Source organism: Sphingobacterium gobiense, assembly GCF_002980575.1.
Lineage (GTDB): Bacteria > Bacteroidota > Bacteroidia > Sphingobacteriales > Sphingobacteriaceae > Sphingobacterium > Sphingobacterium gobiense.
Window position 1 is genome coordinate 1 of record NZ_PVBS01000004.1, and the last position, 115,343, is coordinate 115,343.

The 115,343-nt window shown below is 41.6% G+C and carries 100 protein-coding genes and 1 rRNA gene (1 of these 101 running past the window's edge); 76 read left to right on the top strand and 25 right to left on the bottom strand.

Annotated features, from left to right (window positions below):
* Positions 1 to 84 (top strand): 5S ribosomal RNA (rrf, locus tag C5749_RS16315); the annotation flags it as partial.
* Between the two features lie 42 nt (positions 85 to 126).
* Here the strand turns inward: rrf and C5749_RS16320 are convergent.
* Complete coding sequence (locus tag C5749_RS16320; RefSeq protein WP_105727307.1) at positions 127 to 507, bottom strand: SRPBCC domain-containing protein; 381 nt, start codon at positions 505 to 507, stop codon at positions 127 to 129.
* Between the two features lie 87 nt (positions 508 to 594).
* Between C5749_RS16320 and C5749_RS16325 the strand changes: the two genes are divergently transcribed.
* Complete coding sequence (locus C5749_RS16325; protein WP_105727308.1) at positions 595 to 1,962, top strand: methyltransferase RsmF C-terminal domain-like protein; 1,368 nt, start codon at positions 595 to 597, stop codon at positions 1,960 to 1,962.
* Here the strand turns inward: C5749_RS16325 and coaBC are convergent.
* Genes coaBC through C5749_RS16340 form a run of 3 tightly spaced genes read right to left on the bottom strand, consistent with a single transcriptional unit; the run spans position 1,949 to position 4,455 of the window.
* Positions 1,949 to 3,160, bottom strand: coding sequence for a bifunctional phosphopantothenoylcysteine decarboxylase/phosphopantothenate--cysteine ligase CoaBC (gene coaBC, locus C5749_RS16330; RefSeq protein WP_105727309.1), 1,212 nt, complete (start codon positions 3,158 to 3,160; stop codon positions 1,949 to 1,951). The two genes, C5749_RS16325 and coaBC, sit on opposite strands and share 14 nt — an antisense overlap.
* Before the next feature lie 12 nt (positions 3,161 to 3,172).
* The gene (locus C5749_RS16335) at positions 3,173 to 3,502 is read right to left on the bottom strand and encodes a DNA-directed RNA polymerase subunit omega (RefSeq protein ID WP_105727310.1); all 330 of its coding nucleotides are present in this window, start codon (positions 3,500 to 3,502) and stop codon (positions 3,173 to 3,175) included.
* Positions 3,503 to 3,531: 29 nt separating this feature from the next.
* Entirely contained in the window at positions 3,532 to 4,455 is a 924-nt protein-coding gene (locus C5749_RS16340; protein ID WP_105727311.1) for an outer membrane protein assembly factor BamD, read from the bottom strand.
* A 229-nt stretch (positions 4,456 to 4,684) separates the two neighbouring features.
* Between C5749_RS16340 and C5749_RS16345 the strand changes: the two genes are divergently transcribed.
* Together C5749_RS16345 and C5749_RS16350 are read left to right on the top strand one after the other, a co-directional pair.
* A complete protein-coding gene (locus tag C5749_RS16345) occupies positions 4,685 to 4,954 on the top strand; it encodes a NifU family protein (protein WP_105727312.1) in 270 nt (89 codons plus the stop codon).
* Positions 4,955 to 5,009: 55 nt separating this feature from the next.
* Entirely contained in the window at positions 5,010 to 5,657 is a 648-nt protein-coding gene (locus tag C5749_RS16350) for a peptidase associated/transthyretin-like domain-containing protein (RefSeq protein ID WP_105727313.1), read from the top strand.
* Positions 5,658 to 5,662: 5 nt separating this feature from the next.
* Here C5749_RS16350 and C5749_RS16355 read toward each other — a convergent pair whose 3' ends face one another.
* The 11 genes from C5749_RS16355 to polA all read right to left on the bottom strand — a co-directional run bounded on the left by C5749_RS16355 (position 5,663) and on the right by polA (position 19,057).
* Entirely contained in the window at positions 5,663 to 6,907 is a 1,245-nt protein-coding gene (locus C5749_RS16355; protein WP_105727314.1) for an FtsX-like permease family protein, read from the bottom strand.
* A gap of 6 nt (positions 6,908 to 6,913) precedes the next feature.
* Complete coding sequence (locus tag C5749_RS16360; protein ID WP_105727315.1) at positions 6,914 to 7,555, bottom strand: MBL fold metallo-hydrolase; 642 nt, start codon at positions 7,553 to 7,555, stop codon at positions 6,914 to 6,916.
* A 14-nt stretch (positions 7,556 to 7,569) separates the two neighbouring features.
* On the bottom strand, positions 7,570 to 8,319 hold the full coding sequence (locus C5749_RS16365) for a shikimate dehydrogenase family protein (RefSeq protein ID WP_105727316.1): 750 nt from the start codon (positions 8,317 to 8,319) through the stop codon (positions 7,570 to 7,572).
* Complete coding sequence (locus C5749_RS16370) at positions 8,316 to 9,725, bottom strand: tetratricopeptide repeat protein (protein WP_105727317.1); 1,410 nt, start codon at positions 9,723 to 9,725, stop codon at positions 8,316 to 8,318. Before C5749_RS16370 ends, C5749_RS16365 begins: the two co-directional genes overlap by 4 nt.
* 219 nt (positions 9,726 to 9,944) lie before the next feature.
* Positions 9,945 to 11,330: an OmpA family protein gene (locus C5749_RS16375; RefSeq protein ID WP_105727526.1), complete on the bottom strand. Its 1,386-nt coding sequence runs from the start codon at positions 11,328 to 11,330 to the stop codon at positions 9,945 to 9,947.
* 248 nt (positions 11,331 to 11,578) lie between these two features.
* Positions 11,579 to 12,589 carry an inorganic phosphate transporter gene (locus C5749_RS16380; protein WP_105727318.1) on the bottom strand — a complete coding sequence of 337 codons (1,011 nt, stop codon included), beginning with the start codon at positions 12,587 to 12,589 and terminating at the stop codon, positions 11,579 to 11,581.
* A 33-nt stretch (positions 12,590 to 12,622) separates the two neighbouring features.
* The gene (locus tag C5749_RS16385) at positions 12,623 to 13,270 is read right to left on the bottom strand and encodes a DUF47 domain-containing protein (protein WP_105727319.1); all 648 of its coding nucleotides are present in this window, start codon (positions 13,268 to 13,270) and stop codon (positions 12,623 to 12,625) included.
* 71 nt (positions 13,271 to 13,341) lie between these two features.
* On the bottom strand, positions 13,342 to 14,376 hold the full coding sequence (locus C5749_RS16390; protein ID WP_105727320.1) for a sensor histidine kinase: 1,035 nt from the start codon (positions 14,374 to 14,376) through the stop codon (positions 13,342 to 13,344).
* A gap of 50 nt (positions 14,377 to 14,426) precedes the next feature.
* Positions 14,427 to 15,080, bottom strand: coding sequence for a phosphatidylserine decarboxylase family protein (locus C5749_RS16395; protein WP_105727321.1), 654 nt, complete (start codon positions 15,078 to 15,080; stop codon positions 14,427 to 14,429).
* A gap of 52 nt (positions 15,081 to 15,132) precedes the next feature.
* Entirely contained in the window at positions 15,133 to 16,251 is a 1,119-nt protein-coding gene (locus C5749_RS16400) for a toxin-antitoxin system YwqK family antitoxin (protein WP_105727322.1), read from the bottom strand.
* A 4-nt stretch (positions 16,252 to 16,255) separates the two neighbouring features.
* On the bottom strand, positions 16,256 to 19,057 hold the full coding sequence (gene polA / locus C5749_RS16405; protein ID WP_105727527.1) for a DNA polymerase I: 2,802 nt from the start codon (positions 19,055 to 19,057) through the stop codon (positions 16,256 to 16,258).
* Positions 19,058 to 19,482: 425 nt separating this feature from the next.
* On the opposite strand from polA, the gene rsgA reads away from it, so the two are divergent.
* The 13 genes from rsgA to rfbA (C5749_RS16470) all read left to right on the top strand — a co-directional run bounded on the left by rsgA (position 19,483) and on the right by rfbA (C5749_RS16470) (position 35,411).
* Positions 19,483 to 20,403 carry a ribosome small subunit-dependent GTPase A gene (gene rsgA / locus C5749_RS16410; protein ID WP_105727323.1) on the top strand — a complete coding sequence of 307 codons (921 nt, stop codon included), beginning with the start codon at positions 19,483 to 19,485 and terminating at the stop codon, positions 20,401 to 20,403.
* Positions 20,404 to 20,482: 79 nt separating this feature from the next.
* Positions 20,483 to 22,270 carry an AsmA family protein gene (locus C5749_RS16415; RefSeq protein WP_105727324.1) on the top strand — a complete coding sequence of 596 codons (1,788 nt, stop codon included), beginning with the start codon at positions 20,483 to 20,485 and terminating at the stop codon, positions 22,268 to 22,270.
* An 88-nt stretch (positions 22,271 to 22,358) separates the two neighbouring features.
* Positions 22,359 to 24,071, top strand: a complete 1,713-nt coding sequence (locus C5749_RS16420) for a TrkH family potassium uptake protein (RefSeq protein ID WP_245893819.1) — start codon at positions 22,359 to 22,361, stop codon at positions 24,069 to 24,071.
* 16 nt (positions 24,072 to 24,087) lie between these two features.
* A complete protein-coding gene (locus tag C5749_RS16425; RefSeq protein ID WP_105727326.1) occupies positions 24,088 to 24,774 on the top strand; it encodes a potassium channel family protein in 687 nt (228 codons plus the stop codon).
* Between the two features lie 67 nt (positions 24,775 to 24,841).
* Positions 24,842 to 27,307 carry a YfhO family protein gene (locus C5749_RS16430; protein ID WP_105727327.1) on the top strand — a complete coding sequence of 822 codons (2,466 nt, stop codon included), beginning with the start codon at positions 24,842 to 24,844 and terminating at the stop codon, positions 27,305 to 27,307.
* Positions 27,308 to 27,349: 42 nt separating this feature from the next.
* The gene (locus tag C5749_RS16435) at positions 27,350 to 28,630 is read left to right on the top strand and encodes a replication-associated recombination protein A (protein ID WP_105727328.1); all 1,281 of its coding nucleotides are present in this window, start codon (positions 27,350 to 27,352) and stop codon (positions 28,628 to 28,630) included.
* A gap of 460 nt (positions 28,631 to 29,090) precedes the next feature.
* A complete protein-coding gene (locus C5749_RS16440; RefSeq protein ID WP_105727329.1) occupies positions 29,091 to 29,639 on the top strand; it encodes a 3'-5' exonuclease in 549 nt (182 codons plus the stop codon).
* Between the two features lie 3 nt (positions 29,640 to 29,642).
* Positions 29,643 to 30,635 carry a mannose-1-phosphate guanylyltransferase gene (locus C5749_RS16445; RefSeq protein ID WP_105727330.1) on the top strand — a complete coding sequence of 331 codons (993 nt, stop codon included), beginning with the start codon at positions 29,643 to 29,645 and terminating at the stop codon, positions 30,633 to 30,635.
* Between the two features lie 129 nt (positions 30,636 to 30,764).
* Positions 30,765 to 31,544, top strand: a complete 780-nt coding sequence (locus C5749_RS16450; RefSeq protein WP_105727331.1) for a tyrosine-protein phosphatase — start codon at positions 30,765 to 30,767, stop codon at positions 31,542 to 31,544.
* A 435-nt stretch (positions 31,545 to 31,979) separates the two neighbouring features.
* On the top strand, positions 31,980 to 33,032 hold the full coding sequence (gene rfbB / locus C5749_RS16455) for a dTDP-glucose 4,6-dehydratase (protein WP_105727332.1): 1,053 nt from the start codon (positions 31,980 to 31,982) through the stop codon (positions 33,030 to 33,032).
* 19 nt (positions 33,033 to 33,051) lie between these two features.
* Complete coding sequence (gene rfbC, locus C5749_RS16460) at positions 33,052 to 33,588, top strand: dTDP-4-dehydrorhamnose 3,5-epimerase (RefSeq protein WP_105727333.1); 537 nt, start codon at positions 33,052 to 33,054, stop codon at positions 33,586 to 33,588.
* Between the two features lie 22 nt (positions 33,589 to 33,610).
* Positions 33,611 to 34,516: a dTDP-4-dehydrorhamnose reductase gene (gene rfbD, locus C5749_RS16465; protein ID WP_245893821.1), complete on the top strand. Its 906-nt coding sequence runs from the start codon at positions 33,611 to 33,613 to the stop codon at positions 34,514 to 34,516.
* A 28-nt stretch (positions 34,517 to 34,544) separates the two neighbouring features.
* Complete coding sequence (gene rfbA / locus C5749_RS16470) at positions 34,545 to 35,411, top strand: glucose-1-phosphate thymidylyltransferase RfbA (protein WP_105727529.1); 867 nt, start codon at positions 34,545 to 34,547, stop codon at positions 35,409 to 35,411.
* A 51-nt stretch (positions 35,412 to 35,462) separates the two neighbouring features.
* On the opposite strand, the gene C5749_RS16475 is transcribed toward rfbA (C5749_RS16470), so the two are convergent.
* The 4 genes from C5749_RS16475 to C5749_RS16490 form a co-directional block, all read right to left on the bottom strand.
* The gene (locus C5749_RS16475; RefSeq protein WP_105727334.1) at positions 35,463 to 37,139 is read right to left on the bottom strand and encodes a RagB/SusD family nutrient uptake outer membrane protein; all 1,677 of its coding nucleotides are present in this window, start codon (positions 37,137 to 37,139) and stop codon (positions 35,463 to 35,465) included.
* Between the two features lie 9 nt (positions 37,140 to 37,148).
* Positions 37,149 to 40,475 (bottom strand): TonB-dependent receptor, encoded by a 3,327-nt coding sequence (locus C5749_RS16480; protein ID WP_245893827.1) that lies wholly within the window; start codon positions 40,473 to 40,475, stop codon positions 37,149 to 37,151.
* Between the two features lie 87 nt (positions 40,476 to 40,562).
* Positions 40,563 to 41,786 carry a FecR family protein gene (locus C5749_RS16485; RefSeq protein WP_105727336.1) on the bottom strand — a complete coding sequence of 408 codons (1,224 nt, stop codon included), beginning with the start codon at positions 41,784 to 41,786 and terminating at the stop codon, positions 40,563 to 40,565.
* 87 nt (positions 41,787 to 41,873) lie between these two features.
* Positions 41,874 to 42,449 (bottom strand): RNA polymerase sigma factor, encoded by a 576-nt coding sequence (locus C5749_RS16490; protein WP_105727337.1) that lies wholly within the window; start codon positions 42,447 to 42,449, stop codon positions 41,874 to 41,876.
* Between the two features lie 174 nt (positions 42,450 to 42,623).
* Here C5749_RS16490 and C5749_RS16495 point away from each other — a divergent pair, with 174 nt between their 5' ends.
* The 28 genes from C5749_RS16495 (at position 42,624) to C5749_RS16620 (ending at position 74,977) form a co-directional block, all read left to right on the top strand.
* The gene (locus C5749_RS16495; RefSeq protein ID WP_105727338.1) at positions 42,624 to 44,513 is read left to right on the top strand and encodes an acyltransferase family protein; all 1,890 of its coding nucleotides are present in this window, start codon (positions 42,624 to 42,626) and stop codon (positions 44,511 to 44,513) included.
* A gap of 53 nt (positions 44,514 to 44,566) precedes the next feature.
* Entirely contained in the window at positions 44,567 to 44,743 is a 177-nt protein-coding gene (locus tag C5749_RS19680; RefSeq protein WP_181151494.1) for a hypothetical protein, read from the top strand.
* 549 nt (positions 44,744 to 45,292) lie between these two features.
* Entirely contained in the window at positions 45,293 to 46,279 is a 987-nt protein-coding gene (locus C5749_RS16500; RefSeq protein ID WP_105727339.1) for a hypothetical protein, read from the top strand.
* Positions 46,280 to 46,397: 118 nt separating this feature from the next.
* Entirely contained in the window at positions 46,398 to 47,504 is a 1,107-nt protein-coding gene (locus C5749_RS16505; RefSeq protein WP_105727340.1) for a hypothetical protein, read from the top strand.
* Positions 47,461 to 48,264, top strand: a complete 804-nt coding sequence (locus tag C5749_RS16510) for a LytR/AlgR family response regulator transcription factor (protein ID WP_105727341.1) — start codon at positions 47,461 to 47,463, stop codon at positions 48,262 to 48,264. The genes C5749_RS16505 and C5749_RS16510 overlap by 44 nt, the downstream gene beginning before the upstream one ends.
* 500 nt (positions 48,265 to 48,764) lie before the next feature.
* Complete coding sequence (locus C5749_RS16515) at positions 48,765 to 50,183, top strand: exopolysaccharide biosynthesis polyprenyl glycosylphosphotransferase (RefSeq protein ID WP_146113773.1); 1,419 nt, start codon at positions 48,765 to 48,767, stop codon at positions 50,181 to 50,183.
* 53 nt (positions 50,184 to 50,236) lie between these two features.
* A complete protein-coding gene (locus tag C5749_RS16520; protein ID WP_146113774.1) occupies positions 50,237 to 50,974 on the top strand; it encodes a hypothetical protein in 738 nt (245 codons plus the stop codon).
* Between the two features lie 24 nt (positions 50,975 to 50,998).
* Positions 50,999 to 52,618: a hypothetical protein gene (locus C5749_RS16525; RefSeq protein WP_105727344.1), complete on the top strand. Its 1,620-nt coding sequence runs from the start codon at positions 50,999 to 51,001 to the stop codon at positions 52,616 to 52,618.
* Between the two features lie 34 nt (positions 52,619 to 52,652).
* A complete protein-coding gene (locus tag C5749_RS16530) occupies positions 52,653 to 53,498 on the top strand; it encodes a tyrosine-protein phosphatase (RefSeq protein ID WP_181151495.1) in 846 nt (281 codons plus the stop codon).
* Positions 53,499 to 53,563: 65 nt separating this feature from the next.
* Positions 53,564 to 54,358: a polysaccharide biosynthesis/export family protein gene (locus C5749_RS16535; protein ID WP_105727530.1), complete on the top strand. Its 795-nt coding sequence runs from the start codon at positions 53,564 to 53,566 to the stop codon at positions 54,356 to 54,358.
* A gap of 15 nt (positions 54,359 to 54,373) precedes the next feature.
* A complete protein-coding gene (locus tag C5749_RS16540; protein ID WP_105727346.1) occupies positions 54,374 to 56,734 on the top strand; it encodes a GumC family protein in 2,361 nt (786 codons plus the stop codon).
* A gap of 338 nt (positions 56,735 to 57,072) precedes the next feature.
* The gene (locus tag C5749_RS19550) at positions 57,073 to 57,573 is read left to right on the top strand and encodes an LbetaH domain-containing protein (protein ID WP_146113776.1); all 501 of its coding nucleotides are present in this window, start codon (positions 57,073 to 57,075) and stop codon (positions 57,571 to 57,573) included.
* Positions 57,574 to 58,027: 454 nt separating this feature from the next.
* A complete protein-coding gene (locus tag C5749_RS16545) occupies positions 58,028 to 59,266 on the top strand; it encodes an MATE family efflux transporter (RefSeq protein WP_146113777.1) in 1,239 nt (412 codons plus the stop codon).
* A complete protein-coding gene (locus C5749_RS16550; RefSeq protein WP_105727348.1) occupies positions 59,263 to 60,483 on the top strand; it encodes a polysaccharide pyruvyl transferase family protein in 1,221 nt (406 codons plus the stop codon). The genes C5749_RS16545 and C5749_RS16550 overlap by 4 nt, the downstream gene beginning before the upstream one ends.
* A gap of 419 nt (positions 60,484 to 60,902) precedes the next feature.
* Positions 60,903 to 61,868: a hypothetical protein gene (locus tag C5749_RS16555; RefSeq protein WP_146113778.1), complete on the top strand. Its 966-nt coding sequence runs from the start codon at positions 60,903 to 60,905 to the stop codon at positions 61,866 to 61,868.
* 28 nt (positions 61,869 to 61,896) lie between these two features.
* Complete coding sequence (locus tag C5749_RS16560; RefSeq protein WP_105727350.1) at positions 61,897 to 62,862, top strand: glycosyltransferase family 2 protein; 966 nt, start codon at positions 61,897 to 61,899, stop codon at positions 62,860 to 62,862.
* The gene (locus tag C5749_RS16565; RefSeq protein ID WP_105727351.1) at positions 62,862 to 63,848 is read left to right on the top strand and encodes a glycosyltransferase family protein; all 987 of its coding nucleotides are present in this window, start codon (positions 62,862 to 62,864) and stop codon (positions 63,846 to 63,848) included. The genes C5749_RS16560 and C5749_RS16565 overlap by 1 nt, the downstream gene beginning before the upstream one ends.
* Positions 63,845 to 64,948 (top strand): polysaccharide pyruvyl transferase family protein, encoded by a 1,104-nt coding sequence (locus tag C5749_RS16570; protein WP_105727352.1) that lies wholly within the window; start codon positions 63,845 to 63,847, stop codon positions 64,946 to 64,948. Before C5749_RS16565 ends, C5749_RS16570 begins: the two co-directional genes overlap by 4 nt.
* A 10-nt stretch (positions 64,949 to 64,958) precedes the next feature.
* Positions 64,959 to 66,164, top strand: coding sequence for a glycosyltransferase (locus C5749_RS16575; RefSeq protein WP_105727353.1), 1,206 nt, complete (start codon positions 64,959 to 64,961; stop codon positions 66,162 to 66,164).
* A gap of 1 nt (position 66,165) precedes the next feature.
* Positions 66,166 to 66,978 (top strand): glycosyltransferase family 2 protein, encoded by an 813-nt coding sequence (locus C5749_RS16580; RefSeq protein ID WP_105727354.1) that lies wholly within the window; start codon positions 66,166 to 66,168, stop codon positions 66,976 to 66,978.
* Positions 66,979 to 67,012: 34 nt separating this feature from the next.
* A complete protein-coding gene (locus tag C5749_RS16585; protein WP_105727355.1) occupies positions 67,013 to 68,524 on the top strand; it encodes a capsule assembly Wzi family protein in 1,512 nt (503 codons plus the stop codon).
* 55 nt (positions 68,525 to 68,579) lie between these two features.
* Positions 68,580 to 69,629 (top strand): dTDP-glucose 4,6-dehydratase, encoded by a 1,050-nt coding sequence (gene rfbB / locus C5749_RS16590; RefSeq protein WP_105727356.1) that lies wholly within the window; start codon positions 68,580 to 68,582, stop codon positions 69,627 to 69,629.
* A 13-nt stretch (positions 69,630 to 69,642) separates the two neighbouring features.
* A complete protein-coding gene (gene rfbC, locus C5749_RS16595; protein WP_105727357.1) occupies positions 69,643 to 70,203 on the top strand; it encodes a dTDP-4-dehydrorhamnose 3,5-epimerase in 561 nt (186 codons plus the stop codon).
* Between the two features lie 6 nt (positions 70,204 to 70,209).
* Positions 70,210 to 71,088 carry a dTDP-4-dehydrorhamnose reductase gene (gene rfbD, locus C5749_RS16600; protein WP_105727358.1) on the top strand — a complete coding sequence of 293 codons (879 nt, stop codon included), beginning with the start codon at positions 70,210 to 70,212 and terminating at the stop codon, positions 71,086 to 71,088.
* Positions 71,089 to 71,109: 21 nt separating this feature from the next.
* Entirely contained in the window at positions 71,110 to 71,970 is an 861-nt protein-coding gene (gene rfbA, locus C5749_RS16605) for a glucose-1-phosphate thymidylyltransferase RfbA (protein WP_105727359.1), read from the top strand.
* 29 nt (positions 71,971 to 71,999) lie between these two features.
* Complete coding sequence (locus tag C5749_RS16610) at positions 72,000 to 72,998, top strand: mannose-1-phosphate guanylyltransferase (protein WP_105727360.1); 999 nt, start codon at positions 72,000 to 72,002, stop codon at positions 72,996 to 72,998.
* A gap of 48 nt (positions 72,999 to 73,046) precedes the next feature.
* Positions 73,047 to 74,429: a nucleotide sugar dehydrogenase gene (locus C5749_RS16615; RefSeq protein ID WP_105727361.1), complete on the top strand. Its 1,383-nt coding sequence runs from the start codon at positions 73,047 to 73,049 to the stop codon at positions 74,427 to 74,429.
* 56 nt (positions 74,430 to 74,485) lie between these two features.
* The gene (locus C5749_RS16620; protein WP_105727362.1) at positions 74,486 to 74,977 is read left to right on the top strand and encodes an adenylyltransferase/cytidyltransferase family protein; all 492 of its coding nucleotides are present in this window, start codon (positions 74,486 to 74,488) and stop codon (positions 74,975 to 74,977) included.
* A 41-nt stretch (positions 74,978 to 75,018) separates the two neighbouring features.
* Here the strand turns inward: C5749_RS16620 and C5749_RS16625 are convergent, their stop codons facing one another.
* From C5749_RS16625 to C5749_RS16645, 5 genes are all read right to left on the bottom strand, one after another.
* Positions 75,019 to 76,248: a DUF4374 domain-containing protein gene (locus C5749_RS16625; RefSeq protein WP_105727363.1), complete on the bottom strand. Its 1,230-nt coding sequence runs from the start codon at positions 76,246 to 76,248 to the stop codon at positions 75,019 to 75,021.
* Between the two features lie 29 nt (positions 76,249 to 76,277).
* Positions 76,278 to 78,452: a TonB-dependent receptor domain-containing protein gene (locus C5749_RS16630; RefSeq protein WP_105727364.1), complete on the bottom strand. Its 2,175-nt coding sequence runs from the start codon at positions 78,450 to 78,452 to the stop codon at positions 76,278 to 76,280.
* Positions 78,453 to 78,661: 209 nt separating this feature from the next.
* Positions 78,662 to 80,293: a PepSY-associated TM helix domain-containing protein gene (locus C5749_RS16635; protein WP_105727365.1), complete on the bottom strand. Its 1,632-nt coding sequence runs from the start codon at positions 80,291 to 80,293 to the stop codon at positions 78,662 to 78,664.
* Positions 80,294 to 80,295: 2 nt separating this feature from the next.
* Positions 80,296 to 80,577 (bottom strand): hypothetical protein, encoded by a 282-nt coding sequence (locus tag C5749_RS16640; protein WP_105727366.1) that lies wholly within the window; start codon positions 80,575 to 80,577, stop codon positions 80,296 to 80,298.
* A 10-nt stretch (positions 80,578 to 80,587) separates the two neighbouring features.
* Entirely contained in the window at positions 80,588 to 80,920 is a 333-nt protein-coding gene (locus tag C5749_RS16645; RefSeq protein WP_105727367.1) for a hypothetical protein, read from the bottom strand.
* A gap of 202 nt (positions 80,921 to 81,122) precedes the next feature.
* Here C5749_RS16645 and C5749_RS16650 point away from each other — a divergent pair, with 202 nt between their 5' ends.
* The 31 genes from C5749_RS16650 to C5749_RS16800 all read left to right on the top strand — a co-directional run bounded on the left by C5749_RS16650 (position 81,123) and on the right by C5749_RS16800 (position 114,862).
* Positions 81,123 to 81,722 (top strand): RNA polymerase sigma factor, encoded by a 600-nt coding sequence (locus tag C5749_RS16650; RefSeq protein ID WP_105727368.1) that lies wholly within the window; start codon positions 81,123 to 81,125, stop codon positions 81,720 to 81,722.
* 46 nt (positions 81,723 to 81,768) lie between these two features.
* Positions 81,769 to 82,872: a FecR family protein gene (locus C5749_RS16655; RefSeq protein ID WP_105727369.1), complete on the top strand. Its 1,104-nt coding sequence runs from the start codon at positions 81,769 to 81,771 to the stop codon at positions 82,870 to 82,872.
* Positions 82,873 to 82,889: 17 nt separating this feature from the next.
* Positions 82,890 to 85,991, top strand: coding sequence for a SusC/RagA family TonB-linked outer membrane protein (locus tag C5749_RS16660; protein WP_105727370.1), 3,102 nt, complete (start codon positions 82,890 to 82,892; stop codon positions 85,989 to 85,991).
* A gap of 18 nt (positions 85,992 to 86,009) precedes the next feature.
* Complete coding sequence (locus C5749_RS16665; protein WP_105727371.1) at positions 86,010 to 87,578, top strand: RagB/SusD family nutrient uptake outer membrane protein; 1,569 nt, start codon at positions 86,010 to 86,012, stop codon at positions 87,576 to 87,578.
* Between the two features lie 186 nt (positions 87,579 to 87,764).
* Positions 87,765 to 88,226, top strand: coding sequence for a hypothetical protein (locus C5749_RS16670; RefSeq protein WP_105727372.1), 462 nt, complete (start codon positions 87,765 to 87,767; stop codon positions 88,224 to 88,226).
* Positions 88,227 to 88,283: 57 nt separating this feature from the next.
* A complete protein-coding gene (locus tag C5749_RS16675) occupies positions 88,284 to 88,835 on the top strand; it encodes a helix-turn-helix domain-containing protein (protein ID WP_181151496.1) in 552 nt (183 codons plus the stop codon).
* Complete coding sequence (locus tag C5749_RS16680; RefSeq protein ID WP_105727373.1) at positions 88,832 to 90,214, top strand: nucleotide sugar dehydrogenase; 1,383 nt, start codon at positions 88,832 to 88,834, stop codon at positions 90,212 to 90,214. The genes C5749_RS16675 and C5749_RS16680 overlap by 4 nt, the downstream gene beginning before the upstream one ends.
* An 85-nt stretch (positions 90,215 to 90,299) precedes the next feature.
* Positions 90,300 to 90,776 carry an adenylyltransferase/cytidyltransferase family protein gene (locus tag C5749_RS16685; RefSeq protein ID WP_105727374.1) on the top strand — a complete coding sequence of 159 codons (477 nt, stop codon included), beginning with the start codon at positions 90,300 to 90,302 and terminating at the stop codon, positions 90,774 to 90,776.
* 49 nt (positions 90,777 to 90,825) lie between these two features.
* Positions 90,826 to 92,112 (top strand): nucleotide sugar dehydrogenase, encoded by a 1,287-nt coding sequence (locus C5749_RS16690; protein WP_105727375.1) that lies wholly within the window; start codon positions 90,826 to 90,828, stop codon positions 92,110 to 92,112.
* Between the two features lie 3 nt (positions 92,113 to 92,115).
* Positions 92,116 to 93,303, top strand: coding sequence for a UDP-N-acetylglucosamine 4,6-dehydratase (locus C5749_RS16695; RefSeq protein WP_105727376.1), 1,188 nt, complete (start codon positions 92,116 to 92,118; stop codon positions 93,301 to 93,303).
* 3 nt (positions 93,304 to 93,306) lie between these two features.
* Positions 93,307 to 94,449: a LegC family aminotransferase gene (locus C5749_RS16700; protein ID WP_105727377.1), complete on the top strand. Its 1,143-nt coding sequence runs from the start codon at positions 93,307 to 93,309 to the stop codon at positions 94,447 to 94,449.
* Complete coding sequence (locus tag C5749_RS16705) at positions 94,439 to 95,062, top strand: acetyltransferase (RefSeq protein WP_181151497.1); 624 nt, start codon at positions 94,439 to 94,441, stop codon at positions 95,060 to 95,062. The genes C5749_RS16700 and C5749_RS16705 overlap by 11 nt, the downstream gene beginning before the upstream one ends.
* Positions 95,059 to 96,072: an N-acetylneuraminate synthase gene (gene neuB, locus C5749_RS16710; RefSeq protein WP_105727379.1), complete on the top strand. Its 1,014-nt coding sequence runs from the start codon at positions 95,059 to 95,061 to the stop codon at positions 96,070 to 96,072. Before C5749_RS16705 ends, neuB begins: the two co-directional genes overlap by 4 nt.
* On the top strand, positions 96,069 to 97,232 hold the full coding sequence (gene neuC / locus C5749_RS16715) for a UDP-N-acetylglucosamine 2-epimerase (protein WP_105727380.1): 1,164 nt from the start codon (positions 96,069 to 96,071) through the stop codon (positions 97,230 to 97,232). Before neuB ends, neuC begins: the two co-directional genes overlap by 4 nt.
* Complete coding sequence (locus tag C5749_RS16720; protein ID WP_105727381.1) at positions 97,232 to 98,281, top strand: nucleotidyltransferase family protein; 1,050 nt, start codon at positions 97,232 to 97,234, stop codon at positions 98,279 to 98,281. Before neuC ends, C5749_RS16720 begins: the two co-directional genes overlap by 1 nt.
* A 162-nt stretch (positions 98,282 to 98,443) precedes the next feature.
* Positions 98,444 to 99,136 (top strand): acylneuraminate cytidylyltransferase family protein, encoded by a 693-nt coding sequence (locus C5749_RS16725; RefSeq protein WP_105727382.1) that lies wholly within the window; start codon positions 98,444 to 98,446, stop codon positions 99,134 to 99,136.
* Complete coding sequence (locus C5749_RS16730) at positions 99,123 to 100,145, top strand: hypothetical protein (protein WP_105727383.1); 1,023 nt, start codon at positions 99,123 to 99,125, stop codon at positions 100,143 to 100,145. The genes C5749_RS16725 and C5749_RS16730 overlap by 14 nt, the downstream gene beginning before the upstream one ends.
* Complete coding sequence (locus tag C5749_RS16735) at positions 100,138 to 101,157, top strand: glycosyltransferase family 52 (RefSeq protein WP_105727384.1); 1,020 nt, start codon at positions 100,138 to 100,140, stop codon at positions 101,155 to 101,157. Before C5749_RS16730 ends, C5749_RS16735 begins: the two co-directional genes overlap by 8 nt.
* Before the next feature lie 5 nt (positions 101,158 to 101,162).
* Positions 101,163 to 102,416 (top strand): oligosaccharide flippase family protein, encoded by a 1,254-nt coding sequence (locus C5749_RS16740; protein ID WP_105727385.1) that lies wholly within the window; start codon positions 101,163 to 101,165, stop codon positions 102,414 to 102,416.
* Positions 102,413 to 102,919 (top strand): acyltransferase, encoded by a 507-nt coding sequence (locus C5749_RS16745; protein ID WP_105727386.1) that lies wholly within the window; start codon positions 102,413 to 102,415, stop codon positions 102,917 to 102,919. The genes C5749_RS16740 and C5749_RS16745 overlap by 4 nt, the downstream gene beginning before the upstream one ends.
* A 13-nt stretch (positions 102,920 to 102,932) precedes the next feature.
* The gene (locus C5749_RS16750; RefSeq protein WP_146113779.1) at positions 102,933 to 103,802 is read left to right on the top strand and encodes a hypothetical protein; all 870 of its coding nucleotides are present in this window, start codon (positions 102,933 to 102,935) and stop codon (positions 103,800 to 103,802) included.
* Between the two features lie 7 nt (positions 103,803 to 103,809).
* Positions 103,810 to 104,976 (top strand): glycosyltransferase, encoded by a 1,167-nt coding sequence (locus C5749_RS16755; RefSeq protein ID WP_105727388.1) that lies wholly within the window; start codon positions 103,810 to 103,812, stop codon positions 104,974 to 104,976.
* On the top strand, positions 104,960 to 105,955 hold the full coding sequence (locus C5749_RS16760) for a polysaccharide biosynthesis protein (RefSeq protein ID WP_105727389.1): 996 nt from the start codon (positions 104,960 to 104,962) through the stop codon (positions 105,953 to 105,955). Before C5749_RS16755 ends, C5749_RS16760 begins: the two co-directional genes overlap by 17 nt.
* A gap of 25 nt (positions 105,956 to 105,980) precedes the next feature.
* Positions 105,981 to 107,099: a non-hydrolyzing UDP-N-acetylglucosamine 2-epimerase gene (gene wecB / locus C5749_RS16765; RefSeq protein ID WP_105727390.1), complete on the top strand. Its 1,119-nt coding sequence runs from the start codon at positions 105,981 to 105,983 to the stop codon at positions 107,097 to 107,099.
* A gap of 8 nt (positions 107,100 to 107,107) precedes the next feature.
* A complete protein-coding gene (locus C5749_RS16770; RefSeq protein ID WP_105727391.1) occupies positions 107,108 to 107,974 on the top strand; it encodes a dTDP-4-dehydrorhamnose reductase family protein in 867 nt (288 codons plus the stop codon).
* Complete coding sequence (locus C5749_RS16775) at positions 107,974 to 109,179, top strand: glycosyltransferase family 4 protein (RefSeq protein ID WP_105727392.1); 1,206 nt, start codon at positions 107,974 to 107,976, stop codon at positions 109,177 to 109,179. The genes C5749_RS16770 and C5749_RS16775 overlap by 1 nt, the downstream gene beginning before the upstream one ends.
* Before the next feature lie 15 nt (positions 109,180 to 109,194).
* Positions 109,195 to 110,100, top strand: a complete 906-nt coding sequence (locus tag C5749_RS16780) for an NAD-dependent epimerase/dehydratase family protein (protein ID WP_105727393.1) — start codon at positions 109,195 to 109,197, stop codon at positions 110,098 to 110,100.
* Positions 110,101 to 110,119: 19 nt separating this feature from the next.
* The gene (locus C5749_RS16785; protein ID WP_105727394.1) at positions 110,120 to 111,079 is read left to right on the top strand and encodes an MraY family glycosyltransferase; all 960 of its coding nucleotides are present in this window, start codon (positions 110,120 to 110,122) and stop codon (positions 111,077 to 111,079) included.
* 23 nt (positions 111,080 to 111,102) lie between these two features.
* The gene (locus C5749_RS16790; protein ID WP_105727395.1) at positions 111,103 to 111,543 is read left to right on the top strand and encodes a WxcM-like domain-containing protein; all 441 of its coding nucleotides are present in this window, start codon (positions 111,103 to 111,105) and stop codon (positions 111,541 to 111,543) included.
* A gap of 103 nt (positions 111,544 to 111,646) precedes the next feature.
* Positions 111,647 to 112,426 (top strand): polysaccharide biosynthesis/export family protein, encoded by a 780-nt coding sequence (locus C5749_RS16795; protein WP_181151498.1) that lies wholly within the window; start codon positions 111,647 to 111,649, stop codon positions 112,424 to 112,426.
* A gap of 27 nt (positions 112,427 to 112,453) precedes the next feature.
* Complete coding sequence (locus C5749_RS16800; RefSeq protein WP_105727397.1) at positions 112,454 to 114,862, top strand: GumC family protein; 2,409 nt, start codon at positions 112,454 to 112,456, stop codon at positions 114,860 to 114,862.
* 113 nt (positions 114,863 to 114,975) lie between these two features.
* Here the strand turns inward: C5749_RS16800 and C5749_RS16805 are convergent, their stop codons facing one another.
* On the bottom strand, positions 114,976 to 115,343 hold the end of the coding sequence (locus C5749_RS16805; RefSeq protein WP_105727398.1) for a type 1 glutamine amidotransferase domain-containing protein. Its footprint extends 406 nt past the window's final position; only the last 368 of its 774 coding nucleotides appear in the window; its start codon lies beyond the right edge, outside the window — the gene reads right to left on this strand; the stop codon is at positions 114,976 to 114,978.

Below are 115,343 nucleotides of genomic sequence, written 5' to 3' on the forward strand. Positions count from 1 at the left end.
TCTTCCCATTCCGAACAGAGCAGTCAAGCCCGCCAGAGCCGATGGTACTGCCGTAAAAGGTGGGAGAGTAGGTCGGTGCCGGTTTTTATACGGAGCCCCTTCAGATTTCTGAAGGGGCTTTTTTGTTCATTCTTCATAAAACTCTATAAGAGAAGCTATATAGGTATCATTCCAACCTTCTACAATATCATCATAAGCTTCCTCCGGGATATTGATATGTTGTACTTCCAAAGAAGTACCTCTTTTATCTTCGTGTAGTTTGATAGTCACAATAGAAGCTTCTTCTTGTTCTCCAAAGTACCATTGCTGGACAATTTTTTTATGAGGATCAAGTTGTATAAATTTCCCTGTGATAGCGCCATCCCACATGGAAAACTCTCCACCTTCCCAAGGCTCTATCTCTACTGCATCTCCTGTCCAGAGTCGGATGGTGATTTCTGTCGTGAGCGCTTTATAAATATCCTCAGGAGGAGCAGCTACGATATAATACTTTTTAAAATTCTTCATGCTATTTAATTTACTTATTCTATTTCTGTCTATTTTGTAATTTCTTGCTTATTGTAGTAAATTTACAGATAATAAAACGATAACACGATGAGTAATTTTTTGCCCAATGCGCTTGTTAAACGATTGAACGAGCAAGAAGGGTTTGACTCCGAAGCTTTCAATAAAGTACACGAACAGGGTGATAAGGTTACCTCGATTCGGATAAATTCACTAAAACAAAACACCGTTTCTTTTCGTAACACGAAGCCTGTACCATGGTGTGATAAAGGGTACTATCTCCCCGACCGTCCTGTATTTACCTTGGATCCTTTATATCACGCTGGATGCTATTATGTACAAGAGGCCTCCTCAATGTTTGTCGCCCATATTTTAAGGAAAGTAGGTTTAGAGGATAGCGCTATCAGAGCCTTAGATCTATGTGCAGCGCCTGGTGGCAAATCTACCCTACTAGCAAGCTATTTAGGGAGGGAAAGTTTACTCGTATGCAATGAAGTAATCAAGTCAAGGACTAATGTTTTAGTGGATAATATGGTTCGTTGGGGAACCTCAAACATCGTCGTAACAAATAGCGATCCTTCAACATTCAGCCGTTTACCCGGATATTTTGATTTGGTATTAATTGATGCGCCATGCTCGGGTTCGGGAATGTTTCGTAAAGCCCAGGAAACGGTAGATGAATGGTCTTTGGCTAATGTAAAATTATGTAGCGAGCGGCAAAGAAGAATTCTTCGAGAATCAATAAGCACGTTAGTTAGGGACGGCTATTTGATATATTCTACCTGTTCCTATTCTAAAGAAGAGAATGAAGACATACTGGATTGGATATTGACCGAGTATGGGTTTGAGTCTGTTCCGATTGCCCTAGATTCCAATTGGGGGATTGAAGAGACGAGATCAACAAGTCACCAAGCCTTTGGCTATCGCTTCTATCCTCATAAAGTAAAGGGGGAAGGATTTTTTGTTGCCGTATTGCGAAAAAAAGAAGACCAACCTACCTTTAGCCGTAAAAAGAATAAATTTGAAAAAAATGGCGTGCCTCCGCACGTGGTTTCTGAGTGGGTAGCACAGAGTAGTAATTTTACCTCTTTTATGCATGGAGACCATATCCACATCTTCCCGAAAAAATATGAAGAAGATCTAAAATGGCTTCAGCAAGTACTGTATATTAAACAAGCGGGAACAACAATTGGAAAATGGACGGGTCGGGAGTTGCTGCCTTCGCATGATCTGGCATGTAGTGTACATATAAAAACAGATTTGCCCGCGCAGGAGGTGACATTGGATGCGGCACTTCAATTTTTACGAAAAGAGAGCTTGAATACAGGAGATTTTACAGGAGCAAAAGCGGGTTGGTGTCTGGTACGGTATAAAAAGGTAAATTTAGGATGGGTGAAGGTATTGCCTAGTAGAATAAATAACTATTATCCCAAAGAGGTGCGAATCACGAATTTATAGCCCCTTGATGAGCGGCAATAATAGAAGCAATATCATCGGCTACCTTTTGTTTACTTTTTAGTTCGAAGTGCTGGATTTGCCCTTTGCTATCGATAACGGTAATTTTGTTGGTATCTCCAGCAAAACCGGCCCCTTCATCCTGCATAGAGTTTAATACAATATAATCTAGGTTCTTTCGTTTCAGCTTGTCTTGAGCGTTTTGAAGCTCATTTTCCGTTTCCAACGCAAACCCCACCAAGGTTTGATTGGCTGTTTTTTTCTTCCCCAACGTTGTTAAAATATCTGTTGTCTTTTTCAGGGCTATTTCGAGATTTCCATCTTTTTTCTTGATTTTCTGGGACGCTACCTTGAGCGGAGTGTAATCGGCCACAGCTGCGCTCATAACGATAATGTCCGAGACATCAAAATACATGGAGCAAGCGGCCAGCATCTCTTGTGCTGAAGTAACATCGTGTCGGCTAACCTTTTGGGGTGTCGGTAAGTGGGTCGGACCACTAACTAGCGTTACCGATGCTCCCAACGATTGCAAAGCAGACGCAATGGCATACCCCATTTTCCCGCTGGAATGATTTCCTATAAAACGAACAGGGTCGATAGCTTCGTGGGTTGGGCCTGCAGACACAAGCGCTTTCTTGCCTGCCAAAGGCAGCGGACGGTAAAAGAACTGCTGAATCTGTTGTAGAATTTCTTCCGGTTCAGCCAGCCGTCCCTCACCGACTAAACCACTAGCAAGCTCACCATTTCCGGGAGCAATCAATATGTTTCCGAATCTTAAAAGACGTTTAACATTCTCTTGCGTGCTAGGATGAAACCACATATCCAAATCCATTGCAGGGGCAAACATAACGGGACACCTAGCTGAGAGATAAGTTGCTAATAACAGATTGTCACACGAGCCATAAGCCATTTTGCTCAATGTGTTAGCTGTGGCGGGCGCTACAAGAAGTAAATCAGCGTTAAGACCTAACTCCACATGATTGTTCCAAGTTCCGGTATGCCGATCAATGTAATCCGAAAAAACCGGACGCTTGGACAGGGTAGCGAGTGTCAGCGGGGTGATAAACTCCTTGGCATCCGGAGTCATTAACACCTGCACACAGGCTTCTTCTTTGACCAAAAGACGTACAAGGGACGCAATTTTATAAGCAGCAATGCTGCCACTAATACCAATTACTATATTTTTGTCCTTAAGCGACATCCCTGGAACAGACTATTCTTGTTCTTTAGCCGGATTTCTAAAGTAGACTTTGTCGTTTAAAAACTCGTCTATTGCCACAAGAGATGGCTTAGGCATGCGTTCGTAATGTTTAGATATTTCTATCTGTTCCCGGTTTTCAAAAACTTCCTCCAGATTATCATTGGTGGTTGCAAACTCAGCCAATTTACCATTCAATTCTTCTTTTACATCTACTGCGATTTGATTGGCACGTTTGGCAACGACGACGATAGATTCATAGACATTGCCGGTGCCTTTGTCCAATTGTCTTAAATCGCGTGTAACCGTTGTCGAAGGAATAGAAGTGTTTTTATGTTGACTCATTGTAAAATGTATTATGAATTTCAAATTAATTATTGCGTTACTGAAGTACCTTCTTGTACAGCAGCTGCTTCTTTTGTAATACCTAGCTCTTGTTCGTGCTCTTCACGCATTTTATTTATCTCGTCCATGCGTCTTACAACGTAAGCAATCTGTTTTTCCGCCCCGGAGCGTAAATCATCAGCTTCTTTCTTGAATTTACTCTGCGGATAGCTTTCTACAAATGATTGGTAGTAATCGATTGCCTCATTGAAGCGTGCCTCTTGTCTATAAGGCATGCTATTTTGAGCGAATAGGTATTGCGATTTTAAAATCAAGAACTCAATTTCCTCTGCATATCGTGTATCCGGATACTGTCTAAGCATACTTTCGAAAGCGATTACGGCCGCTCGATAATCATCCGGCTGCCCCATATCATAATATAATTTTGCGTTGGCAAAGGCTTTCTGCTCCAACTTATCACGTAAGTTTTGTATTAATTGTCCAGCCTCCTCTGCCCGTTCACCATCCGGGTAAAGGTTTATAAATAACTGAAGCTCGTCTATCGCTTTTCGGGTATTTTCTTGATCGAGCGAAGGACGGGGCGAATCCACATAGAAACAATATGCCGCCATAAAACGACATTCCTCTGCGCGAGGGCTGTTTGGGTAGGTGGTAGCAAAATTCTTAAAGTGGTATCGAGCTGAGGTATAATCTCTCAGTCTATAGTTTGTATAAGCCGTATAATAGTAAAGGTCCTCCGCCTCAGCCTGCCCACGGTACTTGGTCATCAGGTCCTCGAAAAGGATAACGGCTTTACTGTACTTTTTCTTCTCGTACAGCTTGACAGCCTCTTGGTATTTCATGGCAATATTGTTGCTCGCTCGAAGTTTTTCAAACTTACTTTTACAACTGCTTACCAATACGACTAGCAGCAACACTGCCCATAATGAAACAATACGTCTATTTAAAAACATTTTACAAAGATACGTCAAATTCAAATAAGATTCAATTAAATTTTAGTGTCACAATATACTGCAATATTGCGGTAAAAACCACTTAAACAAAGGGGTTTAACATTCTTTAACCGGAGCTTTCCTGGTCTGTCAATGAAATGTTGAATTCCAGCGCTTTGTTACACTATAACACGTATAATTTTAATAAATTGCCTATCTTTACACTTTAAATAAAGAGTTCAAAACGAAAATGACATTACAAGAGCGCGTAGAGCAGGCATTAGATACCATCCGTCCTTATTTGGAAACGGACGGAGGAAACGTTGTTGTAGAAGAAATCACTCCAGACAATGTCGTTAAATTGAAACTGTTGGGAACCTGTGCAAATTGTTCCATGAGCATCATGACGTTTAAAGCTGGGTTGGAGCAAGCAATAAAAAAGGCAGTTCCTGAAATCATCAGCGTAGAGGCAATCAATTTGACGGATATGGATGATCCCAATGCCATCAATCCCATATAAAAAGGGTTAACAAAAATTAACAGCCTTCTTGAAGAAGATTGTATAAATTTGAAACATGGCGGGAAGATTTTATTATATATTCACCTTGATTCTCCTTCTATCGTCAGGGACTATGCTTGCGCAGGAAAGGAAAATAGTACAATTCAGCGGACTGATAAGTTCTGTGGGAGGTGAGCTTCCTGTACCCTTTGTTACGGTAACAAACGTCAGCTTTAATAGCCAAGTACACGCCGCTAATAATGAAGGTTTTTTTTCTTTTGTCGCTCATGTTGGTGACACAATTCGATTTACATCTGTTGGTTTCGATCCTGTAGAATTTGTCATTCCTCAAACTACAGCTGATAAGTTTACCGCAAAGATAAACATGAAAAGCCTCGTTATTGAATTACCTGCGGTAATGCCTTTTCCTTGGGCGAGTATAGAAGAATTCAATATGGCATTTATGGCATTAGACGTAAGTGATGACAACATATCTCGTATTCGGAATAGCCTTTCGCCGGAGGCTTTGGCAGCGTTGTCACAGGTCGTGCCAAGAAGCGCGGAAGAAATCCAAACATTTAATGCCATGCAGCGTCATATTAACATGTCTAATAAGACTACTAATCAACGCTTTGCCAACCCATTATTTAGCCCGTTCGCATGGGGTTCTTTTATAAACTCCATTGTAAAAGGCGACTATAGCAGAAAACGTCTCGAATACTAATTCGATTAGTCTACCGAACGCATGCTTGACGTATCTCTTTCCAGTTCTCGCACGCTTAGCAACGAAGAAATATACGATACCAGAAGGGCAACTAGCATTACAGTAACAAACACCAGTACAAAATCTAATGCACGTATATCAACAGGATAGACTTCCATGATGGCGTTTGCTCCATCCCCAGTCCGAATAATACCAAACTTTTCCTGCATTAAACAGAAAATAAATCCTATTCCAATACCTATTAGTCCACCGATGAAAGCAATCATCACCCCCTCCAGAAAAAAAATGCGCTGAATAAGTTCTTTATCTGCGCCTAGACTAGCCAAGATGATCATATCTTGTTTCTTATCGATAACGAGCATAGTTAATGAACCAATAATATTAAATATGGCAATAATTCCGATCACCGTTAGGATGAAAAAGACGATCCATTTTTCAGAACGCACAGTTTTATATAGCAGGGGGTTCTGCTGCTCTCTGTTTTTAACGACGAAGTTGTCGTCGAGGCTTTTCTGTATATCTTTTTGAAAACTTTCAACACGACTGGAATCTTTTGTGTAAATTTCGATAGCCGAGACATGCTCGTGTTCATTGAGCAATTCTCTCGCAAATGCAATAGGTGTAATAATAAGATCGTTGAACCCTGGTTCATAATGCAGCACACCTATAGGAGCAAGCTGGCGGATGTTAATATCATCCATCGGGTTGATACTTGTCCCCGACCCTCCTTTTCTCGGAGAAAAAAGCTGTATGTCATTATCAAAACCATCGATCGGAACACGTAGATTCGCTTGTATCTGCGCACCAATTAGCGCATTGGAAATGCTGTCTCGGGCGATCTCTAAACTTCCTGCGTACAGCATGCCTCGATGATCTACCTCTAATAGGCTTTGAGGCTCTATACCTTTGATTTGCGCTACAAATTGTTGATTGTCATATTGAACAAGTACCTTATCCTCTAGTATCTCTGAGTAGCTAAGTATATTGTTATTTTTGCGTAGGTCTTCAAAAACTCGTTGATTAGCGTCGAATACTTTGCCCCTTACTGGTTCTATACGGAGTTCAGGAGCAAACGTGCTATATAACGAAAGAATAAGATTCTCCATGCCATTGTAAAAGGACAAAACGATAACCAGTGCTGCGCTGCTTACTAAGACACCGATGACACTAATTGCCGATATGATGTTAATCGCATTTACCGATTTCTTGGAAAACAGGTACCGTTTTGCAAAAAAGAGAGATAACTTCATGTCTTTTTATCCCCTAACAAATGGGTTAGTTTCTTTTTCAAATCCTATTGTTGTAGAAGGTCCATGTCCGGGGTAGACGACCGTCTCATCGGGTAACGTATACATTTTTTGTCGGATATTATCGAGCAATTGCTGGTGGTCGCCACCAGGTAAGTCGGTTCTTCCAATACTATTGCGGAATAATACATCTCCTCCGATTACAAACCTATTCTCAGCAGAGTAGAAACAGAGGTGTGCTGGGGAATGGCCAGGAATAAACAACAGCTCCAGCATATATTTACCGATTTTTACAGTTTGATTTTCTTCTAAGAATAGCTCGGGAATGGGAGAGGTCTCATATCGAAAACCATACATTGGAGCCATATTCTGGACAGCGACGAGAACAGGAACCTCTCCCTCGTGAAACTGTGGAATCAATCCATATTTCTCAAATACGAAGTGATTTCCTAGTACGTGATCTATATGACAATGTGTGTTATACAGCGCAATGGGGTTTAAGTTATGTTGCGTTATAAAGGAAGTAAAAGCAGCCTCCTCTTCGTGGTTAGACATACCTGGGTCGAAAATTGCACATGAGCCGCTGTCATCGTATACGATATAAGTATTTTCTTGAAAAGCGTTGAATACAAAAGAATGTACGTTTAACATATCAAAAATAATTTCTAATCTTCCTGATTCCAGATTTCCCAGTTTTTCTCAGCCTGAAGAAGAAGCATCTCATACCCATTTTTGATGACAGCACCACGTTCTTTTCCTCTACTCAAAAAAGTTGTTTCTTCAGGATTATATATTAAATCATAAAGTAAGTGTGCCGAACTGATACCGTCATAAGGAATATCAGGAGCATCTTCTACATTTGGAAACGTTCCAACCGGCGAGCAATTAATGAGTAATTTATGTGAAGCAATAGTCTCTTTAGTAAGATCCGTATACGTAAGATCCCCGTTGTTTCTACTTCGACTCACGGTTTTAAAGGAGATGCCCAGTTTCTGTAGCACATAAAAAACAGATTGCGCTGCTCCCCCGTTTCCGAAGACTAGCGCAGTTGTGTGCTGAGGTTTTAAAAGCGGGCGTAGCGATTGCTCAAAGCCAAATGCATCTGTATTGAATCCCTTAAGGTAAGGTTTTCCTCCTTGCCAACGTACCTGTATACAGTTAACCGCATTAATCTCAGCCGCTTCGGGCGAAAACTCATTCAAAAACCGCATCACATTCCGCTTGTGAGGAATCGTGACATTAAATCCATAGAAAGCTAGGTCTCGCTCGTATAATGCGGGAAAAGTCGAAATATCCTCAATCGGATAAAGGTCGTAGTGAATATCCGGAATATTTTCTCGTTCAAACTTATCTAGATAAAACTTTTTCGAAAAGGAATGTGCAATGGGATAACCGATTAGTCCGAGTTTCTTCATGAGTTATTTTTATACTTATTGATGATGTCGACGATAATCTTATTACCCTGTAATTGAGGTAAGTAATCAAACAAGATGTGAAATTTATCTGGATTCGTTGCTAGCCCTAGTTCCAGAAAGTTCAAGGCCTCGTTGTATTTGCCCTGTGCGAACAGATAAGCAACTAATCTGTAATAGAGCTCGGAAGCATCTGGATTCTGCTTGATCGCATCTCCAATAACATCAATCGCTTCCGCATATTTACCCTGCTCGAAATAGATGGAAGAAAAGTCTAGCCAAGCCTCCACATCTGTGGGATTAAGTTGTACGACTTTTTTATAAGCAAATTCAGATTCTTCAAACTGCTTTAATTTATATCTAGCGTCCGCGATGGCAAACCAATAATCCGGACTGCTATCGTCTAACTCCAAAGCTTTTTTATAGAAATGAAGAGACTCAAAATGTCGTTCATCAAAATCTAACGTCACACCTATCCCAAACCAAGCATCTGCCAGAAGGGGATCAAGCTTAACAGCCTTTTTATAATTTTCCCGTGCTTCATCCATCTGCTCAAGTTTTTCATAACATTCACCTATGGCACAGTACACATCAGCAGTGGGACGTTCATATTCAAAGGTTTGCTTATAGACGTGGATGGCTTCTGTGTATTTTTGTAAGTTAACGAGTACATTCCCCTTGTTAAAGTAGGCGGGAACAAAAGTTTCATTAATAAGGACCGCATAATCATAAGCGTCGATCGCATCCGGAAAGTTCTCCATTCGCTCATATACCAACCCAAGATTAAACCATGCAGCGTAAGAATACGGATCGGAATCGATATACGATTTATAGAATAGCACGCTCTCTTCCGGTCTGTCCACGATTTCATAGCAGAAAGCCAAGGCATGGAGTGCGTCGTCATTTTCCATATTTGCTTCGAGCGATCGCTTAAGATATGCTATAGCCTTTTCGTATTCGCCTTTGATCTGGTACAGTTCAGCTATTTGAAAATAAGCTTCTGCAGAATCTTCACCCAATTCAATAGCGTTTAAGAAAAGTTGTTCTCCCTCCTCTACATCGCCCTGCAATAGCGCGATATTGCCCTTCAAAAGAAACGCCTCTCCGCTATTAGGCTCTAATATAGCGGCCCTATCCAATTCTTCCAATGCCTTCTCCAGTTGATTCGTTCGTACAAAAAGCTGCGCTTTCTTGAGCAAGAAAGTCGATTCGTAAGGATGTTGGCTTTTGGCGTACTCTGCCACCTGGAGTGCCTTAACGGGGTCGTCTTTGTCCGTGTAGTAATCAATGATACTTTCGAAGGCCTTCGCATCAAAAAAATATAGATCTTGATTGCGAAGCATCTCTTCGTATCGGTCTACGGACAATCTTTGTTCTTCAGGTGAGCCAAATTCGAAATCTTCTTCCATATCACTCCTTTCATTTTTCTATAAGTGTTGTCTCTCTTCCACAACTCCTCACCACAGAAGAAATTTATGAAGAAAATGTGAGAACTAATGATTTTGTTTTCCACATTTTCACATATAGTTCTGCAAAGATAGCGTAAATTATTGATAATAAATAGAAAAGCCGACCCCGTATAAAGGGCCGGCTTTTGTTATGGATAATTCTTTCTTAAGAAGAATTCCTTATTTTACTTTGATCTCAACACGACGGTTTTGGATACGACCTTCTTCTGTAGCATTTGATGCGACAGGATTGTCTTCACCGTAACCAGTTGCTGTTACACTTGAAGCAGATACACCAGCGTTAACTAAGTATTGCTTAACTGCGTTAGCGCGGTCTTTAGATAAGTTCAAGTTGTAAGCTTCAGTACCTTCAGCAGAAGCGTAACCGTCTAAGTTTACAGAAGAATTGTTATCACGCAATTCTTTAGCCAATTTATCTAAAGTTGAGTACGATTCAGTTTTCAATACAGAGCTATCAAATTCGAATTGAATAGGTGAGTAATAAGCTCCTTGAGTAGCGTTGTTTTGAGCTACTGGCTCAGGGAATTTGATAGGACATCCAGAACCATCAACTGGCGTACCAGCAGGAGTATTTGGACATTTATCGAATTTATCAGATACACCGTCACCATCAGAATCTTTGCTCAATTGATCAACAGTTCCTTCTAATGTAGAAACGCGTTGTTTCAATGCTTCAACTTCGTTACGCAATGAAGGATCTTTCAATTCGTCGTACAACGTAGACACTGGGTTTGTGAAAGTTAAGTTTTCTTTGTCACGAGAACCTAAAGTAAATTCTAAACCACCGTACACGTTAGAGAAACGTTGTTTAGTATCTCCTTGTCTGCTAGGACCATACAACCAAGCTTCATCAGTGAAGTTCATCGTGTAACCTAAGTTCAATGCAACAACTTCAGATAACTTGAATTTTGCACCAACTCCTACCGGTACATACATACCTAGACGGAAGTCACGATCTCCTACTGCAGTACGGTCACCGAAGATCTCAGAACCCCAGTTACCTTTATTGTCCCAAGCAACATTTTGGAAATCATTATCAGAATATTGCACTGGGTTGAATGCCATTACTCCCAAACCTACTTTAGCGTAGAAGTTAACTGCATTTTCTCTTCTCATGAAATCGATCGTACCTAATTGGAATACACCGTTCAAGCTACCAGCCCAGTTTACTTCTGTTTCAGCAGAAGCTGCGCCGTGAGGACCTTCAGTAGCAGGGCCAGACAAGTCGTGGTTGTACGTTTTGATACGACCGCGGTTAGCTTCCAATTCTAAACCGAATAAGTGAGAGAATTGTTTACGGACAGTTAAACCGTAGTATTCACCTACTTTGTTTTGGAAGTAACCGACTTGTTGACCAAAAGCATTGCTACCACCGATAAGTGTGTTTGGTGTAGTAATACCACCTTGGACGCCGATAGACCAAGTTCTGTATTGTGATCTTCCACCAAATACAGTTGGAGTTTGCGCTTGTGCGTGCTCAGCAAAGCCTAATGCGGCTACTAAAGACGCTGCAACAGCTGTTTTTTTAATTGTAGAATAGTTCATACTCTTGTTTTTAAGGTTATTAAAAATTTTAAATTGTTTCCCTTTTTTCAAATTTAACATAACATTAACAAGAACGGTGCCAAAAAATGCCGGTTTGTTAAAATTTTATATTAAGGCTAGATTTTGTTGTTGTTCAACGAATTTGCCCGCGTAAAAGTATAGATATTATTTAGAATACCCAAATTTTCTTCGTTCTTTTTATCTGATTATCAATAAAACGATACAGTTTGTAGTGTATCCCTTACATGCTATAGAATAAAGTGAATGACTGCGAGCGTTATTCCGCCCAATATTGCGCTCACTGGGATAGTCAATATCCAGGCCCATAATAAGCTGATAGTAACCCCCCAGCGGACGGCGGACACGCGTTTCACTACGCCCACACCGATAATCGAGCCGGTAATTGTATGGGTAGTAGATACCGGAATGCCGAAGTGTTCCGTTATCCCGAGCGTAGCAGCACCGGCAGTTTCCGCAGCGACGCCTTCTAGTGGAGTCACTTTCGTAATTTTGGTACCCATCGTTTTTACGATTTTCCATCCCCCACTCATCGTTCCCGCGGCGATCGCGGCGTAACACGATAGTGGAACCCATGCAGGCATAGCTTCAAAGTCCGGGATTACCTGCTCTGCAATCAAGGCTGTGGCGATAATACCCATAACCTTTTGTGCATCATTACCTCCATGCGCAAAGCTTAATCCCGCCGACGATATCAATTGCCCCACCTTAAACCACTTCTCCGCGGTTGCCGGTCGGGCTTTCTTAGCTATGTTCATGATAATCAGCGTGATAATGACGGAAATGATCATACCGATGACAGGTGCCAAGACAATAAACGATGCGATTTTTAAAATCGCCGACTGGTTAACGGCTGTTACAGGATTAGCGCCCATAAACCAAGCATAGGCCATTCCTGACCCTGCAAATCCCCCTATAAGGGTATGCGATGAACTAGAAGGGATGCCATAGTACCATGTAAATAAGTTCCATGAAATAGCCGCAACCAAACCTGCAAATATAACTTCTAATGTGATATATTCTTCAAGGACTGTTTTAGCAATCGTATTGGCTACTTTATGGTCGGTAAAATAGAAATAAGCAGCAAAGTTCCATATAGCTGCCCACAGTACGGCCATAAAAGGTGTTAATACTTTGGTTGATACGACGGTCGCAATGGAATTGGCTGCGTCATGAAAGCCATTAATGTAGTCAAACGCAATAGCCAGAACGACAACGACGATCAATAAGGTGGAAATCATCATAATATGTTATGCTTTCTTAATGCCAGAATACTAGGCATTTTTTACTAAAATACTTTCTAATACATTGGCCACGTCCTCACACTTGTCCGTAGCATCTTCCATTGCAGAAAGCACTTCCTTGGTTTTAATGAGCGTGATAGCGTCTTTTTCGTATTCGAAAAGCTCACTTACCGCCTTATCGAAGATATAATCAGCTTTGTTCTCTACGCTATTAATCCTTACACAAGAATCGGTTATGTTGCGGATATTTTTAAGATCTCTTAGTTCATTAAGTGCCTTTGCAACATGTTCCGTAGCTTCCAAAATTAAGTCAGCTATCTCCTTCATGGCTTGGCTTGGCGTTTGCACCTTATAAAGCTCCATGCGATTGGATGCTCCCTGTATAAAATCCGCTACGTCATCCAGCGAGCTTGCTAACGAATGTATATCTTCACGGTCAAAAGGCGTAATGAAGTTCTTTCCCAATTCTAAATGAATTTGGTGGGTGATGTCGTCTCCCTTATGTTCGAGATCTTCGATCTTTTTGTTCAGTTCAGCGCGTTTAGACAAATCTGTGATGTAAACGGATTCTTTCAACGCTTTTGCCATCACGATAAGATTTGCGCCCGCTTGTTCAAACAAAGGAAAGAACTTTTTGTCCTTCGGAACGAAATACTGAAAAATGCTATTTAAAGACATAGTGATTGAATTTATGCAAAAATATGAATGAAATGTTAAGTTAATGTTAAGTTTAAAATGTTTATTATATCTTAGTGGTGTTTTGGCTGCTCCAATGTAAATCCGAAAGTGGTGCCAATACCCTCCGTACTACGTACATTAACATTCTGTTCATGTGCTTCAATAATATGCTTGACTATCGCTAAACCAAGTCCAGAGCCACCAACTTCGCGCGAACGGCTCGCATCCGTGCGATAAAAGCGTTCAAATACACGCGAAAGGTTTTTTTCTTCTATACCTATACCATTATCTGTCACTTCTACCAAAACTTGCTCGAACAACGGAAAAATAGAAACAGTGGTCTTACCATCTTTTTTACCGTACTTAATGGAATTATCCAATAAATTTATGAGCACCTGTTGAACACGCTTGCGATCCCCTTTAACAAGGATAGGATGATTTAACTTGCCATTATATCGCATCTGAATACCATGTTGCCTCGCTTTCCCCTCCAGATCCTCTATACAGTCTTTAATAAGTGCTACGATATCAAAATTTTCTATTGTTAAGGAGATAATACCGGTCTCCAATTTGGATATTTCGTCTAAGTCCTGAATTAAATAGCTGAGACGGTCAAGGTTGCGGGCCGCTTTTTCCAGAAAATTTTTCGCCATTTCTGGATTATCATCTATTAAACCATCCTGCAATGTTTCGACATAACCCTGCGTTGCAAACAGCGGCGTTTTAAACTCATGGGAGATGTTGGAAAGAAATTCTTTACGGAATTTGGCCTGTTCTCTAAGTTTGTCAAGTTCGGACAAGCGTTGCTTGGCCCAATCTTGTACTTCCCTTTCTGCGTCGCGGATAGGGTCGTCCGTTATCTGTTCACCCAATGCATCCTTAAGCCCTTTTCCTAATTTCAGGTTACGGATAAGCTTATACACATTTCGGATTCTTTTGTGAATAAACCGTTCGAATAAGTTGAGTAAAATGGCATAAGAGACAAGGACGATTGTAACAAATATCAAAACCGCTATGGTCAGGCTTCCTCTATGAAAGTAATCAATCACAGCAGCTAGGAGTCCGATACTGCTAGCTATAAGAAGAGTAAAGATGCTCAGATTCATGAAACTTCGTATAACGAATAACTAAAGTACAAAACCTGAACCAAATTGCGTTATATTTTTGCGATTACTGTCTTTCCCCCAACTACCTTATCGCCGATATTCACCGATATTTCCGTGCCTAATGGTAAAAACAAATCCACTCGAGAACCAAATTTAATGAATCCAAACTCCTCACCTTGTGTTACGGAGTCGTTTTCCTTCACATACCAGACGATACGTCGCGCCATAGCGCCTGCAATCTGTCGGAATAGTACCTCCACATTAGATTGGTTTTTTATCACGATGGTCGTTCTTTCGTTGTCCGTAGAGGACTTGGGGTGCCACGCCACCAGAAATTTACCCGGATGATACTTAAAGTATGAAATTACACCACTGATAGGGTTTCGGTTTACGTGGACATTTATCGGCGACATAAAAATGGAAACCTGTATCCGTCTATCCTCAAAGTACTCCGTCTCCTCCGTTTCTTCAATCACCACAACCTTTCCATCTGCAGGGCAAAGGACGATTTGCTCATCTGGTGTAACCCGTTTGACGGGGCTTCTGAAAAACTGGACAATGGCAATGAATAGAAATGCCGAAAGAGCGTATAAAAACCATTTAAGGTAGGCGGGCGCATCATAAAAATCGGCAAGCGCGTTAATCACGAAAACAAACAATACAACGATTGCCAAACTGGTATATCCTTCTTTATGGAATTTCATCTCGTAATGGGTAAAACTACGCTACAAATATAGTATACTTCGGTGAAATCCACTAAGGTTGTTTTTCTCTTATAATATGAAAGCTATGAAAATGAAACTGTCCAGCGTCATTAACGCTAAGGCTGCCATGAACCGTCACTGTGCCTGCAATAGCATTCCCGTCTTGGTCAAGAGTCGGGAAATAGAAAGGTATTTCGTTAAGTACCATTTCCAAGTAGCGATTTAACTCTTTGGTCGCCAATGCGTCTTTCAATGTAACTTCCGTTGGATTTCCCTCTTTATCTAATTGTATTTCGTAACTAAATTTATCCTCAATATTCGTAAGCGTTGGGCTGCTTCTAAGCATAGCGCTGAATTTTTCCGATAAATACGTATTGAATCCGCTATAATCATCAAAGCTGCACGGCTTAGATAATAACCTCTCTGCCGTGTAGAAATACGATATCGGGACGAAAGCCATAGGCGTTCGATAAGTTGCGTCCAGAAAGAGGTTGTAACCTTCACTGAGTATACCCGTGTTATCATCGAAAACCTCTTCCGTGTACAATGTTTTTTTTCCGTCGTGATCCACCATGTGGGTCGTCCAATATCCCCTCGGGAGACCATTTCTTACTTTTCCTTTACGCTCAAAAAATGGATAACCGTATTCATTATAAAAGGCAAAGGGCATGGTGAACTCATAACTACCGTTCCCATCCTTTATTCTTTGTCGGCCCCTTCTGTCCCAAAAAGCCATAATTCTAACCGCCGCCTCATCATAATTGACCGTCAGCATAGGTTTTCCATCTGGATAGTAATATTTCCAATCGCCTATCGGCCTATCTTGTTCGAAAGTCACCTCCCATTTCAAAGTACCATTAGGATGATAGGCTTTAAACGGCCCTTCTTTTATACCTTGATTATGATACCCTCTGAGCACCACCGTTCCGTTTTGGTCAAAATCCCGGAAGTCCGCATGAAAAACATTTTTTTCCACGATAAATTGCGATACCCGTTCAATGGATTTAAAAACACAATCTTTATCGACCAAATAATAATAATCATCAAAATAGAATCGCACAAGACCCGTCGGTATTTTCTCGAACAAGGTTACTGTTGCGGCCGTATCCGGTTGTTGCCCCCTCGCAAAGAGCGTAGTAAATAAGAGAAGTAATAGTCCTGTCCGTTGCATATCTTTAATGTGCTTCTAACCAATTGTTCCCCGTACCCGCCTCTACTTCAATAGGTACCTGTAAGTCGATGGCGTTTTGCATGCGCTCTGTAATGATAGAAGATAGCTGTTCTACTTCATCCTTAGGAACATCAAATACCAATTCATCATGTACCTGCATAATCATTTTGCTCGTTAGTCCTTTATCAACGATGTCTTGCTGGATATTAATCATCGCTATTTTGATTAAGTCTGCTGCAGAACCTTGTATGGGTGCATTAATTGCGTTTCGTTCAGCAAAGCCACGAACGGTCATGTTCGCAGAATTGATATCTCTCAAATAACGTCTTCGCTTTAAAATAGTTTCCACATAGCCATGTTCTTTTGCAAACTCGATGGCTTTTCGCATATATTCTTGAATGCCGGTGTACTGCGAGAAATACTGGTCTATGATAGCAGCCGCATCTTTTCGAGGAATACCGAGGCTTTGTGAAAGGCCAAAAGCAGACTGCCCATATATAATCCCAAAATTAACCGCTTTGGCGTTTCGACGCTGATCCGAGGTTACCAGTTCCAATGGTATCCCATATACGCGAGCCGCAGTAGCGCGGTGGATATCGTGTCCGGCGGCAAAAGCATCTAGCATATTCTTGTCCTGACTGAGCGATGCCATCAGGCGAAGCTCAATTTGCGAATAATCGGCAGATAAGAGCACGTGCTCTGATTCTCGTGGAATAAAGGCCTTCCGAACCTCGCGCCCCCTTTCTGTCCGAATCGGAATATTCTGTAAATTCGGGTTTGTAGAGCTCAACCTTCCCGTTGCAGCGACTGCTTGGTTGTAGGACGTGTGTATTAGTCCAGTTTCTGGATTTATTAGTCCAGGCAAGGCATCCACATAAGTTGATTTTAGTTTTTGTAGTTGCCGAAAGTCAAGTATATCTTTCACAATGTCGGATTTATGCGCTAACGCTAGCAATACATCCTCGCCCGTTTTATATTGGCCCGTTTTGGTTTTCTTTGCTTTCGGATCGAGGTGCAACTTGTCAAAGAGTACTTCGCCTAACTGTTTAGGGGATGCGATATTGAATTGTATACCCGCTTTTTCGTATATAACCTGTTCCAGACGTTTAATGTCATCATCGAGCGATAGCGAGAATCCCTTTAGCGTATTCACGTCAACTTTCACTCCATTTTTTTCGATTTCAGCAAGGACATAAATAAGCGGGAATTCAACTTCCTCCGCCAGCCGCATGGTATGCGTTTCCTCCAACAAAGGCTTTAGTACTTCATGTAACTGCCAAGTAATATCGGCATCTTCGCTAGCGTACTCCACTACTTTTTCTATCGCTACATCCCGCATGTTAGCTTGTTTTTTACCTCTTGGGCCGATGAGTTCGGTAATCGACACGGGTGTATAGCCCAGGTAGTTCTCTGCCAAAATATCCATGTTGTGGCGTGTATCTGGATCAATGAGATAATGCGCTATCATCGTGTCAAATAACGGGCCCTGCACACAAACACCATAGCGGGACAATAGAAGAATATCGTATTTTAAGTTTTGCCCCACTTTTTCAATGCGAGGATCTTCGAAGACAGCTTTAAAAATATCGATGATCGCCTGGGCTGCGGCACGATTTGCGGGCGTAGGTACATAGTAGGCTTTGCCTTTTTCGAAAGCAAAGGAAAAACCAACAATTTCAGCTGCTAAAGCATCGATGGAAGTTGTTTCCGTATCGAAGCAAAATTTGGATAGCGCAGCCAATTGCAGCGCAAGTTCTTGCTGCTTTTCTATGGTGTCCACCAATATATATTCGTGCGGCGTGTTATGGATGTTTAACCCAGCCACGGTAGGTTCTGTAGGTGCTACAGCAGAGGTCACTGCAGTTTCGGGTTGCGCTGCTGCAAATAAATCCATTTGACCAGACGCACTTTTTTCAGCACTCTCCACAATGTTGTAGTCGTCGCCAAATACCCGTTTGCCTAGTGTCCGAAACTCTAATTCTGCAAAAAGAGGTTCCAATAACATCCGATCCGGCTCTTCCATTTCCAATCGCTTCTCCTCCAATTCCACCGGTACATCCAGTAAAATGGTCGCAAGTTTTTTAGATATAAGGCCTTGTTCAGCGAAATTCTCTACATTTTCTCGTTGCTTACCCTTCAATTCATGGCTGTTTTCGATGAGTTTTTCGATAGAACCATATTGTTGGATCAACTTCTTTGCGGTCTTTTCACCTATGCCGGGGATTCCTGGAATGTTATCTACCGCATCACCCCAAAGTCCAAGGATGTCAATCACTTGCGATACTGTTGATATTTCCCATTTTTCCAAAATTTCAGGTACTCCCAAAACTTCCGCACCATTGCCCATACGGGCTGGTTTGTATATAAATATTTGATCAGATACCAATTGTCCGAAATCCTTATCAGGCGTCATACAATAAACAGTAAAGCCTTCGTTTTCCGCTTTCTTTGCTAATGTTCCGATAATATCATCCGCCTCGTACCCGTCTTTTGTGATGATGGGGATGTTGAACCCTTCAATAAGACGAAAGATATAGGGGATAGATTTCGCCAGATCTTCCGGCATGGCTTGTCGTTGTGCTTTGTAGGCCTCAAATTCAAGATGCCGATTGGTAGGAGCCTCCGTATCAAATACCACAGCAATATGAGTCGGCCTTTGGTTCTTCAGAACTTCCAATAAAGTATTTGTAAAACCCATAATAGCGCCTGTATTCAATCCGTAGGAAGTCAGACGAGGTACTTTGCTCAATGCAAAATAAGCCCTGTATATCAAGGCCATGCCATCTAGCAGAAATAATTTCTTCACCATGAAACAAATATAGTCTTCTTCCCCTTTTTCTTAATAAAAACTTCTCTTCATTTTTTCCTTGATGAAAAAACGAAGCAAAAAAATCAAGGCTGAATATGAATTTGCTATTTGTCCTTGTCTATTCCTAAACAGCATAAAACTCGCTTCGCTCAGACATTATGCTATTTTTAACGGAATAGTCTGCTGAAAAATGGCCGCAAAAACAATATAAGGCCGTTTTAGTACGTATTATCGCTGACTTTTTATTAATCGTTTTTATTTACACATTGCACTACGTTATATTAACATTAATGTCACAGCCGGATATTTGACGACTGTAGAAATCCATCCTTAGCATTATCCCTTTCTGTCAAATATCCGAGGTGACGAGGTTTTTGCTATATTTGCTCTATGACAATATCCAAAAACGATAGGTTATAGATATGCGCGGCTTAGTAACGAAATCGACAGGAAGTTGGTACTTGGTGGAGAGTGAAGAGGGCAAGCGTATACAATGCCGCATCAAAGGTAAGTTTCGTACAAAGGAAATTACGACTACCAATCCGATTGCTGTAGGCGATTGGGTGCATTATGAACTAGAGCCAGACCAAGATAGTGCTGTTATTACTGTCCTCGAACCGCGGAAAAACTATATTATCCGTAGATCTATCAACCTTTCGAAGCAAGCTCAGATCATCGGGGCGAATCTCGATCAGGCCATGCTGGTTGTTACGTTAGCGTCGCCTCCTACTTCCCTTGGTTTCATAGACCGTTTTTTAGTGACTGCGGAAGCCTATGATATTCCTGCCATTTTAGTATTCAACAAACTGGATCTGTTTTCCGATGAGGGGTTGGAAATACTAACAGACTATATGACCATCTACGAACATATCGGTTATCCCTGCTATGCGACGTCGGCTAGAGAAAAGACCAATATCGAAGAAGTGCGGCTTTTACTGAAGGACAAAACCACGCTGGTATCCGGCCATTCCGGTGTCGGCAAATCCACGCTCATCAACGCTATAGAACCTTCAGTTGACTTAAAAACAGGCGAAATATCAGACTGGTCCGATAAAGGAAAGCATACCACAACTTTTGCCGAAATGATTAATCTTTCATTCGGCGGGAAGCTTATCGATACACCAGGAATAAGGGAATTGGGTATTGTTGATATCGAAAAAACGGAACTGGCCCATTTTTTTCCCGAAATGCGTGCTCGTTTGAATGAATGCCGCTTTCACAACTGTCGGCACATAAATGAGCCGGGATGTGTTGTTCTCGAAGCAGTAGAAAACGGTGAGATTGAATCGTCACGTTACGACAGTTATTTAAGTATATATCATAATCAAGATACGAGGAACTAAATAATAAAGAGCGCTACCAAAACATAAACGGAGGTTTGATTGTATTACATATGGCCATTAAAAAACGGATTATTTACATATGAAATCAATTTGGAAATGGGTCATCGGCATTCTTATATTGATTGTTATGGCTTTCGCGGGAATATCTTGGTATTTTTCGCGCAACTGGAAACCTATAGTAGAAGAGAAATTAAAAGAACTTGTCCGAAATTCAACAGATAGCTTATACAGTTTGACGTATGATAATCTCGACATGGCCATTGCTTTAGGGAATGTCACGTTAAAAAATGCCCTATTAAAAGCAGATACACAAGTGTATGCTCGTATGGAGGCTGCCGAACTAGCGCCAGACAATCTCTACGAGATTAAAATCAAAGAACTGAAAGTAAAGCGCTTTGGTATCTTGGATGTGCTTCGCGATAAAGAACTGAACATCAAATCCATTGATTTAATCGATCCACACATTCATCTAACGAATAAATACCACGCGTACAACGACACAGTTTCGACAGAGAAACCGAAGAAAAGCTTATATGAAAAAGTAAAAGAGGTGTTTACATCAGTGAATATTGGACGAATTGACATTGAAAGTGCTGCATTTAGATATACCAAACTGACAGACGGCCAATCGAGAAGCTTTGGCTTAGATAGCGTTCAAATCCGGGTGGAAGACATTTTAATCAATGAAAACACCCAAGCAGACACGTCGCGTCTTTACTATACGAAAATGATTGAAGCTATGGTGCCAGGCTTCGAATACGAATTTTCGAATGGATTTTATGCGGCTAAGTTTGACGCGCTCAAAATCAATACGCAAGAGCAGACGCTTTTATTAACCAATGTAGCTTATAAACCGGTGCTTGAAAAAACCGCTTTTTATAAGAAACACGGCAAAAATGTAACGCGCGCCGATTTGCATTTTGACACACTGTATATCGAGCGGCTGGATTTTAAAAAGTTGATAGAAAAACAGCAGACCATAGCCCATCGCGTATACATAAAAAATGGGTATGCTAAATTATACGGAGACAAAAGATACCCTAAACAGCCTGTTAACCAAATCGGGCAGGCACCACACCAGAAGTTGATGCGAATAGATAAAATGATTCGCTTAGATACCGTTTTTGTGAAAAACGTAGATGTCATATATGGTGAAATGAGCGGTAAGTATCATCGGGAAGGCGAGATTAGCTTTAATGGAACAGCAGGTACGTTGACCAACGTGACAAACGACACACTTACGTTATCGAACGATAAATATATGCGGGCCGATCTGTGGGCGAAGATTATGAACAGGGGCAACCTACACGCCAAATTTTCCTTTGATATGTTGAGCAAAACCGGCGAACACAGTTATAATGGGACAGTTGGAAGCATGAATGCAACAGCATTTAACCGTATTTTATATCCGCTGTTGAATGTCGAAATAAGGTCGGGTAACATTCGCCGTATCCGTTTCGATATCAATGGGACAGACTATCGCAGCCGAGGCGACTTCCGTTTCGATTACGATAATCTTAAGATCGATTTAAAGGCAAACCCAGATGAGCCAAAAAAGAAAAGCTCGCTCAAAATAGCATCTTTTTTAGTTAACCAGCTTATCATAAACGATAGTAATCCAGACGCAAACGAGAAATACCATGTAGGAAAGGTAAATCACCGTCGCGTTCCAGAACATACGTTCTTCAAGAATCTGTGGCAAAGTTTGTTGGACGGAATCAAACAAACCGCAGGGATTAGTAAAGAACGCGAGAAAAAATGGAAAGAGCGTGCGGAAATAGCAAAAGAAACCGTAGAGAAAACCAAAGAAACATCACAAGAAACAAAAGGATTTTTTAGAGGTTTGTTTAGGAAAAAAGAAAAGTAGCAAAACAATGCGCTCGTGAGGTATCAACTAAATGATTAGATTTTTCAAATTTTTACTAAAATACAGAAACAAATTAGTAGATCAAACCATGTTCTATCTGTGTATGGTTGGTGCGCTAGTAGCACTCGTCCATATCGGCTACATAACAGATGGAGAAATAGCCGAAAAATTTCAACATGGTGTCATCGGGACGTTTTACATCCTCTTCATATTAAGTGCGCTCCGAACAATTGCCACGATCTTAATTGCGCGAAAAATCAATGTATCTCATATTTCCGGTCTGGTGCTGCTCCTCTATTTCCTCGTCATTAGTGTTTCAAGGCTAGCAGATTGGGTATTTCTTGCCAAAATGGAATGGGTTTACCTCGGCATTGCGTTAGTTTTTCTATCCGAATTGTCGCGTAATAGCCTTTTTTTCGACAACTTTTATTTCAATCCTACTATTCTATTCGTTATTAGTTTTCTAACGTTGATACTTTTAGGGACCCTGCTCTTAATGTTACCTCGTACAGCCCTTGTCGCCCCGTTGAGTTTTGTAGATGCTCTATTTATGGCTACGAGTGCCGTTTGCATAACGGGACTTACAGTTACTGATATATCCACCAATTTTTCGGTTTTCGGACAAAGTGTTATTATGTTGCTCATTCAAATCGGCGGATTAGGAATCATGACGTTTACCGGTTTTTTCGGTTACTTCTTTTCGGGCGGATTCTCTTACAAAAACCAGCTTCTGTTCGGTGAAATATTGGGAGAGAACAAACTTAATTCCGTAATCTCGACATTGCTCAAGATTATCCTTATTACTCTTTTTTTCGAACTTATTGGCGGGATTTTCATTTTCATGTCGCTGGACGCAACACAATTTGCATCTGTAGGAGACCGCATCTTCTTCTCCGCTTTTCATGCTATTTCTTCATTTTGTAATGCGGGCTTTTCGGTTCTCCCGGAGGGGATGAGCCACGACAACTACCGGTTTAATTACGCATTTCAGATAGCAATTGCCTGCTCCTTCATATTAGGAGGACTAGGTTTTGGCACAGTATACAACTTTTACACATTTCTACGACAAAAAGCAATACAGGTAATCAGTAAGCTCTTCCGTAGACGACCCTATACACACAAACCGCGTGCATTTTCATTCAACACACGTTTTATGCTCTCCTGTAATGCAATTGTACTGCTGCTAGCTACCGTCTCCTATTTCTTGTTAGAACAAAATCATACCCTTGTCGAGGATAGCACTATATTTGGAAAATGGGCCACCTCCTTTTTTATGGCGAACTCGTCCAGAACCGCAGGGTTCGATAGCGTGAATATTAATATGGTTGCTACACCGACCTTAATCATGATGGTTACCCTAATGTGGATAGGAGCTTCTCCCGGATCCACTGGCGGTGGCGTGAAAGTTACCACCGTAGCGCTAGCACTAATGAATATTGTCACCTTAGCACGAGGTAAGGAATCTATTGAAATGTATAAACGCCGCATAGCGTCAGAGTCGGTCAATAAAGCCTTTGCCATCATTATCCTTTCGGTGCTTACCATTACGTTCAGTTTTGTACTGTTAAACTTTACAGACCCTGCGCAGCAAATGAAAGCACTCCTTTTTGAAGTAGTTTCTGCCTATTCTACCTGCGGCCTAAGCTTGGGTATTGCGTCCTCGCTATCTTCCGGAGGAAAAATTGTGATCGCCACCACAATGTTTGTAGGCCGAGTAGGAACCTTGACTTTATTGGTTGCGTTCATTAAGAACATCAGAAACAAAAGCTATATTTACCCTACCGAAAAGATTTTATTTTAATGAATAATAACAGCGAATGAAATATATAGTATTAGGACTAGGCCACTTCGGGAAATCACTCGCGGTACACCTTACTGAACTAGGACACGAGGTTATAGCTGTTGACAAGAAACTCGCTATCGTAGAACAGCTCAAAGATCGAATTACGCACACCGTGTGTATGGACACAACCGATAGAGAAGCGATGACGTCCCTGCCACTAAAAGATGCCCATGCCGTAATCGTCGCGATTGGGGAAGATGAGGGCGCATCCTTGTTGACTACGGCCCTGCTTAAGCAGTTGGACGTAAAACGCATTATCGGACGGATTGTTTCTGAATTACAGCGAACGGTATTGGAGGCGATGCAGATAGATGATTACATCATGCCGGAGGAAGAGGCGGCCGAGCGTTTGGCTATGCGACTCGATAATGTAGATATTATTGACTCATTTAAGATCTCAGATCGCTATAGCATAGTAGAGACACGCGTGCCCAGCAAATATGTAGGGATGACGTTAAAAGAAGCAAATCTTACCAATCAATACAAAGTTATTGTTTTGACAACGGTCAAGTCCTACGAAGAAAAAGTATCCGGAAAGACCGTCCAACGAAACGAAGCATCGGGCATTGCCAGCTCCGAAACAAGGCTTGTAGAGGGAGACTTACTCGTGCTGTTCGGAGAACTCTCCGACATCCAGCGGCTGATACAAAAAACCAATTAATAGCATTAGGATTCCAATTATTTATATATTTTTGGCCTTGACGCATTAAAAAACAATTTATACCCATATGAAACAATGGTTTAAGGAGAATTCAACGCATTTCATCATCTTGGCGATATTTATCGCGTTGGTATTTTTTTATTTCTCGCCAATTTTTGGAGGAAAAACGTTGGTTCAATCCGATGTGGTTCAAGCCGTGGGCAGTCAAAAAGAGCTTTTTGATTATAAAGAAAAGGATGGGCACGCTCCCAGCTGGACAAACTCCATGTTCGGCGGTATGCCTACCTATCAAATATGGTATGAACATGCCAATAATGTGACGTCTTATATTAACAAAGGGATCAACACCATTTTTCCAGCCCCTACAGATATCGTTCTGATCTATCTTTTAGGCGGCTATTTTCTGTTTTCTGTCCTGCGCGTGAAACCGTGGTTGGCAGCTGTTGGAGCTGTTGCATTGGCGTTTACATCCTACAATTTTATTTATATCGAGGCAGGCCACCTCAATAAAGCATACGCCATTGCTTATCTCCCACCGATTATTGGTGCCATCCTGTTATGTTATCGCGGGAGCAGACTCTGGGGTCCCGTTTTGCTGACGCTTTTTCTGGCGTTGGAAATTCGGTCGAACCACATCCAAATGACCTATTATCTGTTTATTGCGTTAGTGGTACTTGTCGGATTTGAACTCTATTATGCCATTCGAGACAAACAATGGAAACCCTTTTTGCAAGTATCCGCTCTTCAAGTAGGAGCCGTACTTGTTGCGGTGTTGGTGAATGCATCTGTCTTATTCCCCACCTACGAGTATAGCCAATTAACCATTCGCGGAAAGGCAAATATCCAGAAGGTAGATGATAACAGTGGTAGATCCGGAGGCCTCGACAAACAATATGCTTACGAATGGAGCCAAGGCGTTGGTGAAAACATTACATTTTTGATTCCGAATGCCTATGGCGGGCGTTCAGGAGGCGTCTTGGACGGTAAGTCCGAGGTGACAAAAACGATGACCGGACTGGGCGTTCCAGAGATGCAAGCAGCGCAGTTTGCTAACCAGCTACCAACGTATTGGGGAGAGAAGATGTTTACATCCGGGCCGTGGTATTTTGGAGCCGCAGTTATATTCCTGTTCATTCTAGGACTGGTTATTGTCAAAGGCAAAATCAAGTGGTGGATTCTCTCCGCGACGGTATTGACCATCCTTTTGGCTTTCGGACGTCATTTCCCATTGATTTCCGATCTGTTTTTCGATTACTTCCCGATGTACAATAAGTTTAGAGCAGTCGAATCTATCCTCGTTATTCCGGCTATCCTCATCCCTATATTGGCCATTTTGGCGATAAATGAATTGTTCACAAATGCCGACCGGATTCCAAACCTAGATAGAAAAATACGATATACTTTTATCGGTGTCGGTGGATTCTGTTTGCTGATAGCCTTCATGCCAAGCCTGTTCTTAGAATTCAGAAACTCCCAACATCAACAATTGGTTTCTTCTTTAGAGCAGATGTTTGGTGATAAGCAAGCAGCTGGGCAGGTAGCTAGTGCGTTGATCAAGGATAGAGCGTCGCTGGCAACGGCAGATGCCTATCGTTCCTTTTTTATTGTGTTGATTACATTCGGATTAATATGGTTCTATATCAAGAAGAAACTAAGCATGCCGCTTTTTATTGGCATATTAGGTGTCGTTATTCTCGCCGATTTATGGGCGGTAGATAAACGTTATCTTAACAATGATTCCTTCGTAGATGAGCGTGCTTCCAACACTCGAATTCCCGAGCGGGAAGTCGATCAGTTGATCCGGATGGATAAAGATTTGAGTTACCGCGTGTTCGACCTGACGACCAACCCGTTTTCTGATGCACGTGCGTCCTTTTATCACAAAAATTTAGGCGGATACCACGCCGCCAAGCTGATGCGTTTCCAAGAGGTAGTCGAGCATCAATTCAATGGCGCGATTAACGAAGACGTGTTGGATATGTTCAACGTGCGCTATGTAATCACAAAAAATCCCGAGAATAACGCGGAGCAGATTAAACGGAGAAGTACAGCAGCTGGTAACGCATGGTTTGTTGATAGGGTGACATTCGTCAACAGCAATGCACAAGAGATGCAGGCTATCAGTAGCTTCGACCCGCAGAAGGAGGCATTCGTGCATGAAGCGTTTAAGAATGTGCTGAATACAGCTCGTCTGGGAAAATCAGAAAACGCCGAAATCAAGTTAGTATCTTATCATCCAGACACACTTAAATACGAATATACTTCGCCAACAGATGCTTTTGCCGTGTTCTCTGAAGTGTTTTACGATAAAGGGTGGAAAGCCTATATCGATGGAGAAGAAGCGCCAATCGTTCGGGCCGATTATATTCTCCGTGCATTACAGGTACCTGGAGGAAATCATACGATCGAGTTTATTTTTGCTCCAAAAACAATGCAGATTAGTAATATTGTTTCGTTAATCGCATCGGTTTTATTGGTTTTAGGTCTTGGTTTCGCCATTTGGAGAGGGAATCGTAGGGAAACGAAACAATAGCCATCTTTCATTGATTACTAAGGAAATTAGTATATTTGTGTTATGGCAACATCGATACCTTTAGCAGAGCGAATGCGCCCAAAAGGTCTTGCAGATTATATTGGGCAAAAGCATATTATAGGAGAAGGCGCTGTTCTTCGTAACGCCGTAGAGCAGAAAAATATACCCTCGATGATTTTTTGGGGACCGCCGGGTGTAGGCAAAACCAGTTTGGCATTGCTTATTGCTCGGGAGTTGGAGCGTCCCTTTTTTTCGTTAAGTGCTATTCAATCCGGTGTTAAAGATATTCGAGAAGTGATTGAAAAAGCAGATAAATTGTATCAGTTTAATCAAGAACAGCCCATTCTTTTTATCGATGAAATTCACCGTTTTTCCAAATCACAACAAGATTCCCTTTTGGGAGCCGTAGAACGCGGATTGGTAACCCTTATCGGAGCCACCACAGAAAACCCCTCTTTTGAAGTAATCTCTGCTTTACTTTCCCGCTGCCAAGTGTATGTGCTTGAACATCTCTCCGAGCAAGAGTTGACTGCTATTTTGGAGCAGGCTATCGAACGGGACAGTTATCTACAAGAACATCCTGTCCAAATAGAAGAATATGAAGCCTTGTTTCGACTTTCCGGTGGAGATGCCCGCAAGCTGCTCAATGTATTCGAACTAGTAGTTCAAGCAGCCCACACCCAAAAACAACCCATTACCAATGCGTTTGTGCTTAAACAAGTACAGCAGAATATGGCTTTGTATGATAAAACGGGCGAACAACATTACGATATTATTTCTGCCTTTATCAAGTCCATTCGCGGAAGCGATCCGAATGCTGCTTTATATTGGCTTGCGCGGATGGTGGAAGGCGGAGAAGACCCCTCTTTCATCGCCAGGCGCTTGCTCATTCTTGCGTCTGAAGACATAGGTAATGCCAATCCTAACGCCTTATTATTAGCGAACAATTGCTTTCAAGCTGTCAATGTCATCGGCTGGCCGGAGTCCCGTATTATCTTGTCCCAAGCTGTTACCTATCTCGCTTCTTCGGCAAAGAGCAACGCCTCTTATGAAGCCATTGGTAAGGCCCAGGCATTAGTGCGGAAAACAGGCGACCTGCCCGTGCCCCTACACTTGCGAAATGCGCCCACCAAACTAATGAAAGAACTAGACTACGGCACAGCATACAAATATGCACACACCTATCCTGGTAATTTTGTAGAACAAGAATTCTTTCCCGACAAGCTAAGCGGTACGCTGCTTTACGATCCCGGAAACAACCCTTCCGAAAATAAGCTTAGAGAATCCCTGCGTGCCAAATGGCGCGAGCGGTATCGTTATTAGTTTTCTTTTTTTTCCGCAAAAAAAGAAACAAAAAAGCTCGTCCTTCGGATATTTGACAGGAAGGGATAGTGCTAAGGATGAATTTATACAATTGTCAAACATCCGGATGGACATTTAAGGTAAAATAGGGATAATGCAATCCTGTGAGGCGTGTTAATTCCTTCGTTTGATGGTTAAACATAATTGTTAATATTGGATAGTACAAAGCGTTCAATATTGCTCTGTGGTTCCGCGGGTTAAAACGACCTTATATTGTTCTGCGGCCATTTTTATGAAGGCTATTCCGTATAGAACAGCATGTTGTTTGAACGAAGTGAGTTCATGCTGTTCAGGAATAGTCGAATAAGAATAGCCGAACAATATTCAGTCTTGATTTTTTTGCTTCGTTTTTTCATCAAGGAAAAAATGAAGAAGATGTGGTATCTTTGTAAAGTTTTAAAAAATAGTTAATATATAATTAATGACCTTTACGGCAATAGATTTTGAACTCGCTACCGCAGCTTATACAAGTGTGTGTGCCGTGGGCATCGTAAAGGTGGAGAACGGCGAAATTGTGGATCAATTTTATAGCCTGGTACGTCCGCCAAAAAACCAATACATGTGGCAAACAACCCGTGTACACGGTATTAAACCGAAAGATACACTAGCAGCACCCACGTTTTTGGAGCTATTCCCGACGATAGAAAGCCGCCTCAAAGGAAGTAGAATGGTAGCACATAACGAGAAGTTTGATAGGGAGGTCCTCATAAAGACGATGGGGCTATATAATTTGAACTACAGTATGCTGCAGCTTTCGCCCACTTGGGAGTGTACGAGTGAAATATACAGATCCAAAGGGTTTAAGAGAACCAAATTGAGCATCTGTTGCCATATTATGGGTATCGAGCTCAATCACCATGATCCGCTGTCAGATGCTAGGGCGAGCGCTCAGCTTTACCTCAAGCGGGATCAAATTACGCCCGCTCTAATAGAACAACACTTTCAAACACAAGAACAAACCGATATTTAAATTATGGGAAAGATAATAAATGTCATATTATCAGGTGGGATAGGGTCAAGATTATGGCCCTTGTCCCGTAAATCAAAACCAAAGCAGTATCTGCCTATTTTCAACAAAAAATCGTTATTTGAGCTAACTATCGAGCGAAACAAATCCGTGTGCGAACATGTGGTTTTGGTGGGTTCCGTACAGAATATTGATTTGGCAAAAGAGAATTTAAAAGTTCTTTCACACGACATTATCGTGGAGACCGTTCCCCGAAATACGGCTGCTGCTATAGCCTTTGCCGCACTATCGCGACACCCCGATGATATCTTGATCGTTACCCCTTCAGATCACCTAATCGAAGGGGAGGAACAATATCTGCAGGCTATCAAACGTGGGATAGAGTTTGCAAAAGACGGCAGCCTTGTCACTTTCGGAATAAATCCGACACGGCCGGAAACGGGCTACGGTTATATTGAATCCGAAGGAAATGATGTCCTATCCTTCCGGGAGAAACCCAACTATGAAACAGCAAAAGATTTCTTGAAAAGTGGCAACTTCTTGTGGAATTCAGGGATATTCTGTTTTAAAGCCTCAACCTATCTACAAGAGCTTGAGCGTTTCGATCCGAAGGTATACACCGCATCAAAGTGTGCTTTTGAAGCGGCGGAAGAAGGTGTTTTAGACGAAGAGCTCTCCCGTAAGATACCGTCAAAAAGTGTTGATTACGCCATTATGGAGCGTAGCGATAGCATCAAAGTCGTGCCTTCGTTCTTCCATTGGTCGGATATGGGATCGTTTGATTCATTATACGATTATCTTATTTCCAAAGGGCACCCGAAAGACGAGTCCGGAAATATCGTCATTGGCGAAACCCATAGACATACCGTGTTCCTCGGTTTACGAAATTGTGTAGTGGTCAATACAGCAGATGCAGTTTTGGTTATGGATAAAGCTTTTGCGCAAGACGTAAAGCACGTTTATGAACTTTTAGAAAAAGAAAATTCTCCGTTAATTTAACAATTATTTAATTAATAGTAGCATTTTTGTAGCAATGCTCGTTTTATTTTTATAATATTGGCTGTATTATTGTAGCTTTATACATAAGGGGGTTTGAAAAGGGGAATAGCTAAGTAAAAATTATTAACAATGTCTTTTTGGAAAAATTTATTTACAAGTAATCAAAAGAAAAATGAAGCTGTCGGAAAATTAACCTGGATTGGGGTAGATATGCATAACCATGTGCTACCCGGTATTGATGACGGCAGCCCAGACGTAGAACAGTCCCTGAAGCTTGTTCAAGGATTAAAAGAATTAGGAATTCATAAATGTATATCAACACCGCATGTAATGCATGGTGTGCACGATAATACACCAACTACTATCCAAGACGCTCACGCCAAACTAAAAAAAGCGATTACTGAGCAAGGAATTAAATTCGATCTTCAGTATTCTGCTGAATATATGGTTGATGATCAACTTGAAACGTGGATTCAGAGCAAAAATCTCTGCCCGTTACCGAATAGACATATACTTATCGAAATGTCCTATTTAGCAGAATCAAGAGCACTTTTCCAGACCATAAAAGATATCCAAGAGAAAGGCTATCAACCGATTTTGGCACATCCAGAACGTTACAACTACTATCACCAGAACTTTAAAGTATACAAAGAAATTAAAGATGCAGGCTGCTTACTGCAACTAAATCTCCTAGCCATATCCCGATATTACGGAGAGCATGTTAAATCAATAGCACTTACACTGATAAAATCAGGTATGTACGATTTAGTCGGAACAGATATGCATCACGAAAAGCACCTTCGCGCGCTTAAAATGGTGGCGGCTAAATACGATACTTTTGATTTGTTGAAAGACAATCCCATAAAAAATGCTACTATATTCGAGGATAGCCAGAAATTAGCGATTTAGATGTACTTTTTTCCCGAAAAAAAGTACGCAAAAACCTCGTCGCTTCAGATATTTGACACAATGGATAGTGCAAAAAGTAAATTCCTAGAATCGTCAAATATCTGGATGTGACCTTTTCGTGTTAAGGAAGGGGTTAGTACAATTGTCTATGTAAAGCAAACTTATTTGTATTATATTTTACGCGTGAAGTGCTGATTATAAATAACGTAAATACTAATGTCCGGTGATTACGCATATTAAAACGACCTTATATTGTTATGTGGTCATTTTTCAGAAGGCAATTCCGTTAAAAACAAAATACTGTCTGAACGCAGTGAGTTTATTTTGTTTAGGAATAGACGAAGAAAAATAGCAGAACAATATTCAGTCTTGACTTTTTTTGCTTCGTTTTTTGTGTCAAGACAAAAAATGAAGAAGAACTTTTATCTTTGAATCATGAACAAAAAGATTTTCATTACAGGTGGAGCCGGCTTTATCGGCTCGCATGTGGTTCGCGAATTTGTAAACAAATATTCCGATTACCATATTGTGAATATTGATGCCCTAACCTACGCCGGTAATTTGGAAAACTTAAAAGATATAGAGCGAAAGCCCAATTATAACTTTATTAAACAAGATATCCGCGATGCAGGAGGTATATTGGCGCTTTTCAAAACGCATCGGCCTGATGGCGTCATCCATTTAGCAGCCGAATCCCATGTGGACCGGTCTATTGCGACGCCAACCGATTTCGTAATGACGAATGTCGTAGGTACGGTGAACCTTCTGAATGCCGCACGTGAAACGTGGAAAGACAATTTCGAAGGCAAACGCTTCCATCATGTTTCGACAGACGAGGTCTACGGGACTCTAGGAGAAACCGGACTGTTTACGGAGGACACCCCGTACGATCCGCATTCGCCATACTCAGCGTCAAAAGCCTCCTCCGACCATTTTGTACGCGCCTATCAAGACACGTACGGATTGCCGGTCGTGATCACCAACTGTTCCAATAACTACGGGCCGAATCACTTTCCCGAAAAACTGATACCTCTTTGCATTCTCCATATACTGAACAACAAACCGCTTCCAATTTACGGTGATGGGAAATATACCCGCGACTGGCTGTTTGTGGTAGATCACGCTAGAGCCATTGATCTAGTTTTCCATCAAGGAAAAAATGGCAGCTCGTACAATATTGGCGGCTTCAATGAATGGAAAAATATTGATCTTGTTAAAGAACTCTGCAAACAGATGGACGAGAAGCTTAGCAGGCCCTCGGGAACGTCGGAAAAATTGATTACCTATGTAAAAGATCGACCGGGCCATGATTTGCGTTACGCTATTGACGCCACCCGAATCAATACAGAATTAGGTTATACACCATCGGTTACCTTTGAAGAAGGACTTTCCCTGACTATCGATTGGTTCTTGAAAAACAGGGAGTGGTTGGAGAATGTGACCTCGGGAAACTATCAGCAGTATGATGCGGAGCAATACGGTAAATAAGGACGCAAAAAAACAATAGATGAAGAAAATAGAAACGAAACTCGAAGGATGCTTTATTTTAGAACCCCTTAAGCTGGGCGATAAGCGAGGCTATTTCTTTGAGAGTTTTAATGAAAGGACGTTTCAAGAGCTGACCGGAACGGAAACACATTTTGTACAAGACAACCAGTCTTTTTCCACCAAAGGTGTGCTCCGTGGGTTACACGCTCAAGAAGGCGAACATGCGCAAGCGAAACTGGTGCGCGTATTGCAGGGACGCGTCTTAGATATCATGGTAGATGCACGTCCCAATTCGGCTACCTTCGGGCAATATGAAGCAGTCGAGCTCTCCGATGAAAACAATCTGCAAGTATTTATTCCGCGCGGCTTTTTACACGGCTTTGTCGTGCTCTCCGATGCCGCTACATTTTTTTATAAATGCGATAACTTCTACCACAAGGCTTCCGAATGGGGTATACACTATAATGATCCGACATTGGCCATCGATTGGCAACTTCCAGAAGACGAGTTGATTATCTCCGACAAAGATAAAGTATTACCGTTCTGGGAGAAATAAACCATAGCATTCAGCAGAAGCCATGCAAAACAATCAAGAAATTATGCATACCGAATCGCCAACGCCAAGTCCTAGACCACGAATCCTTATAACAGGATCAAATGGGCAGGTAGGCTCCGAGCTAAAAGAACTGTTGGGAAAAGAAGAAGGCTTCGAAACCTTCTTTTTGGACAGGAAACAGCTTCCTCTTGAACAAACGTTGATTATCCAAGATATACTAGGGATGTATGAGCCTGATATCATTATCCACGCAGCGGCGTATACAGCTGTGGATAAAGCGGAAAGTGAACCGGAACTCGCAGATACCGTAAATCATTTGGCTACAGAGGAAATCGCACAATATTGCCGTATGCATGGGGCAAAACTGCTTGCAATTTCCACCGATTACGTTTTTGACGGCCATTCCAACGAGCCTCTAAAAGAAGACGCCCCCACGTCGCCATTAAATATCTACGGGCTGACGAAGTGGAAAGGTGAACAAGCTATACAAAAATGGGCGCCCGAAAACATTATTATACGTACGTCCTGGGTCTATTCAGCTTATGGAAATAACTTTGTCAAAACCATGATTCGCCTATTGCATGAACGAGAAGAGCTGTCCGTCGTTCACGATCAGATAGGCTCCCCAACCTACGCCAGAGACCTTGCCCAAACCATGGTGGATATTATAAAAGCAGCTAAATGGCATCCCGGTATATATCACTATTCCAATGAAGGCCAGCTTTCATGGTACGATTTTGCAGTCAATATCCAGGAGTTGATTGGCACCACATGCCGAATAACTCCCATTCCGACATCGCAATATCCCACACTAGCCAAGCGTCCTGCCTATTCGCTATTGGATAAAAGTAAGATAAAGCGTACTTTTAACGTTCAAGTTCCGTTTTGGTTAGATAGCCTTAAGGAGATGATTGCGTCAGAACACTAAAAAGTTTCTACCGATAAAAAGCAAAAAAATGAAAGGTATTATATTGGCCGGAGGTTCCGGCACGCGTTTACACCCATTAACACTGGCCGTATCCAAACAACTCATGCCGGTGTACGATAAACCGATGATATACTACCCACTATCTACGCTGATGTTGGCCGGTATCCACGAGATCCTCATCATCTCCACACCACAAGACTTGCCGAATTTTCAGAAACTATTAGGAGACGGTTTTCAGATCGGCTGCCAGATCTCCTATAAAGAACAACCGAGTCCGGATGGACTTGCACAGGCGTTTCTGTTGGGAGAAGAATTTATTGGTAAAGACAAGGTAGCACTTATTTTGGGAGACAATATATTCTATGGGTCGGGAATGTCCAAATTGCTGCAAGGTTGTGCCGATCCGGATGGCGGGGTGGTATTTGCCTATCCGGTGCACGATCCCGAACGGTACGGTGTCGTCGCATTTGACGAACAGAAAAATGTGATATCCATCGAAGAGAAACCGGTTGTACCCAAGTCAAACTATGCCGTTCCGGGGCTCTATTTTTATGATAATGAAGTGGTTGGAATCGCTAAAAACATAAAACCTTCCGCGCGCGGAGAATTGGAAATCACCGACATTAATAAAGAATATCTCCGTCGGGGCAAGCTTAAAGTAGGCGTATTCGATCGCGGGACGGCCTGGTTGGATACCGGAACCATAAAATCATTGATGCAAGCCGGTCAATTTATCCAGGTTATCGAAGAGCGACAAGGGATGAAGATCGGCGCTATCGAAGAAGTCGCTTACCGGATGGGCTATATCGATAAAGAGCAACTGCTACAGCTCGCCGAGCCCCTGATCAAGTCGGGATACGGAGACTATTTAAAGCGAATTGCAAAAGGAAGATAACTAAAAGCGGTATCTAAAAGATACCGCTTCTATATCGACCGGAATATTATACTACTCCCAACCCGGATTTTGTCCCAATGCCGGATTTCGCTCCCTTTGTACCTGTGGAACAGGCCACAGATAATGCTTAGGGTCTTCAAACCTTCTGTTCCATTGCACCACCAAATAGCCCTCCGCATTTTTACGATAAGTATTCGAGCTTAATGCTGGAAACCAAGAAGCTTTTACGCCTTCGATATCCTGACCGAGGCGTTCACCTTCTTTCCATCTTCTCACATCAAAATAACGATGGCCTTCCAACGCCAATTCGACTCGACGTTCTCTGCGGATCTCTTCGCGGACATCCATGCCATGCTGCGTCAAGAAAGCGAGGTCCATTCTGGTCATGCCTACTCGGTCACGAAGCAAGTTGATGGACATATCGAGATCATTCTGCGTCAGCTTACCCTGTTCGAAACGCGCCTCCGCATAGGTAAGCAACACCTCTGCGTAGCGGATATGATGGATATCATTGTCATCTCGGTTATAATTAGGGACCGCGCTCGGTTCCACGTATTTCTTATAATAGTACCCTGTTGTCGTTACTGATCCCCGGCCATCTTGACTAAACTTAGGCACCATGTAGATGCTTGGATCAGGATTGTCCGCTACTGGTCTACCGTCATAACGACCACCCCATGTATCCCCAGGCACGAGGATGGTTTGCGTCATGCGCGGATCCCTGTTTTTGAATACATCTGCATAGGTATCGTCCTTATAAAGGGGCGATTTATCAATCGGCAACCCATCGCTACATAAATACGATTCTACAAGGGAACGTGTAGGCACAAAGCGGGCGAATTGATCCGGTACCTGAATTTCTCGACTTAAGTTATGCATAATGATATCCATTTTGTGCATGCGAGCAAAGATTGTTTCTTTATTGCGTCCTTCTGCGAGCTTACCATTTCGTGTGAACAGATCATAGTACGATGTTTGCGGATCACCGGTGCTGTACAGCGAATAAATACCCATATCCATGACTGCTTTTGCTGCTTCTTCTGCCACATCGAATCGCCCATAAGTAAGCGCGATGCGCGCTTTTAGGGCTAATGCGGTGGCTTTGTTTACCCGCCCCAGGTTATCGCCTGTCGGAATTGCTTCCGGCAATTGCTGTGCAGCAATATCCAGCTCGCTTAGTAAAAAGTCGATCACCTCGCTCTGTGATGTCCGTTCGCCATACACCTCGGGGTCGTCGAGCTCCAGTGGGATAGTAATCAAGGGCACATCACCAAAAAAAGAAGTCAAGAAGCTATAGTTCAGTACACGGATCACCCGTACCTCTGCCGCCAAGCGTTCCTTTGCCCCGGGTTCCGTTTCCTCCGCATCGTGGTAATTCTGTAAAAACGCATTACATTCCCTTACATCACGGAACATATTGCGCCATTCGTTGTTTACGGTGGGTTGCGTTACCGGAAACACGCCCGAGCCTATATCTTTGTACTCATGGGTTTGTGGCCACATGGTGTTTTCGCCCATGTTCTCCATATCCACAAAGTTTTTGGCCTTTACACGAGAGTAGATAGCGGTTGCCGCCATCTCCAACTGTTCCTGTGTTTTCCAGAACGTCTCGTCAATGACTTCATCTTGGGGGTATCGGTCTAAAAAATCGCTGCAGCTTATCGCCCCCAAACCTAACAGCAACAGGGCCAACTTAAAGTTTTTTCTATATTTTTTATGAAAGATCATGATTGCCAATTATTTAAGATTTAAATTGAGACCTACTATAAACGTTTTCACTTGCGGATAATAGCCGCCCGTATTACCTACCGGCACTTCAGGGTCATATCCATAGAAGAAATCCGTTTTTGTAAATAAGTTATCGCCAGACACGTAGAGCCTTAGCTTGCTTACCCGCATCTTCTCCATCCATGGCGTCGGAAACGTATAGCCCAACTGTACGTTTTTCAGCCTTAAATAGGACGCATCCTCGATCCATTTGGACGACATGCGCGTGTTATGCGTCCGTAAGTATACAAAACGTGGATACGAGGCATCGGTGTTATCCGGCGTCCAGCGATCCAAATGCACTTCTTGCGGCATCGCGCTGTTGTTAATGAAGGGATGTCTGGCAGAACCCGCCAAGTACCCATCAGCTTTTCCAACACCCTGCAAGAAGAAACTGAAATCGAATCCTTTATACGCGAGGTCGCCTCGGAATCCGTAGGTATATCGGGGTATATCACTTCCAAGAATATGTCTGTCGTTTTGTACGGTGATTTCCGTTGCGTTAGGATCGCTAGGTTTGTATATTAAATCACCAGGCGCAACAAGGTCACCCCGTTGGTAAGGGAATTTTGGAATATACTCTCCATTAACGATATCGAAATCCGATTCTTGTGCAATGCGGTCAGCTATAAAACCATAGAATGCTCCTATGGGGTGGCCCACTAAGCGTACTTGGTCATTAAGCACTTCGCTGCGGTCTTCTAGATGCGTGACTTTGTTTCTTACGTCCGATAGGTTGAAGTTGGCTCCATAGCGCACTTCGCCAATATTGTCCTGCCAACCTAGAACGACTTCCCAACCTTTATTTTGTATTGAACCTAAGTTATATGCAGGATAGTTCGTTCCTACACCGATTACATCAGGAAGAAGTCGTGCTAATAAAATATCGTTGGTATTGTTAATAAAGTAATCAGCAGTTACATTTAATCTATTGGATAGAAATGCGAGATCGAGACCAATATTTGTTTTCTCCGCGGACTCCCAGGTCACCTGCGGGTTCGGGATGTAGCTCTGCCGGAATCCTACGCGTTCCTGGTCGCCGATAGGATTGTTAGATGTCACGCCAGAAGGTGCCAAGGTTAGCAAATAAGGGAAATCGCGCACGGAGTTGTTGTTCGGGTCCATCACCTTGTCGTTACCCTGGGTACCATAAGAGAACCGTACCTTACCCAAATTCCAGAATCCCTTTAAATCCTCAAAGAAATCCTCCTCACTAAATACCCAACCGGCCGAAAAGGAACCAAACCAATTCCAGCGAACGTCTGGATGGAATCTCGACGAACCATCGTAGCGGAAGTTACCTTCTAACAGGTATTTGCTGTTGTAGTCATAATTCACACGACCAAAGAAAGACATGAGCGCGTTTTGATTACTTGAACTACCATTCAGCTGGTTCTCCGTTCCGATTTCCAAAGAAGGTAAGTCCTGCGAAGCCAAGCGCTGTCTGGACCCCCAGAAATCATTTCCTACCGTCTCTTCCAACGAGTACCCCAACAATCCTGTTATGTTATGATTGTCTAGAATCGTCTTGTTGTAATGGGCTGTTGCGATAAACGTCTGGTACGTCTGGGCGTAATGGTCCATCCGCATACTATTCGGGTAGTTCGTGCGGTAGATCAATTCATTATCGTCTGGGCTGAAATAGTGGATGGTTTTGAGTAATTTATTCCGCTTGGAATTGTACTTTACCAAACCATATTGCCCCCTTAGATCCAGGCCCTCAAAAAGGTTGATCGTTGCTGCGATATTGGCGGTAATCTCTTGCGATGTAAAGCTATCTGTCCCACCATCTTGTGCCCAAGCCACCGGATTACTCTGCCCACCATGATAACCCCAGCTACCATTGGTAAAACGTACAGGAACTAGCGGTCGGATAGATATCGCGGCTGAAAGCGGACTCGTTCCTGAGGCCGATCCATCATACCCACGATCCACATATCCCAAGTTACCATCTAATTTAATGCGGTCAAAAACTTCCGTGTTTAACCGTAAGCGTGCGTTGTGTCTTCCCGCTTTGAAATTGTCGCCAACGACGAGTCCACCTTCACCTAAATAACCATACGACGCATAATAACTTGTTTTGTCATGGCCTCCCTGTAGGCTCAGGTTATAATTTTGTTGCGGAGCACTCTTGCGGTATACTTCATCAATCCAGTCGGTATTTGCGAAATAGTTTGGGTCCGATCCATTACGTGCAATTTCAATCTGCTCCTCCGTATAGGTGGGATTTTGCCCGGCGTTAATATTTGCTTCGTTCTGCAGCATCATGTAGTCGGGCGAACCCAAGAACTTCGGTAGTGCAGTGGGCGTCTGCCAACCAACGTAACTGCTCATACTCAACGTTGGGCTGCCGGACGTACCTTTTTTGGTCGTCACCAAAATAACCCCATTTGCGCCCCTTACCCCATAAATAGAAGAGGAGGCCGCGTCTTTCAGTACCGAGATGCTCTCGATATCGTCCGGATTCAGGATATTCATATTACCACCGGGCACGCCGTCGATAACAATCAACGGTTCGGCATCGCCCCAAGTACCCACGCCGCGAATACGAATCTTAGGCGCTTGTGCACCGGGGGCGGTATTTTCTCCTCTCACTGTCAACCCCGGTATCTGCCCTTGTAATCCGCGTCCCACATTGGTAATCGGCCTGCTTTCCAAATCTTCGCCCGAAATCGAGCCCACAGCGCCCGTCAAATTTATTTTTTTCTGCGTACCATAGCCTACCACGACTACTTCATCCAAATCACCGGCAGTAGCATTAAGTGTAATGGATAGCTGTGTTTGCCCATCGTATATCAGTTCGCCCGGTGAATGGCCGATATAGGAAACTACCAAAACATCCCCCTTCTCTACGCCCGTTAATTGAAATGCTCCATTTACGTCCGTTTGTGTCTGCAAGGTTTTTCCCCGAACCACCACGGTAGCACCAATCAAGGCCTCTCCCAGGTCGTTGACTACAGTACCCGCTACCTGTTGCTGTATGGCGGGAGCAGCTACAGCGGAAACTTTCTTTAGTACAATATTTTTACCGACGATATTGTATACGATATTCGTCCCCTCCAATATCTCGTTCAATGCTTTGGTAAGTGGTACATTTTTCAGTTGAACCTGGTCTATTGATATCCCCTTTATTTCGGACTCGCGATATACAAAATAATAGTCGACTTGGTTTTCCAGATTTTTGAGCACATTACCTAGTGGGGTATGGTTTGTCTTTAAGGTAATATTTTGCTGGCCGTAACTACTCGCCGTAGCGGTAGAAAGCGTAAAAAGCAATAGCATAGCTACTAGTTTCATCACTTTTTTAAAATACATCATTTTTTAGATCTAGCGTTTTTCGTTTTTAACTTGTCTTTCATAATGTGGTTATTCCTCAATTGGCAATTACATTTTAATTGTTTTTTCATAGGCATGTTCTTTTTGTATCATGATCAATTTATTATCTTTTAACTTCGATTCTATTCCTAAATAGTGTAGCATTTTCATGACTTCAGAAAGCTTGACGTCTCTGGTTATTTTTCCCGTAATCCGTTGGACGGCCAAACCTTCGGCCAACTGCACCTGGATATTATACCAGCGGCCTAACTGTCGGCCCACATCGGCGAGTGTCGCGTTCTCGAACAAAAACAAACCATTTTTCCAAGCGATGATATCCGCGATATGCCCGTGTTGAGATACCGAGATCCGCTGAGAGGCTGATGCAACACCTACTTCATTGGGTTTAAGGACAACACGATCCGAGCTCGTTTTCATTGCCAAGCTGCCTTCAACCAGTGCCGTTTGCATCAATTTATCTTCTGGGTAGGCACGTACATTGAACTTGGTGCCCAACACTTCGATCTCGCCCGAGGTACTTTTTACCGTAAACCGCTTACCGTCCAATTTTGCGACCTCGAAGTATACTTCTCCCATTACCGTTACCTCGCGATCTTTTACGCCCAAGTTAGATAGGAAAGTAATGCGTGAATCGGCGTTGAGCCACACTTTCGTACCATCGGGCAGTTTCATACTGATCTGTCCGCCTTTGGGTGTTTGTACGAAGTGTTGTGTTCCAAGGTCTTCGACCTGTGCTGGTTCATAAGAGAGCAAACCGTTGTTGTTTACCAGCTTTACGTCACCCATCCGGATACTGTCTCCAGCTTTGATGTCGTGCAGGGACAACGTTTCTCCTCCTTCTAGTGTAAGAATTGCCTCTTCTTGCGCAGGATTCACGTCTTGTTCCATTTTCTGTGAAGTGATGGATACAGCCTCTTCGGGAAGCGACACCTCTCGGTTGAAATGGATCCAACCAAACGTTAACAGGATTCCCACGGCACAGGCTGCTAGCGCATAAGCTGTCATGACCTTCCCCTTCGTTTTTCGAGGCGTGATCGGAACCTGCGTTATAATATCCCGAAGCACAGCATCGGCCTCTTCGTCCGAAAATAAAGGATCGGTATTATCTTGTGATAGTGGTGTATTGTTCCAGAGAAGGTCAAAAGCCGCCTTGATGTCGTCTTCGTCGCTCTCTTCCAATAGGGTGTGGAGTAGCGATAACTCCGCTGTTGAGATATCACCATCCAAATATTTCTGTAGAAAATACGAGATACGATGTATGTTGTTGTCCATGTCGGCGCTAACTTTATCTATAAAGATGCCGGACTATGTAAAAAAGGGGGTATGCGATCTAACTTTTTGTATAAATTAAAGACCGGCTTAGCTAATAAAAAAAGAGAGAAATAAAGAAATTACCACGTCTTTATGTCTTTTGATGTACGATTGGATAGATTGGTTGGCCAACTGTAGATATTTCTTGACAGTTTCTTTGGAAATATTTAGTTCGTCGGCGATCTCCGCATATTTTTTGCGGCTGTGCCGGCTCAGCAAGTAGACTTTTTGTTGTTGCGGAGGCAGATCGTCGATAGCACGATCTAGCAGCTCATATACCGCGTTCGGATGCTCGTCTGGGACAAAACGCATGTAGGTCTGCTCTTCTTTCCAAACTTCGATTTTTCCTTGTTCCCGGATACGCGCACGGATAGAAGCTAAGCAGCTGTTTTTGGTTGCGATGAAGAGATAAGCATCAAAATCGACGATGGTCAAAAATACATTATGCTTCTTCCACAGGCTTAAGAACACATCCTGCACAATTTCCCTTGTCTGTTCCCGGTCCTTTAATATACGAAAAGCATGTTTCGCAACGGTATCTTGATACTGATAATAGAACCTAGCGAAAGCCCTTTCATCGCCCCTCGCTATTTGCCGTCGAAAATCATCTTCGCTTATTTTCATGTTCTCCTACCGATTGCAAGCTACAAAATTAAGAAATCCAACATAGTCTAACCCCCTTTGGTCTATTAACTTTATATGAACAAATAAAACAGCAATAGTTTTTTCTGCTATTTACAATAAAATCCCATATTTGTAATTTGTAATGAAATAAACTTACCCATAACAACCCGCGAAATGCCTGCCAGAAAAATAGATTTCCGATACGATATAGCGTTTTTGCGTGCGATTGCTATCGTATCTGTTGTTTTATTTCATTTGGGTCTGCCTTACTTTAATGATGGCTATATGGGCGTCGATATATTCTTTGTGCTATCTGGCTACCTCATGACCAAGATGATTTTAGGACGGATGGATCAAGGTACCTTCCGTTTGGTCGACTTCTATCAACGCAGGTTGGCGCGTATACTGCCCGCACTACTGGTACTGATTATTTTCTTTTATGTCCTCTTATATCTTGTATTAGGCGCAAAACTGTACGACTTTAGTCGATTTGCGCTGTCCAGTAGCCTCTTCGTTTCCAATATTTATTATTACCTGTCTTCCGGCTATTTTCAGCCCGCCTCTCAGTTAAATTTCTTGCTCCATACCTGGTCACTATCAATCGAATTGCAATTTTACGTTCTATATCCGTTAGTATTGATGGGGCTTAGACGGTTGACGCGTAATCGTTCCCAGTACGATAGCTATTTACTTTATGTGCTAGGGGCATTGTCGGTATGTTGTATGTTGTACTACGCCCCAAGAAACCAGTCATTTACCTTTTATATGTTCCATACCCGGGCATGGGAGTTATTGGTCGGAGGAATTGTGTTCTTGCACGAAAAATCTTTTCGACAGCTGCTTACACCGCGTATACGGAATACGATAGCGATATCATGTATAGTAATCTTACTGCTGTCGGTCAGCGGTCTCTTGGGGATGCGGTCATCCGGTTGGCCCTCCGTTTTCACCCTGATCCCTGTCGTTGCGACAGGATTACTTATTTTAGTACAAAGTGACTTCAAATTATACCGATTGTCGGCAGTAAGATTTATTGCCGCCATTTCCTATTCCTGGTATTTGTGGCATTGGCCACTGATCGTGTTGGGGACTTATTTCTCCCTTTCACGGCAATGGTACTATCTTTTAGCAGTTTTCGTACTGTCCTTTGTATTAGGATCCCTATCTTACCGCTTTGTTGAAATACGCAGCTTTTTGCGGGCACCTAAATGGTTATTGGCTACAGCACTCCTCGTTATCACGACCACCATCCTCGGGACACAATTTCCCCTTCACAAACTGTTCGCAAATCCACAGGAGGCCAACCTTATTGCCTTTCATCATCACTACCCGAGGGAGCGCGCCGCAGCGCAATTCGGTTTTGGGGGAGCTCATTTGCTATCGCGTGCTAAATTTGAAGACTTCGATACGACACAGCTGTTTCAGTTTTCCGAAACCCAGCCAAACTATCTCCTGTTAGGCGATTGCCATGCCGGGATGTTTGCCCATACCTTACAACGGCTGGCAAACGAAAATAACGTCAATCTGTTACAGGCAACGGGCGACGATGTATTTCCTGCCCCCCATGTAAAACCTATTTTTGCCGGGCCCACGTCCCTGATGCATTATATCTATCAGGACTATCTGCCGCAGCATTACAATAGGATAGATAAAGTTATTCTGTCCGCCAATTACGCTGGCTACAAAAAAAGTGAGGTCGACGACTATCTCGATTCCATAGAAACGTATTTTGCAGAAAAAAATATCCCGGTGATCTATATCGGACAAACGGAAAGCTATACAGTGGAGTATCCCGTCATAGAAACACTGCATCTCAAATTCGGGATCGATCCACAAAACTATCTACAAACCTACCGGACCAGCGCCAACAATTATCTCAAGACATCGGAAATCGCCGAAAAATATATAGATGTGTACCGCTCCCCCTCGCTAAAAAGTACAAATGGCGCCGAAAGCTACATGTACGATGCCGACCATTTCTCCATCTTTGGTACCGAGCAATATAGGTCCATTTTGAGCGAAAAAATATTCCTAAGCAAATCTCACCAAGATACCGACGGCTGATAATGCGCAAAACTTTTTTGATTGGTTGCGTGTTTAACAATAAAAGAAAAGTTATGAAAAAATTTTCGCAGATTTTATTATTATCGTCTAGTATATTATTGTTAAACAGTTGTGGAATAGTAGAAGGAATTTTCAAAGCCGGGATGTGGTCAGGCTTCTTGATCGTCGGGCTGGTCATTGCTCTTATTATCTGGATTTTAGTTAAAATAACAGGCGGCCGAAAACGTTAAATAGTAATGAAACGGTACTGGGGGTGTAATCAACCCCCTTCCTAGTATAATGAAACCATATTAACTCCTCAAAACGTATGTTCATAGGTGCGCCAGCACCTATCGGTGATTTTTTTTGCCTCCTTCAAAATAATATAACAATTTCACTTCGTGATCACATTGTTCCGGTGGCCAACGGACGAAAGTGACCTATCTAGGAACGGTAGGTACTAATGGTTAAAGTTAAACCCGGATCCGCAGAGGGGAAGAAGAGAGGGAACTTTTTTAGCGTTTGCGGGTTGTGCGGACTCCGGGTTTATCAAAAAAAATGGAGCAACTAATTTATGAACTTCAAACGGCTACATCCGTGGCCATCCAATCGCTGGACACAAGCGAAAGCTTCTGTTTATTTATCCAAACAGAAAGCTCAGAGAAATGCAAGCTTTTTTATATCTAGCAACTTAAGATAGTTTCATGGTTGGTGAGAGCGTTGTGGGGAGAAATCTATCAGACTTCCCACACGCTCTATATGGTGGCCGTAGGAACCCGTACATTATTAATACTATTTCAATGAAAGCCAAAAAGCAAACAAAGACGAATGCGCTTATTCCGCAGGCAGACACCACAGAGGCTATTGCCTGGAATGAAAGCGTAAAACTAGCAGCGATGTTGCTGCATTGGAATATAGCAGATGGTAGTTTCGATTTGATCCGTTTGATGCACATGCATCAAGTATGGTCGGCGCAGCGCATTTTGAAACAGGACGATCAATTATTAGCGCAATTACTAGACCAATGGCCAATAGCAGATACAGCACCTCGTATATGGGCCTGTTTTCACATCGGACCTTATGCACTGATCAGTCGCGCATTAATTAAAAAAGGGATAGGTATCGCCGTACTATTAAAAGACGACGTTTACGAAGAACAGCATCAGGTGTATGTAAAACATTTTAGATCGTATTTTGGACACGATCCTCGGTCCTCTGAGCTACAATTTATCCGTTCGGGGAGCAAGGCCAGCTTAATACAGCTCAAGCGCTGTTTGGCGGATGGGTTACATGTCGTTTGTTTTGTGGATGGCCAAGAGGGAGGTACATCCGTTAAAAGCCGTGCAACCATTCAACTGTATAATACCGAAATAGATGTACGGCTTGGTGTAGCGATGCTCAGCCACTGGACAAAAGTGCCGGTACGACCACTTGTACTTACTGTGCAAGGGGAAGAGCTCCATGTTAGAAGTCCTGCGGACTATAAGGTAGAAGCCTATGAAGACTATACATCGTTGTTGCAGAACTGCTATAATATTATTGCTACCCTCACACCGCAGGAACTCGTACAGTGGGATGTAGTTCCAACATTATTTGATACATTGATGCCAGGCCGCCCCACGGAAGAAAGTAAGGCCACTCTATTTAAAAATGCGTTATGGATACCGATTTTCGTACGTGGTCAGCATATATTGGTCGATCTCCGTTCGGGAGTAGGGGTATCGATCTCCCGGTCAGAACATCAGCTGATATACGGGTATATACAAGAAATTATGGCTAGTTTTTAGGGAAATCTATTCTTTTTATCGCCCGAAAATCTTATCTTTAAGTGTTTTTATATATACTTAGTAACCAATTGGGCGTGAATGCCGCTTCGTGATCTCTCCCAAAATGTCGGAGATATCTATGTCGAATAAAGACCTGCTTAAACCGTTTTCTGTTACTTTTCACTGTCTAATATGGAGCATCTACCTGGCCTGGCTAATTTGGGGTAATGTGGCGAGGTTTGGCCTAAGCCATCTATTTGTTGTGATCGCCGTAGTTCCGCTCCTGCTTGGCTTAGTTTACCTGCATCGTTATTGGTTGCGAAAACTAGTTGTTGCCAGGAAAGGACGAAAGAAAATCCTCTTCTGGTCTTGTCTGGTCATCATTGCTTTGGGAGGTCTTATTTACACTTTCCTCTACAAGTATCGACTCGGCATAAGTAAAATGCTGTTGCCAAACCCGGAGGAACAGCAGTTTCGCGACTATGTGCTAGACTATATCGACTTTTACTTGCGATTTGCTAGTATAGGCTTTGTGCTGGGAGGCACGGAAATGTTCGTAAACCTTTTGCGTGAAAGGGGTAAGACATTTCGGCAAAAACGATATGATATGGCAGCTAAACAAAAAAGCAAACGGCTGAAGCGCTGGATTACCCATTTTGCAGGCAACATCACAAATGGTACTGTGTATTCTATGAAAAAACAGGTACACCCACAGCAGGTGTCAGCTTCCGTAGCGATTAACGGGTATATCGTCCGTTTGCTGGCAAGAGAAAATATGTTTTGGGTTTCTTTGCAAGAAGAACTGTATTATCTCCAGCGATTTAGAGAGATGTTCAGCATATTTCCTATCCAGTTTAAGATTCCTAGCGAGACATATCAACATCAGGTAATGCCGCTATCCCTATTGGTTCTATATAAAAATATCTGCAAACATGGTGCTTTTGACACGGATGCACCCGCTGCGAGCTTTTGTGTTGTGGCGTCTCCAGATAGGCTAGTGGTCACCACTCGAAACACGATATCCTCCGACGCGATGTGGGTATACAACGAAGGAGGTACAGGCCTGGAGCAACTAAGGGGGCTTTTATTGGAAAACCACGGCGACAACATGAAATTTGAGTATGGTATGGAAGGGAACCGCTTCTGGCTGCGGTTAGAAATTGTATACAACACAGAATTATATAACCAAATGATAAACAATTATGGAAAAAAAACAGCATGTGTTACGAGCGATGGTAGTCGATGACGATATACAGGCATTGCAGTACATGGCAGAACTTATCAACCTGACCGACGGCATAGAACTGGTCGTCAAGACAACGAATCCACGAAAGGCATTAGCCAAGCTACGCACTATTCCCATTGACGTACTTTTTCTAGATATCGAAATGCCGATCATAAGTGGTTTACAGTTTATGGCACAATTGAAGCTCCTCCGAGAAACTAATCCATCCATTTCCCGTATGCAGATAGTCGTATGTAGCGCTTACGAACATTTTGCCGTCAAAACATACGACTATAAGGTAGCGGACTACCTCATAAAGCCCATTTTCTTCGATCGGTATATAGAAGCGATAAATGAAGTGAAGAGGCGGATACTTCCGTTGAGCCTGAATGTGCTCTCGTCCGATAACAGATGCTTTCTGATACATAGCGAACGTGGAAAGATCGTGCATCGGGTGGTGTTTTCCGATATCATTTATTTGGAAGCAAGAGAGCAGAAATCAAGATTATGGATAAGCGATACCAAATACTATGATGTCCATATGATCTTGAAAAATGTACTGCTTCTGCTACCTAAATCTCAGTTTGTCAAGATACACCGAAGCTATGCAATCTCCATCAGCCATTTCGATGCAAAAGTAGGGCGGGAGGTTGGCCTAAAAGACCTAAGCAGACGACTTCCGTTGGGAGAAAGCGGCACTTATCCACTTTTCGAAAGCTGGCTAGCCGAAAATGCGATAAATGGGAAGTTGGTGGCGGAAATCAAGAATAACGAATATTAGAAAGGAAAACTAAAATTGTGTAATTTGACGGTTATTAGCGTATAGTGCTGATTATAAAATCATCTGTAAAAAAGAGATAGGTTTCAAATTAATATAAAATTAATCTGAGATCTATTTCTTTTTTACAAAAAATAATTACATTTGTGGACTACAATCTACAATCTACGTTCTTGAGGGGTAGTTTTACTACTCAAAACAAACAGTTTTTGATTATTAATCGAATAAATTGTGAAAAAACTGTTTGTGCTTAGGATGAAAAACAAAAGTATTAACTTAAACAAATTAAAAAAGAAGAAATTTAATCGGTAATTAGCCAGTCGCGGTACGACCCATGCGTTTGTCGTAATCAAATTTTTGGAGGTGGTGTTAAAAACGCTACAGGGAATTTTATTGCATTATGTTATCGTTTTAGGATAATGATTGGTCTTACATGTATTTATTGAATCTTTTTAGTTTAATATAGTTCTTTTAAATTTTTTATATAAACATGTAATTTAAAAATGATGTACAGATATGTTCAAAATCGCGTTTTAGCGTACCTAAAAATACTACTCGTTTTGACGGACGCCATATGCTTGAATATATGTTTTGTCTTGACGTTTTCCGTATTGACTGCCAATGGGCTCGTGAGTCCGCAGGAGGTACAGTCTACCAATTATTATTCACTATGGACACTATTTAACCTCGTCGCTATCGTTTCCGCACTATATCTACGGCTTTATGCGAACGTCACGATTGAACGGCTAGAAAACGTGTTCCGGCAGACATTGCGCACGACATTACTGCTGTTGGCAGTGTTTGCCGGCTGTGCCTTAATCGGGCACAGGTTTATAGGTTTCTTCTACTTCTTGATAGGAATCACGGCGATGATATTGCTATATGCAGCGTCGTCTAGATTTGCCCTCACCTATGTGTATACCGTGCTATCGAAGCGTTTTAGATGGAGTAAAACCGTGGCGTTAATCGGCCATCATGAATACTTAGCCTCCGTGGAGGAAAGCTTCGGACAAAATCATGCGTTCTATCATGTCAATACCATTAAATATTTTGATGAAGTGGAACAACAGAGTAAAGCAGAGAAAGTTGCCCAATTTCGCCGTTATTTCGAAGAGGTCTCGAAGCTTGGTATTCACGATGTATTTCTTATCAATTCCCCGGATATCTCGGATTGTAGCCGAGAACTTATTATGGCGGCAGACTATCAATGCGTACAGTTGAATTTTGTAACTACAGCTGCGAGTATACCTTATCGCGGAACGGGCAGCACTGCACTGCCGATGGAACTTCCCGTATTGCGGTCGCACGAAGAGTCCTTGTCCACCATGGAAAACCGAATAAAAAAGCGCATCGTTGATATCTTTATTTCGAGTATGGTTATCGTCTTTATATTAAGTTGGTTAGTTCCTGTTATTGGTTTACTTATCAAAATTCAAAGCCCTGGTCCGATTTTTTTTAAACAGCCACGATCAGGGAGGAACAATCAAACATTTGGGTGTTATAAATTCCGAAGTATGGTAGTAAACGGCGATTCGGACAAAGCCCAAGCGAGCAAAGAAGACAAACGCATTACACCCATCGGTAAGTTTTTACGTAAAACCAATTTAGATGAATTTCCACAGTTTATCAATGTGTTTCTGGGGCAAATGAGCGTGGTCGGGCCACGTCCCCATATGTTATCACACACCGAACATTATAGCAAACTGATCCAACACTATATGGTACGACACTTTGTAAAACCGGGTATCACAGGCTGGGCACAGGTAAACGGTTATCGCGGCGAGACAAAAGACCCCGGACTGATGGCCAAGCGGGTAGAGTATGATCTGGAATACATGAGCAACTGGTCCGCCATGCTCGATTTTAAGATCGTCTGCATGACCGCACTGAACATGCTACGTGGTGAAAAGAATGCGTATTAATAACAACGATTTAACAAGCAAAATAAATAATACAAACAGAACAAATAAAAATTATGAAGAACAGGTTTTTCAAACATGTTATGATGCTCGTCAGCTTCTTAACGTTGGGCGTGTATGCACAGGCGCGCGATACCGAGCAGCGCGACAGTGTCCCTGCGTCCGCTTATTCCAATGGCTATCCCTATCCATTTGCTTTAGGTGTTCACTTAGGGACCACCGGTGTAGGATTACACCTTTACCAGCCGCTCGGGACGAAGTTCGGATTGCGGGTCGGTGCCAGTTATATGCCCTTCAATACGCATATTGCAGGTACCTACAATAATTATGCGACCCGTAGCAACGTAAAAGCAAAATCGGGCAATGTATCGCTTGCTTTTGGCTGGACGCCTTTTGTGCAGCAGGGCGGATTTTTTCGAAGTTTCAATATTCAATTGGGCGGAGCGTACTTCTTCCAGCTCGATGGAGAGCTGAGCACGCGTTTGCGCGATCCATACAAGTTTGGCGAAATTGACGTACATCCCGATCACGTAGGAACGATCACGACCCAAGTTGAGTGGAAAAAGACAGTCAATCCCTACGCCGGTGTCGGCTGGAGCAACATTGTGATCGATAGCCGCTTCTCCATGCATATCGACTTAGGCTGCTACTACCTTTCCAAGCCTAGTGTATCCATGGAAGCAACAGGGCTCCTAGAAGAGAATGTCAACAATGCAGCTATTATCGAACGTAACATGAAGAACTATCGCTATCTGCCGCGTGTAGAATTCGGTTTCAGTTATCGGTTTTGGTAGGGTAATAAGTAAAACATAATCAAGATGAAAAGATTTAGAAAAATAGCAATATATACGTTGGCTGCGGCGCTTTTAGGCGTCTCCTCCTGTGAAAGCCCATTAAAAGATTTCAACCTACAGATCAGTACGGAAGTTATTGAACACTACGTTACGCTACGGGTCGTGGATACCGACGGACAGAACGTCAATGGCGTTTCGGTGGCACTTGTATCGGGTGATACACAGGATATCTATAACATGGATGGATACAAAGATTTCAAGCTGACCGATAACCTTATTACGTTAGGCGTTGATCCGAAACGTACACCAACTGCGAATAACCCTATTCGGTTTCGCGTGCAGTTTACGGCAAGCGGTTACAACACCCAAACTGTACCGGTAGCGATTACCGATGCCTCAGCAGGTATACAGACCGTTGTCCTTACCCAACCTAGCGAGGTGCCCGATGGCGCAGAGCAAGTCGTAGAGAACGTTGAACTCGGTACCGATGGGTCCACAACGGCCGAAACAACGGTAGAACTACCGTCTGCCAGTGGAGCGGGCGATATGACGTTGACTATCCCAAGCGGTACACAATTTAGAGACGAAAACGGAACGGTCATTACAGGTACGAATGTGCAGATCGTGGTCACCAGTATCGATGCCGATAATGAAGAGGCCGTGGTACTTTTACCCGGAGGCGATTTACGTAGTGACGAGGTCGTGCTTGAGGACGGCAGTACAACTGCCGGAACATTCAGTCCTGCCGCTGTGGCCGATATCAAAATGTTGGTTAACGGTATACATGTAAGACAGTTTAGCCAGCCTTTGGTAGTAAGCATGCCGGTTCCGGCAAACTATGTGAGCCCGATCACCGGACAACCACTCGCTGCCGGAACCGCGTTTCAGATCTTTAGTAACAGCGGTGATGGTGTTTGGCGCTTTGAGCAAAACAGTACGGTTACCGGTTCTGCTGCTGCCGGCTTCCGCGTGAGTTTCGCGATAGACCACTTAACATTCTTCATGGCAGCCGAATTTTCAGCGGTCTGTGTAGTCGCGCGGGTAATCAACTTCTCGGGCGATTGGATGAGCAACGGCACTACGGCACCGATCCTGGTAGAAGCTCTATGGGGCGGAAAAGTGATCTTCACCGGCGACTATTCCATCAATACGACAAACAACAGCATCAGCTTGATGAACCTTCCACTTACCGGCGTGACAATCGTCGTACGCAACGCAGCCGGTAATATATTGGAACAAGGCCCGCTAGCCGCCTGTGGTGAAGTCACATCTATGCGGCTGCCGAACCCTGGTGATGCCACCGCCACAACCTCCACATTACAATTGTATGTGCGTTGTCCGGGACAGACGACGGTCATCACCCTATTGCCCACATTCCAAATGTTCTACCGCGAATCCGGCACCACCGAATTCAAGTACCTAGGTTCGGTAGACAATGGCTTCTTACGCACAAGCATGCTTAAAACGGATGGCACCAAATACGATTTCAAGGCCATTTGGGGCGAGCGTATGAAAATCGTGAACGACCATACGGTGAATGAAGACAATACGGCTACGGTAGGCATACAGCCAGGTGACATCATCGGTACAAAAGCCGGTGCGACTAACTTGGCCATATTGACCGAAGAATGTAATAAACTATAAAAGCAAAGATGTTGAAGAGCTCAAGTGTAAGCTTGTGATTGTAGGGAAATACTCCGGCCGGGCGAGCTGGCCGGGTATTTCTATTTTTCACAAACAAACCGAAAGCATCCTAATACATCGCATAGAAACAATCATGTGGACTATCTTTAATCGAAAGCGTCAATACCCCGATTTGCAATGGATGCAGGTGGATATACACTCGCATATCCTTCCCGGCATTGATGATGGTTGTGAGAACGCTGCAGAGAGCGTCGCACTGTTGCAGCGCTTGGAGGCACTCGGTTTAGCGAAGTTCTATTTTACACCACATATCTTTCAGGATGTGTACCCCAATACAGCAGAGACCATTGCTGATGCATTTCATCGCCTGCACCAAGAAGAAGTGGGGCAATTAGCAGCCGGATATGCAGCCGAGTATATGGTGGATACGGCCTTTGATCAGCAATTAGCAAAGGAGCCGCGGCATTTACTTTGCTTACCTGGCGGGCATGTATTGATCGAGATGTCGTATATGGAGGAGAGCAAACTGATTGAAAAAGTAGCGTTCGACCTCCAGATGGAAGGTTATATTCCGATTCTGGCGCATCCAGAGCGGTATATCTATTATCACCGGGATCACAAAAAAATTGAACGCTTTCAAGATATCGGTTGCCTGTTGCAGCTCAACCTGCTATCACTAATGGGTTACTATGGACGCAACGAACGTCGAGTGGCGAAATACCTTTTGGAACAAGGGATGATTGATCTTGTCGGTACCGATGTGCATCATGAACGGCACGTACGCGCTTTAGAGGTTGGCACACAGCGGGAGGATATCCGCGCTTACTTTAAACATTGCGAGATAATGAATGAAGAACTTTTTAGTGGAGTAACCACTTAAAAAATGAACACCATAACAACACAACTACAATCTACAATCAACAAGTTTAAACAATGAAAAAATTAATGAAAAGACCAATCTTTTCGCGATGGGGATTCGTCCCACTCGTATTATTGCTGCTGATCAGTAGCTGTTCGGTCAAGAAAATTGTTTATTTCAATGATCTACCGGCCGATACCACCCGTATCCTCAAACAAGCCGCCGCTTTTACCGAGCCGGTTATTCAATCGGATGATATACTAAGTATTACGATCCAGACTTTAGATCCTACAACAGCTGCGGTAGCCAACCAAGCGGTGGCTGTACAAGCCGTAGGTGCCAGCTCAGCAACGAACGTAGGAAGTCAGGTAGTTTCCGGCTTTTTAGTCGACAAGGATGGTTATGTTCATATGGCACTAATTGGTAAAGTAGAAGTGAAAGGTTTAACGACCTATCAAGCCCGGGAACGCATCACTTCGTTAGCCAGCCAATATTATAAAGATCCTACCGTACAGGTGCGTTTCGCGAACTTTAAAGTAACAGTATTGGGCGAAGTGACCCGCCCGGCCACCTATACGGTACCTAATGAGAAAGTAACCGTGTTTGATGCCCTGGGTTTAGCTGGTGATATGACTATCTACGGTAAGCGGGAGAACGTGCTGCTCGTGCGGGATCAAGGAAAGGAGAAAGAATTGGTACGGCTAAATTTGAATGATAGCGACGTATTCCAATCTCCCTATTTCTACCTACGACAAAATGATGTGATCTATGTAGAGCCGGGTAAGGCAAAGGCAGCGGCTAACAATGCCGCAAGAACACAGACTTTTGCCATAGTGGGATCTATTCTGTCGGTATTAATTGTGGCATTGACCCGTTTATAGATACTATTATAATTTATGAGTAAGAAAAATATAGATTGGGAGGACGAATTTGATTTCGAAGAAAAGAAATCAGACAACAAAGATCTACTACGTTTTGTGGGGCGTGTCCTGTCAAATTGGTATTGGTTTGTGCTGTGCGGCATATTAGGCCTGGCCTTCGCGTTTTTGTATCTGCGGTACACGATTCCTGTATACAAAATTCACGCGAAATTGTTGGTGTCGGATGACAAGAAAGGAGGGGGGATGTTATCGTCTTCCGCTCTGGGAGATTTATCCGGGTTGATGGGAGCAAAGAACTCTGTGGACAATGAAGTGGAGGTGCTCCGAACCGCTGATCTGATGCGGGAGATGGTCCTATCCGAGAAGGCGTATATTGGTTATTTTAATAAAGGTACGGTACATAGTGTCCCCGTGGTAGAAGCACCTTTTCATGTGGAATTGTTAACGAATCCGGATTCTATTGAAAGGGCTTTTACCTTGCAGGTGGAGCCGGCCGACGAGGAGACGATCGTGTTATCCAATGCGGATACGTTATTTCATGCCCGGAGGGATGAGCCATTTGCATTGCGGGGAGTTGGTTTGTTAAAAATCACAACGGGGCGTGTCTCATTCCTAGCTGATTATGGTTTTCGTGTTGCACCTGTGCGGACGGTAGCTGCCACTTTCAACAACCGCCTTTCAGTGGAAGTAACCAATAAGAACGTATCTACAATCGATTTGATTTTTGAATACACGTCACAGAAGCGCGGCGAGCAATTGCTCACGACCTTGATCGATAAATATGTGGAGGGGAACCTGCACGACAAGAATGTTATTGCCGACTCCACGTTAGCATTTATAAGTGCACGATTACGGAAGATTACGGAAGAATTAGCGGGTGTAGAGGACCGGATTTCCGGATACAAGAAAAATGCGCAATTAGCTGATATCTCGGAGCAGAGTAAGATTTTGTTACAAAATTCAGCCGATTTTACGCGGAACTTAGCTGAAGTAGAAACCCAATTAGCCGCCCTGGACGCGATCAGTATTTATCTACGGGATAATACGAATCTCCGGGTTGTACCGTCGGCCGTCATACAGCAGGATGTCGGGTTCAACGCCTTAATTCAACGTTACAACGAACTGGTGCTACAAAGAGAACGGCTCCTGTTGGCCAATACCGAAGATAATCCACTTGTTCAGAACATTACAGCACAGATTGCCGGTGTACGACAGGATATGATCGCGAATGTAGCTTCTACGCGCCGCCAGCTGGAACTTGCCAAGCAGGGGCAACAGCAGCTGGCAAACAGTGTTTCCTCGCAAATCAATCAAGTCCCGACGATCGAACGTGGGTATATCGACTTGGCACGTTTGCAACAAATTAAGCAGGCACAATATATCTTCTTACAGGAAAAATGGGAAGAAACCGCTATAGGTCGCACAGCAAATGTATCCAACTCTAAGGTTATCGATTCACCAAAGGCGGAGAAAGAACCATTTTCCCCGAAACGAAAGGTAATTTACGTACTGGGGTTGGTACTCGGATTGGTTTTCCCGATAGTAGTATTGTATCTGCGTGATCTGTTAAATGTTCGGGTGCAGGGCATGGAGGATGTGGAACGCTTGAATCTGCTGCCGATTCTTGGTGTGATTGCCCACTCAGACGAAAGTGACCAGGTGGTCGTCACGAAAACGTCCCGTTCGCCTATCGCGGAGCAATTCCGTGCTATGCGTACAAATTTAGAGTTCGCCCTCAACGGTGGCAAGAGGATTCTATTTACCTCCTCCATGTCGGGTGAAGGAAAATCATACGTCGCACTGAATCTCGCGATATCCTTAGCTTTGCTGGACAAAAAAGTGTTGTTGATGGAATTGGATTTGCGAAAGCCTTCGGTGACGACAAAATTGGGGCTTCCGGCAGGAAAAGGTTTTTCCCATTATGTGGTGCGCTCAGAAATGCAAGTAGGAGAAATTATTATGCCTTCGGGTGTCCATGAAAATGTCGATTTAATACAGGCAGGAGCGATTCCTCCTAACCCTGCCGAGCTGTTGATTCACCCGCGGGCTAAAGAACTCATGGAAACACTATCGCAATGCTATGATTATATTTTGATGGATGCGCCACCAGTAGGAATGGTTACAGATGCACAGCTTTTGTCTCGCTATGTGGATTGTTGTCTCTATTTAGTGCGTCAAGGGTATACGTATAAAGAACAAATCCGAATTCCAAATGACTTAGTTGCAACAAATAAAATAAAACCGATTCAATTAGTCGTTAATGACGTTCAGGCGAAGGGTGGCTACTATAGTAATTATGGTTATGGATACGGTTATGGATACGGCTATGGGGATTATGGAGAAGTAAATAAAAAGAGGAAATGGTGGCAATTTTGAGTAAATGACATAAAGACAAGCGAAATTTCATTCGCATTTAGCTGTGCCGAATTCGATATTCTAACTTGTGTGACGGTGTTGTGAGGGCTCGGTAAGGAGAATAGATTCTATCAGAGAGACTCGTTGGTTTTATCTTGAACGAAGGAAGTAAAAAAGAGTAAATATGATTGTTGTAAAAGAAATATGGAAAAGGAGAAGGGGGTCCAGATCGATACTTTATACAATATATTTTAACTTTCGATATTTGTCTGTAAATCAGGTATGGAATCTTCCCGACGTACTCTACAAACCCAAATTTTAAAATTAAAAGGATAATTATTGATTCAGAAAACATAAGAATGGGCATTATTCAATTGGGCTTTCCGACAGTATTAATATATCCCAGCCAAGGAATTATTTTTGAAAATCCTGGCGGTGTTTGTCGTTTTAAAGGTAGATGTTGTATAGGTAATTCTTCTGCGGTCTCTATCGGAGAGAATGGGGTGTTGACCTTTGGAAAGGAATTCAGTGCTTCCGCTACTCTTAAACTAGTCTGTTATCATTACACTTCATTTGGAGACAACGTGCGAGTAAGGTGGGAGAATCTTTTTTCAGATACTGATTTTCATACTTTATCTCGGTTGAATGGAAAATCAACAAAAGGTTATAGATCAATCAGGATCGGAAATAATAATTGGTTTGGCTGTAAGAGCACTATTTTAAAAAATACATATACTCCAAATTATTGCGTAATAGCAAGCAACTCTCTACTAAATAATAATTACAGTTATTCCAATCCCATTTTAATAGGAGGAAATCCTTGTGCTAAGATCGTTGAGGGACTTTATAGAGACTATTAAATGATAAAATTAATTATGAGGACTATAAAACGGAGGACATTTAAAGCGGAAATATCGATAGCAGTCTGGAACGGTTTCATCCCAAACAATCCTGTTTTTATTTATCTATTCGTTTTAGCAAACTTTCTCCAGAGTCGAGCAATTCCGTTAATTCATTTTTCAAATGAGCGATAATACCAGTGCCTCCAAGCGGGTAATCAAGAATACTTTGTTTATGTATACACGAACATTCGTAATAATGTTCATTTCGTTGTACACGTCCAGACTTATATTGCAAAATTTAGGGGTCTCCGACTATGGTGTGTATAGTTTGGTAGCTGGTTTCGTTACGATGTTTTCGGTTATTAGTTCAACCTTAACTGGCTCAACTCAACGGTTTATAAATTTTGAACTGGGGAAGCGAGAATATAAAAATCTACAGGGTGTCTTCTCTTGTTCCCTTTTAATTCATTATATGCTAGCAGGAGCAGCTTTCTTTTTGCTTGAAACGGTAGGTTTATGGTTTATGAACTATAGACTAAATATCCCTTTGGAAAGAATGTTTGCTGCGAATGTCGTATTTCAATTTTCAGTATTAAGCTTTATTGTGAATATTATTAGCATTCCGTATAATGCGCTAATAATTGCTTCTGAAAAAATGAATATAATTGCCTATGTCGGTGTTTTGGAAGCCTCTTTGAAAATTCTTCTCATATTTTTATTGGGTTTCGCTAATAGCGATAGATTGGTGTTGTTTGCAGTATTAATGTTTATAGTGGCTCTCATTGTTCGGATAATTTTTCAGGTCTACTCTCGAAGAACATTTAAAGAGCTTGAATTTAAAGCTGTTTTTGATAAACAACAAATAAAAGTAATGTTGGGATTTGCGGGTTGGAATTTTATTGGATCTGCATCAGGTGTACTTAAGGATCAGGGTATTAATGTTGTTCTCAATTTAATTTATGGTGTCACCATAAACGCGGCTCGAGGTATTGTTTTGCAAATTGAAAGTGCTGTTAATCAATTTGTTGTAGGGTTTACCACATCCTTTAACCCTCAAATCGTTAAATCTTATGCGAGTCGAGATTATAGCTATACATATACGCTTGTTTTTAATGGTTGTCGATTCGCGTTTTTTCTAATGTTAATTGTCGCGTTCCCAATTATTTTAAATGCAGAGTGGGTATTAAATATATGGCTTGTAAAAGTGCCCGATTATACATTAATTTTTACTCAACTGTCCCTGATATATTCACTCATTCTTAGTATATCGTATCCGTTGATCACATTGAATATGGCCACAGGCAAAATAAAGATATACCAGTTATTAGTCGGTGGGGCACATTTTCTGAATTTTCCAATATCATATTTTCTTTTGAATAGGGGTGGCGAACCTTATGTCATCTATATTGTAGCTATCATACTAAATATAGTTTGTTTAGTATTAAGAGTTGTAATATTGAAATTTAATATAGGATTATCGGTATATCACTTTTTCAAGCTAGTCTTACTCAATATAATGTTAGTGCTGTTGATTGCTGTCCCTATACCGGTTATTTTAAAATCGATTCTAACAAATACTCTCTTGAATGACCTTATTTTATTTATAACTACATTTTTGATATCTCTATCTGCAGTATTCATAGTCGGACTGAGCGCTTCCGAGAGAATATTTTTAATAAACATGGTAAAATTAAAGTTGAGAATAAAATGATGAATAACAAGTTGATAATTTTAGCACCAAATGACCGATATAATTATGGGGATCTATTATTTTCATATATAATCAAGTTCCACCTCGCTAAGTATTATGATGATGTAGTGGATGTTTCCACGATAGAAAATGACCTCACTGATGTTGGAGGAGACAAAGTAAAGGAGATTTCATACCTCTATAGTCTGGAGGACAATTCTCATAATGATATAATTGTTGCTGGCGGAGAGTCATTTTGCTCAAAGTGGCAAGTATGTGTATCCTATTTATCGCCAAATTATGGGAAATTTTTAAAAGTTGTCAGAAAGGGAATTTCAGGAATACTTAAGTTAAATAAGGTTTATAATTCTGTAGCTGATTATGTTGCTAAAGTTGTCATTGGGGGCAAGACGTTTTTTCCGTATACCATTGGTAAGCATGAAATTAATAATGTAAGGAATGTATTTTATAACTCCCTTGGTGGTAGCTTCATTAAGGAGAGCCATTTCCCCAAAAGAGTAGAAGATATATTAAAATCTATAGATTATCTATCGATAAGGGATCGCGGCACTCACGAGCTTGTCAAGGGTGCCGGTATTTCGAATTATCTTTATCCAGATTGTGCTATCCAAATGTCAGACCTATTTGACAAGGATTATCTCGAAAATTTGATTTCAGACAAAAACAAAGATTTTATTTCTTCTCAGGATAACGGCTACATTGTCTTTCAAATTAAGAAATCGCTAGGATTTGCAAACTATCGAGAGATAGTACACTTGCTTAGGCAAATTAAGAAAACATATAACAAAAAAATTTATTTATGTCCGGTTGGATTTGCTCTTGGTCATGAAGATCATATTGTTTTGGAGAAGATTTATAGAGACTTAGGAGATGAAGATATCGTATTCTATCAATCTGGAAATACTATTTGGGATATAATGTATGTTATTTCTTCATCGTCTCTGTACATTGGTACTAGCTTGCACGGTGCGATTACGGCGATGAGTTTTGATGTTCCATATTTAGGGATTATGGTTAATAAAACGATAAGGTATATTAAGGAATGGGGTATTAAAGATATGCGAACTACTTCTGAAAACTTACAGGTTTTGGAAATAATTGGCGATCTGTTGATGACACAAAAAGATGTTTTGAGTATTAATAGCCAGTGGCAAAAGAGTTTTGTCACGGAATCTTTCGGAAAGATGATCAAATTGATAAAACAATCGTCAAATTAGTAATTAGCATCTCTTTAGAGGCATATTTTGATCCTAGCAACCGATTTAATAGAACAGGTTCAATTATCTAAATACGAGTTTGGCAAAAAAATAGATTTAGTGGGGAAATGAACATTCAATTTAAGTCGATTAACATATCTAATAGAATAGATTATTATTTATTTCTGTTATTTCCGTTGTTTTCGTTCTATTTCTATCGTTATGTGGGAATTGGCGGTGGTCTTCAGAAAGGAGCCTATTTTGCTTTTTTTCTTTTAACGACATTATGGGTCGGCAAGTTTATTTTGCGGTCATTTTTAAGCTATAGATACGCAAGATTGGTTCGGATGATGTTATTTCTGATGTGTTTGTCAATTTTCGTCTCGTATTTGTATTGGGGACAAGACATTGTATTGGGGTTTAGAGTGACTGCTTCTTATATGGCAATAATTTATTTTTTTGTTCTTCTGAAATATAGGCCAACCTTAAGAGATTTAAAAAAGTTAATTTATATATACACGTTTGTTTATATCTTATGTTGGACTTATGGAATGATTAAAGCCCCAGAAATAGTTTTTGGCCTGGAAAAAGAAGATGGATTGAAAGACGACCGAGGGCTTTTTCGATTGTCCATTCCTGGTAGAGGGTTTCTAACCCTATGTTTGTTCATGTGTTTGAATGAGTATACATTAACAAAGAAGAAGCTGTGGGTTTTATTTACTATAGCGCTATTTCTAATAACCGTGATGCACGTTATTAGACAGGTTATATTATTATCTGCATTTATCTCGATCTGCTACCTCATTAGAAAGGTGCGATATTTTTGGCTTTACTTTATCATTCTAGTCGTCTCTGCAATTTTTATTGGAAGTATTGATATTAAAGACGACGGTATTCTGGGGAGCATGTTGGCTCTCACGGAGCGACAATTGGATGAACAACGATCGGGGGAAGAAAATGTACGGATTACAGAATATCGATATTTTTTTTCAGAATATTCAAATAGCATTATAACAGCGATTTTCGGGAATGGAGTCCCACATAGCGAGTCGGGATTTGGAAGACGGGAACTAAGAATAAATTCTGATTTTGAATTCTTTGCCAATGATGTAGGGTATGCTGAAATATTTATACGATTTGGCACTTTGGGATTACTAATTTATGCATCCATTTTTATTTCTGCTTTCACTCAGACCGCTTCCGAAAAGACGAATTTTGCTAAACTTTTCATCATATATATAGCGATTGCCAATTTTACTGCTTCGTGGGTTTTTCATGATGTAATTTGTTTAGGCATTTGTCTATATATATTAGAAAGAGACAGTTTATCACAAAAAAGATTTTTCCGAAGAACTGAAGAGTTAAAGAATTTGGTGATCTCTAATAGATTTTTTACTAGAAAATAAAGTGAAGTGTTTGTAAATATGGCAATATATGGAAGAGTTAGAAGGTATTACAGATTTTAAACTAGCGATAGTGATACCGGGGTACAAAAATATTTTTATTGAGAACACCCTTGAATCTATAGCTAATCAAACTAATAAAAACTTTACCGTTTATATCGGCGATGATAATAGTCCTCATGATTTGGGACGGATTTGTAGAGAATATTGTGGGAAAATTAGGTTAGTTTATCGACGATTTGACGAAAATTTAGGAGGAACAAATCTAGTGAATCATTGGAATCGTTGTTTAGAAATGGTAGCGGATGAAGAATGGATTTGGCTATTTTCGGACGATGATATTCTTGATGAGAATTGTGTACAAAACTTTTACGATGAAATAGCTAAGAGCAAAGATATTTTTGATGTCTATCATTTTGATATAAATATCATTGGAGAGAACAATCAAATTCTGTCTTCTCAGAATCAATTTCCAGAAGTGTTACATGTTAAAGACTTTATTTTAAAGAGAAGCGTAGGTTGTATCAAGTCGTATGTGGTAGAATATATTTTTAATAGGACGGTTTTAGAAAATCTTGGAGGTTTTGTGAATTTTCCTATCGCTTGGCATAGCGATGAGGCGACAGTGATTTTTGGAGCATCCAAAACAGGGATTAAAACTATTAGAGGTGGACGTGTAAATTGGCGATCAAGTGAGTTCAATATAACTCCTAACTCAACGTCGTTGAAGGTTGTTGAACAAAAGATCAAAGCTAGTAAAGAGTTTTCAATTTGGCTACAGAAATTTTTGGACACTAATGACATTCGGCTAAATAGAGGCATGTCGTATTATTTGATTAAAAGATTTTGTTATGAATTGCATCTGTATCGGAAATGCATCTCCATGAGAGATACATTTGCTTCACTTAAAGAGTATATCCATAACCTACGATTAGATTATTGGTATCCCTTTTCTCTTCTTATTCTTTTAAAATTTCACATCTTAAATAAACGTTAATGAAGGCATTTGTTTACCCGATGAAGAGTGTTGATACGCTAAAGCTGGAAAATCCTTATTTAAGCCGTTTCACAGAGGCCGTGAACGCTGAATATCCGGTGCTTAATATGGGAGAAAGAACCCGGGGCTTCCTAAATGTTTTTAAATATTTTTTTAAATGTGATGTCTTCTTCCTGAATTGGGTTGAATCTCTTCGTGGATTTAATCTGCCGTTTATTTATCTGTTGTTAACCTTGGCAAAGACTTTTAATAAAAAAGTGATATGGATCCATCACAACTTACAGCCTCATAATGGACTGACTCCTGCTTCCAAGATTATCTTGCAGGCTTTGATGTCCTATTCCTATAGGATAATCATACATACTAAGCAGAGTTTCAAATACCTTCCTAATGAGTTTCACAAAAAATGTATATATATTTTACACCCATATTTTGAAAATCTAAATTATAAAAAAACAGACGCGGTATATGATATTTTAATATGGGGCAGTATGCGAAAAAGTAAAGGTGTTTTGGAATTTCTAAATTATTTTTCTGAAAGTTCTTCACCATTTAAGATTTTGATTATTGGCAAATTTTCTAATGGGGATTATTACCAGAGAGTAAAGGATTCTGTTAAGGGGAACCCAAATGTAACCATAGAAGATAGATATTTATCCGATGAGGAGTTTTTAGATATCCACTGTCTAGCAAAAAAAGTACTGTTTATATACAACGGTCCGAGTGTTCTAAATTCTGGCGCATTGATTAGATCGCTGTCTACCGGAAGGGACATTATTGGGCCTAACAGAGGAGCTTTTATCGATTATAAAGAGCTGGGGTTGGTCGAGACATTCGAAACCTTCGAAGATATTTTAAACCTCGTGAGCAAATCATCTCAAGAAAATGAATCTAAATTGTCTAAGTTGAAAACTTCAATTGAAATGAATAGCTGGGAACAATTTGGAAAGAAAATCAGAAAAGCGCTTCAAACAACCGAGCAATGAAAAATATAATATTCTATCAAGGAAAAACGCAATACTCGAATACTGGGGACGCTCTCATAAACAAAAGTCTAATAGAACATCTTAGACCGTATGCCCAAATCGTTTTAAATAATAAAGGAATGCCGGAGGGTTATTTAAGGGAACTGGGGGCAAATAGACATGAATTGTCGGAAAGAGGAGGCGGAAAATTTATTCTTTATATGGTGAAGGTTGCGTTTTTCAACTTGTTTAGCCGAAAGCACAAGTTGTTTTTCCTAGCTACTCCCCCTGGCCATCAATTTGGTAATGGACCGATAAATTTTATCAAACAGTTTTTACTTACGATCCTTTATTTTCTGCTTTATTTACTTAGGATAAAGATAATCAAAATCGGCTTTTCTATCGGGCCAATCGACAAGGGGGGCGGAATGTTGGAAAGGTGGAAAAGTTACTTTATCCCCTTCTATTATGTACGCGATCCATTATCGTTAGATCTCGTACATCGCATCGGAATTAAAAAAGCAAAATTTTTCCCAGATCTTGCATGGACATATTCCACAGATTTTTGCAGTAATCAAACTGATACGGTTTTCTTTTCTTTTCGAAGTCAAGTGGTTACTGGGGCAGAATGCAACGGATATACCGACGACTTAATAAGTAAGATTGAGCATTTGGCTACAGGAGTATTTGCCACTTTTAAGATTGTAATTGGTTATCAAGTAAAAGAAGATCGAACATTTTGCAAGCTTCTTTACCAAACTATTCGAAAAAAGCGGGAAGTAGAGTTCTACGATAAACAGATACTGCTTTCTACCGCAGAAGTATTTTCATCGTACAAATTTGTTTTAACTAATCGCCTTCACGTAGCCTTGTTGGGATATCAATATGGAGCATTGCCTATCATCTTGTCTGATATAAAAAAACATATGAAAATCAAAGGAATATTTGAATATGCCGCGGCCTCTCCTTTATTGTTGGACGTAAACCAAGAGAAGCTGGCACTTGCCGCCACTACAAGACATTTAGTAGATGATAGTGGCATTATGATGAATGTCCTTGGAGTGAAAGAAAAAGAATATGAGATGCTGACGAACAGTATAGTAGCAGAAATTTTTGAGTAAGAACAATGACATGAAAAACAAGATCCTTTTATTAACTACAATCTACCCTTCGCCCGATATGGATCTAATGAATAGCACCAACGTGTGTCATTATTTTGCTAAAGAGTGGGTTAAAGCAGGCTATGAGGTTCAGGTGGTTTTCAATTATCCTGTATATGCACCAATTGTGCACAAGTTTGCAGAGCTATTAGGCAAACGAGCGGCCTCTGTCGGGCAGAGTTATTTTATTACAAGACAGATCAAAGAATGTAAAGAATATGAAATGGATGGTGTCTCAATATGGAGAGCACCTTTGTATAAAATGGTGCCAAAAGTTGCGGTAAGGCGATCTACCATAGAACATCAAGTAAACCTTATTACATCTCATCTTACAGAAAAATCATTTAAACCTGATTTTATTGTAGCCCATTTTTGTTACCCGCATCTTGAAATGATAGCAAAGCTGAAAAAGTTATATCAAGCAAAAACGGCTATCGTAAACCATATTCAATCGTTACCGCTACGAAAATATATTGGTCCTCAATATTCCGAATATTTTAAAGAAATAGACATCTGGGGGTATCGATCGAAAAATATAAAAAGTGATTTTGAAAAGCAGTTTGGTGTTCAAGCGCACTCATTTATGTGTCATTCTGGTGTACCTAAAGAATATATTGTTAATGAGCCGAGAACATTTTCAAACTCGATTACCAAGTTTATTTATGTGGGGTCTTTGATCAGACGTAAGTATCCCCTTGCTGTTCTACAAGGAATTACTGGTGCTAATCATACTTTAAAATATAGCTTGTCTTATGTCGGAGAAGGCATTGAGCGTAAGAAAATAGAAAAATTTTTAATGACTGCTGATAATCAAATAGCGGTTAGGCTGTGGGGAAACCTTTCCAGAACCGCGGTTTTACAAAAATTGGATGAGGCGGAGTGTTTCATCATGATAAGTAAAGGGGAGACTTTCGGCTTAGTTTATCTTGAAGCAATGGCAAGAGGTTTAATAACTATTGCATCAAAGGGCGAAGGTATGGACGATATTATCGAAGACGGGGAAAACGGCTTCTTTTGTGAATCCGGCAATCCCACATTTTTAGCATCGGTTATCGATCGTATTAACCATTTATCGATTGAAGAAAAGCAACGGATTTCGGCAAATGCTATTGAGACTGCGCGCATGTTCTCGGATGAAGCAGTAGCGGTCAATTATTTACGAGCAATAACAGACTAATATGAAAATATCCATTATCATAGTAGGAATGAATCATCTCCAATATTTGAAAGACCTGTTTCCTTCTATCTTTTCTCTTGGCGCGATCGACGCGACGTTTGAGGTAATCTATGTAGATAATTGTTCTTCCGACGGCTCTGTGTCCTATCTTGAAGAATATTTTCCTCAAGTCCGTATTCTTAAAAATGAAAGCCCCAAAGGGTTTGGAGAAAACAATAACATTGGCGCAAAAGCTGCTAAGGGGAAATATTTAGCAATTATTAATCCTGATATCATTTTATTTAAAAATAGCTTAGACGCATTATTAGAATTTGCCCAACGAAATCCAGGTGTGGGGATAATGGCTCCTAAATTATTAAATAAGGATGAGACTTATCAATATTCAGTAAGAAGGTTCATTACTCCGAATCTTTTTTTGTCTCGCGCATTAGCGAAAGGAGACGACGCCAGGAAAATAAAAGGCAACGCCTATTATCTCTGTAAGGATATGGACACGGAAAAAAACCAGTATATAAACTGGTCTGTAGGAGCCGCGTATTTTATCGCTAAAGAGCATTATGATATGCTAGGCGGATTCGATGAGGACTATTTTCTGTATATGGAAGATGAGGACCTGTGTTTAAGAAGCTGGAAAATGAATCGCCCTGTAGTCTATATGCCCAAAGCCGTTATGATACATAACCATATGCGATCAAGCCGGAAGATTAATAAAAATATGAAATATCACTTCATAAGTTTATTTAAGTTCTGGAAAAAGCACGGAATCGGGATAAAAGATTACGCAGCAGAAGAAAATATTAAAAGATATGATTAATCATATAATTTTCAACGACTTAAAGGCTTAATAGATGATTTCAAGAAGTGGAGTTATTGTAGTATCGCTACTGTATTTAATAACTTTATCACCTTGCAATTTGTTAGCGCAAACTTGGAAGGGCGGAGTTCAATTACAAACGGGAGTTACGTCTAACAAGACTGTACCGTTCTGGCTTCGAACGAATCAGTATGGATCGGTGCCTGTTGATGGTTTTTCCGGTAGTGTTAATGCACAAGTGCAAAGAACATATCGCTATATAGATACGGTGTTGTGGAAACCGGATTTTTCGACTTCTTTTCAAAGTCGGGTTAATATAGGCGAACAGACACAAATACAGTTCATCGAAGCAAAACTTTCGTTAAAGTATGGGTTTTTAGAGTTTGTCGCTGGCAGAGAGAAAGAACATTCTGGCCTCGTGGATTCAACATTGTCTACGGGGTCTTTTTCTTTATCGGGGAATGCGTTGGGTATACCTAAAGTAGAAGCTAGAATTCCGGCATATCAAACGGTGCCATACACCAAGCAGCTATTTGCAGTTAAGGGAAACTTTGCCCTTGGAGCCATGGGAAAAGTTCCCATTCACTATGGACAGAATCAAGGAGATAATGTGAACGCTTATTACCATCACTTGTCATTTTACGGTAGGCTAGGTAAGCCGCGTTGGAGGTTGAAGTTAGAGGGTGCGATCAACCACGATGTAATCTGGGGTTCAGATAAGCATATTTTTGGCGAGCAGTATGATCTGAATGCCATGGAGGCAATATGGTATGTTGTTACAGGCAAAGGATATCGAGGTGCTGATAATTTTGACGGTCGGCTCGACATATCAAAGATTGGAAATCATTTGGGGACGCTAGACTTGGGGCTAACGTATGATTTTAACGCCCTGGAATTAAAACTCTATCATCAATTCTTTTATGACAAGGGCGCATTAAGATATTTAGCAAATGTACGAGATGGCTTAAATGGTCTAAGTTTACGAAATAAGCGGCAAGCCAATTCTGCCTTTCGCTGGGAAAAAATACTTTTAGAGTTCTTTAATAGTAAGGATCAAGGAGGACAATTCGGAGCTCCTTGGACACCTTCCGGTCCCGAATATTACTATAATCACGGTGTATATAGTGAAGGTTATTCATATAAAGGTAGAAGTATCGGCACGCCTTTAATCGTTCCGGCAAAAGATGTCAGAGAAGGAATGGCACACAACCCGAAAGACTTTTTCGTCAGTACACGTGTTTCAGCTTTTCACTTGGGTATTGAGAGTATAGTGGCTAATTGGCGTACTCAAGCAAAATTGACTTATGCGCGGCACTATGGTGATTACCATACTAGCGGTCCACAGGAACAATGGTTTAATGGGCAGCGAATACCTCAAGATTTTTCCTATGGCTTATTCGAACCTGTAAATCAGCTTTCCTACTACTTAAACGGAACGACTACAATTGGGAATAGAATTGATCTTTCTTTTGCCGTAGCCGGCGATAGCGGACGTCTATTTCAGAACAGTATAGGGGGGTATATAGGTGTCGGAAAGAGATTTTAACCCTTAAGATCGACCAAGTTGAAACGAACAGCAAAAAGCATAAAACTAGTCAGATATGAATAAAACTATTTTAATCACCGGCGGTGCCGGTTTCATCGGATCCCACGTTGTCCGTCAGTTTGTTACGAAATATGCAGCATATCAAATCATCAATCTCGATGCGCTTACCTATGCAGGTAATCTGGAGAACTTGAGCGATATCGAAGATTTGCCCAACTACACGTTTGTAAAGGCAGACATCACCGACGAAGCACATATATTGAACATTTTCCGAGAATACCAACCTGACGGAGTGATTCATCTTGCAGCCGAATCACACGTAGATCGGTCGATTACCAACCCGACCGCTTTCGTAATGACAAACGTAATCGGTACCGTAAATTTGCTGAACGCTGCACGCGAAATCTGGAAAGACAATTTTGAGGGTAAACGCTTCCATCATGTATCCACGGACGAGGTATTCGGAGCTCTCGGCGACACAGGCCAATTTACTGAGGAAACGAAATACGATCCTCATTCCCCGTACTCAGCGTCGAAAGCATCTTCCGATCATTTTGTACGGGCGTACCATGACACCTATGGCTTGCCGATCGTGCTGACAAACTGTTCGAACAATTACGGACCAAACCACTTTCCCGAAAAGCTTATACCTCTCTGTATACATAATATCTTAAACAATAAGCCGCTGCCGATTTACGGTGATGGGAAATACACGCGCGACTGGTTATTCGTAATCGATCATGCAAAAGCCATCGATTTGGTCTTCCATAATGGGCGGAACGGTGATTCCTACAACGTCGGAGGTTTCAACGAATGGCAGAATATCGATCTGGTTAACGAACTGTGCAAGCAGATGGACAAAAAATTAGGACGCCCGGTAGGCACTTCCAAGCAACTAATCACTTACGTGAAAGACCGTCCGGGACATGATCTGCGCTACGCGATCGATGCCACCAAGATAAATGCAGAACTGGGATATCGCCCCTCGGTAACGTTTGAGCAAGGGCTTTCTAAGACGATAGACTGGTTCCTGGCTAACCAAGAGTGGTTGGACCGCGTAACGTCGGGCGACTATCAGCAATACTACGAAAAACAATACAAATAGAAACGTTAACAAAATGAAAGTAACAGAAACAAAACTTAAAGGCTGTTTTATTTTGAGTCCCAATAAGTATGGCGATAGTCGCGGCTATTTCTTTGAGAGTTTCAACCAACGTACGTTCAACGAACTGACAGATACAGACACACACTTCGTCCAAGACAACCAATCTTTCTCGACAAGAGGTGTTCTGCGCGGTCTGCATGCCCAGGCCGGAGAACATGCACAAGCCAAGCTCGTCCGCGTGCTGCATGGTACGGTTCTCGATGTAGCCCTTGATGCACGCCCCGAATCAGAAACCTTTGGCCAGCATGTGGCCGTTGAACTTTCCGGAGAAAACAACCAGCAGCTATTCGTGCCGCGTGGTTTTTTGCACGGCTTTGTGGTGTTGAGCGAAACGGCTACCTTTTTCTATAAGTGTGATAATTTCTACAACAAAGCGTCTGAGTGCGGTGTCAGGTTTGACGATCCAGCCTTAGGCATAGACTGGGGTACTCCGAAAGAGAAACTGCTTATTTCTGATAAAGATGCGGTACTACCGAGCTTTAATGAAGTGTTTAACACAAAAGTAGAAGGATAAGTAAAGATGAAAATTTTAGTTACAGGAGCGCGTGGACAGCTGGGATCGGAAATCCGTGAACTCAGTAAGGGAGATAATATACATGAGTACATCTTTGTCGACCGCGATGAATTGCCGTTGAATGATTTGACGACTATTGTAAACGTATTGGATGCCGTCTGCCCAGACGTTATAATGAGTGGGGGCGCCTATACGGCGGTTGATAAGGCAGAGTCGGAACCAGAGTTAGTGGACACCATCAATCACCAAGCTGTTGCAGTGATTGCCGAATGGTCAAATCATCATCGGAAAAGGCTGATACATATCTCTACGGATTATGTGTTCCAAGGAACGAGCGATACGCCTTTAAAAGAAGATGAGCCCACTGATCCAATTAACGTTTATGGGCTGACCAAACAACGAGGTGAGCAGGCTATTCTACAATCCGGTGCGGATGCCGTGATTATCCGTACAGCTTGGGTATATTCCAGCCACGGGGCGAACTTCGTGAAAACGATGATCCGCCTGATGAAGGAACAGGAGGAGATTTCTGTGATTGCCGATCAAATCGGCTCGCCGACTTATGCCGGGGATCTGGCGAAGGCGGTGATGGACATCATACAGAGCGACAACTGGACAAAAGGAATTTATCATTTCTCGAACGAAGGACGCATCTCTTGGTACGATTTCGCGGTCGCTATCCGGGATCTTCAAGGGCTGCAATGTAAGGTCAATGCGATTCCCACTACACAGTATCCTACTCCAGCCAAACGTCCACAATATTCACTGCTGGACAAAAGCAAAATAAAGGCCGTGTATTCGGTAGCTGTTCCCAAATGGTTAGACAGTTTAAAAGTAGCGTTAGCACGCATTAATTCAGACGAACTAGCCTCAACAAATAAATAAGTATCCAATATTTTCATAATTATGAAAGGAATTATACTCGCCGGAGGATCCGGCACCCGACTTCATCCGCTAACTATGGCGGTATCCAAGCAGTTGATGCCCGTGTACGACAAGCCTATGATCTACTACCCACTGTCAACTCTAATGCTAGCGGGCATCCGTGAGATCTTAATTATTTCTACGCCACACGATCTCCCTCATTTTGAAAAACTGTTGGGAGACGGATCACGTATCGGATGTAAGTTTTCATACAAAGTGCAACCCTCGCCCGATGGGCTGGCACAGGCCTTCATATTGGGAGAAGAGTTTATCGGTGATGACAAAGTTGCGCTGATACTCGGTGATAATATTTTCTATGGATCGGGCATGTCCAAACTATTGCAGTCTTGCGCAGATCCGGATGGAGGCTGTGTATTTGCCTACCAAGTGCACGATCCTGAGCGTTATGGCGTTGTAGAGTTTGACAACGATAATCAAGTCGTTTCTATCGAAGAGAAACCAAAAGTGCCGAAGTCCAACTATGCAGTTCCAGGTTTGTATTTCTACGACAACCAAGTGGTTGAGATTGCTAAGAATATAGAGCCCTCGCCTCGGGGAGAGCTGGAGATTACAGATATAAACAAAGTGTACCTAGAGAAAGGTAAGCTTAAGGTCGGTGTTTTCGACCGCGGCACGGCTTGGTTAGATACCGGTACTATTCAATCGTTGATGCAAGCAGGCCAGTTTGTGCAGGTCATTGAAGAGCGACAAGGGATGAAAATAGGTGCAATTGAAGAGGTCGCCTATCGAATGGGGTGGATCGACCGAAAGAAGTTATTGGCAGTAGCCAATCCCTTGCGAAAAAGTGGATATGGAGATTACCTAATGAAAATTGTAGGATAGAGAGTCAAGTAGCGTCAAACAGCAATTTTATGAGTAACATTACACACGTTATTTTATCAGGAGGAGTCGGGAGCCGGTTATGGCCATTATCCCGCAAAAGCAACCCGAAGCAATACTTAAATTTATTTAAGGAGGGCTCGCTTTTCGGTATGACCGTCTTGCGCAACAAGGCATTGTGCGAAAAGGTGACGGTAGTCGGTAACTGTGATAACTACCAATTGAGTAAAGAGGTATTGGAAAGCCAAGGCGTGGCCTATACCGATATTATAGAAGCTACCCCCCGCAATACAGCCGCCGCTATCGCTTTCGCCGCTTTCGCCGCTGAGCCCGACGACATCCTTCTTGTAACGCCATCTGATCATGTCATCGTCGGCGAAGAAGCCTACGCACAGGCCATAGAGCAGGGGATCGAAAAGGCAAGAGAAGGTTATATCGTGACGTTCGGCATCCAGCCCACACGCCCGGAAACAGGGTATGGCTATATCGAATTTGAGAACGATCGTGTACTTTCATTTCGGGAAAAGCCCAATCAAGATACAGCAGAAGATTTTATAGAACAGGGTAACTTTTTATGGAACTCGGGGATGTTCTGTTTTCGAGCCGATACCTTATTGCAGGAGTTGCAACAGTTCGAACCGAAGGTCTATGCGACAGCACTCGCAGCGTGGCAACATCAAAAAGACGGTAAACTCGATGAGCACCTTTCAAAGAAAATCCCATCGATCAGTATAGACTATGCGGTCATGGAGCGCTCCAAAAAAATTCGGGTTGTCGCTACGGAATTCGAATGGTCTGATCTGGGATCATTTGAAGCCCTGTATGATTATCTGCTATCTACCGGATATTCCGTTGATGAGCAAGGGAACATGGTTCTTGGATCCGATATGTATACCGCTTTTGTCGGGCTGAAAGATACCATTGTGGTCTGCACGGATGATGCACTACTGTTTGTACAGAAAGAAAAATCCCAGGATGTGAAGAAAATTTACAACACCTTAGAAAAGCATCAATCGAAATTGATCGATTAACGCAAGACATCTATCAAACACGGAAGATGTAGAAAACGATTATTTAAAATGAAACCAATAAAAAAAATCACCTGCATCGGAGCAGGTTACGTTGGGGGGCCTACGATGGCTGTCATTGCGCAAAAGAACCCGAACATTCAGGTGACCGTAGTCGACCTGAACCGCGCCCGTATTGCCGCCTGGAACGACCACGACCTGAATAACCTACCAGTATACGAGCCAGGTCTGGATGCCGTGGTTAACGAAGCCCGTGGACGGAATCTATTTTTCTCCACCGAGGTCGAAAAGGCAATCGATGAGGCGGATATGATCTTCATCTCTGTCAATACACCGACCAAAACCTACGGTAAAGGTAAGGGGCAGGCGGCCGACCTGAAATTTATCGAACTCTGTGCACGTCAGATCGCAGCAGTCGCTAAAGAAGATAAGATCGTGGTGGAGAAATCTACGCTACCAGTACGCACTGCAGAGGCGCTGAAAAGTATATTAGATAACACAGGCAATGGCGTGAATTTCCAAATCCTGTCCAATCCGGAGTTCTTGGCCGAAGGGACTGCCGTCACGGATCTGCACAACCCTGACCGCGTACTGATCGGCGGCGAAGACGAACAGGCCATAGAAGCATTAGTGCAGGTCTATGAAGCCTGGGTACCACGCGAGCGCATTTTGACAACCAACCTATGGTCGTCCGAACTTTCGAAATTAGTAGCAAACGCTTTCCTAGCACAGCGCGTATCCTCCATCAATGCCATTTCCGAGTTATGCGAAGTGACCGGAGCCAATGTGGATGAGGTTGCCAGAGCTATTGGGCAGGATTCACGGATTGGACCAAAATTCCTCAAGGCATCCGTAGGCTTCGGCGGCTCCTGTTTCCAGAAAGATATCTTGAACCTAGTATATATAGCCAGAACATATAACCTGCATGCAGTCGCGGACTACTGGGAACAGGTCATTATCATGAACGACCACCAGAAGACGCGCTTTGCCGAAAAGATTATCCAAACGATGTACAATACCGTGAACGGCAAGCATATTGCGTTCCTAGGTTGGGCCTTTAAGAAAGATACGAACGACACACGTGAATCCGCAGCCATCTATGTCGCTGACCACCTGCTGGACGAAGAAGCCCATGTAGTAGTGTATGATCCAAAGGTATCCGCAGAACAGATATATAAGGATCTGGATTATCTAGGCACACGTTCTCCGGAGGATAATCGCAGATTGATTAAGGTAGTCGATAATCCTTATGAGGCGCTGGACGCTGCACATGCTGTGGCCGTGTTAACGGAATGGGACGAATTTAAAGGTTACGATTGGGCAAAGATCAAAGAGGGGATGAAGCGACCATCATTCGTTTTTGACGGGCGTAAACTATTGGACAGAAAAGAATTGAATAGATTAGGCTTTGCGTATTACGCTATAGGGGAGTAACTCTTCCATTCGTACAAAAACAACAAGATTTTCGATTTACCTAAATAATAATAATTATGAAAAGCAAAGAAAAACCAGCTACAAGAAGAAGAGAAGACTACAACCCCGGCCCACGTGTCGGGATCACCTTTTCGACGTTTGACCTACTACACGCCGGGCACATTATGATGTTGGCCGAAGCGAAGCGCCAATGCGATTATCTTATCTGCGGCTTGCAAATGGATCCTACGTTGGATCGACCGGAGAAAAACGCACCTACCCAAACGGTAGTAGAGCGTTACATCCAACTAAGGGGCTGTCAATATGTTGATGAAATTGTCCCCTATTCCACGGAGCAAGATCTGGAAGATATCCTTCGTTCCTTTAAGCTGGACGTGCGCATCGTAGGTGATGAGTATGCTAATAAAGACTTCACGGGTAGAAAATATTGCGAGGAAAAAGGCATTACGTTGTATTTCAATAGCCGTGATCATCGTTTTTCCAGTTCGGGACTACGCAAGATCGTATACGATAAAGAGAACGAAAAAAACGGAAAAAGAACGGGCTAGCAAAGCCCGTTCTTTACATCTAATATCGCCTGGAAAGATCGTTAATTCAAACGGCTGATGGCCGTTATCGTTCCACCTTCCACCTTTAGCCCTTGGGTAGCCGTCGCTGTTTCCGCATTTATATTGTATACATAACTGATACCACTTTTTAAGGTAACGCCGATAGCTACCGTCTTACCGTCTAGTGGTGTATAGTTATTGGTCGTCACGTTGGCAATGTTGCTCGCGTCCGGAAAGCCCGTTACAAATGCTACCGACTTCGATGCAAAATCAATGATACCGATGTGTGCACCCACACTATAAACGCCCTTCTCCGCTTTTGATGTGAAATGGCCAACGGCTTTGCCGTTCCCGATATAGGTCCAGTTAGTGATATTGTGACCACCCGTTTCGGCCTCCAGATCAAAATAATAATCATCAAATTCTGTTGAGCCCGCTTTGATACGTGTGATGGCAGATGGTTTTGTCGAATTGAAGACATTATCCTTACCATTGTTTATGGCAATAGCGGGAGAAAATGCATAAACATCGCCGTTTTCCACTTTCGCCAAACCATCTACAAAATACCGACCGATATAGCTGGTCCGATCATCTTTGATCACTTTTTCCAATTGCATTTGGGGGTAGGAGTATACAGCTATCCACGCATTGTCGGGATAATCGGTACCCCATCCAGCCTCTTCTGTGGCTTTGATGCTGAAGAAAGGCGCGAAGACCTTATTTCCTACTTGTTTTATCCACGAAAAATGGGCAATTTCACTATTTCCAGTGAGTTCCTCGTGTGTGTTGATTTTACCACTTCGCACGATGTTGAGCGCATCGGTATCTACGCTGTACCATTGTGATTCCTGAGTCGTCAAGTTGCGCGCAACTTTCACCAGCAAGATGTCGTTATTAACCGGAGCGAAGGCGTGGACCGTTTCTGTCTGGAAATTGGTCACCTTACGTAACAAACCGTCCTGTAAGTTGTACGCGGTAACAGCACCCGGGTTTCCTTGTCCGTACAGCATGCTATAAAATCTATTATTGTGCGTTAAATAGTAACGATAGGTTCCATCTTGTTCGGTCCCGTTTCCCGCCGTACTGATCGTTCCACTTTCCAGTGTAGGTGCATTGATCAGGTAATCGGCTACACCGGTTTGCGCAACCGGTGTAACGGCTACTACGAAATTGCCTCTGGTCTGTCTGTCGATGTCTTCATCTTTGTCGCATGAACTGAAGCCTAGCGCTAAAAAACCTAGCCCCAGCGCAACATTTTTAATTGCTTTCATTGTATTTAAATTATGATATAAACGAATTGTTATTGATTGTGTAAGAAATACCGAAATTTGATATAGAAACCACGACTTGGCTTCTGTAGGCTGAAGTTATCGTACAACAAAGCGTCGGTCAGATTTTTACACTCCAGCGCGATATTATATCGTCCGTTCTGCATGGTATAAGTAATATTGGCGTCGTGCGCCAGCTGCTGCGGTACAAACTTTTTATCGCCTCCCCGGCTCGGCCAGTACAGATAAAATTGATGGACATACAGCAGGTTGTATCCTATGCTTAGCCGATTGCCCTTTCCGCCAAAATCTTTGAGGAACAACGAAGCATCGGCATTCCCAAAAGCGTAAGGAAGGTTAGGCATGCGGTCTTGATAAACCGGGCTGATGCTGGTGTAGCCCGGCTCATACTTTTGTTCGTTCCGCACATTTTGATACGTAAAGTTAGCCCCGGCAATAAGAAGATCACGGAACGAATAGCGCACCTCGACGTCACCACCCATATTAGAGACACCGTCTAGGTTGGCCGGTACGTATTTCGATTGGTTGTTATTCAAAATCCGATAGATATAATCGGTAGAATAACGGTAGATCGCGCTCCCCGAAAAGGAAAAATGGTGCGCATCGTGGAGCGAGAAGAAATAAGACAATCCGAGATTAGCGTTATGGCTCGACTCAGGTTTTAAACGGTAGTTACCTTCCAAGTTTTCTACATCTCCATATAACTCATCGCTTTCGGGCAAGCGTATACTTTTTTCATACGATCCTTTTAATTGTAACTTGGGGTTCAAAAAGTAAGTGGCCGCAGTTCCGTAACCGAAGTAGTTGTGACTTTTCCGGGCTTCCTGATAAAACTCTTGCTTGGTTACTGGATCTGTTCCCAAGGTATCCGTGATGGCCGTCTGATGGTAAAACTTACCAAAAACAGAAATATTCCATTTATCCGCAACATCATAAATATAGCCTGCGCCCAAGATGTTCTTGTTTGTCTTCTTGGGCACATTATAGCGTGCTTGGTTCGGATTCAGCTCGTTTTCACCTTTACGATCAAACGTGTTGAAAACGTTGTTCAGCGTTATCTGTTGATTTTCGTTTATTCGATAATTCACGGTTGTCGTAGCCAGACCGTTGTTGTTCCGGTAACGGTAAAGTCCGCCATCACGCTCACCGCCCCCGCGGCCCGTCTCGGTTGGTTCACCTATCCAATAATAGCGCAACGCAACGGTATCAATGCTCCTTTCCTCTCCAAAATTATAGTTGGCGTTGAGGGTTACGTCCAGCCCTTCCAATAGCAAGTCTTTTTTCTGGTAGCTCAGCGATGGCATCAAGAGATTGCCCCTACGGTGCCAGTCCCCAAACACCGAAACCATCCGTGCACCGGTTTGCATCTCCTTATAATTCTGACCAACTGTCATCCCTAATAAGAGCCTATCCGCATAGACTTTATTGACAACGCCTAGCTTCGCTACAAGCGTTTCGTTATGATACTGGTCATGAAACCGTCTCAACCGCTGGTTGCGAAAGTATTGACCGGATGCGTCGGAGGCCTCATCTAGCGTTACCCAGTAGTTGTTGTCCGAATAATTCTGAAAGGCACTGAGCTGTAGGGTAAATCCCGTTTTGCTCGTCATGCCTGCATTGATGGCCGTCCGATGCGTATTGAACGAGCCATAGGAATAGGATACGTCCACGTAATTACCGATATTGCGGGATGAAACAATGTTAACGGCACCGCCCAAAGCATCGGAACCCAACCAGATGGGCACCACGCCTTTATACACTTCTACTCGGTCGGCAAAATTGATCGGAATATTATTAATCTGGAAGGAGGTTCCCATATTATCGATCGGTACCCCATCCAGAAAGAACCGGACGTGATTGCCCGAAAACCCATTCAAAGAGAAATTGATATTAGAGCCTACACCACCAGTCTCCCGGACCCGAACACCGGACACCCGGTCCAGGGCATGGGAAAGATCAAGTGTCGTATTGTGTAGGGATTTTGCATCCAGCGCTGTCACGTTAAACGCCTGCCGGTTTACTTCCTGTACCTGCGTGCGCCCATGAACCACCACGCTGTCAATCAGCCGCCTGTCCTGTGGTATACCGGTATCGCTTGTATCGCGCCTAACCGCCTGTGCTTGGAGGGAACCCACAGAAATCACTATAGCCCATAGCACGGCTGTGTAAATTTTATTATATTGCATCACTTTAGTTTGACGATTAAAGTTTGGTAGACAACATCTACCTTATGGAGGTCTGGTTGCCGCCAGGCCTCTTCTTGTTATATAACTTCCGAAACAGATTGCCGTCTATTATCGGAGAGTTGCGTTTCATTTACTATATTATTTAGATTAAATATAAACAACACGACAAAGTTATCACTTGAGATCACAAATCCAAAAAGAAAATTTTTTTAACGGTTGAACCCCTTTCGCTTAGCATCATCCCGTTGTATTTTAATAAAGGCGATAATCGCAACGATCGCTATGGCTATCCACAGCAAATCAAAAAAGAGAATATCGGTCTCACCAGCTGCAAAGGTTTTCCATATCCATTTACCACTATATACACCATTCACCACCGGAATGCACAGCCCCAATATGGCGCCTGCTAAAAGCGTCTCCTGGTTAGTAGCGCGAAGATTTCTCCGTAACACATAAAAAACCGACAAAGCAAGCCAGCTGTAAAAATATACCGAATAGATAAATTGCTGATCCACGTCTGGATCAACCTTAACAGCGATAAAAGTCAGCGCTGTTACAGGAAGCATGGTCAAGCATATGGCAATAAATACGTTGCTCGCCCAAAAGTTGAATACCCGTTTGCGCTTCGGAACATTCTTTTTATCCCGCGCCACCAACCATATCAGAATTCCCGATATAATAACTATGCAGCCCATAATACCCAAAATAAAAAAGGTTATTTTGACAGGATAACCACCGAAATCCCCAAAATGGAGATGATAGATAATGCTAGACACTTTATCTTTATAAGACGAAGCCGTATGCGGATCTTTTTCATAAACCAGCATATTATCCTGAATACGATAAACCGCTTTACCTTCACCAGAAAAATTCAGCTTGGGATTAGGCTTCGCATGCACAATGAGGTGCATGCTTTCATCGCCATAATTTTTGATAAAGATGCGGCTAAATTCGGCCCCTTCCCATTTTTGCTCCAATTCGGTGAGGTACTGCTGCATGTTGAAATCCTGATCGATAGGCTTGTAAAGGTATTCGTAGGTTGTACCATCCGAGAAACCCAAGTCCTGATAAAGCTCTTGCTGTTTGCCATCATAGAGATATTTGCTCAATGGTGTGACGAGCACCCAATTCACGATCAGAATAATGCCGGTCAAGGCAAAAATAAACTGAAAAGGAAAGCCAATGACGCCCAATGCCGTATGCATGTCCGTCCATACGGTTTTCCATTTGCTCCACGGCCGGAAAACAAAGAAATTCGATACGATCTTATCCCAGTGCAGCAGTAGTCCGGTAATCAGCGCGAAGAGAAACAAAAAAGATACTAATCCAGCCAAGGTATAACCAAATGGAGCGCCTATATTAATCGGAACTTGGTTCAGTTGGGCTAGAAAATGCAGTCGGTAAAGAAACTCGCCCATGTCATAACTTTCCGTATAGGTACTGGCTTTTTCATGGTGGAAGTCATAGTAGAAGAAAGTCGCATCTCCGCCTCCACGGCGTCCGCGCCGCCCACCTTCGGTTGCCACTTGTTGCGTTTTGCTGACGGTGGTATCCTTGGACACCCCCATATTGACCGAAGCACCCAGCGAATTGGGTTGCATATAAAACGTAATGTCCCTCCCCTTCAGATCATGTGTTTGGCGAAGCGAATCCAACAAGAAATCAAAATCTTTCTCAGCATTCTTATTCGCCTCATACGAGACACCATGTTGCCAGGCCCGTATCTCATGCTTGAAGAAAGAGAAGGAACCGGCAAAAAAGATAACATATAATAAGGCACAGATAATAATGCCGCTGATCGTATGCGTATTGAAATAGATATTGTAGTTACGTGTGTTCATCGTTAGGCGTGTAAAAAATGAAATAGGAGATAAAAAGCTACCGTCAGCACCGTGTAAATCAGCCATGTCCACCAACCATTCTTTGCCAGAAAGGCGTACAGCAGGAGAACCGCCCATAGCACATAACCCGATAAATAGGCGGTGATCACCACATCCTTATCGTGGAATATACAGGTTAGCATTAGATGGAAGCTCAGCATGACCAAATAACCTCCCACAAAACCTCCTGTAATTTTCAGAAAACGCTGGAAGGGACTACTTAAATATTTCTTATTTGCAGGCATAATCGATAAACTAAAAGATGAACGTTTCCATGAGGAGCGATAAAACAAAGAGACTAAGGAGCTGATTCCAGCGAATATACCTTAAGGGGTTGAGGAGCACGATGACACAGAGCACCGCCATGAGGTAACCGCCAAATGCAAAGGTCCCCGAGCCGATGCCTTGATCGATAATAACCACGACCCATGATACTATAAACAGCACGGTAGCTATTGCCTTTGCTCTCTTACCGTCTTGCGTAACACGCAGAAATGCAGCGGGCACTTTGCCCAGCCTTGCTTTTTTGGAGGTAATGTACAGTAAGTAACAACCTATAAAGAGTACCAAAAAGAGTAAACTATACATCTGCTATTTAGATTTGATTTAAATAAAGGCAAATATAGACGTTTTTATTAAACCGGTGAAAAATATTTAGGATGCGAACGTATTTTTTGCAGAATTTGCGAGGTAATACTTAATAATTTGATAACACATATCCGATGTCGCCATGCTATGTTTTTGAATAATTTTGCCCTGAGTTTCCCGTTTGACGGGCTCAAAAGTTCGTATGGAAAAGCTAAAAAATGAAGAATTAGACATACAACGCCTGACAGCCGGCGATGTATCGGCTTTTAATCGATTATATGAACGCTATCACAAAGCCGTGCATGCAAATGTACTGAAGTTGGTAAAAGCGCCGGAAACAGCTAAAGAAGTACTCCAAGATGTTTTCTTGGCATTGTGGCAGAACCGTTTCAAATTCGACGGAAAAGATTCCGTTGCCGGCTGGCTATTTGTTGTCAGCTATAATAAATCGCTGAAAGTGCTGCGCCAAAGACTAAATGAATCGGTATCATATGTAGCCGAATATACCGTCGAGCCCGTCGATGATAGTGACAAAATTGCTGCAGAAGAGGAGCGCTATCTGCTACAGATGGACCTGCTTGATGAGGCGGTGGCGATTCTTCCCGCTCGAAAAAAAGAAGTCTTTACATTATGTCGCTATGAAGGGCGCACAAAAGAAGACGTAGCCGAAATGCTCGGCATCAGCCCGCAGTCCGTAACCGATTACCTGAAACAGTCCAATGCTGCAATAAAGGAATATGTGGGGCAGCATTATCCGACATATGCACACAGTATAGTTTATTTATTCTTCATAATTTCTTAATCTAAAAAACCATCCCTTTTTTAAGTCAGCTGGGTATTTACAGCTGATGATGGAAGAACTAAGAAAGCGGATCACCAATTTTTGGAAAGGGCACTTGAGCAAACAAGAGCAACGTAACCTGCTCGAGGAGCTTCAGGAAAAAGAAGAAGATCTACAAGCGATGTTAGCGCAGGATTTCGAATCTGAAAATCCAGAAAAAAGGGAACTGCTATCCGATAGCGAATATCGACAGTTACTAACTGAATTGCAGGAGCGTATGCTGCCTGCAAGCGATAATTCCAGAAAAGTGGTCCTATGGCGGCGTGCGCTGATTGCTGCTGCAGTCCTCCTCATCGGTATCGGCACTTCGATCCTTGCCTGGAAAGCAAACCATCCACAGGTTAGCACCGTAGCGTCTACCCATACCGGACAGGACACTATTCACCTAGTCAATAAGGAGAAAGTAGATAAACAAGCCGTCCTGGCGGATGGCTCGATCGTCATCCTTTCGCCCGGGAGCGCGTTGTCTTATCCTTCGGATTATGGTGCAAACAATCGCGAGCTGCACTTGCGTGGACAAGGGCGTTTTTCAGTCGTCCGTGATGCATCACGCCCATTCGTCGTATGGGCTAACGGTTATACCACGACCGCACTGGGTACAGAATTTACCATCGACACGCGGCATGCCGATCGGCTGCATATTCAGCTCTTATCGGGAAAAATAGTCGTGAAATCGACGTCAAGTGCTAACCTGTCGATGGTCGATCAATATCTATTTCCCGGCGATCAGCTTGAAATACAGACGAGAACAGGCACATTAGCGTTGACCAAACAAAAAAAGAAAACGAAACAACCAAAACCGGAAGATACTTCGGACAGCGTTATTGTTCCGGCTGTCGCGGTCATGAAGTTTGAAGACACCCCGCTGCAGACCGTGTTCGAAACTGTTGCACGTCACAAAGGTACGCCAATATTCATCGAAGAAAATTTGCTTACCGGACTCAGTTTTACGGGCGAGTTTAGAGACGACGAATCTTTGCAGGCTATTGTCAGTGTCATCTGTCAGATGAATAACTTAACCTATACTGAAACCGGTGAGCATATCCATATACAGCAAAAGCAAAATAATACAATCGAAGAAATTAAGAAGAGTGAAATACAAATCAAGTAAATAATCAAAATAACGACATGAAGAAAAGAAACATTGTCAAAACCTTTAGATTGGCTATCGGTGGTCTTGCACTATTTGTGGCAGCCAATGCCTGGGCGCAATCCGGAGGGCAGTTGCGCGGAACCATTATGGACCATACCGGCGCCACGATTCCGGGAGCCACGGTCCAACTTCTAGATGCCAACGGAAAACCCGTCGCCCATGTTTCTACCGATGCGAAAGGTATGTTTACGCTAGGTGGCATGCATACGGATGGGAAGTACCGTATCAAGGTTAGCATGCTTGGATACGAACCTTATGAGACAGCAGCCAAGCAGGTAAAAGAAGGGGAAAGCAATTCGATGCTGATTCGTTTGAGCGAAGAATCTTCCGAATTAAATGAAATAGTTGTGGTGGGCTATGGGCAGCAACGCCGTGGCGATCTGACTACAGCCGTCAGCTCATTGCCTAACGTAGATACACAAGTCAATCGGCCGGTGACTAACTTAGGCGACATGATGCAGGGCAATGTGGCCGGCGTAACGGTGATGTCAGCCGGCGGAGACCCCTCCCAAAACCCCAAGGTGTTGATCCGCGGTATGAATACACTGAACGATAACGAACCCCTCTATGTAGTGGACGGTATGCCCTACTACGGCGGGCCGATCAATCCCAATGATATCGAGTCGATGGATATTTTAAAAGATGCCGCCGCCGCAGCAATATATGGTGCGCAGGCTTCCTCAGGTGTGATCGTTATTACGACAAAAAAGGGCGTAGCCGGAGCGCCTAAGCTCAACGTAGATCTGTACCGCGGCTGGCAAACCGCCAATAACCTACCTTCTGCGCTTAACGCCCAGCAGTATGCACAGACTTATAACACGGCCTATGCCAATGATGAGCTGAACCTTCTGCCGGCACACGATCCGGAACAGAACCCGTGGGGGCAGGTAACGCGGACGAACTGGATGGACGAAATTTTCCAGACCGGCGATATCCTGAATGCCAATGTGCAGCTTTCGGGCGGTAGCGAAAAGGCGGCTTATAGCTCTTCCTTTGGTTACCATGATAAAGAAGGGTTACTGCTCAATACCGGTTATAAGCGTTTTGCTTACCGATTGAAATCCGAATTTAATTTCGCAGACCGTGTTACCGTAGGGCAGAACTTCTATCTGAACCATACCGCGGCACTTGGAACAAACACCGAAAGCAGTTACAGTGGCTCGATTATAAACGCCATCTATATGAACCCTGCAGCCCCGGTATATGATGAAAATGGCCTATTCCACGGCACCGTCCCATTCGACCTATCCGGTTTTTCCAGTGCCTATGGTGATACCTATAATCCTGTGGCGCTGCTGTTGCGCCCCAGTGTCAACAATCCTACGGTCGACGTTAATGGTAACGCTTTTGCATCCGTAAATATGCTAGACGGCCTGACGTTCAAGTCCAATTTTGGTATTAACCTGCGCCGTTACTCTTATAAACGGTTCGATCCTAAAATTCCAGAAATCGGCCGCACAAATGGCAATAATTACCTCACGCATGAGGAACAACGTGAAAACCGCTGGATATGGGATCAGCAATTAAACTATACCCGTAACTTTGGCAGCCATAATCTTGATGCGGTGGCGGTTTACTCTGCGCAAAAGGCACGTTATGAGCAGTTCTATATACAGGCTAGAGGTTTTGAACGCGAAGAGGGTTGGAACCAGTATATCGGCAATGCGGCTGAAATTCCGGAGCTACCTACGAGCGACGTTTGGGAAGATGTCCTGACCTCGGCTATAGCCCGGGTTAACTATAACTATGACAATCGGTATTACGTTGGGGCAAGTATCCGCCATGACCGTACTTCGCGCCTATCAGAAGAAAACCGTTCGGATGTATTTCCATCGGTTTCTGCCGCTTGGAAAATATCCTCGGAGCCGTTTTTCGACAGTTCGATCATAAACGACCTTAAGCTTCGTGTTTCCTGGGGCCAGATTGGCAATATCCGTTCGGTAGAAAAATATGCCTACAATATCCCCCTAACTACAGGTGTGTCTACACCCCTAGGTTCCGATAATACCTTAGTTCGTCATTACGCCAGAACAAAACAATTCAATCCCGACATCGTCTGGGAACGTTCCGAGTCGTTTGACGTGGGGCTCGACATGATGGTATTCAATAAACTTAGCATCGTAGCTGATTACTATCGGAAAACGACCATCGGCATGATTCAAGAAAACGACGCCAACCCGCATGTGGGGGTGGAGAGCGGTCCGACAGCGAACGTTGGAGACGTGCGCAACGAAGGCTTCGAGATCGGCGCTCGCTACAACGATCAGTTTGGAGATTGGCAGATCGGGTTTAATGCGAATGTCGGTTTTAACAAGAATGAACTCTTGAACCTGGATGGTTATTTTAACGACTTTATTGCACATCCTTCCCACGTGCGGGGAGTGCTGTTGCCCTATCGCTCCACAACCGGCCAACCGCTTTATTCCTACTACATGATCCCTACAGCGGGTCTTTTTGGATCAGATGCCGAAGCCGAAGCTTATAAAAACTCTTCAGGCGAACGGCTGCAGTCCAATGCAAAAGGGGGGGACCTGAAATTTGTCGATACCAACGGTGATGGCGTGACCAGTGACGCCGACCGGGTCTACATGGGCAGCGCTATCCCCAAGTTCACCTACGGATTTTCCGCTAATGTGGCGTATAAGAACTTCGATCTTAGTATGCTTACTTACGGCGTATCGGGAACAAAGATCTTTAATGGGTATAAATATACGGCTTTTAATACAGGCTTGCAGGGCTATAACCTAGACAGCCGCGTGCTCGATGCCTGGACACCCGAAAACACGGATACCGATATACCCCGGTTGACGAGGAACGACCCTAACGGAAACTTCGGTAAGGTGTCCGACTGGTATCTGGAGAACGGCGATTATTTCCGGATTAAAAACATCACGATAGGGTACCGGGTTCCGTCATTGTTGGGTAAATTACAGACTAGGGTATATTTCTCGGCAGAGAATCCTTTTACGTTTACCTCCTACTCCGGCATTGACCCTGAAGTAGGCGATATTGGCCTGGATGTGGGCAGGTACCCTTTGGCAAAAACTTTTACCGTAGGACTTAACGTTAATTTTTAATATTTCAAAAAAAGCAAGATGAACTTGAAATTCCATACATATATTGCACTTGCCATCATCGGTCTGGGAATAAGCACCCAGTCGTGCAACAAATCATTCACCGACCTGACACCGGAAGGTTCGACGACAGAAGCCAACTATTGGAAAAGCGAAACCGATGCTATATATGCCGCCAACGGTCTATATGAACATTTCAGCGACAACAATATGTTCGGACGAGGACTGTTCTGGTTTGTAAACGCCTCGGACGACATGGTGACCGGACGTACAGACGCCGGTTCAGCTGCTGTCCGCAATTTCACCGCTGATGGAACTGAGAGCCGTATTAACAGCATGTACAAAAAATTCTATCAGATCATCCAACGTGCCAATACCATCCTTACTAAGGTGCCTTCTATGGAAATTGGCGAAGAAATCAAGAACCGCGTACTCGGGGAGGCCTATTTTATGCGGGGCTATGCCTACTTTTATCTGGCGCAGTACTACGGCGACCACCGGGCGGGTATCCCGATCGTCACGGAAGAAAACATGGAAGAGTTGTTTTTTGAACGGCCGGCACACGTGCAGGAAAATCTAGCGCAGGCCCAGGCAGATTTATTACAGGCTGTTGAACTGTTGCCCCTACTCACTACCTACAGCGCAGCAGATCTAGGACGGGCGCATAAAGATGCCGCTTATGCTTATTTGGCCAAAACCAATCTCCAGTGGGCGCGTTATGATGAAAGCAAATGGGCAGAGGTGGTTAAATATTGCGATATGGTAACCAATTCGGGCTCAGGGCGCGCGCTGATCGATACAGACAAGCCAGAAGTCGATTTCGAAAGTGTATTCTATATCGAAAACAACTATTCTTCCGAATATATCTTCTCCGTCGTGTCGAACAGAACCCGTGGATCAATCTTGCCGGCCGTCCTGTTTGAGAATACCGGGTATGGTCTGTATAACGGCTGGGGTTATTTCCACCCTACTGTGGAGTTGTATAATTCATTTGAAGACGGAGATCCCCGGCGGGCAGCCACCATCCTAGAATTTGGCGATACCTACACCCTATTCGGAACGGAGCGGAAATACTATTCGGCCAACTCACAGACCGGTTTTCAGTTCAATAAATACATGCATCCGTTCCGGTTCCCTGCCAGCGAGCACCTGAACCCGAACGGAGACTATCCCACTTCAGACCTGAATATCCCATTGGTGCGCTATGCAGATATTTTACTGATGAAAGCGGAAGCGCTGATCCAGCAAGGCATGAACGGCGATGCCGAAATCAACAAGGTGCGGGATAGGGCCGGTTTAGACCCGATTTCAGGAGCCAGTATGGTCGATTTGAAAAAGGAACGTCGTTCCGAGTTTGCCGGCGAGTATACCGATCGACATTCAGATCTGGTCCGCTGGGGCGATGCCGAAGCTACCTACGCTAAACCTGCAACGGGCAGGCAACATAGCAATAGAAACGATCCGGAGTCAGCCTACGAGCTCATCGAGGTCTGGCCGGCACGTGCGTTCAATCCAAGCATCCATCATGTGTGGCCAATCCCACCACAAGACCTGAGCAATGCCAAAATTCCACAAAACGAAGGCTGGTAGATCTTGCTTTTCTCGTTGAAGACGTATAGGGGGCTCCTGTACGTCTTCTTTGTTTTTAATATACGCTAGGGGAAAGCTGCACGTAAGGTGCTGTTTAAACTTATTGTTAATTCTGTTTTTGGGTCCGTTCTTTATCAGATATTTGTCGTTATTTTGTTGTAATATATTGGTTACAAGAATGATACTATGGGCTCCTTAATCTATCCAGTGCTCGCAGTGCTCGCGCTGCTGCTGATTTTCTTACTCCTCGTCAACGAGAGACGAAAATATCAACGCTACAAACGCCTCATGGAAATGGATGTCACGGTGCAATTTCAGGAATCGAAGAATTCTCATGATCAAATGCGCCACGGCAGCGTTATGATCAACCTGCATGAGACCGCAGATCAAATTAAAAGCATCGTTATTAAAGACGTTTATTTTAGCCACGGTGCTTTCTATGTACCTGTGTTTGATCAATTATACTTTAAAGGCAACAGCGACAATAGCCAACTTCTCTCGGCACGTTTTCGGATCAGCCGTAACAACCTACACCGATTGGAGGGAAAGCAGGTCCACATCATGCTAAAAGGATCGGTAACGGATAAAGAAAATGAGGCCAAGGCGTTTAAAGCGCGTGTTCCGTATGTTACCGAGTTAACAAAATAATAACTTGGATTTTAGAAATCTATCGAGTACCTTTGTTGCTCAATCTATTTCAAGTCTATGTTAGGTGCGTTGATCACTTCCAAAACAAGATTAAAACTACTGATCAAATTTTTTGTATCGGCAGGGAATACCGGCTATCTGCGTGGTATCGCTGAAGAATTCGACGAATCCACCAACGCCATCCGCAAAGAGCTCAATCAATTAACAGAAGCAGGCTTTTTGGAGCGGAAGCAAGAGCAGAAGAAAGTACTGTACCAAGCCAACACCCAACACCCCCTGTTCAATCCTGTTCAACGTTTAGTGCATTCCTTTTTAGGAGTCGACAAAGTAGTTGATCAAGTCATGGAGCGGGCGGGCGACGTGCATGAAGTTATGCTCGTGGGTGCATACGCCAAAGGACAGGAGTCTGATCAGTTAGATGCTGTTGTGCTGGGAGAAGACCTAGACAAAGACTATTTACGCAATGTAGCGGCGAAAACAGAAAAATTGATCAATAAAAAAATTGGGTTGCAGTTCGAGAAGCCCAGTAGCGGGAGTTACATTGTAGTGTACCGCAAGGAACGTGTGTCGGATAAGCAAATGAGCGCTCAACATACAGATAACAGATGAAGCAAATTAAAAAAATAACCTGTATCGGAGCAGGCTACGTAGGTGGGCCGACCATGTCTGTTATTGCCCAAAAGAATCCTCATATACAAGTAACAGTGGTCGATATCAACCAAGCGCGCATAGCGGCATGGAATGAGGAAGATTTATCGAAGCTTCCGATTTACGAAAAAGGACTGGATGCGGTCGTTGCCGAAGCACGCGGTCGTAATTTGTTTTTCGATACCGATGTTGACAAGGCGATTGAAGAGGCAGATATGATCTTTATATCCGTCAATACGCCAACCAAGACGTATGGAAAAGGTAAAGGACAGGCGGCCGATTTAAAATTTATTGAACTCTGTGCCCGTCAAATTGCTGAAGTCGCGAAAGATGATAAAATAGTTGTCGAAAAATCGACGCTTCCCGTGCGTACGGCAGAAACACTAAAAAGTATTTTAGATAATACCAGTAGTGGAGTGAACTTTCATGTTCTCTCCAATCCAGAGTTTCTGGCAGAAGGAACAGCTATTGCGGATCTACATAACCCAGATCGGGTGTTAATTGGAGGTGAAAATACCGAAGCCATTAATGCACTGGTGGGGATATATGCCAGCTGGGTACCAAACGAGCGAATTCTAACAACAAATCTATGGTCGTCGGAATTGTCGAAACTAGTGGCCAATGCCTTTCTTGCACAGCGTGTTTCTTCGATCAACGCCGTTTCTGAGCTTTGCGAAGCAACCGGAGCTAACGTAGATGAAGTCGCAAAAGCTGTAGGTATGGATTCCCGTATTGGGCCAAAGTTCCTAAAAGCTTCGGTCGGTTTTGGAGGTTCGTGTTTCCAAAAAGACATTCTGAACCTAGTGTATATTGCACGTTCTTATAACCTGCACGCCGTAGCCGATTACTGGGAACAAGTTATTATCATGAACGACCATCAGAAAACCCGATTTGCCGAGAAAATTATACAGACGATGTATAATACCGTAAATGGTAAACAAATTGCTTTTTTGGGCTGGGCATTTAAAAAAGACACCAATGATACACGGGAATCCGCTGCTATATACGTTGCCGACCACCTACTGGATGAGGAAGCACAGGTTGTTGTCTATGATCCGAAAGTGTCCGCAGCGCAGGTATATAAAGATTTAGATGCGCTCGGTACGCGCGCACCAGAGGCAAATCGACGCTTGGTGAAAGTGGTCGATAACGCTTATGAAGCTATGGATGGTGCGCATGCTATTGCCGTCCTGACCGAATGGGAAGCATTTAAAACGTATGATTGGGCACAAATTAAAGAAGGGATGAAAAAGCCCGCTTTCGTTTTTGACGGTCGGAAATTGCTGGATAGAAAACAGTTGGAAGAATTGGGGTTTAAATATTATGCGATAGGGGAATAATTTAGGATACTCTTGGCACTTTTATTGCTCATTGCGGTGCAACGCATACCGATATGGAGCAGTTAAGCATTAAATAGATGATAATATGGAAGAAAAAATAGTTAGAAAAAGAGATGATTATAATCCCGGACCACGTGTCGGCATTACCTTTTCCACTTTTGATTTATTACATGCCGGGCACATCATGATGCTTGCCGAAGCAAAGCGTCAGTGTGATTATCTTATTTGTGGTCTGCAAATGGATCCTACCTTAGACCGTCCAGAAAAAAATGCACCAACACAAACCGTAGTAGAACGTTACATCCAGCTTCGTGGCTGCCAATATGTTGACGAAATCGTGCCATACTCTACCGAACAAGACCTCGAAGACATCCTGCGTTCATTTAAGCTCGATGTCCGTATTGTTGGTGATGAATATAAAGACAAAGATTTTACCGGCAGAAAATTCTGTGAAGAAAAAGGCATCGAGCTGTATTTCAATAGCCGCGATCATCGGTTTTCGAGTTCGGGATTGCGTAAAATCGTATATGATAAAGAAAACGAGAAAAACGGGAAGAAATAAATTAACACGTCAATAGTAAACAATAACAAGAATTAGAAAATAAACATAAATGAAAAAAATAGCCGTCATAGGTCAGGGATATGTAGGCCTACCTTTAGCAATAGAATTTTCGCAATATTTTTCAGTAATTGGGTTTGATATCAATGAAGAACGTGTAAAAGAGCTGAATAGCGGAAAGGACCGTACCTTGGAAGCTGACCTAGAAAAACTTAATAAGGGAATCCAGCTAGCGGTTGATACAAATTTTGAAAAAGGGTATGCAGCTTCATGTTCCTTGGAAGAATTAAAAACGGCTACGATTTATATTGTTACGGTACCTACACCAATTGACCGTTACAACGCTCCTGATTTGACACCTTTGTTAAAAGCTTCTGAAATGTTGGGTAAAGTCATCAAAGAAGGTGATATCGTTGTCTATGAATCTACAGTTTATCCAGGTTGTACGGAAGAAGACTGTGTGCCTATTCTTGAAAAGTATTCAGGTTTGACATTTAATAAGGACTTTTTTGTCGGTTATTCGCCTGAACGCATTGTGCCGGGTGATAAAGTCAATACCCTAACCACGATCAAAAAAGTAACTTCTGGTTCGACACCGGATATCGCAGAAGAGATTGATCAACTGTATAAAACGATTATTAAAGCGGGGACGCATAAAACCCCTAATATCAAGGTCGCGGAAGCTTCTAAAGCTATTGAAAATGCCCAACGTGATGTTAATATCTCCTTTGTCAACGAGCTAGCGTTGATTTTTGATCGGATCGGAATCGATACAAACGATGTGTTGGAGGCGGCGGGCACAAAGTTTAATTTCTTGAAATATAAGCCAGGTTTAGTTGGCGGGCATTGTATTTCGGTAGACCCGTATTATTTGGCTCACAAAGCCGTACAATTAGGATATCATCCAAATGTGATTTTGTCCGGTCGCCGGGTAAATGATTCAGTCGCGGAGTTTATCGCTTCTAAGGTGGTAAAGCTTATGATCAAAAAGGATATCAAGGTGAGTGCTGCAAATGCTCTGATTCTTGGAGTCACGTTCAAAGAAAACTGTCCGGATGTTCGTAATACGAAAGTAGTTGATGTGTATCGGGAACTGAAAGAATATGGCGTAGACGTTGATATCTACGATCCTTGGGCAGAGGCGGAAGAAGTGAAGCATGAATATGGGGTAGATATCGTTTCTGCGTTAGAACGAGGAAAAAAGTATGATGCGATCATCGTAGCGGTTTCACACACTGAATTTTTGAGGATGGATTTAAATATTCTGAAGAAAGATGATGCGATTGTGTTTGATATTAAGGCCTGTTTAGACCGGAGCTTGGTAGACGCAAGATTATAAGAAATGGATATATTGAATCTAATAGGCAGAAAGCAAGAGCTGTTTTCTGAAGACATAGAAAAGCACGAGAATGAACTGTGTCGTATTGTTTCATCATCGAGATTCTTGGTTATAGGCGGAGCAGGATCAATAGGCCAAGCAACGTCAAAAGAGATATTTAAAAGGAATCCTAGGAAATTACATGTTGTTGATATTAGTGAAAATAACATGGTAGAGTTAGTTCGAGATATTCGAAGTTCTTTTGGATATATTGATGGCGATTTTCAAACTTTTGCATTGGATATTGGATCTATCGAATACGATGCTTTTTGGGAAGCTGATGGCGAATATGACTATGTACTTAACCTGTCCGCGCTAAAACACGTAAGAAGTGAGAAGGACCCCTATACATTGATGCGGATGATTGATGTCAATGTCTTCAATACTGACAAGACGCTAGAGCAAGCTATCAACAAGGGCATAAAAAAGTACTTTTGCGTCTCGACAGATAAAGCCGCAAATCCAGTGAATATGATGGGCGCTTCGAAGCGTATTATGGAAATGTTTCTAATGCGTAGGAGTAAAGATATTGCCATTTCCACAGCGCGCTTCGCCAATGTGGCATTTTCTGATGGATCCTTACTTCATGGGTTCAATAAGCGTATCGAGAAAAAGCAGCCTATTGTAGCGCCAAATGACATCAAACGCTACTTTGTTATCCCTAAAGAATCCGGGGAGTTATGTTTAATGTCTTGTATTTTTGGTGAGAACCGTGATATCTTCTTTCCAAAACTAAGTGAAGAGTTACATTTAATCACTTTTGCTGAAATTGCAGAGAAATATTTAAAAGAGATAGGGTATGAGCCTTATCTTTGTAAAGATGAGGCAGAGGCTAGAAGGCTAATCCATACTTTGCCGGCAGAAAAGAAATGGCCATGCCTATTTACAACAAGTGATACCACTGGGGAGAAAGATTTTGAAGAGTTTTTCACAGATAAAGAGGTGTTGGATATGGAACGTTTTATGAACCTAGGAGTGATTAAAAATACGCTTAATATAGAAGAAGACAAATTGGCTTTATTTGAAGACAAAATAAGCAGTCTTAGGGCGCAGCGTCGTTGGCAGAAGGAAGAAATTGTTGAACTCTTCTTCAAAATGATACCGGATTTCGGGCACAAAGAAACAGGCAAATATCTTGATGCAAAGATGTAATGTATGAATAATGTAAAACAACTAGTGTCTTTTGTCAGAGACCAATATAAGACAGATGAGTTTATTCCCCTTCACGAACCACGTTTCCGAGGAAACGAAAAAAAATATTTGTTGGAGACGGTAGACTCAACTTTTGTGTCATCGGTGGGAGCTTATGTAGATAAACTCGAATCGATAATGCAAGATATCACAAATACACATAAAGCCATAGCCGTTGTAAACGGAACCTCTTCTTTACAAGTTGCACTGCGCTTAGCGGGCGTTAGTCCGGGAGATGAGGTGATTACTCAAGCGTTGACTTTTGTTGCAACCGCTAATGCTATTGCTTATAATCAAGCAACTCCCGTATTCTTAGATGTTGATTTAGATACGATGGGGTTATCTCCCAAAGCTACTGAATCGTTTCTCGAGGAGCTTGGTGAGCTGCGAGACGATGGTTGCTACAATAAATTAACCGGGAATAAAATAGCGGCGTGTATGCCCATGCACACGTTCGGTTTTCCAGTACACCTTGAAGAGTTATTAACTGTCTGTAACAAATGGAAAATTCCGGTTGTTGAAGATGCCGCAGAATCACTCGGGAGTTTTTACAAAGGCAAGCATACGGGTTCGATAGGCCTGTTAGGCGGCTTTTCTTTTAATGGAAATAAGATCGTTACCAGTGGTGGTGGTGGGATAATCGTTACAAATAATCTGACAATCGGAGCAAAGGCCAAATATTTAACGACCACTGCGAAAAAACCGCACCCGTACGAATTTTTCCACGATGAGCTAGGCTATAATTTTCGAATGCCTAATTTAAATGCGGCTTTAGCATGCGCACAATTAGAACAGTTAGAAGGGTTTTTACAGGCTAAAAGGAATCTCGCTAAAGAATACGCTGATTTTTTTAAGACATCAAATATCAAATTCCGCGAGGAACTTCCCAATACGCGTGCTAACTATTGGTTGATGTGTGTAGAACTGAGTGATAACGCAGAACGAGACGAGTTTTTGAAGATAACCAACGAGAACGGTGTAATGACTCGGCCAATTTGGACATTGATGTACCGCTTGCCGATGTATCAAAAATGTCAACGAGATGCGCAAAAAAATGCGGAGTTTTTAGAAGAAAGGATAGTAAATATACCTAGTAGTGTCAAATAGTGTTGCTATAATCGGTTACTCTGGTCATTCTTACGTTGTTATTGAGGCGGCGCGAATGAACAATATCCATATTTCTGGTTATTGCGAATCGGTCCCTTCGATAAAGAATCCATATGACTTAATATATCTGGGTAACGAAAGAGCGCAAGATTACGACTGGCAGAAAGATATCCGTTATTTCATTGGGATAGGAGACAATACAATTCGCCGTCGGATAACCGAGCATGTTATAGAAAATGGAGGAAGATTTACGAACATCATCCATCCATCGAGTTGGGTGAGTGATACCGTTATTTTTGGAGCGGGTGTATTTGTAAATGCTCATGCTTCCGTTAATGCATTGGCAAGTATTGGAGACCAATGTATATTAAATACAGGAAGTGTCGTGGAGCACGAATGTACAATCGGACGGTTCGCTCATATCGCTCCAGGTGCGGTGCTCGCAGGGAATGTAAGTGTAGGTAATGGCACTTTTATTGGTGCGAATGCTGTGGTTAAGCAAGGCGTCAGGATTGGAGAAAACGCTATCGTGGGAGCTGGTGCTGTAGTAATACAAGATGTTGAAGATGGGCAGGTTGTTTTCGGAAATCCTGCGAAAAGGAAAATAGTATGAGTAAAGTTATTATAATAGCAGAGGCTGGTGTTAATCATAATGGAAGTCTAGAAAACGCATTTAAATTGATCGATGCTGCGGTGGCAGCAGATGTAGATTACATCAAGTTCCAAACTTTCAAAGCAGATAAATTAGTCGCCAAGTCAGCGAAAAAAGCTGATTATCAAATTCAGAGCACTGGAAATTCAGATGGTTCTCAATTGGATATGTTGAAAAAATTGGAGATTTCCCACGAAGACCATGAACGTCTGATTGCATATTGTAAAAAGAAAGGTATAAAGTTTTTTTCGACGGCTTTTGATTTGGACTCTCTACAATATCTGAAAGATATAGGGTTAGATTTAGTAAAGATACCGTCCGGCGAAATTACTAATTTACCTTATTTACGTAAAGCGGCTCAGTTATTTGACAAGGTGATCCTGTCCACAGGGATGTGTACGCTTAAAGATATACAATTGGCGGTAAACGTTTTCAAGAAAGAGGGAATTGACGACAGTCAAATAACGATATTGCATTGTAATACGGAATATCCAACTCCTATGGGAGATGTTAATCTTAAAGCAATGTTGCAGATTGGACAAACGTTTAATACAGAAATAGGTTATTCCGACCACACCCTTGGAATTGAGGTTCCGATCGCTGCGGTTGCGTTGGGCGCACGTATTATAGAGAAACACTTCACCTTAGATAAAACTATGGAAGGTCCTGACCACGCTGCGTCATTGGATCCAGCGGAGCTAAAAGCGATGAGCTCGGCCATTAGAAATATAGAGCTGGCGATTTCAGGTTCCGGTATAAAAGAACCTAGTATGTCCGAAAAAAAGAATATGGACGTAGCAAGGAAAAGTATTGTGGCAAAATGCGCAATTAAAAAAGGCGAAGTTTTTTCGGAAGAAAATCTCACGGTGAAAAGACCTGGTACAGGTATTTCACCTATGCGATGGGATGAGGTGAGAGGAAGTATTGCTATGCAAGATTTCGAAGAAGACGATTTAATTAGTATGCCATGAGAAAAATCTGTGTTGTTACAGCTACGAGAGCTGAATATGGTCTACTAAAACCACTGATGGGATATCTCTTTGAAAGCGAGCGATTCGAGTTACAAACCTTGGTCACAGGTGCTCACCTTTCTCCCGAGTTCGGATTGACGTATAGATTCTTAGAGGAAGACGGATTTCAAATAGATGAGAAAGTTGAAATGCTGCTGTCAGCAGATACGCCAACGGGCATTGTAAAATCGATGGGATTAGGAATGATTGGTTATGCGGAAGCTTTCTCCAGGTTGTCTCCCGACGCTGTCATTATTTTAGGTGATCGATATGAGATGTTGTCTGTCGCCTCCGCAGCTACTATTTTCAATATCCCGATTATTCATTTGCATGGAGGAGAGATTACAGAAGGAGCGTATGACGATGCGATAAGGCATGCGATAAGCAAGCTAAGCGCGTTACACTTCGCCTCGACAGAAGGATATAGAAAGAGGGTAATCCAGATGGGCGAACAACCAGAACAGGTTTATAATGTTGGAGCTATAGGACTTGATAACATATCAGGCGCGTCATTATTTTCCAGAGAGGAGCTCGAAGCCAACTTGGGGATTCGATTTAAAAAGTATAATTATCAAGTTACTTTCCATCCAGAAACGTTATCGGACTTGTCTTCTGAAGAACAATTCCGTGTCTTGTTAGAAGCTGTTGAGGAACAGGCAGACAGTTATTTTATTTTCACGAAGGCAAATGCCGATACAGACGGACGTGTTATCAATCAAATGATCGATGATTATGTGGCTAAAAATCCTGATAAGGCGTCCGCCCATAGTTCCCTTGGTAGTTTACGCTTCTTATCTGTTGTTAATATTTGTGACGCCATAATAGGAAATAGCTCCAGCGGCATAATTGAAGCACCCTCATTGAAAACGCCTACGATTAATATAGGCGATCGTCAGCGTGGGCGGATACAGGCAGAAAGTGTGTTGAATTGTAATGTGGAAAAAGAAGCGATAATGTTTGCTTTCGATAAAGTGAAAGACGCCTCATTCCAGGCATCCATAAGAGAGGTCGTTAATCCGTACGGCGACGGAAACACCGTGGAGAAGATAGGAAGGGTGCTTACAAGCATTGATTTAAATAAGTTGCGAACCAAGAAATTTTACAATATAAGTATATCATAATGAATATTGTTGAAAAGCATACTATAGATCGATCGGAATCTGTACGCGATGCACTAATTAAGCTGGATCAGCTAGCTTCTGATGCTATTTTATTTGTTGTTGACGATCAAAATAAATTGTTAGGGTCGTTGACCGATGGGGATTTACGAAGAGGATTTATTAAAGGACTTGATTTTGATCATGGACTGTTGGATTTTATTCAACCTTGTCCAAAATATATTCTGGACAAGGAATATAGCTTAGATGCATTGGAAACATTGCGGGCGAATAACTTTAAAATTGTTCCTATATTAAACGAGCATGATGTTATCGTAGACATCCTAAATTTTAGGACAAAGTCAACGTTAATACCCGCTGATGCGGTTTTGATGGCTGGAGGAGAAGGCAAAAGACTACGGCCTTTGACGGAAAAAACGCCTAAACCTTTGCTAAAGGTCGGTGAAAAGCCTATAATTGAGTACAATATAGATCGATTACAAAAGGTCGGAATAAAAAATATCAACTTAAGTATTAATTATTTAGGAGACCAGCTGGTAGACTATTTCGGTGACGGCGCTGATAGAAATTTAAATATCAAGTATGTACGGGAGAATAAACCTCTAGGTACAATTGGATCGATTCTTTTAGTAGAAGATTTTGAACATGAGGATGTGATTGTCATGAATAGTGATTTGTTGACGAATATCGATTATGCTGATTTCTTCAAAACATTTAAGAATTCCGACGCTGATATGGCAGTAGCTGCAACCTCTTATCATGTAGATGTTCCTTATGCAGTATTAGAGGTAGACGATCATAATAGTGTTAAATCGCTGAAGGAAAAACCTCGTTACATTTATTATTCGAATGCTGGGATTTATATTTTGAAGCGTGATTTATTGAAGATGATTCCTGAAGATCAATTTTTTGATATTACAGATTTGATGGATCGGGCTATTGAAATGAATTTAAAACTCGTAACTTATCCGATAAATGGCTATTGGTTAGATATTGGAAAGCACGAGGATTTTGAGAAGGCACAAGAGGATATTAAACATATAAAATTATGAAATTAGAAGCGAAGCTAGCACTAGTGATTTTTAATATCTTCGTGTTTTTACTTTGAGAGGAGAATCTTCAAGTAACAATCGATAGAGAGAGAAGAAATTTATTTTATATCATAGTTTCTTCTAGAAATATTCTGAAAAACTTTTTAATAAAAATAAAAAAATATGTTAGCCATTATTCCTGCGAGAGGTGGTTCGAAAGGACTTCCTGGAAAGAATATAAGACCCTTATGTGGGAAACCTCTTATTGCTTATACTATTGAAGCTGCGGCAAAAAGTAAGTATATAACAGATGTTTTTGTATCGACCGATTCGCAGGAAATAGCAGAAATCGCAACCGAATGGGGGGGATGGGTTCCGGAATTGAGACCTAACAGGCTTGCAAGCGATACCGCTAAATCTATAGATGTTATAATTTATACTATCTCGCTTTTAAGTGAGAAATTTGGTAAAAAATATGACAGTGTCGTCATCCTGCAACCCACAAGCCCGTTACGAACTGAATGCCATATTGACGAATCTATAGAACTGTTTCACAGAAAGAGGGCGGATTCAGTTATAAGCTATACGGAGATGGAGCATCCGATTTTTTGGAGTAAATATATAGATGAGGAACTTCGGTTTATTGATGTATTTCATAATAGTATGATGAGTAATAGACAAGAATATAAAAAGACATATTTACCAAATGGAGCAATTTATGTTGTTAGTACAAAACAGATCGAAACTGAAAATTTGTATTCAAAAAAATCCTTTGCGTATGTCATGCCGAGAGGTGCTTCTATTGATATAGATTCGGATATTGATTTTAAATTAGCAGAACTGCTTTTTTTAATGCAAAAAAATGAAAGTTTATAATGTAATCTTTATATTCTATTTTGCTTTTTGCTTTTTATTCCTCAATATATGGGGAATAGACGCTATTGAAGAAAGAATAGACTTTGATTTTTTTGCTGATTCGGAAACCTATATGATGCTTTTTAGGGCTGATTTGAGTTTGTCAGAGCTACGAAATCTAAATTTTAATTTGCTAGGCCCATTATCCGTTTTAAAGCTGTTAAATGGTAACTACTATTTGGTTTTTTTTCTGAACATGTTTGTTTTTTATACTGCATTTAAGAAAATTATATCTAATTACAACATAAATGGAACGAAATTTTTGTGTCTTTTGATTGTATCCCCATTAATGATAGGAAGTGTTATTGGAATTAATAAGGAAATTTTTTCATTTCTAGTTCTGGCTCTTTTATTACAGTATAATAGTACTAGAAAAACTAAATACCTTTTATGGGGGGTATTGTTGTCATTTCTTGTGCGATGGCAGCTTTGTGTTGTATCTATTATTTTTGCTCTTGCTACTATGTCTATTAATCCTTTTCGGAAAAGAAGGTTTCTGACACTGTTTGTTCTAATTGCTTCCATTTCAATAATTTATCCGTTGAATTTGTCCAGTTTTTCTTATGTCGATGATGTTGCTACTCTTGGAGCAGAGAACGCAACCGAAGGATCAGGCCTTTTTTCCGTTCTCATACAGATTCAAAATCAAATTTTTGGATATGTCATAGCGTTTATACCAAAAGCATTGTTTTTATTCGGCGGGTTAATATTTAGATTCAATAAGGTTTTTGATACTTCTGATCTATATAACAATCTGTTTGTATTCTCCCAAAGTCTATTTAATATGTTTCTTTTGTATCATGCTGTGAGAAAAAAGGAATGGCTAAGAAATGATTTTATATACTTTGGATTTATTTACTTAGTGATATTTTGTATCTCTCCAATATTCGCGCCGAGATATTTATTCCCAGTATCCATCTTATTTGCATGCCACTTATCAGAAGTTTCGAAAAAAAAGAATTATGAATAATCTCTTTGTTGTTGCATCGCCATTTCAGACTTTAAGTGCTTTTGAAGCGATAAATCGATTTTCCCAAAGTCACGAGGAAAAATCTTGTATGGTGATTTATTTTGGTGAAAATAGAAATCAAAATGAACAAATAAAAAGTGTGATTGAACTTCTCCATCAAGCCTTTGATGTTGATTATTTATTTATAGAGTATAGAAATTCGTGGGGTTATTTTCTGAGCAAGTTGAAAATTATAAAAAAACTAAGCAAATTGGAAATAAAAAATTTATTCGTAGGACATCTTAGAGAATATTCTAATAGACTATTTATCACTAATATTAATTTTCAAAACCTATATTCGTTGGACGATGGGGCTGCTACTCTGACACTTGATAAGGAAATTAGTTCCAAAAATTATTTTATTGACTGCCACCCTCTTTTCAATATTGGCACCTTGATAAAAAAAATGGTTTGTAGTGGATATGGACTGGCAGATAGAAAAAAGGTTGAAGTTAATTGGTTTTCAATGTTTTCCTTTTCCCCGAAGAACCGGAATGATTTGATTCAGCACTCATTTGAATTATTACAATCTTTTAGAACCAATGTAACTAAGCAAAATGAAGAGATTGTTTATTTTGTAGGAGCCAATCTTGTGAATGCTGGTGTTTTAAAAAGTGTGATTGTTTATCAAGAAATGTTAACTGAGGTTTTCGGCAGTATTAATTCGTCTAAAAGAATTATATACTTGCCTCATCGGTTTGAAGACGTCAGTGAGTTAAGTGAATTATTTAACCAATTTAATATCTCTGTTTTAAAGCTCACAGATATTATAGAGATTTTTTGTGTAAAAAACGGTGTTATTCCTACAGATATTATATCATTTTATTCTACAGCGTTGTTTTCTTTAAAAAAAATTTTTCCAGAAACCAACGTTTCTTATAAAAAGATTCCGATTGAGTATGTTGAGACCCCTTTTAAGAAGGGGGTAGATACAATACAATCCTATTATAATACGTTTTTTAAGAGCATTTAATTATTATGCTTAAAGTAATAACTTCAAGTCGATTGTTTAAATCAGTTGCTGTTTATACAGTGATTAATTTTTTAAATAAGGTATTTCCATTTTTATTGTTACCATTGTTTACGCGAGAACTTTCATTGAATGACTATGGTATTTATTCATTAGTTAAAGCTCTGACTAATGTGCTAATTCCCGTTATCGGATTCAATGTGTCGGAAGCAGTCATTCGTAATTTTTACAATTTCGAAAGAAAGCAATTTGGTAATTTTATTACGTCAGCGTTATTCATTATGACGTTAATATGTACTTTTTGTTTGATTCTAGTTTTTTTCATACCTCAAGATATTTTTGAACGGATGTTTGACCTTAAGAGTAACTATATACTTATAGCAATGCTAATTAGTTATTTCACGGCGATAAATAATATCGAAAGAGGACTATTAAGGTGTGAAAATCGGAATAAAGTTTTTGCAATATTAGTGCTTTCACAAACAATAACATTTTTTATATCCGTTCTCATTCTAAATTATACTAATCTACTTAGTCTTCAAAATATAGTTTTAATGGAATTAATTTCATTCTCTCTATTTGGCTTTATTAGTCTTGGTCTTCTAAAGAAAAAATATAATTTAGGAGTCTTGCCCAATTGGGTATTTATAAAATCTATCCTTTCTTATTCTTTCCCTCTTGTTTTGAATAGTTTATTGGCTTATTTGTTCGCGTTATCTGATCGTTTTTTAATAAGTAATAGGATTGATAATTCTGCAGTGGCTTTGTATTCTGCAACATTTCAAATAGTGTCGATTTTGCAAATATTAGCGGTTTCCTTTAATGGAGCTTGGGTCCCGTATGTTTTCAAATATTTAGCCGATGAAAATGTGAACACTCTCGCTTTGAATAAAAAACGATATAGTCTGATGATAGGCTTTTTATTGATAGGAATATTATATTATTTTTTGTTGAGTCGTTACTTGGTTAAAATCTTGGGGAATAAATATGAAGGGAGTGACTCGCTTATAATTTGGATGATATTAAGTAATATTTTACAGGCCTTCTATTGGATATATTCTCCAATTATTCAATTTTTTAAAAAGAATTGGTTATTAGTTTACTCTTCGTTACCAGCTGTTATTTTTAGTTTGATTATGAATTTTGCCTACCTAAGTGATAAAGGAATAGTTTTTGCAGCTCAAGTTAATACAGTGTCTTGGCTTATTATATTTTCTATAACATTTTTTAGTTCTAATTATCTTTTTAATAAAAGAATATGATTCATTCAATTTATCTAAAATATAAGAACCTTAAAGGTTCCCTCTATAGATGGCTAGTGATGCGTAAAGCGAGATCTGTAGGAAAAGGCTTGAAGGTATGGGGGAGATCTGAACTCAATAATTATACATTTATAGGGGACTTTGTAAATTTCAATGGAATAAAAATTCATGGAATAGGCAAGGTCGTTATAGGAAATTATTTTCATTCAGGAATTGATTGTCTTTTAATATCTAGCAATCATAATTATAATGGAGAGAAGATACCTTATGATGAGACGCATATTCCAAAAGATATAACAATAGAAGATTTCGTGTGGATGGGATCAAAAGTGATAGTTTTGGGAGGAGTAACTATTGGTGAAGGTGCAATAATTCAAGCAGGGGCACTAGTGATAAAAGATGTGCCTCCATATGCAATTGTTGGAGGAAATCCTGCAAAGGTTATCAAAATGAGAGACATTGAAAAATTCGAATCGCTAAAAAAAATAGGAGCATATCATTAAAATGGAACATTCTATGCTGAAAACTTTATTAACATTTCTTCTTCTTAATTGGGCAAGTTTGATTTTTTCTCAAACAAAATTACTTATCGGAATGGATGATTTGTCGGAGACAACATATACTGAATTGAAAAATAAAAATATAGAAACATTAAAGGTTATCTATGGAGTTGATATATATCCAAAAGATCCGTTAAAAGCTGATTTGGAGGTTATGAAAGCAGCCATTGTTAAGGCGTTTCCTGATAAAAATGAATATGGATATGGTATGCTTGATTGGGAAGGAAAAGCATACCATATACTGGCCCATTCTCGGACAGAAACTAAAGCTTTTAAAGATATAAGAGCTGAGTTTATTCGTGCAATTTCTTTCGCTAAAAAACTTAGGCCTAATGTAAAGTGGGGATTTTTTGAAATTCCTTTTCGTGACGTAAGATTTTCTAATAAAGAGACTAAATTAAAAAGCCATAGTAAAATATTAGAATTGCTAAGAGAATGCGACGTTTTATACCCTTCTATGTACGGCTACACTCCTAATTATATTGGTTCACTGAACGACGTTTCTTATGCTATTTCTCTTGCATCAGAATTGAACAAGGAAGTATTCCCAATGGTTTGGCATAGATATCAAGGAGATAATAACACTAAAGAGAAAAGGTATTGGTTTGAGGTGATTCCCAAGAATCTATTTGTAAATAGAATAAGGGATATTAGGAAAGTTAAATATAACGGGAAACAGGTTGATGGAATTGTATGGTGGGGAAAAGATACCTACTTCTATGAAAAGAAAAATCGTGTTGTAAGAATGGAGGCTCAAAATATTAATGACTTCAAGACCATATATAATAATTTAGTTAAGGAATATGCAATAGAAATAGTGAAATAAACTATTGATGGACAGAAATAATGTACTTATTTTAATAAACCATTACATTCCAGGGTTTAAATTTGGGGGGCCAATTCGAAGTATCCAGGCTATACTTTTAAAGATAGGTGGTTTTTATAATTTTCGAGTATTTACCACTGATAGAGATTTTGGAGAAGATAAACCTTATCCAAATTTGGATTTCAATACTTGGGTAAAAAGAGATGGAGGGCATGTGTATTATTTTCAAGGAAATAAATTGAACATGTTATCTAAATTGATTAAAGAATTTGGAAAGGTGGACACGGTATACCTAAATAGTTTTTTCAGTCCGTTATTTAGCATTGGTGTGCTGTTCATACATACTTTATGGCGTTTTAGAAGTTCTGTTATAGTAGCTCCTCGTGGCGAATTTAACTCAGGAGCTTTAAGTATAAAATCGCTAAAAAAGAGAATTTATATTCGATTAGCATTATTTTTAGGGCTTTATAGAAAAGTTATATGGCATGCAACAACAGAAGATGAATACAAAGCAATAAAGTCAATCTTTGGAGAGGATTCGAATGTTTTCTTAGCGGAAGGAATGTCACCACAATTTGTTCATGATAATATTGAAACAACTATAAAAGAAAGAGGAAAACTCCGGTTAGTTTTTATCGCTAGGATAGCAAGGATTAAGAATCTTTTATTTCTTTTGGAAGTTTTAAAAGGTATTGAGGCTCAAGGTAAAATAGAACTAGATATATACGGACCGAAAGAGGACGAAGAATATTGGAATCGTAGCAATCAAATGATTCAAAAGGTTAACAATGTTAATCAGGATGTCTCAATATCTTATAAAGGGGAATTACAATACGAAAAAGTTTTGTCTGTTCTTTCAAATTACCACTTTTTTGTTTTACCTACGTTGGGCGAAAACTTTGGACAGTCTATTTCGGATTCTTTTTCCGTCGGAATACCCGTTATTATTTCACAAAATACTCCATGGAGAGATCTTCAAGATAGAGGTATAGGATGGGATTTGCCTTTGGAAATATCTTTTTTTCAAAGTATCATAAATCTGTGTTGTCAAATGCCCCCAGATAAATATTTAATAATGAAAAAGAACTGTTCGGAATTTGCCGAGAAAATTCTGAACAATCAGGAATTGATTAACAAATATAAAACGCTTTTTTCTTATGGAAATTCACAATAAAGTCCTTCTCATAACTGGGGGAACAGGTTCATTCGGGACCGCTGTATTAAATCGTTTTTTGGAGACAAACCATTTTAGAGAGATTCGTATTTTCTCTCGCGACGAAAAGAAGCAAGACGATATGCGAAACCACTATAGAAATGATAAAATTAAATATTTTATCGGTGACGTTCGAGACTATAATAGCGTAGAGTACGCTATGCAAGGGGTTGATTATATATTTCATGCAGCAGCATTGAAACAAGTTCCTTCTTGTGAATTCTTTCCTATGCAAGCTGTTCAAACCAATGTTATAGGGACACAGAACGTTATTCGCGCAGCAGCTGTCAATAAAATTAAAAAAGTGATTTGTCTATCAACAGACAAAGCCGCTTATCCAATTAATGCAATGGGAATCTCTAAAGCTATGATGGAGAAAGTTGCTGTGGCGGAAGCACGTAATTTGACTGAAACGGTAGTCTGTTTAACACGTTACGGAAATGTAATGGCATCTAGAGGGTCAGTTATACCCTTGTTTTTATCGCAGATAGAAAAAGGAGAGCCGCTTACGATTACTGATCCATCTATGACTAGATTCTTAATGTCTTTGGAGGAGGCTGTTGAATTAGTATTATTCGCATTTGAGCACGGGAATCCTGGTGATCTGTTTGTAAATAAAGCCCCTGCAGCCACGATTGGCGATTTAGCATCGGCAATTAAAGAAATAAAGGGTGCAGAGAATGAAATTCAGATTATTGGCACACGTCATGGAGAGAAGCTGTACGAGACACTTTGCACACGAGAAGAAATGTTAAAATCGGAAGACATGGGGAATTTCTATCGTATTCCTGCTGACAATAGAGATTTGAATTATGCTCAATACTTTTCGGAAGGAACAGAAATTCGTCCAGAAATAGAGGATTACAACTCTCATAACACAAAAAGAGAAAATATTGAAGGAGTGAAGAAACTATTAAAGAAATTAGACTTATTTAAATAGAACAAGTAGTTTAAAAAAGGTTGTAATGAAAAAAATGAAGGTAGTAACTATTCTGGGAACGCGACCAGAAATAATTAGATTAGCCGAATGTATTAAAAAATGTGATATTTACTTTGATCATATTTTGATTCATACTGGACAAAATTATGATTATGAGCTTAATGAGATTTTCTTCGAAGATCTTGGCTTACGCAAACCAGACCACTTTTTAAATGTAGCGGGAAGTCATTTGGGAGAAACGATTGGAAATGTTGTAGCAAAAAGCTACGAAATATTATCTAAAGAGATGCCTAATGCGCTTCTTGTTCTTGGAGATACAAATAGTGTACTGAGTACGATCGCAGCTAAACGGCTAAAAATTCCTATTTTTCATATGGAGGCCGGTAATAGATGCTTTGATCAAAATGTTCCTGAAGAAATAAATAGAAAAATATCTGATCATATTTCAGATATAAATTTAACATATACAGAAAATAGTAGAAGGTATTTGTTAAGCGAAGGATTTAGAAAAGATCATGTTTTTGTTACAGGCTCACCACTACGGGAGGTTTTAGAACGTTATAAAACTGAAATCGAAGGTAGCGATGTTTTAGAACGATTAGGACTCATGGAAAATGAGTTTATCGTGGTGAGTGCACATAGGGAAGAGAATATTGATCTTGGAGATAATTTTGAGGAATTAGTCGACTCGATCAATAGTGTTGCTGAAAGATACAATAAACCAATCGTTTTTTCCACACATCCAAGGACAAAGAATCGGATAAATAAGAATGGTATAGTATTTCATGACCTTGTTTCGAATGTTGTTCCTTTAGGATTTTTTGATTATGTTAAACTACAGAAGAAATCGTTTGTCGTGTTATCGGATAGTGGAACTATCAGCGAAGAATCTGCAATGATGGGATTTCCAGCCGTAAGTATTAGAACAAGTACTGAACGGCCAGAAGCTATAGATGCAGGTACAATAGTATTAGGGGGAATTGAAAAGGAACAAATGATAAATGCTATCGAGATCGCCAGGGGATTATTCAATCCAGAAATAAAACTTCCTTTCGAATATGATGTAGAGAATAGTTCGGATCGAGTTGTGAAAGCTATAATGAGTTATACATCAATTGTTGATCGAGTAATCTGGAATAAATAGAAGCACTCATGAAGAAAGTTTTAATAATAGGAATAAAAGGAATGGCAGGACACTTGTTGTTTAATTATTACTTAGAAAATAAAATCTTCGAGGTATTTGGTATGGCAAGAAACATATCAACTTGCGAAAATATATTCAATATAGATGTCAGTAAATCAGAAGAAGTCGAAGCCATTCTTAACAGTCATGATTTTGATTATGTAATTAACTGTATCGGTATATTAAATGAAGATGCTGAAAATAATCCTGACAAGGCGATTTGGTTTAACAGTTATTTTCCTCACTTTCTAGAGAAAGTATTAAAAAATAGCCAGACCAAATTGATTCATATCAGTACGGACTGTGTCTTTTCGGGGAGTCGAGGAGAGTATACGGAAAAAGACGTCAAGGATGGAATTGGGTTTTATGCACAATCGAAAGCCCTTGGTGAAATTGTCAATGAAAAAGATCTTACAATCCGAACATCCATTATTGGCCCTGAAATTAATAATCAAGGAATTGGATTGTTTCATTGGTTCATGACGCAAACTCGAGAAAAAATATTAAAAGGCTATTCTGAGGCTTTTTGGTCGGGCATAACGACACTTCAATTAGCAAAAGTAATAGTTGAAGCTATTAGCCAAGATTTAAGGGGACTTATTCAGATTGCTCCAAAACACAAAATAGACAAACATGGCTTATTGGTTTTATTTAATCAAGTTTTCAGAAACAACGAAATGATGATAGAGCCTTATACAGGATATAAGATCAATAAAAGTTTAGTGAGTATCCGGACGGATTTCGATTATAAAGTTCCTGGTTATCAGACTATGTTAGAAGAGCAATTACAATGGATCAGAAATCATCCAGATTTATATAAACAATATTCTATTTAATGCGTATACTTATTGTCTCTCAGTATTTTTGGCCTGAAAATTTCAGAATTAATGATATTGCTTTAGGATTGAAAGATCGGGGGCACGAAATTGTTATTTTAACAGGCTTGCCAAACTACCCCGGAGGTAAGCTTTTTAAAGGTTATAATAATAAACCTAAATTTGAAGTTTGGAATGGTATTAAAATTTACCGATCAAGGCTTGTTACTCGAGGAAATGGTCGTGGACTACGCTTGTTTTTAAACTATATATCATTTGCCTTTTGGGGAACTATAACTGTGTTGCGTATAAAGGAGAAAATTGATAGTATTTTAGTTTTTGAACCATCGCCGGTAACGGTAGGAATTCCAGCGATCGCGGCTAAATATATTTTTAAAGCTCACATAGCATTTTGGGTACAGGATTTGTGGCCAGCTTCGCTCTCTGCCGCTGGCGGAGTAACGAATAGATCTGTGCTCTATTTTTTCGATAAGTTAACTCGTTGGATATATAAGGAATCAAGATACGTATTAGTTCAATCAAGAGCTTTCAACGAATATATACTTAAACAGGGTGTTCAAAGACAAAAGATTGAATACTTACCAAACACGACGGAAGATTTTTATTTTCCAAAGGAAGCGTTAAAGTATGAAGATATTCTTCCTAAAGGGTTCAAAATTTTTTTTGCTGGTAATTTAGGTGAAGCTCAGAGTTTAGACACCTTTATTGATGCGACGACGATAGTTCTAAATAAAGGGATTGCTGTTAATTGGATTATTATAGGTGACGGCAGATATAAAGATGTTCTGCAAAAAAAGGCAAAAAGACTAGAGTTGATGAATTATATTCATTTCATGGGAAGATATCCACCTACGGAAATGGCTGATTTTTTTGCACATGCAGACGCTTTATATGTTTCCTTAAAAAGAGACTATATTTTTTCATTGACCATTCCTTCAAAAATTCAATCATATTTAGCCTGTGGGAAACCGATTTTAGCTAGCTTAGATGGTGAGGGGGGACAAATTGTGGAGGAAGCGCAGGCAGGATTTATTAGCCCAGCTGAAGATGTCATTAAACTAGCAGAAAATGTAATGAAACTATATTCTCTTTCTGAGGAAGAGAGGAATATCATGGGGGCGAATGGACTGGCTTATTTTAATAGCGAATTTAAAAGAGACGTTGTTTTGGATAAACTAGAGAGAATCCTATCTGTGGAAAAGTAAAAATATATGAATTATATGAATGTTCAAATAACAGGGGCGTCCGGTTTTGTTGGAAAGAATCTGATGGCGTATCTTAATAATAAGGGGGCGCATATACAGACTTTATCTTTGAGGGATCCAAATTGGAAGAAATTGCTATGTCATGAGGGAACAGCTATTATTCATTTGGCAGGAAAGGCACACGATACATCTAATACGTCTCAGCCAGAAGAATATTTTGAAGTGAATCGTGACCTGACCGTTACGTTATTTGAAGAGTATTTAAAATCGAATATTCACGACTTCTTTTATTTCAGCTCAGTTAAAGCTGTCGCCGATACAGTAAAAGATATTTTACGAGAAGATATCGATGGCAAACCATATACACCCTACGGTAAATCGAAATTAGAGGCAGAGAAGTACCTCCTGTCGCAGGCATTGCCCGAAGGCAAGCGATTGTTTATCATCCGTCCCTGCATGATCCATGGCCAGGGCAATAAAGGAAACCTAAACCTATTGTACAAAGTGGTTGAAAAGGGTATTCCTTGGCCACTGGCGGCATTTCACAATCAACGGTCTTTCTTAAGTATAGACAATCTGAGCTACCTGATGGAGCAAATGTTGATCGATACGACTCTGCCCTCGGGTGTGTACAACTTTGCCGATGACGACGCACTATCAACCAACGAACTGGTGGCACTGATCGCTGAGACCTTGGGCAAGAAGCCAAAGCTGTGGCAGATCCCTTCTGGGCTGATCAGAAGCCTCGTGAAGATTGGGGATATCTTACCCTTACCACTAAATTCCGAACGCCTTAAAAAGCTGACCGAATCTTATGTGGTTTCCAACACCAAGATCAAACAAGCCCTTGGTATCGTTAAGTTGCCACTCACCGCAAAGGAAGGCTTGGAGAAGACGATTAAGAGTTTTCGTAACTCGTAAAATTACAGATAGCAAAACAATGACATACCTTACAATATTCATCACCCTATTTGTTTTAGAACTGCTGTACTTTCGTGTAGCAGACCGATTCAATATCATAGACAAGCCTAATGAGCGCTCCTCGCATACCGCTATCACCCTGCGTGGTGGAGGGATTATATTCTATGTGGGCGCTTTGGCTTATTTTATTTTGTCCGGTTTTCAATACCCTTGGTTCTTCTTGGGCCTGACGATGATGACCGTCGTTTCTTTTCTGGACGATATCTTAACACTGTCCAATAGGATCCGTCTGCTGGTTCACTTTACATCCGTGTTGTTAATGACCTACCAATTGGATGTATTTGAAATGCCTTGGTATTATCTACTGATTACCTTTATTGTGGTGGTCGGGGTGATCAACGCCTATAACTTCATGGATGGGATCAATGGTATCACAGCCTGTTACAGCCTAGCTGTCGGTGGCCTGTTGATGTTGGTGAACCGTGAAGTAAACTTCGTAGCACAAGATCTTTTGGCGTATACGATGTTAGGCGTGTTAGTATTCACGTTTTTCAATTTCCGCGCGAAAGCAAAATGCTTTGCCGGCGATGTAGGCTCTGTGGCCATCGCCTACATTTTGCTGTTCGCTTTAGGGTCGCTCATTATCAAAACCGGTAACCTGCTTTATTTCCTATTCCTAACTGTGTATGGTATCGATGCGGTGTGGACGATTATCCGCCGCTTATATCTCAGAGAAAACATCTTTGAAGCACACCGCTCCCATCTATACCAGTTCTTGGGTAACGAAGCCGGTGTCAATAAGCTGCTGATCTCCTTTTTATATGGAGCCATTCAGTTTATCATAGGTCTTGCTGTAATCCACTTCGCCAATAAGGACGTCACCACACAGTGGATATTTGCGCTGGTACTGTTAGGTGGATCAAGTGTGCTATATCTAATTTCAAAAACATGGGTGATTTGTAAATACTTCCGTATCTAAGAAACAGCTATAAAAGTATAGTAATGAAAGAAAATACAGTAAAATCCATCATAGGAGGAATTGCAAAAGACCATCGGGGTCAGATCAGATTTGTCAACGACTTTGATATGAGCCAGGTGAAGCGTTTTTATATGATTAAGAATACAGACACCGAATTGATCCGCGGTTGGCGGGCCCACCGTATGGAACAACGTTGGTTTTATGTACTTTCAGGCACCTTTGCGTTAGACTTGATACAGATCGATGATTGGGAAAACGCATCGCAGGAATTACCCGTCGAAAAGCGGATATTGAAAGCCGAAGACCAACAAGTGTTACATGTTCCCGTAGGGTATGGCACTGCATTCCAAGCGTTGGAGTCGGAAAGTGAGCTGCTAGTGTTCGCCGATTACGGTATTGAAAATGCGAAGAACGATGATTATACATGGCCGGAGGATTATTTCTTGAAGCGTCTCAGTTTGTAATAATTTGGGTTTACTGATGTTTATTCATGAAAAAAAAACTATTTTTGCTCGAAATCAACAAAATTTGGAGAGCTTTTTGTCATCCCATATAAAAGTAAAAAATATGTCTAAACGTATCTTCGGTGGACTCCTTTCATTGTTCACTATCACCCTATTATTTTGTACGTCTTGTGCGAGCAAAAAAAATATGGTGTATTTTCAACCCGATTCAGTGGAGTTGAATACATTATACGAATTGAATGCCCCGAAATTGCAACCTGGTGATATCTTGGCGGTTTCGGTGACTGCAGATGATGTAAGGGCCACACTTCCATTTAACCAGGTTTCGCCATATCAGGGAGCAGCTGGAACAATTCAAGCAACGAATCCATTTATTCCTACTTATGCCATTGACGCCAACGGAGAGATCGATTTTCCAAAGGTGGGGAAGATTAAATTGGCGGGTAAGACCCGTACCCAAGCGATGGACCTATTACGCCAAGAAGTGAGCAAATACATTGTTGATCCTGGAATCTCGATGGTAGTACGGAATTTCCGGGTAACTGTATTGGGCGAAGTCGCTCGGCCGGGAACCTTTACGATTGAAAATGATCGGTTGACTATTATGGAAGCGTTGGGATTAGCCGGTGATATGACGATCTATGGAGAGCGTAATAATGTATTGGTCATCCGAGAACAGGATGGAAAAAAGGAAGAATTTCGGTTGGATTTAAGAAAGCGGGAATCGATGAATTCTCCGGCTTACTATTTGACACAGAACGATGTGGTCTATGTGGAGCCTAATGGCGCGCGTATACAAAATTCAAAATATACCGCAACGACATCGATTTTTGTATCGGTCATCGGTTTGATCGTGACAGTCATATCCGTTGTAACCCGCTAAAAAATTAGAGAAGAAGCAAAAGCATTTATGAAAAATACGCCTTACCCTCAAGTGAAGGAATCGGACGAGTCAGAGTTAAACCTCAAGCAAATTTTTGAGCAATATGCTTTCTATTGGAAGTGGTTTGTTATTTCCGTGTTTGCCTGCTTATTTATAGCCTTTGTCTACTTACGGTATGCCCAAAAAATCTACAACACCAGCGCAAAAATTCTCTTGCAGGACGAGAAGCAAGCGTCTGGTGATATGGCTGGACTGGCTGAGCTGTCTAGCATGACAGGAATGGGAAACTCGTCGGCCGCTTTCGTTAACGATCAGATCGAGGTGCTCCGCTCCCGGCGCCTGATGCGGAAGGTGGTGGATGTAAATCGCTTGAATATCAGTTATTTTTCGAAGGGGAAAATCAAATCCTCAGAGATGCTGGAGAAGCACGCGCCGTTAAAGCTGATGCTATTGGAGCCCAACCATCCACGCTTGGATTCCGTTTTTTACACGTTTACGGTGAGCAAACAAGGCGAGCGCTATCAGGTGAAGGATGAGGCGAACGGCGCGCAAGATTATCAACTCGGCAGCAGATTGGAAACGCCGATCGGACCGATCAGCTTAGTTCCACAAGAAAGTAGTCGGTTATGGGAAGGAGATTTACAGATTTCTTATATGCCGGCAGAGACGTCGGTGGATTTTATGCGTGCAGGGGTGCAGGTGAGTCCAAACTCAGAGCGGCAATCGTTCTTGGTGAATTTCTCGATGGATCATCCGTTGATTCCTAAAGCGGAACTTGTCCTCAATTCCTTGATCGAACAATACAATAAGGATGTGACTTACGATAAAGCGCAGGTGACACGAGCAACCTCGGCTTTCATCAATTCGCGTTTGGAGCTAATCTCTAGAGACCTCGAGGAAGCGGATGCGAAGGTCGCTAATTTTAAGGACCGTAACCAGATGACGGACACGCAGGCGGAGGCGCAGTTGTATATGCAGACTGCGACGGAGAATGAACGCAAGCTTGTTGAATACCAAACACAGTTGAGCCTCGCCGATATGATGCGGGAAGCGACTTCAAGCACGGAATATAACTTGTTGCCGTCGAATATCGGCTTGAGCGACCCGTCTATCCAAGCTAATATCCAGAGCTATAACGGTCTGGTTCTGGAACGGGACGATTTATTAAAATCAGCAACTCCGGATAATCCGGTCGTACAGCAGTTGTCCCGCAACATTGAACAGGTAAACAAAACGTTGCAGATTTCGTTGGATAATTACCGGAAGGTGCTACAAGGCAACGTGGATGCGTTGCTGGTTCAAAAAGACAAATTCGAGGGTCGGCTGAACCAGATACCAAACCAGGAACGGGGTTTTAAAGATATCTCCAGACAGCAACAGACGATCGAAACACTATACCTCTTCTTATTGCAAAAAAGAGAGGAAACAGAGATTAAAGCAGCGGCAACGCCGGCCAATATAAAGATTGTGGATGCGGCTTATGGTTCTTGGGTGCCGGTGTCTCCAAAAAAACCGATCGTTATGCTCGGCGCCCTAATCTTGGGCTTCCTAGTTCCTTTTGGTATTTTATATATTAAATTTCTACTCGATAACAAAATCCACTCCCGTAAGGATATCGAAGAAGCGATGCACGCGCCTATTCTGGGTGAAATACCATCGTCAGACCACCCGATTATTGAAGATAACGACCGTTCGTCTTTGGCAGAGGCCATTCGTATTTTGCGAACGAATATCACTTTTATGCTGGGCAGTGCTAAAAAGCAAGAATCGTCTGTGTTATATGTAACATCAACTACATCGGGTGAAGGAAAATCCTTTATTGCTACGAACCTCGCGAAGATATTATCCATGTCTGGCAAGAAGGTGTTGCTAATTGGTGCGGATATCCGCTCACCGAAGGTTTTAGATTACTTAGGTTTATCGCATTTGCAGCATACTAATATCGGTATTACACAGTATCTCGTGAATCCGGATATGTCGGTTTCCAACATCGTCATCCAAAAACCAGCACCATACAATTTCGATATTATCTATTCGGGCTATATTGCACCAAATCCGGCGGAATTGCTGATGAATGGCCACTTTGCGGATTTGATCGCTTACGGTCGTATGCAGTACGATTATGTAATTGTGGATACGGCACCGGTGAGTATGGTAACCGATACGTTATTAATTGCAGAGCATGCCGACATGACGATCTATGTGACACGTGCGAACTACTTGGATAAACGCTTATTAAATATTCCGAAGGAACTCTACGAAGAGGGCAAATTGAATAATATGGCGGTTGTAGTGAACGATGTGGACTTCAAACGTGGTTATGGTTACGGCTATGGTTATGGATATGGCTACGGTGAAGGTCAGGAGGTATCGTTTCGTAAACGGATCATGAATATTATCAAGGGGAAGGGCAATAAGCCGAAGCCTAGAGGTTAAATAAAACTCCTGTATGCATAAAAAAAGACGAGCAGCGGACCTTAATCTCTCTGCTCGTCTTTTTATAATGCTTGAAATAATAACCTCTTACTCTTCTCCGATCTCCTTAACTCCTACTCCTTCAACGCCTCTATATACAGCTTAATAAACGCTTGGTTAGAATAGGGATTTTGGCTCGTGATGAGCTCCCTGTCCCGGATGGCAAAGTTTCCCGCCGGTCTTCCCTTTTTATGTATCAAGCCCGATTTCTTTAGCTGTTTTGCAATTTTTCTGTTCATTGGTTTTCCTTTCATCACAAACGTCTCAATAAAAAACTCTTCCAGCCCAGTTACCGAATTCACACGATAGCCTACAAAAGGATTCGTTTCTTCCGGTATCGTCAGTATCAGTGCTGGCGCGTGGCAGATTAAACCGATGACTGTGTTCCTATTCGAGAAACCGATCAATAGCTGCGGGATGATCTTATCATGAATTAAATCCG

Excerpts from the sequence above, each read along its gene's own strand:
- C5749_RS16320 (WP_105727307.1), bottom strand. The coding sequence starts at position 507 with ATGAAGAATTTTAAAAAGTATTATATCGTAGCTGCTCCTCCTGAGGAT.
- C5749_RS16325 (WP_105727308.1), top strand. The coding sequence starts at position 595 with ATGAGTAATTTTTTGCCCAATGCGCTTGTTAAACGATTGAACGAGCAA.
- coaBC (WP_105727309.1), bottom strand. The coding sequence starts at position 3,160 with ATGTCGCTTAAGGACAAAAATATAGTAATTGGTATTAGTGGCAGCATT.
- C5749_RS16335 (WP_105727310.1), bottom strand. The coding sequence starts at position 3,502 with ATGAGTCAACATAAAAACACTTCTATTCCTTCGACAACGGTTACACGC.
- C5749_RS16340 (WP_105727311.1), bottom strand. The coding sequence starts at position 4,455 with ATGTTTTTAAATAGACGTATTGTTTCATTATGGGCAGTGTTGCTGCTA.
- C5749_RS16345 (WP_105727312.1), top strand. The coding sequence starts at position 4,685 with ATGACATTACAAGAGCGCGTAGAGCAGGCATTAGATACCATCCGTCCT.
- C5749_RS16350 (WP_105727313.1), top strand. The coding sequence starts at position 5,010 with ATGGCGGGAAGATTTTATTATATATTCACCTTGATTCTCCTTCTATCG.
- C5749_RS16355 (WP_105727314.1), bottom strand. The coding sequence starts at position 6,907 with ATGAAGTTATCTCTCTTTTTTGCAAAACGGTACCTGTTTTCCAAGAAA.
- C5749_RS16360 (WP_105727315.1), bottom strand. The coding sequence starts at position 7,555 with ATGTTAAACGTACATTCTTTTGTATTCAACGCTTTTCAAGAAAATACT.
- C5749_RS16365 (WP_105727316.1), bottom strand. The coding sequence starts at position 8,319 with ATGAAGAAACTCGGACTAATCGGTTATCCCATTGCACATTCCTTTTCG.
- C5749_RS16370 (WP_105727317.1), bottom strand. The coding sequence starts at position 9,725 with ATGGAAGAAGATTTCGAATTTGGCTCACCTGAAGAACAAAGATTGTCC.
- C5749_RS16375 (WP_105727526.1), bottom strand. The coding sequence starts at position 11,330 with ATGAACTATTCTACAATTAAAAAAACAGCTGTTGCAGCGTCTTTAGTA.
- C5749_RS16380 (WP_105727318.1), bottom strand. The coding sequence starts at position 12,589 with ATGATTTCCACCTTATTGATCGTCGTTGTCGTTCTGGCTATTGCGTTT.
- C5749_RS16385 (WP_105727319.1), bottom strand. The coding sequence starts at position 13,270 with ATGTCTTTAAATAGCATTTTTCAGTATTTCGTTCCGAAGGACAAAAAG.
- C5749_RS16390 (WP_105727320.1), bottom strand. The coding sequence starts at position 14,376 with ATGAATCTGAGCATCTTTACTCTTCTTATAGCTAGCAGTATCGGACTC.
- C5749_RS16395 (WP_105727321.1), bottom strand. The coding sequence starts at position 15,080 with ATGAAATTCCATAAAGAAGGATATACCAGTTTGGCAATCGTTGTATTG.
- C5749_RS16400 (WP_105727322.1), bottom strand. The coding sequence starts at position 16,251 with ATGCAACGGACAGGACTATTACTTCTCTTATTTACTACGCTCTTTGCG.
- rsgA (WP_105727323.1), top strand. The coding sequence starts at position 19,483 with ATGCGCGGCTTAGTAACGAAATCGACAGGAAGTTGGTACTTGGTGGAG.
- C5749_RS16415 (WP_105727324.1), top strand. The coding sequence starts at position 20,483 with ATGAAATCAATTTGGAAATGGGTCATCGGCATTCTTATATTGATTGTT.
- C5749_RS16420 (WP_245893819.1), top strand. The coding sequence starts at position 22,359 with ATGTTCTATCTGTGTATGGTTGGTGCGCTAGTAGCACTCGTCCATATC.
- C5749_RS16425 (WP_105727326.1), top strand. The coding sequence starts at position 24,088 with ATGAAATATATAGTATTAGGACTAGGCCACTTCGGGAAATCACTCGCG.
- C5749_RS16430 (WP_105727327.1), top strand. The coding sequence starts at position 24,842 with ATGAAACAATGGTTTAAGGAGAATTCAACGCATTTCATCATCTTGGCG.
- C5749_RS16435 (WP_105727328.1), top strand. The coding sequence starts at position 27,350 with ATGGCAACATCGATACCTTTAGCAGAGCGAATGCGCCCAAAAGGTCTT.
- C5749_RS16440 (WP_105727329.1), top strand. The coding sequence starts at position 29,091 with ATGACCTTTACGGCAATAGATTTTGAACTCGCTACCGCAGCTTATACA.
- C5749_RS16445 (WP_105727330.1), top strand. The coding sequence starts at position 29,643 with ATGGGAAAGATAATAAATGTCATATTATCAGGTGGGATAGGGTCAAGA.
- C5749_RS16450 (WP_105727331.1), top strand. The coding sequence starts at position 30,765 with ATGTCTTTTTGGAAAAATTTATTTACAAGTAATCAAAAGAAAAATGAA.
- rfbB (WP_105727332.1), top strand. The coding sequence starts at position 31,980 with ATGAACAAAAAGATTTTCATTACAGGTGGAGCCGGCTTTATCGGCTCG.
- rfbC (WP_105727333.1), top strand. The coding sequence starts at position 33,052 with ATGAAGAAAATAGAAACGAAACTCGAAGGATGCTTTATTTTAGAACCC.
- rfbD (WP_245893821.1), top strand. The coding sequence starts at position 33,611 with ATGCAAAACAATCAAGAAATTATGCATACCGAATCGCCAACGCCAAGT.
- rfbA (WP_105727529.1), top strand. The coding sequence starts at position 34,545 with ATGAAAGGTATTATATTGGCCGGAGGTTCCGGCACGCGTTTACACCCA.
- C5749_RS16475 (WP_105727334.1), bottom strand. The coding sequence starts at position 37,139 with ATGATCTTTCATAAAAAATATAGAAAAAACTTTAAGTTGGCCCTGTTG.
- C5749_RS16480 (WP_245893827.1), bottom strand. The coding sequence starts at position 40,475 with ATGAAACTAGTAGCTATGCTATTGCTTTTTACGCTTTCTACCGCTACG.
- C5749_RS16485 (WP_105727336.1), bottom strand. The coding sequence starts at position 41,786 with ATGGACAACAACATACATCGTATCTCGTATTTTCTACAGAAATATTTG.
- C5749_RS16490 (WP_105727337.1), bottom strand. The coding sequence starts at position 42,449 with ATGAAAATAAGCGAAGATGATTTTCGACGGCAAATAGCGAGGGGCGAT.
- C5749_RS16495 (WP_105727338.1), top strand. The coding sequence starts at position 42,624 with ATGCCTGCCAGAAAAATAGATTTCCGATACGATATAGCGTTTTTGCGT.
- C5749_RS19680 (WP_181151494.1), top strand. The coding sequence starts at position 44,567 with ATGAAAAAATTTTCGCAGATTTTATTATTATCGTCTAGTATATTATTG.
- C5749_RS16500 (WP_105727339.1), top strand. The coding sequence starts at position 45,293 with ATGAAAGCCAAAAAGCAAACAAAGACGAATGCGCTTATTCCGCAGGCA.
- C5749_RS16505 (WP_105727340.1), top strand. The coding sequence starts at position 46,398 with ATGTCGAATAAAGACCTGCTTAAACCGTTTTCTGTTACTTTTCACTGT.
- C5749_RS16510 (WP_105727341.1), top strand. The coding sequence starts at position 47,461 with ATGGAAAAAAAACAGCATGTGTTACGAGCGATGGTAGTCGATGACGAT.
- C5749_RS16515 (WP_146113773.1), top strand. The coding sequence starts at position 48,765 with ATGATGTACAGATATGTTCAAAATCGCGTTTTAGCGTACCTAAAAATA.
- C5749_RS16520 (WP_146113774.1), top strand. The coding sequence starts at position 50,237 with ATGAAGAACAGGTTTTTCAAACATGTTATGATGCTCGTCAGCTTCTTA.
- C5749_RS16525 (WP_105727344.1), top strand. The coding sequence starts at position 50,999 with ATGAAAAGATTTAGAAAAATAGCAATATATACGTTGGCTGCGGCGCTT.
- C5749_RS16535 (WP_105727530.1), top strand. The coding sequence starts at position 53,564 with ATGAAAAGACCAATCTTTTCGCGATGGGGATTCGTCCCACTCGTATTA.
- C5749_RS16540 (WP_105727346.1), top strand. The coding sequence starts at position 54,374 with ATGAGTAAGAAAAATATAGATTGGGAGGACGAATTTGATTTCGAAGAA.
- C5749_RS19550 (WP_146113776.1), top strand. The coding sequence starts at position 57,073 with ATGGGCATTATTCAATTGGGCTTTCCGACAGTATTAATATATCCCAGC.
- C5749_RS16545 (WP_146113777.1), top strand. The coding sequence starts at position 58,028 with ATGCTAGCAGGAGCAGCTTTCTTTTTGCTTGAAACGGTAGGTTTATGG.
- C5749_RS16550 (WP_105727348.1), top strand. The coding sequence starts at position 59,263 with ATGATGAATAACAAGTTGATAATTTTAGCACCAAATGACCGATATAAT.
- C5749_RS16555 (WP_146113778.1), top strand. The coding sequence starts at position 60,903 with ATGGCAATAATTTATTTTTTTGTTCTTCTGAAATATAGGCCAACCTTA.
- C5749_RS16560 (WP_105727350.1), top strand. The coding sequence starts at position 61,897 with ATGGAAGAGTTAGAAGGTATTACAGATTTTAAACTAGCGATAGTGATA.
- C5749_RS16565 (WP_105727351.1), top strand. The coding sequence starts at position 62,862 with ATGAAGGCATTTGTTTACCCGATGAAGAGTGTTGATACGCTAAAGCTG.
- C5749_RS16570 (WP_105727352.1), top strand. The coding sequence starts at position 63,845 with ATGAAAAATATAATATTCTATCAAGGAAAAACGCAATACTCGAATACT.
- C5749_RS16575 (WP_105727353.1), top strand. The coding sequence starts at position 64,959 with ATGAAAAACAAGATCCTTTTATTAACTACAATCTACCCTTCGCCCGAT.
- C5749_RS16580 (WP_105727354.1), top strand. The coding sequence starts at position 66,166 with ATGAAAATATCCATTATCATAGTAGGAATGAATCATCTCCAATATTTG.
- C5749_RS16585 (WP_105727355.1), top strand. The coding sequence starts at position 67,013 with ATGATTTCAAGAAGTGGAGTTATTGTAGTATCGCTACTGTATTTAATA.
- rfbB (WP_105727356.1), top strand. The coding sequence starts at position 68,580 with ATGAATAAAACTATTTTAATCACCGGCGGTGCCGGTTTCATCGGATCC.
- rfbC (WP_105727357.1), top strand. The coding sequence starts at position 69,643 with ATGAAAGTAACAGAAACAAAACTTAAAGGCTGTTTTATTTTGAGTCCC.
- rfbD (WP_105727358.1), top strand. The coding sequence starts at position 70,210 with ATGAAAATTTTAGTTACAGGAGCGCGTGGACAGCTGGGATCGGAAATC.
- rfbA (WP_105727359.1), top strand. The coding sequence starts at position 71,110 with ATGAAAGGAATTATACTCGCCGGAGGATCCGGCACCCGACTTCATCCG.
- C5749_RS16610 (WP_105727360.1), top strand. The coding sequence starts at position 72,000 with ATGAGTAACATTACACACGTTATTTTATCAGGAGGAGTCGGGAGCCGG.
- C5749_RS16615 (WP_105727361.1), top strand. The coding sequence starts at position 73,047 with ATGAAACCAATAAAAAAAATCACCTGCATCGGAGCAGGTTACGTTGGG.
- C5749_RS16620 (WP_105727362.1), top strand. The coding sequence starts at position 74,486 with ATGAAAAGCAAAGAAAAACCAGCTACAAGAAGAAGAGAAGACTACAAC.
- C5749_RS16625 (WP_105727363.1), bottom strand. The coding sequence starts at position 76,248 with ATGAAAGCAATTAAAAATGTTGCGCTGGGGCTAGGTTTTTTAGCGCTA.
- C5749_RS16630 (WP_105727364.1), bottom strand. The coding sequence starts at position 78,452 with ATGCAATATAATAAAATTTACACAGCCGTGCTATGGGCTATAGTGATT.
- C5749_RS16635 (WP_105727365.1), bottom strand. The coding sequence starts at position 80,293 with ATGAACACACGTAACTACAATATCTATTTCAATACGCATACGATCAGC.
- C5749_RS16640 (WP_105727366.1), bottom strand. The coding sequence starts at position 80,577 with ATGCCTGCAAATAAGAAATATTTAAGTAGTCCCTTCCAGCGTTTTCTG.
- C5749_RS16645 (WP_105727367.1), bottom strand. The coding sequence starts at position 80,920 with ATGTATAGTTTACTCTTTTTGGTACTCTTTATAGGTTGTTACTTACTG.
- C5749_RS16650 (WP_105727368.1), top strand. The coding sequence starts at position 81,123 with ATGGAAAAGCTAAAAAATGAAGAATTAGACATACAACGCCTGACAGCC.
- C5749_RS16655 (WP_105727369.1), top strand. The coding sequence starts at position 81,769 with ATGATGGAAGAACTAAGAAAGCGGATCACCAATTTTTGGAAAGGGCAC.
- C5749_RS16660 (WP_105727370.1), top strand. The coding sequence starts at position 82,890 with ATGAAGAAAAGAAACATTGTCAAAACCTTTAGATTGGCTATCGGTGGT.
- C5749_RS16665 (WP_105727371.1), top strand. The coding sequence starts at position 86,010 with ATGAACTTGAAATTCCATACATATATTGCACTTGCCATCATCGGTCTG.
- C5749_RS16670 (WP_105727372.1), top strand. The coding sequence starts at position 87,765 with ATGGGCTCCTTAATCTATCCAGTGCTCGCAGTGCTCGCGCTGCTGCTG.
- C5749_RS16675 (WP_181151496.1), top strand. The coding sequence starts at position 88,284 with ATGTTAGGTGCGTTGATCACTTCCAAAACAAGATTAAAACTACTGATC.
- C5749_RS16680 (WP_105727373.1), top strand. The coding sequence starts at position 88,832 with ATGAAGCAAATTAAAAAAATAACCTGTATCGGAGCAGGCTACGTAGGT.
- C5749_RS16685 (WP_105727374.1), top strand. The coding sequence starts at position 90,300 with ATGGAAGAAAAAATAGTTAGAAAAAGAGATGATTATAATCCCGGACCA.
- C5749_RS16690 (WP_105727375.1), top strand. The coding sequence starts at position 90,826 with ATGAAAAAAATAGCCGTCATAGGTCAGGGATATGTAGGCCTACCTTTA.
- C5749_RS16695 (WP_105727376.1), top strand. The coding sequence starts at position 92,116 with ATGGATATATTGAATCTAATAGGCAGAAAGCAAGAGCTGTTTTCTGAA.
- C5749_RS16700 (WP_105727377.1), top strand. The coding sequence starts at position 93,307 with ATGAATAATGTAAAACAACTAGTGTCTTTTGTCAGAGACCAATATAAG.
- neuB (WP_105727379.1), top strand. The coding sequence starts at position 95,059 with ATGAGTAAAGTTATTATAATAGCAGAGGCTGGTGTTAATCATAATGGA.
- neuC (WP_105727380.1), top strand. The coding sequence starts at position 96,069 with ATGAGAAAAATCTGTGTTGTTACAGCTACGAGAGCTGAATATGGTCTA.
- C5749_RS16720 (WP_105727381.1), top strand. The coding sequence starts at position 97,232 with ATGAATATTGTTGAAAAGCATACTATAGATCGATCGGAATCTGTACGC.
- C5749_RS16725 (WP_105727382.1), top strand. The coding sequence starts at position 98,444 with ATGTTAGCCATTATTCCTGCGAGAGGTGGTTCGAAAGGACTTCCTGGA.
- C5749_RS16730 (WP_105727383.1), top strand. The coding sequence starts at position 99,123 with ATGAAAGTTTATAATGTAATCTTTATATTCTATTTTGCTTTTTGCTTT.
- C5749_RS16735 (WP_105727384.1), top strand. The coding sequence starts at position 100,138 with ATGAATAATCTCTTTGTTGTTGCATCGCCATTTCAGACTTTAAGTGCT.
- C5749_RS16740 (WP_105727385.1), top strand. The coding sequence starts at position 101,163 with ATGCTTAAAGTAATAACTTCAAGTCGATTGTTTAAATCAGTTGCTGTT.
- C5749_RS16745 (WP_105727386.1), top strand. The coding sequence starts at position 102,413 with ATGATTCATTCAATTTATCTAAAATATAAGAACCTTAAAGGTTCCCTC.
- C5749_RS16750 (WP_146113779.1), top strand. The coding sequence starts at position 102,933 with ATGCTGAAAACTTTATTAACATTTCTTCTTCTTAATTGGGCAAGTTTG.
- C5749_RS16755 (WP_105727388.1), top strand. The coding sequence starts at position 103,810 with ATGGACAGAAATAATGTACTTATTTTAATAAACCATTACATTCCAGGG.
- C5749_RS16760 (WP_105727389.1), top strand. The coding sequence starts at position 104,960 with ATGGAAATTCACAATAAAGTCCTTCTCATAACTGGGGGAACAGGTTCA.
- wecB (WP_105727390.1), top strand. The coding sequence starts at position 105,981 with ATGAAAAAAATGAAGGTAGTAACTATTCTGGGAACGCGACCAGAAATA.
- C5749_RS16770 (WP_105727391.1), top strand. The coding sequence starts at position 107,108 with ATGAAGAAAGTTTTAATAATAGGAATAAAAGGAATGGCAGGACACTTG.
- C5749_RS16775 (WP_105727392.1), top strand. The coding sequence starts at position 107,974 with ATGCGTATACTTATTGTCTCTCAGTATTTTTGGCCTGAAAATTTCAGA.
- C5749_RS16780 (WP_105727393.1), top strand. The coding sequence starts at position 109,195 with ATGAATGTTCAAATAACAGGGGCGTCCGGTTTTGTTGGAAAGAATCTG.
- C5749_RS16785 (WP_105727394.1), top strand. The coding sequence starts at position 110,120 with ATGACATACCTTACAATATTCATCACCCTATTTGTTTTAGAACTGCTG.
- C5749_RS16790 (WP_105727395.1), top strand. The coding sequence starts at position 111,103 with ATGAAAGAAAATACAGTAAAATCCATCATAGGAGGAATTGCAAAAGAC.
- C5749_RS16795 (WP_181151498.1), top strand. The coding sequence starts at position 111,647 with ATGTCTAAACGTATCTTCGGTGGACTCCTTTCATTGTTCACTATCACC.
- C5749_RS16800 (WP_105727397.1), top strand. The coding sequence starts at position 112,454 with ATGAAAAATACGCCTTACCCTCAAGTGAAGGAATCGGACGAGTCAGAG.